The 115,343-nt window shown below is 71.6% G+C and carries 68 protein-coding genes (1 of these 68 running past the window's edge); 39 read left to right on the top strand and 29 right to left on the bottom strand.

The window, feature by feature from the left end; genetic code table 11:
* The 4 genes in view from AB0I10_RS13605 to AB0I10_RS13590 are tightly spaced (at most 9 nt apart) and all read left to right on the top strand, a layout consistent with a single transcriptional unit that may run on beyond the window.
* Window positions 1–1,573 carry the 3' portion of an amino acid adenylation domain-containing protein gene (locus AB0I10_RS13605; protein WP_363152599.1) on the top strand. It extends 53 nt beyond the left edge of the window, so the window shows 1,573 of its 1,626 coding nt (coding positions 54–1,626); the start codon falls outside the window, past its left edge; it ends in the stop codon at window positions 1,571–1,573.
* Window positions 1,555–2,373 (top strand): alpha/beta fold hydrolase, encoded by an 819-nt coding sequence (locus AB0I10_RS13600; protein WP_363152598.1) that lies wholly within the window; start codon window positions 1,555–1,557, stop codon window positions 2,371–2,373. The genes AB0I10_RS13605 and AB0I10_RS13600 overlap by 19 nt, the downstream gene beginning before the upstream one ends.
* 9 nt (window positions 2,374–2,382) lie before the next feature.
* Entirely contained in the window at window positions 2,383–3,249 is an 867-nt protein-coding gene (locus AB0I10_RS13595) for an enoyl-CoA hydratase-related protein (RefSeq protein ID WP_363152597.1), read from the top strand.
* A complete protein-coding gene (locus AB0I10_RS13590) occupies window positions 3,246–4,184 on the top strand; it encodes a TauD/TfdA family dioxygenase (RefSeq protein ID WP_363152596.1) in 939 nt (312 codons plus the stop codon). The genes AB0I10_RS13595 and AB0I10_RS13590 overlap by 4 nt, the downstream gene beginning before the upstream one ends.
* A gap of 67 nt (window positions 4,185–4,251) precedes the next feature.
* Here the strand turns inward: AB0I10_RS13590 and AB0I10_RS13585 are convergent, their stop codons facing one another.
* The gene (locus AB0I10_RS13585; protein ID WP_363152595.1) at window positions 4,252–5,316 is read right to left on the bottom strand and encodes a polyprenyl synthetase family protein; all 1,065 of its coding nucleotides are present in this window, start codon (window positions 5,314–5,316) and stop codon (window positions 4,252–4,254) included.
* A gap of 300 nt (window positions 5,317–5,616) precedes the next feature.
* Here AB0I10_RS13585 and AB0I10_RS13580 point away from each other — a divergent pair, with 300 nt between their 5' ends.
* The 7 genes from AB0I10_RS13580 to rfbB all read left to right on the top strand — a co-directional run bounded on the left by AB0I10_RS13580 (window position 5,617) and on the right by rfbB (window position 43,403).
* The gene (locus tag AB0I10_RS13580; RefSeq protein ID WP_363152594.1) at window positions 5,617–19,827 is read left to right on the top strand and encodes an amino acid adenylation domain-containing protein; all 14,211 of its coding nucleotides are present in this window, start codon (window positions 5,617–5,619) and stop codon (window positions 19,825–19,827) included.
* 1 nt (window position 19,828) lies between these two features.
* Entirely contained in the window at window positions 19,829–37,894 is an 18,066-nt protein-coding gene (locus tag AB0I10_RS13575; RefSeq protein ID WP_363152593.1) for a non-ribosomal peptide synthase/polyketide synthase, read from the top strand.
* Window positions 37,894–39,138 carry a crotonyl-CoA carboxylase/reductase gene (ccrA, locus tag AB0I10_RS13570; RefSeq protein WP_363152592.1) on the top strand — a complete coding sequence of 415 codons (1,245 nt, stop codon included), beginning with the start codon at window positions 37,894–37,896 and terminating at the stop codon, window positions 39,136–39,138. The genes AB0I10_RS13575 and ccrA overlap by 1 nt, the downstream gene beginning before the upstream one ends.
* 105 nt (window positions 39,139–39,243) lie before the next feature.
* Entirely contained in the window at window positions 39,244–40,458 is a 1,215-nt protein-coding gene (locus AB0I10_RS13565) for a DegT/DnrJ/EryC1/StrS family aminotransferase (protein ID WP_363152591.1), read from the top strand.
* A 22-nt stretch (window positions 40,459–40,480) separates the two neighbouring features.
* Window positions 40,481–41,359 carry a hypothetical protein gene (locus AB0I10_RS13560; RefSeq protein WP_363152590.1) on the top strand — a complete coding sequence of 293 codons (879 nt, stop codon included), beginning with the start codon at window positions 40,481–40,483 and terminating at the stop codon, window positions 41,357–41,359.
* Window positions 41,356–42,423: a glucose-1-phosphate thymidylyltransferase gene (locus AB0I10_RS13555; RefSeq protein WP_363152619.1), complete on the top strand. Its 1,068-nt coding sequence runs from the start codon at window positions 41,356–41,358 to the stop codon at window positions 42,421–42,423. Before AB0I10_RS13560 ends, AB0I10_RS13555 begins: the two co-directional genes overlap by 4 nt.
* Window positions 42,420–43,403 carry a dTDP-glucose 4,6-dehydratase gene (gene rfbB / locus AB0I10_RS13550; protein WP_363152589.1) on the top strand — a complete coding sequence of 328 codons (984 nt, stop codon included), beginning with the start codon at window positions 42,420–42,422 and terminating at the stop codon, window positions 43,401–43,403. Before AB0I10_RS13555 ends, rfbB begins: the two co-directional genes overlap by 4 nt.
* A gap of 65 nt (window positions 43,404–43,468) precedes the next feature.
* Here the strand turns inward: rfbB and AB0I10_RS13545 are convergent, their stop codons facing one another.
* Genes AB0I10_RS13545 through AB0I10_RS13535 form a run of 3 tightly spaced genes read right to left on the bottom strand, consistent with a single transcriptional unit; the run spans window position 43,469 to window position 47,141 of the window.
* A complete protein-coding gene (locus tag AB0I10_RS13545; RefSeq protein WP_363152588.1) occupies window positions 43,469–44,476 on the bottom strand; it encodes a Gfo/Idh/MocA family oxidoreductase in 1,008 nt (335 codons plus the stop codon).
* On the bottom strand, window positions 44,473–45,867 hold the full coding sequence (locus tag AB0I10_RS13540; protein ID WP_363152587.1) for an NDP-hexose 2,3-dehydratase family protein: 1,395 nt from the start codon (window positions 45,865–45,867) through the stop codon (window positions 44,473–44,475). The genes AB0I10_RS13545 and AB0I10_RS13540 overlap by 4 nt, the downstream gene beginning before the upstream one ends.
* Window positions 45,864–47,141: a glycosyltransferase gene (locus tag AB0I10_RS13535; RefSeq protein ID WP_363152586.1), complete on the bottom strand. Its 1,278-nt coding sequence runs from the start codon at window positions 47,139–47,141 to the stop codon at window positions 45,864–45,866. Before AB0I10_RS13535 ends, AB0I10_RS13540 begins: the two co-directional genes overlap by 4 nt.
* On the opposite strand from AB0I10_RS13535, the gene AB0I10_RS13530 reads away from it, so the two are divergent.
* The 7 genes from AB0I10_RS13530 to ispG are packed head-to-tail and all read left to right on the top strand — an operon-like array spanning window position 47,141 to window position 57,231.
* Window positions 47,141–48,583, top strand: a complete 1,443-nt coding sequence (locus tag AB0I10_RS13530) for a glycosyltransferase (protein ID WP_363152585.1) — start codon at window positions 47,141–47,143, stop codon at window positions 48,581–48,583. The genes AB0I10_RS13535 and AB0I10_RS13530 overlap by 1 nt on opposite strands.
* A 56-nt stretch (window positions 48,584–48,639) precedes the next feature.
* The gene (locus AB0I10_RS13525) at window positions 48,640–48,849 is read left to right on the top strand and encodes an MbtH family protein (protein WP_363152584.1); all 210 of its coding nucleotides are present in this window, start codon (window positions 48,640–48,642) and stop codon (window positions 48,847–48,849) included.
* A gap of 1 nt (window position 48,850) precedes the next feature.
* Window positions 48,851–49,474 carry a 4'-phosphopantetheinyl transferase superfamily protein gene (locus AB0I10_RS13520; RefSeq protein ID WP_363152583.1) on the top strand — a complete coding sequence of 208 codons (624 nt, stop codon included), beginning with the start codon at window positions 48,851–48,853 and terminating at the stop codon, window positions 49,472–49,474.
* A 48-nt stretch (window positions 49,475–49,522) separates the two neighbouring features.
* Window positions 49,523–53,257 (top strand): ABC transporter ATP-binding protein, encoded by a 3,735-nt coding sequence (locus tag AB0I10_RS13515; RefSeq protein WP_363152582.1) that lies wholly within the window; start codon window positions 49,523–49,525, stop codon window positions 53,255–53,257.
* Window positions 53,254–54,237: a 4-hydroxy-3-methylbut-2-enyl diphosphate reductase gene (locus AB0I10_RS13510; protein ID WP_363152581.1), complete on the top strand. Its 984-nt coding sequence runs from the start codon at window positions 53,254–53,256 to the stop codon at window positions 54,235–54,237. Before AB0I10_RS13515 ends, AB0I10_RS13510 begins: the two co-directional genes overlap by 4 nt.
* A gap of 20 nt (window positions 54,238–54,257) precedes the next feature.
* Complete coding sequence (locus AB0I10_RS13505; protein WP_363152580.1) at window positions 54,258–56,042, top strand: 1-deoxy-D-xylulose-5-phosphate synthase; 1,785 nt, start codon at window positions 54,258–54,260, stop codon at window positions 56,040–56,042.
* 55 nt (window positions 56,043–56,097) lie between these two features.
* The gene (gene ispG / locus AB0I10_RS13500) at window positions 56,098–57,231 is read left to right on the top strand and encodes a flavodoxin-dependent (E)-4-hydroxy-3-methylbut-2-enyl-diphosphate synthase (protein WP_363152618.1); all 1,134 of its coding nucleotides are present in this window, start codon (window positions 56,098–56,100) and stop codon (window positions 57,229–57,231) included.
* A 35-nt stretch (window positions 57,232–57,266) separates the two neighbouring features.
* Here the strand turns inward: ispG and AB0I10_RS13495 are convergent, their stop codons facing one another.
* A complete protein-coding gene (locus AB0I10_RS13495) occupies window positions 57,267–59,735 on the bottom strand; it encodes a hypothetical protein (protein ID WP_363152579.1) in 2,469 nt (822 codons plus the stop codon).
* A 201-nt stretch (window positions 59,736–59,936) separates the two neighbouring features.
* A complete protein-coding gene (locus AB0I10_RS13490; RefSeq protein ID WP_363152578.1) occupies window positions 59,937–60,428 on the bottom strand; it encodes a MarR family winged helix-turn-helix transcriptional regulator in 492 nt (163 codons plus the stop codon).
* A 329-nt stretch (window positions 60,429–60,757) separates the two neighbouring features.
* Here AB0I10_RS13490 and AB0I10_RS13485 point away from each other — a divergent pair, with 329 nt between their 5' ends.
* Complete coding sequence (locus tag AB0I10_RS13485) at window positions 60,758–61,219, top strand: hypothetical protein (protein ID WP_363152577.1); 462 nt, start codon at window positions 60,758–60,760, stop codon at window positions 61,217–61,219.
* A gap of 122 nt (window positions 61,220–61,341) precedes the next feature.
* Here AB0I10_RS13485 and AB0I10_RS13480 read toward each other — a convergent pair whose 3' ends face one another.
* The 4 genes from AB0I10_RS13480 to AB0I10_RS13465 form a co-directional block, all read right to left on the bottom strand.
* Window positions 61,342–62,790, bottom strand: a complete 1,449-nt coding sequence (locus AB0I10_RS13480; RefSeq protein ID WP_363152576.1) for an amino acid permease — start codon at window positions 62,788–62,790, stop codon at window positions 61,342–61,344.
* Window positions 62,791–63,078: 288 nt separating this feature from the next.
* A complete protein-coding gene (locus AB0I10_RS13475; protein WP_363152575.1) occupies window positions 63,079–63,294 on the bottom strand; it encodes a dodecin in 216 nt (71 codons plus the stop codon).
* A gap of 107 nt (window positions 63,295–63,401) precedes the next feature.
* Window positions 63,402–63,863: a universal stress protein gene (locus AB0I10_RS13470; protein WP_363152574.1), complete on the bottom strand. Its 462-nt coding sequence runs from the start codon at window positions 63,861–63,863 to the stop codon at window positions 63,402–63,404.
* A gap of 88 nt (window positions 63,864–63,951) precedes the next feature.
* Entirely contained in the window at window positions 63,952–64,734 is a 783-nt protein-coding gene (locus tag AB0I10_RS13465) for a PAS domain-containing protein (protein WP_363152573.1), read from the bottom strand.
* A 105-nt stretch (window positions 64,735–64,839) separates the two neighbouring features.
* On the opposite strand from AB0I10_RS13465, the gene AB0I10_RS13460 reads away from it, so the two are divergent.
* From AB0I10_RS13460 to AB0I10_RS13450, 3 genes are all read left to right on the top strand, one after another.
* Window positions 64,840–68,016, top strand: coding sequence for a cytochrome P450 (locus AB0I10_RS13460; RefSeq protein ID WP_363152572.1), 3,177 nt, complete (start codon window positions 64,840–64,842; stop codon window positions 68,014–68,016).
* Window positions 68,017–68,159: 143 nt separating this feature from the next.
* Window positions 68,160–69,344: an FAD-dependent monooxygenase gene (locus tag AB0I10_RS13455; RefSeq protein ID WP_363152571.1), complete on the top strand. Its 1,185-nt coding sequence runs from the start codon at window positions 68,160–68,162 to the stop codon at window positions 69,342–69,344.
* A 461-nt stretch (window positions 69,345–69,805) separates the two neighbouring features.
* Window positions 69,806–71,695, top strand: coding sequence for a trypsin-like peptidase domain-containing protein (locus AB0I10_RS13450; RefSeq protein ID WP_363152570.1), 1,890 nt, complete (start codon window positions 69,806–69,808; stop codon window positions 71,693–71,695).
* A gap of 62 nt (window positions 71,696–71,757) precedes the next feature.
* Here the strand turns inward: AB0I10_RS13450 and AB0I10_RS13445 are convergent, their stop codons facing one another.
* A complete protein-coding gene (locus AB0I10_RS13445; RefSeq protein WP_363152569.1) occupies window positions 71,758–72,285 on the bottom strand; it encodes a DUF2165 domain-containing protein in 528 nt (175 codons plus the stop codon).
* A 168-nt stretch (window positions 72,286–72,453) separates the two neighbouring features.
* Here AB0I10_RS13445 and AB0I10_RS13440 point away from each other — a divergent pair, with 168 nt between their 5' ends.
* Complete coding sequence (locus AB0I10_RS13440; protein ID WP_363152568.1) at window positions 72,454–73,488, top strand: phosphatidylinositol-specific phospholipase C domain-containing protein; 1,035 nt, start codon at window positions 72,454–72,456, stop codon at window positions 73,486–73,488.
* Window positions 73,489–73,511: 23 nt separating this feature from the next.
* Here the strand turns inward: AB0I10_RS13440 and AB0I10_RS13435 are convergent, their stop codons facing one another.
* The 7 genes from AB0I10_RS13435 to AB0I10_RS13405 form a co-directional block, all read right to left on the bottom strand.
* Entirely contained in the window at window positions 73,512–74,609 is a 1,098-nt protein-coding gene (locus AB0I10_RS13435) for a serine protease (protein WP_363152566.1), read from the bottom strand.
* A 221-nt stretch (window positions 74,610–74,830) separates the two neighbouring features.
* Entirely contained in the window at window positions 74,831–75,748 is a 918-nt protein-coding gene (locus AB0I10_RS13430) for a phosphatidylinositol-specific phospholipase C (protein ID WP_363152565.1), read from the bottom strand.
* A 139-nt stretch (window positions 75,749–75,887) separates the two neighbouring features.
* Window positions 75,888–76,850 (bottom strand): L-histidine N(alpha)-methyltransferase, encoded by a 963-nt coding sequence (gene egtD / locus AB0I10_RS13425; protein WP_363152564.1) that lies wholly within the window; start codon window positions 76,848–76,850, stop codon window positions 75,888–75,890.
* Entirely contained in the window at window positions 76,847–77,602 is a 756-nt protein-coding gene (gene egtC, locus AB0I10_RS13420) for an ergothioneine biosynthesis protein EgtC (protein WP_363152563.1), read from the bottom strand. The genes egtD and egtC overlap by 4 nt, the downstream gene beginning before the upstream one ends.
* Before the next feature lie 67 nt (window positions 77,603–77,669).
* Window positions 77,670–78,989, bottom strand: coding sequence for an ergothioneine biosynthesis protein EgtB (gene egtB, locus AB0I10_RS13415; RefSeq protein WP_363152562.1), 1,320 nt, complete (start codon window positions 78,987–78,989; stop codon window positions 77,670–77,672).
* Window positions 78,986–80,383, bottom strand: coding sequence for an ergothioneine biosynthesis glutamate--cysteine ligase EgtA (gene egtA, locus AB0I10_RS13410; RefSeq protein WP_363152561.1), 1,398 nt, complete (start codon window positions 80,381–80,383; stop codon window positions 78,986–78,988). The genes egtB and egtA overlap by 4 nt, the downstream gene beginning before the upstream one ends.
* 279 nt (window positions 80,384–80,662) lie before the next feature.
* Window positions 80,663–81,874 (bottom strand): pyridoxal phosphate-dependent aminotransferase, encoded by a 1,212-nt coding sequence (locus tag AB0I10_RS13405; protein WP_363152560.1) that lies wholly within the window; start codon window positions 81,872–81,874, stop codon window positions 80,663–80,665.
* Between the two features lie 117 nt (window positions 81,875–81,991).
* On the opposite strand from AB0I10_RS13405, the gene AB0I10_RS13400 reads away from it, so the two are divergent.
* The 3 genes from AB0I10_RS13400 to AB0I10_RS13390 all read left to right on the top strand — a co-directional run bounded on the left by AB0I10_RS13400 (window position 81,992) and on the right by AB0I10_RS13390 (window position 84,609).
* Window positions 81,992–82,636: a helix-turn-helix domain-containing protein gene (locus AB0I10_RS13400; protein ID WP_363152559.1), complete on the top strand. Its 645-nt coding sequence runs from the start codon at window positions 81,992–81,994 to the stop codon at window positions 82,634–82,636.
* Between the two features lie 115 nt (window positions 82,637–82,751).
* The gene (locus tag AB0I10_RS13395; RefSeq protein ID WP_363152558.1) at window positions 82,752–83,234 is read left to right on the top strand and encodes a hypothetical protein; all 483 of its coding nucleotides are present in this window, start codon (window positions 82,752–82,754) and stop codon (window positions 83,232–83,234) included.
* A gap of 259 nt (window positions 83,235–83,493) precedes the next feature.
* Window positions 83,494–84,609 (top strand): glycosyl hydrolase family 18 protein, encoded by a 1,116-nt coding sequence (locus AB0I10_RS13390; RefSeq protein ID WP_363152557.1) that lies wholly within the window; start codon window positions 83,494–83,496, stop codon window positions 84,607–84,609.
* Here the strand turns inward: AB0I10_RS13390 and AB0I10_RS13385 are convergent.
* Window positions 84,553–85,458, bottom strand: a complete 906-nt coding sequence (locus tag AB0I10_RS13385) for a helix-turn-helix transcriptional regulator (RefSeq protein ID WP_363152556.1) — start codon at window positions 85,456–85,458, stop codon at window positions 84,553–84,555. The two genes, AB0I10_RS13390 and AB0I10_RS13385, sit on opposite strands and share 57 nt — an antisense overlap.
* A gap of 219 nt (window positions 85,459–85,677) precedes the next feature.
* Between AB0I10_RS13385 and AB0I10_RS13380 the strand changes: the two genes are divergently transcribed.
* From AB0I10_RS13380 to AB0I10_RS13365, 4 genes are all read left to right on the top strand, one after another.
* Entirely contained in the window at window positions 85,678–86,676 is a 999-nt protein-coding gene (locus AB0I10_RS13380; protein WP_363152555.1) for an NADPH:quinone oxidoreductase family protein, read from the top strand.
* Window positions 86,673–87,863, top strand: a complete 1,191-nt coding sequence (locus AB0I10_RS13375) for an acyl-CoA dehydrogenase family protein (RefSeq protein WP_363152554.1) — start codon at window positions 86,673–86,675, stop codon at window positions 87,861–87,863. Before AB0I10_RS13380 ends, AB0I10_RS13375 begins: the two co-directional genes overlap by 4 nt.
* On the top strand, window positions 87,860–89,065 hold the full coding sequence (locus AB0I10_RS13370) for an acyl-CoA dehydrogenase family protein (protein ID WP_363152553.1): 1,206 nt from the start codon (window positions 87,860–87,862) through the stop codon (window positions 89,063–89,065). The genes AB0I10_RS13375 and AB0I10_RS13370 overlap by 4 nt, the downstream gene beginning before the upstream one ends.
* A 217-nt stretch (window positions 89,066–89,282) precedes the next feature.
* Window positions 89,283–90,626 carry a hypothetical protein gene (locus tag AB0I10_RS13365; protein WP_363152552.1) on the top strand — a complete coding sequence of 448 codons (1,344 nt, stop codon included), beginning with the start codon at window positions 89,283–89,285 and terminating at the stop codon, window positions 90,624–90,626.
* A 72-nt stretch (window positions 90,627–90,698) separates the two neighbouring features.
* Here AB0I10_RS13365 and AB0I10_RS13360 read toward each other — a convergent pair whose 3' ends face one another.
* The gene (locus AB0I10_RS13360; protein ID WP_363152551.1) at window positions 90,699–91,205 is read right to left on the bottom strand and encodes a cell wall hydrolase; all 507 of its coding nucleotides are present in this window, start codon (window positions 91,203–91,205) and stop codon (window positions 90,699–90,701) included.
* A 103-nt stretch (window positions 91,206–91,308) separates the two neighbouring features.
* On the opposite strand from AB0I10_RS13360, the gene AB0I10_RS13355 reads away from it, so the two are divergent.
* Together AB0I10_RS13355 and AB0I10_RS13350 are read left to right on the top strand one after the other, a co-directional pair.
* Window positions 91,309–92,544, top strand: a complete 1,236-nt coding sequence (locus tag AB0I10_RS13355; RefSeq protein ID WP_363152550.1) for a S1 family peptidase — start codon at window positions 91,309–91,311, stop codon at window positions 92,542–92,544.
* Between the two features lie 218 nt (window positions 92,545–92,762).
* On the top strand, window positions 92,763–93,230 hold the full coding sequence (locus AB0I10_RS13350; RefSeq protein WP_363152549.1) for an acyl-CoA thioesterase: 468 nt from the start codon (window positions 92,763–92,765) through the stop codon (window positions 93,228–93,230).
* Between the two features lie 31 nt (window positions 93,231–93,261).
* Here the strand turns inward: AB0I10_RS13350 and AB0I10_RS13345 are convergent, their stop codons facing one another.
* Entirely contained in the window at window positions 93,262–94,044 is a 783-nt protein-coding gene (locus tag AB0I10_RS13345) for a DeoR/GlpR family DNA-binding transcription regulator (RefSeq protein WP_363152548.1), read from the bottom strand.
* Window positions 94,045–94,304: 260 nt separating this feature from the next.
* Between AB0I10_RS13345 and AB0I10_RS13340 the strand changes: the two genes are divergently transcribed.
* The 5 genes from AB0I10_RS13340 to AB0I10_RS13320 all read left to right on the top strand — a co-directional run bounded on the left by AB0I10_RS13340 (window position 94,305) and on the right by AB0I10_RS13320 (window position 100,815).
* Complete coding sequence (locus AB0I10_RS13340; RefSeq protein WP_363152547.1) at window positions 94,305–95,660, top strand: MFS transporter; 1,356 nt, start codon at window positions 94,305–94,307, stop codon at window positions 95,658–95,660.
* Between the two features lie 13 nt (window positions 95,661–95,673).
* On the top strand, window positions 95,674–97,518 hold the full coding sequence (locus AB0I10_RS13335; RefSeq protein WP_363152546.1) for an FGGY family carbohydrate kinase: 1,845 nt from the start codon (window positions 95,674–95,676) through the stop codon (window positions 97,516–97,518).
* A complete protein-coding gene (locus tag AB0I10_RS13330; protein ID WP_363152545.1) occupies window positions 97,511–99,022 on the top strand; it encodes an FGGY family carbohydrate kinase in 1,512 nt (503 codons plus the stop codon). Before AB0I10_RS13335 ends, AB0I10_RS13330 begins: the two co-directional genes overlap by 8 nt.
* Window positions 99,019–99,645 (top strand): histidine phosphatase family protein, encoded by a 627-nt coding sequence (locus AB0I10_RS13325; protein ID WP_363152544.1) that lies wholly within the window; start codon window positions 99,019–99,021, stop codon window positions 99,643–99,645. The genes AB0I10_RS13330 and AB0I10_RS13325 overlap by 4 nt, the downstream gene beginning before the upstream one ends.
* A 126-nt stretch (window positions 99,646–99,771) precedes the next feature.
* Entirely contained in the window at window positions 99,772–100,815 is a 1,044-nt protein-coding gene (locus AB0I10_RS13320; protein ID WP_363152543.1) for a 2-hydroxyacid dehydrogenase, read from the top strand.
* Window positions 100,816–100,836: 21 nt separating this feature from the next.
* On the opposite strand, the gene AB0I10_RS13315 is transcribed toward AB0I10_RS13320, so the two are convergent.
* The 3 genes from AB0I10_RS13315 to AB0I10_RS13305 all read right to left on the bottom strand — a co-directional run bounded on the left by AB0I10_RS13315 (window position 100,837) and on the right by AB0I10_RS13305 (window position 106,532).
* Window positions 100,837–101,769 (bottom strand): hypothetical protein, encoded by a 933-nt coding sequence (locus AB0I10_RS13315; RefSeq protein ID WP_363152542.1) that lies wholly within the window; start codon window positions 101,767–101,769, stop codon window positions 100,837–100,839.
* Window positions 101,770–101,958: 189 nt separating this feature from the next.
* Complete coding sequence (gene lysX / locus AB0I10_RS13310; RefSeq protein WP_363152541.1) at window positions 101,959–105,273, bottom strand: bifunctional lysylphosphatidylglycerol synthetase/lysine--tRNA ligase LysX; 3,315 nt, start codon at window positions 105,271–105,273, stop codon at window positions 101,959–101,961.
* Between the two features lie 26 nt (window positions 105,274–105,299).
* Window positions 105,300–106,532, bottom strand: coding sequence for an Ig-like domain-containing protein (locus AB0I10_RS13305; protein ID WP_363152540.1), 1,233 nt, complete (start codon window positions 106,530–106,532; stop codon window positions 105,300–105,302).
* Window positions 106,533–106,796: 264 nt separating this feature from the next.
* Here AB0I10_RS13305 and AB0I10_RS13300 point away from each other — a divergent pair, with 264 nt between their 5' ends.
* Window positions 106,797–106,991, top strand: coding sequence for a hypothetical protein (locus AB0I10_RS13300; protein WP_363152539.1), 195 nt, complete (start codon window positions 106,797–106,799; stop codon window positions 106,989–106,991).
* Entirely contained in the window at window positions 106,988–108,208 is a 1,221-nt protein-coding gene (locus AB0I10_RS13295) for an MFS transporter (protein WP_363152538.1), read from the top strand. The genes AB0I10_RS13300 and AB0I10_RS13295 overlap by 4 nt, the downstream gene beginning before the upstream one ends.
* Here the strand turns inward: AB0I10_RS13295 and AB0I10_RS13290 are convergent.
* The 5 genes from AB0I10_RS13290 to AB0I10_RS13270 all read right to left on the bottom strand — a co-directional run bounded on the left by AB0I10_RS13290 (window position 108,197) and on the right by AB0I10_RS13270 (window position 115,224).
* Window positions 108,197–109,525, bottom strand: coding sequence for a phosphodiester glycosidase family protein (locus tag AB0I10_RS13290; protein WP_363152537.1), 1,329 nt, complete (start codon window positions 109,523–109,525; stop codon window positions 108,197–108,199). The two genes, AB0I10_RS13295 and AB0I10_RS13290, sit on opposite strands and share 12 nt — an antisense overlap.
* A gap of 300 nt (window positions 109,526–109,825) precedes the next feature.
* Window positions 109,826–110,512: an N-acetylmuramoyl-L-alanine amidase gene (locus tag AB0I10_RS13285; RefSeq protein WP_363152536.1), complete on the bottom strand. Its 687-nt coding sequence runs from the start codon at window positions 110,510–110,512 to the stop codon at window positions 109,826–109,828.
* 235 nt (window positions 110,513–110,747) lie between these two features.
* Window positions 110,748–112,163, bottom strand: a complete 1,416-nt coding sequence (locus AB0I10_RS13280) for a family 2B encapsulin nanocompartment shell protein (RefSeq protein ID WP_363152535.1) — start codon at window positions 112,161–112,163, stop codon at window positions 110,748–110,750.
* 173 nt (window positions 112,164–112,336) lie between these two features.
* Window positions 112,337–113,749: a family 2B encapsulin nanocompartment shell protein gene (locus AB0I10_RS13275; RefSeq protein ID WP_363152617.1), complete on the bottom strand. Its 1,413-nt coding sequence runs from the start codon at window positions 113,747–113,749 to the stop codon at window positions 112,337–112,339.
* A gap of 158 nt (window positions 113,750–113,907) precedes the next feature.
* Window positions 113,908–115,224 (bottom strand): ROK family protein, encoded by a 1,317-nt coding sequence (locus AB0I10_RS13270; RefSeq protein ID WP_363152534.1) that lies wholly within the window; start codon window positions 115,222–115,224, stop codon window positions 113,908–113,910.
* Between the last annotated feature and the right edge of the window lie 119 nt (window positions 115,225–115,343).

Below are 115,343 nucleotides of genomic sequence, written 5' to 3'. Positions count from 1 at the left end.
GGAAGCGGTCCGCCACCGCGGAGACTCCCTCGACTACGCCGAGTTGGACCGGGCCAGCAGCGCCCTCGCCGCCACGCTCCTGGAGGCGGGAGTCGTCCGAGGGGACCGGGTCGGCCTGTGGCTGGCCAAGTCGCCCGAGACCGTGATCGCACTCCACGCGGTGCTCAAGTGCGGCGCCGCGTATGTGCCCGTCGACCCGGCGGCGCCACCGGCCCGCGCGGCGTACATCCTCGGCGACTGCACGGTGAGCGCCCTGGTCACCGACGCGGGCCGGCTCGCCATGCTGGACGAGCGCGGTGACACGGAGCGGATCGGGCCCCAGACCGTCGTGGTCACCGGCGACGAGTTCCCCGCGCCCGGCTCCGGCCCCGTACCTGCGCCCACGCCGGGCCGGACCGGCTGGCGTGCGGCGGTGCACCGGCCGGTCCCCGACGGGTTCACTCCGGTCCCCGTGGCACCGGACGACCTCGCCTATGTGCTGTACACGTCCGGATCGACCGGTGTGCCCAAGGGAGTCATGCTCTCCCACCGCAACGCGCTCGCCTTCGTCGACTGGACCGTTGCCGAATTCGGCCTCACCGCCGACGACCGGCTGGCCTCCCATGCCCCCGTCCACTTCGACCTGTCGGTCTTCGACCTTTTCGCCGCCGTCGCCGCCGGCGCCTGCCTGGTGCTCGTCCCCGAGAACCACAAGGCCCTCGGGGTGGCGCTCAACCGGCTGGTCGCCGAGGAGAGGATCACCGTCTGGTACTCGGTGCCGGGCGCCCTGATCCGGATGCTCGACGCCAAGAACCGCGAGGTGCTGGAGTCTTCCGGGCTGCGGACCGTCCTCTTCGCGGGCGAACCGTTCACCCTCAAACACCTCAGACGGCTGCGCGCCACGCTGCCCGAAGCGGCCCTGTTCAACCTCTACGGGCCCACCGAGACGAACGTCTGCACCTTCCACCGGGTCACCGACGACGACCTGGCGCCCACCAGGACCGCCGCGCCGCCGATCGGCCGTCCCTGCCCGTATGCCGGCGCGTACCTGGTCGACGCGGACGGCCGTCCGGTCACCGACGTTCCGGGAGCCGAAGGCGAACTGTGCATCACCGGCGACTCCGTGATGCTGGGCTACTGGGGTGCCGCCCCCGGTACGTCCCCCGGTGCCGCGCCCCTCCACCGCACCGGAGACATCGTCAGATCCGACGGTGCCCAGGGCTATACGTTCATCGGCCGCCGCGACCACATGGTCAAGGTCCGCGGCTACCGGGTCGAACTGGAGGAGATCGAGGCCCGGCTGCTGGAACTGCCCGCCGTGCACGAGGCCGCCTGTGTCGCCGTCCAGGACGACTCCGGCGACGCGCGGCTGGAGGCGTACCTGGTCCCCGCGGCCGGCGGCGCCCGGCCCGACCCGGCCGCGCTGCGACGCCACTGCCTGGAGGGACTGCCCCGCTATATGATCCCGGCCGTCTTCCACCTCATCGACGCCTTCCCCCGCACCTCGACGGGCAAGGTGGACCGCCGCGCCCTGACCGCGGCGGAACCGGCGGACGCACCGGACGGAGGAGCCCAGTGCGCGCCCAGGTCCTGACCCCGCGATGGCCCAGCCCGGCCCTCGGCCGGGACAAGCGCGCCAACGTCCTGCTCCCCGGCACCTACGAGGAGAACGGGCCCGGCCACCCGGTGCTGTATCTGCTCCACGGTTACGGAGGCGGCCGGAACACCTGGCTGGAACACACCGGACTGCTCTCGGCACTTGAGGACAGCCGGCTGATCGTCGTCCTGCCGGAGAGCGGCCGCCGCTGGTTCGTCAACGATCATGCGGGACTGCGGTACGAGGACTACCTGGTCCAGGATCTGGTGCCGGCCGTCGACGAGCGGTTCAACACCCTCCCCGACGGGTCGGCGCGGGCGGTCGGGGGGTTCTCCATGGGAGGCGCGACCGCACTGTTCCTGGGCCTGCGGCACCGGGACCTCTTCGGCGCAGTCCTCTCCCACGCGGGTGCCTTCGAGGCGCCACGACGCATCGGCGACCCCTACATCGCGCACCGCTCGGACCCCGGCTTCCTCATGCCCACCGTCGAGAGCCATGAACGGGTCTGGGGCCCGCCCGGCAGCGAGACCCGGTGCCGGTACGACCCGTACACGCTGATCGCAGCCGACAGTCCGCTCCCGCCGCCCGCCCTCTACCTGGACGTCGGCACCGGCGACTACGCGCGCATGGTCCGGATGAACCGGGAGGTGCGGGACGCCCTGCGCCACCGCGGCTGGCAGGTGGACTACCACGAGCGGGAGGGCGGCCACGACTGGGAGTTCGTGAACCGCGCCCTGCCCTCGTCGCTGGAATTCGTGAGCACCCGGCTCACGGGAACGACCCTGATCGGAGTGTGAGGTCCGCCCATGACGCACGCGGCGACCGACCCTGTCGTCCTGGTGACCCGTCCGCGCCCCGGCGTCGTGGTCGCCGCTCTGAACCGCCCGCACCGGATGAACGCCCTGACCGAGGACGTCTTTCGCGCCCTCGGGGACCTGTGCGCCGAGCTGCGGGAGGACAGCTCGGCCCGGGTGCTCCTGCTGAAGGGAGCGGGGGAGACCTTCTGCTCCGGATACGACATCGACGAGGTGGGCCGGGTCGCCTCGCTGGAGCCGGTGGAGCTGATGGCTCTGCTGGACCGGCAGGCCCGGGTCGTCTCGGCGCTGCGGGACCTGCCCCAGCCGGTCGTCGCCGCGGTGGACGGCGTCGCGGCCGGCGCGGGCCTCTCCCTGGCGCTCGCGGCGGACGTCCGGGTGCTCACCACACGGGCCAGGCTCCGGGCGGCCTTCGTCCGTATGGGCCTGTCCGGCGGTGACATGGGCGCGTCCTGGCTGCTGCCCCGGATCGCCGGATTCGGATTCGCCTCCGACATGCTGCTCAGCGGCCGCTTCGTGGCCGCCGACGAGGCGCTCCGACGCGGCGTCGCGAACCGCGTGACCGCCATCCAGGACCTGATGGCCGCCGCCCTGGACACCGCCGAGCAGATCGCCGGGAACAGCCCCGTCTCCCTGCGGCTGACCAAGCACATCCTGCAGGCCAACGCCGACGCCCCCTCGCTTGAGGTCGCCCTGGCACGGGAGGCGCCGGTGCAGGTGGCCGCCGCCAAGTCAGGCGACGTCCAGGAGGCGGTGGCCGCGTTCCAGGAGCGCCGCGCACCCCGCTTCGGCGTCGGACCGGACACGACGGAACACACGACGGAACACACGACTCAACACAAGGAGGAACAGGGATGACGACGGATCCGAACTGGCAGCCGGCCCTGGTGGACCCCGCGTCCGCGGGCACGGACCCGAGCGCGGACGGCCTGCTGGAGTATCTGCGCGGCACCGACCTGGACGCGCTGCTCGTACGCGAGAAGGCGGTGATCTTCCGCGGTTTCGGCATCGACGTCGACAGCTCTTACGAGGGCGTGGCCGATGTCCTGCTGCCCAACCGGCTGGCCTACGTCCACGGCAACTCGCCGCGCACCAAGGTCGGCCGGAACCTCTACACGTCCACCGAGTACCCGGCCGAGTACGAGATCTCCATGCACAACGAGATGTCCTACGCCAAGGTCTGGCCGTCCCGGATCCTGTTCCACTGCGAGGTGCAGCCGGGCACCGGCGGGGCCACCCCCGTCGTGGACGGACAGCTGTGGCTGGAGTCCCTCGACGCCGAGGTCCGCGACGCGTTCACCGCCGGGATCCGCTATACGCAGAACCTGCACGACGGCATCGGATTCGGCAAGAGCTGGCAGGCGACCTTCGAAACGGACGACCGCGATGAGGTCGAGGCCTTCCTCGCCACCGCCGACGCCGAGTGGGAGTGGCGCGGTAGCGGCTCCCTGTGGGTGAGCCAGCTCCGGCAGGGCACCCTGAAGCACCCCGTCAGCAACACGGAGGTGTGGTTCAACCAGGCCGACCAGTGGCACCCGGCGGGGCTCGGCGAGGACGCCGCCGCGCTCGCCGATGTGGTGCCCGAGGACGAACTGCCGCAGAACGCCACCTTCAGCGACGGCTCCCCGATCCCGGCCGAGTACATCCGTCACGTCCAGGAGACCGGCATGCGGCTGGCCGTCGACGTGGACTGGCAGACCGGCGACCTGCTGCTGGTCGACAACGTCGCCGCCGCCCACGGCCGCCGCGCCTACACCGGCAAGCGCCGCATCCTGGTGGCCATGTCCGACTGAGCCGGCACCGGAAACACAAGAGAGGCCCGGCGGCGATCGCCACCGGGCCTCTGCCTTGTGCGCTGCACTACTTGTCGCGGTGCACGGCCTCCTCTGCCATCCGGTACAGGCCGGTGGCCCACTCGGGCCGTACCGCGTGCCGGACGGCCTCGCCGGCCGTCGTGAGGCGCTCATCGATGATCGTCTCGACCTGGGCGCGCATGCCCGTCCTGAGCAACAGGTCGTGCAGCACCTCCGGTTCGGTGGCCGCCAGACTGTCCCCTACCAGCTCCCTGACCTCCGGCTCGCGGCGCAGCGCGATCGACATCAGCAGCGTCATCTTGTGCTGCTTGAAGTCCAGCCGGGCCGGTTTGCCGGTGGTCTCGGAGGAGCCGAAGGCGTCCAGCAGGTCGTCACGGAGCTGGAACGCCTCACCGACGGCCAGACCGTAGGTCTCGAACGGTGCCAGCAGCTCGTCGGCGCCCGCCAGTTGCGCGCCCATGGCCAGCGGCCGGTACACGGTGTAGCGGCCGGACTTGAACAGCGCGATCCAGCGGGACAGTTCCGGGTCGGGTACGAACTGGGCCGCGGCCCGCACATCCAGGAACTGACCCATCATCAGCTCGGTGGACAGCTCACCCCAGATGCGCCGCACCCGCGGCGGGCAGCCGGCAAGCAGCCGCTCGGCGTACACCAGCGCGAGGTCGCCCGCCAGAATGGCGACGCTCTCGCCGTACCGCCGGGCCTCCCCGCGCCAGCCGCTCCGCTCATGCGACCGGGCATGGACGATGTGCGCGGTGGGGGTGCCCCTGCGCAGCTCCGAGTCGTCCATGACGTCGTCATGGAGCAGCGCGAAGGTGTGCAGCAGTTCCAGGGCCGCCGCGACATCGACGATGTCCCGGGCGTCCGGATCGCCACCGCCGGCCAGATAGCCGGCGATGCAGAAGGCAGGGCGCAGGCGTTTACCGCCGCTGCCGACCATCCGGACCACACAGTCGATCAGTTCGGTCGAATCGGGGTTGAGTGCGGCCCAGGAGCGGCGCTCCTCGGCGAGGAAATCTTCGAGACGTTGCTCGACCCGAGCCAGGACGCGATTGCGGTCCTCAAGGGCGACTCCGGTGTATTCATGGCTCACCGGCAGGGCGGTCGACATGGCGGTTCTCCTGATGCCGGGGCAGCGGTCGGACGGACTGAACGAGTGCGAATAGTGCTGCTGCCGCGTGGGTGTCCACCATGTTTCTCGCACATCGACGGTCCCGGGAAAAGAGGCAGCTGCCCGTCCAGCGGCTGTCCAGATGGCCTGGTCGGGCCGTGGATAGTCTGCCGAAGAGCAAGCGGGTTGCCTCAGTGCGAAATTTGATCCCCGAAATTCAGTGGGTGAATTCAATTCAGGAGAAGAACTCCATCTTCTTCTGGTCTGCCCGCGCATCCTTAGGTGAGTTGGCGAGGAATCATGGACCGATCTCAGTCTTTCGCTGACGGCGAGCAGATACTCCCCTTGACCGGCGCGCAGGCGGGCGTCTGGTTCGCCCAGCAGGTGGAACCGGACAGCCCCATCTTCCGGGCCGCCGAATATCTGGAGATCCACGGCGCCGTCGATCCGGCCCTGTTCGAGCAGGCGCTGCGGCAGGTGGTCGCGGAGGCGGACGCCCTGCACATCCGCTTCCGGGACACCGACGACGGCCCCCGCCAGCTGGTCGGGCCGCGGCCCGAGTGGCGGCTGGAGACCATCGATGTGTCCGGCGCCGCCGACCCGCGGCAGGCCGCCGAGCAGTGGATGGACCGTGACCTGCGCCGTTCCGTCGACCTCACCGGTTCCCCGCTGTTCACCTACGCCCTGTTCCGGGCATCGGAGGACCGCTGGTTCTGGTACCACGCGTACCACCACATCCTGCTCGACGGCGTCGGCGCCTCCCTCCTCGTCCGCCGCGTCGCGCATGTCTACAGCGCGCTGGCCGACGGCACCACGCCCGAGCCGGCCGCCTTCGAGTCCGTACGCACCCTGCTCCACGAGGACTTCGACTACCGCGCGTCCGACGCCTTCCACGAGGACCGCGCGTTCTGGCGGGAGCGGTTCGCCGACCAGCCGGAGCCGGTCGCCCTCTCGCCCCGCCCGCTCCAGCCCACCGCCGACTTCATCCGGCGCAGCGGCCGGCTGCCCCGGAACGTGCAGCAGGATCTGACCCGGGCCGCCGAAAGGATCGGCGTCGCCCGGTCCCGGATCGTCATCGCCGCCGGGATGGCGTACCTGCACCGCATGACCGGTCTCACCGACGTGGTCCTGGGGCTGCCGGTCACCGCACGTACCAGTGAGAAGGCACGCAGGGCGCCCGGCATGGTGGCGAACGTGCTGCCGCTGAGGGTGGCCGTCGACTCCGGTACCACGGTCGGCGAACTCCTGGAGCGCACCCGCGCCGCGCTCCGCGAGCTCGTGCCGCACCAGCGCTACCGGGGCGAGGACCTGCGCCGCGACCTCGGTCTGGCCAACGACCACCGGCGGTTCTTCGGCCCGCTGCTCAACGTCGTCCCGTTCGACTACGACCTGCGCTTCGCCGGCCACCGTGCCGACGCGCACAACATGTCGCTCCGCCTCATCGAGGACCTGGCGATCTCCGTGTACGACCGGGCCGACGGCAGCGAGATCCGGGTCGACTTCGACGTCCACCCCGAGCTGTACACCCCGGCCGAACTCGCCGCCCACCAGGACCGGTTCATCCAGTTCATCGGCAAGGTGGCGCGCGCCCTCGACGAGCCGGGCACCTTCGTCGGACGCCTCGGCCTGCTCGACGACACCGAGCTCATGACGGCCGTCGCCGGTCCCGTGTCCGAGGCGCCCCCGGTCTCCTCCGGGCCGACCCTGCCCGCCCTCTTCGAGCGGCGGGTGCGCACCGCACCGGACGCGCCGGCCGTCGAGTTCGAGGGGACCTCCCTCAGCTATGCGGAACTCGACCTGCGCGCCAACCGGCTCGCCCGGCTGCTCGTCGAGCGCGGTGTGGGCCCCGAGGACCGGGTCGCCCTGCTGCTGCCGCGTTCCCTCGACTTCGTGGTCGCCGTGCTCGCCGTGGTGAAGGCCGGCGCGGCCTACCTCCCCCTCGATCCGGCCTACCCCGCGGCCCGTATCGACTATGTGCTCGGCGACGCCGCCCCCGCCTGTGTGCTCGTGGAGTCCGGCACCGCCGCCCTCGCCGAGGCCGCCGGCCGTCCCCTGCTGGTACTGGACAGCGCCGCCGTGCGGAGTGACCTGGCCGGCCGCGCCGGCACCCCCCTCACCGACGCCGACCGCACCACCGCCCTCACCGCCGACCACCCCGCCTACGTCATCTACACCTCCGGCTCCACCGGCCGTCCCAAGGGCGTGCTGGTCACCCACACGGGCATCCCGGACCTCACCGAGTCCTTCGCCGGACGCCTGGGCATCCGGTCCGGAGACCGGGTGCTGCAGTTCGCATCCATGGGCTTCGACGCGATGGTCGCGGAACTGTGCATGGGACCGCTCGCCGGTGCCACGCTCGTCCTGGCTCCGGGCGAGCGGCTGATGCCCGGCGACCCGCTGGCCGCGTTCACCCGCGAGGCGCGCATCACCCATGCGCTCCTGCCGCCGTCCTCCCTCGCCGTCATGGACCCCGAGGGGGACCTCCCGGGGGACCTGACCATCCTGGTCGGCGGTGAGGCCAGCTCCGCCGACCTGGTCTCCCGCTGGTCGGCCGGCCGGCGGTTCGTCAACGCCTACGGGCCGACCGAGACCACCGTGGTCGCCACGATGAGCGCACCGCTCTCCGGCGGTGAGCCGCCGATCGGCGGACCCGTCGGCCGCACCCGCGCGTATGTGCTCGACGCCGGACTGCTTCCGGTGCCGCAGGGAGTCACCGGTGAGCTGTATGTGGCGGGACCCGCCCTGGCCCGCGGCTACCTCGGCCGGGCCGCGCTGACCGCCGAGCGGTTCACCGCGAACCCCTACGGGCACCCCGGCGAGCGGATGTACCGCACCGGCGACCTGGTGCGGCAACGCCCGGACGGCGAGCTGGAGTTCATCGGCCGCGCCGACGAGCAGGTCAAGATCCGCGGCTACCGCGTCGAGCCCGGCGAGGCCGAGGCCGCCCTGCTGGAGCTGGACGCCGTCGGCCAGGCCGCCGTCGCCATCCGCCGCGACGCCTCGGGCGAACCCGCCCTCGCCGCCTACGTCGTGCCCCCCGCCGACGGGGAGATCGACCTCGCCGCGCTCCGTGACGAGCTGGCGCTCCGGCTGCCCGGCTACCTCGTGCCCGCCACGTTCACCGTCCTCGACGCCATTCCGGTCACCCCCAACGGCAAGACCGACCGCACGGCGCTGCCCGCCCCGGACGCCGACGCCGACGACCGGCCCTACAGCCCGCCGCGCACCCCCCGCGAAGAGGCCCTGTGCGCGCTCTTCGCCCAGGCGCTCGACGCCGAGAGCGTGGGCATCGACGACGACTTCTTCGCGCTCGGCGGACACTCGCTGCTCGCCGCCCGGCTGGCCCGGCGCGTCCGCGCCGAACTGGGCGTCGAATGCGGTGTCGAGGCCGTGTTCGCGGCGCCCACCGTGCGCCGGCTGGCCGAGCGCCTCACTACGGCGCGCACCGCACGCCCGGCCCTCGTTCCGGTGGCGCGCGACGGCGAGCCCGAGCTCTCCTTCGCCCAGAAGCGGCTGTGGTTCCTGCACCGCCTGGAGGGCCCCAGCGCCGCGTACAACATCCCCCTGGTCCTCACCCTCGACGGCACGCTCGACCGGGACGCCCTGGAGGCGGCGCTCGGCGACCTCACCGACCGGCACGAAGTGCTGCGCACGGTCTACCGCGACAACGGCGGCAACCCCGCCCAGCACATCCTCGCCCCCGGCGCGGCCTTCGGCTCCGGCGCCCGCCTCACCGTGGAGCCCGCCGAGGAATCCGCGCTGTCCGGCCTGCTCGCCGAGGCCGTGACTCGCCCCTTCGACCTGGGCTCCGACGTCCCGCTGCGCGCCACGCTGTTCGTCGTCGCCCCGCAGCGGCAGGTACTTCTTCTGCTGCTGCACCACATCGCCGCCGACGCCGAATCGTTCGCCCCGCTGCTGCGCGACCTCACCCGCGCCTACGAGGCCCGCCTGGCCGGGCGGGCGCCTCAGCTCGCCCCGCTGCCCGTGCAGTACGCCGACTACGCCGCCTGGCAGCGCGAGCTGCTCGGTGACGAGAGCGACCCGGCCAGCACCGCCTCTCGTCAACTCGCCTTCTGGCAGAAGGAGTTGGCGGGCCTGCCCGACCACCTCGACCTGCCCTTCGACCGCCCCCACCCGGCGAGCGTCGCCGCGCCGCCCGCCGGCCTGGTCACCCTCGACCTCGAACCGGCCGTCCACGCCCTGGTCACCGAACTGGCAAGGTCCAGCGGCAGCAGCGCGTTCATGGTGCTCCAGGCCGCGCTCGCCGCTCTGCTCAGCCGGCTCGGCGCGGGCGACGACATCGCGCTGGGCGCCCCGGTCGCCGGTCGCGAGGACGACGCCCTGGAGCAACTGGTCGGCTTCTTCAACAACACGCTGGTCCTGCGCACGGACACCGGCGGCAACCCCGCCTTCCGGGAACTGCTCGCCCGGGTCCGGCACGGCAACCTGGCCGCCTACGCCCACCAGGACCTGCCGTTCGAGCGGCTCGTCGAGGCGCTCAACCCGGCGCGGTCGATGTCCCGGCACCCGCTGTTCCAGGTGATGATCGCGATGGACAGCTCGCAGCGCACGCTGCCGACCGTCGCCGGTCTGGAGCCGGATCTGCTGGATGTGCCCAACGGCACGGCCAAGTTCGACCTGTCGCTGAACCTCCGGGAGACCTTCACGCCCGACGGCGCGGCCGCCGGGATCATGGTGGCGCTGGAATACCGCGCCGACGTCTTCGAACCGTCCACCGCGCGGGACCTGCTGGACCGCTTCGCCCGGCTGCTCACGGCCGTCGTGTCCGACCCGGACCTACCCGTCGGCGCCGCCCCGGTCCTCACCGGCGACGAGTTGCGGCAGCAGCTGGGGGAGTGGAACGCGACCGCGGCGGCCGAGCCGTTGACGGACGCGGTGGCGCGGATGCGGGCCGTGGCGGCCGACCGGCCGTCCGCGGTCGCCGTCACCGACGACTCCGGCGAGGTCACCTACGCCGAGCTGATGGCTCTGGTGGACGCCGTCGCGGGCCGACTGCGGTCGGCCGGTGCGGCGCCCGAGTCCGTGGTGGCGGTGCTGGCCGACCGCGGCCGGTGGGCGGTGGCCGGGTTCCTGGGAATCCTGGCGGCCGGTGCCGCGTATCTGCCCCTGGACACCCGGGCACCCGTGGGCCGTTCGGCGGGTCTGCTGGCGGACGCGGACGTCCGCTGGGTGCTGGCCGGTCCGGGATACCCGGACCTGGCAGCGGAGGCCGCCGCCGACCGGGCCGAGGTCGTCGCCCTGGACACCGTCGAGCCCGTGGCGGAGGCCGCCGAGCAGGCCGCCCCGGCGGCCGGTCAGCTGGCGTATGTCATCTTCACCTCGGGTTCCACGGGCCGACCCAAGGGCGCGATGGTCCATCACCGCGGCATGAACAACCACCTTCTCGCGAAGGTGGAGGACCTGGGCCTGGCGTCCGGTGACGCCGTGGTGCAGAACGCCCCGCTGACGTTCGACGTGTCGGTCTGGCAGATGATCTGCCCGCTGGTCACCGGCGGCCGGATGGTCGCCGTCGGCCAGGAGCTGTCCGCGGACGCCGTGGGTCTGTTCCGGCTGGTGGAGCAGGACGGCGTCACCGTCCTGGAGGTGGTGCCGTCCCTGCTGAGGGCGGCCCTGGACAGCTGGGACGAGGGCGCACAGGTGCCCGTACTGCCATCGCTGCGCCGGCTGGTCGTCACCGGCGAGGAGCTGCCGGGCGAGCTGTGCCGCCGCTGGTTCGCCCGCTTCCCGGCGATCCCGGTCGTCAACGCCTACGGTCCGACCGAGTGCTCGGACGATGTGACGCACGCGGTGATCACCGAGGCGTCGGACGGGGTGTCCACCTCGCCGATCGGACGGGCCATCCGCAACACCCGGCTGTACGTCCTCAGCGACGAACTGCAGCCGGTGCCGGTCGGTGTCGCCGGTGATCTGTACGTGGCGGGCGTCGGCGTGGGCCGCGGCTATCTGGCCGACCCGGGCAAGACGGCGTCCACCTTCGTCGCCGACCCCTTCTCCGCGGACGGCTCCCGGCTCTACCGCACCGGCGACCGGGTGCGCTACCGCCCCGACGGCCAACTGGAGTTCCTGGGCCGCCGCGACGCGCAGGTGAAGATCCGCGGCCAGCGGATCGAGCTGGGCGAGATCGAGGCCCAGCTGCGCACCGCCCCCGGGGTGACCGACGCGGTGGCAGCCGTGGTGCCCGGCCCGGGCGGCCATGCCCAGCTCGTCGGCTACCTGGTGGGCACCCACGACACCCGTGCCGTGCAGGACGCGGTGTCGGCCGTGCTGCCGGACCATATGGTCCCCATGGCGTGGGTGGTGCTGGACGCGGTGCCGCTGACCGCGAACGGAAAGGTGGACCGCAAGGCCCTGCCGGCGCCGGACTTCACCGCCGCGCCGAGCCGTGAGCCGCGCACCCCCCAGGAGGAGATCCTGTGCGGGCTGTTCGCCGAACTGCTGGGCCGCGACAAGGTCGGCATCGACGACGACTTCTTCGGCCTGGGCGGCCACTCCCTCCTCGCCACCCGCCTCGTCTCCCGCGTCCGTGCCGCGCTCGGCGTCGACGTCGCGGTCGCCGCGCTGTTCCGGGCGCCCACCGTCGCCGCGCTCGCCGAGGAACTGCCGTCCGCGGGTCCGGCCCGCCGCGGTCTCGCCCGGCGGGAGCGGCCCGAGACACTGCCGCTGTCCTACGCCCAGCGCGGGCTGTGGTTCATCAACCGCCTCGACCCGACGGACGGCACCTACAACATCCCGCTCGTGCTGCGGCTCACCGGCTCGCTCGACACGGCCGCGCTGGAGACCGCGCTGGCCTCCGTCGCCGCCCGCCACGAAAGCCTGCGCACCGTCTTCCCGGAGACCGACGGGGTCCCCCGCCAGCTCGTTCTCGCCCCGGAAGACGCCCGCCCCGCACTGGAAACCGTCCAGACCGCGGGACAGGACGAGACCGCGCTGATCGCCGCCGCGGCCGGACGCGGCTTCGACCTGGCGGCCGAGCCGCCGCTGCGCGCCACGCTGCTGACCGCCGGACCGCACGAGCACGTCCTGGTGGTCGTCGTGCACCACATCGCCGGTGACGGCTGGTCCACCGCCCCGCTCACCCACGATCTGTCGCTGGCCTACGCGGCCGCCCTGCGCGGTGACGCACCGGCCTGGTCGCCGCTGCCCGTGCAGTACGCCGACTACGCCCTGTGGCAGCGCGAGTTGCTGGGCGACGAGAACGACCCCGACAGCGTGATCAGCCGCCAGCTCGGCTACTGGACCGAGGCTCTCCGGGGACTGCCGGAGGAGCTGGCGCTGCCCGCGGACCGCCCGCGGCCGGCCGTGCCCAGCCACAAGGGCGGACTCGTCCCCTTCGAGATGAGCCCGCAGACGCACGCCGCGCTGCTGCGGGTGGCCCGCGCCCACGGCGTCACCCCCTTCATGGTGCTGCACGCGGCTCTCGCCGCCCTCCTCACCCGGCTCGGCGCCGGCGAGGACATCCCGATCGGCGGCTCCGTCTTCGGCCGCACCGACGAGGCCCTCGACGAACTGGTCGGCTTCTTCATCAACTCCCTGGTGCTGCGCGTGAACACCGGCGGCGAGCCCACCTTCGGCGAGCTGCTGGAGCGCACCCGGCGCACCGACATCGACGCGTTCGCCCATCAGGACCTGCCGTTCGAGCGGCTCGTCGAGGCGCTCAACCCGGCGCGCTCGATGGCCCGTCACCCGCTGTTCCAGGTCAAGCTGGTGCTCCAGAACCTGGCTCGCGCCGAGGCCGGATTCCCCGGCCTGACCGCCGGGTTCGAGCAGTACGACCCGGACATGGCCAAGTTCGACCTGCTGTTCAGCGTCGCCGAACGGTTCGACGAGCGCGGTGAGCCGGCCGGCATCACGGCCGCCGCCGGCTACTCGGCCGACCTGTTCGACCGGTCGACGGTGGAGTCCCTCACCGCCCGCTTCGTCAGGCTGCTGGAAGCCTCCCTGGCCCGGCCCGAACTGCCGATCACCCGCCTGGAGGTGCTGGCCGACGACGAACGGCACGAGCTGCTGGTGGCCCGCAACGACACCGGCCGGTGCTCGCGGGGCACGCCCGGCCGTACGCTGCCGCAGCTGTTCGAGGAGCAGGCCGTACGCACCCCGCAGGCACCGGCCGTGGTATCGGACGCCGGGGAGCTGACCTACGAGGCGCTCGACTCCCGCGCCAATCGGCTGGCCCGGCTGCTGCTGGCGCGCGGCGCCGGCCCCGGGACACTGGTGGCGCTGGCCGTGCCGCGCTCGGCCGACGCCGTCCTGGCGATGCTCGCCACCGGCAAGGCAGGGGCCGCGTATCTCCCGCTGGACCCCGGCCAGCCCGGCGACCGCGTCGCCGTCCTGCTGAAGGACGCCCGGCCGGGGCTGCTGCTGACCACCGAGGACGCGCTGGCCGAGGCCCCGCACCTCGCGGCGGGCACCGCCGAGTTCCTCGTCCTCGACGGCGACGACACGGCGGCCGCACTCGCCGGGTACGCCTGCGACGGGCTCACCGACGACGAGCGCGCCGCGCCCCTGTCACCCGCCGACGCCGCATACGTCGTCTACACCTCCGGTTCCACCGGCACGCCGAAGGGCGTGGTCGTCGAGCAGCGGTCGCTGGTGGACTACGTGACCCGCTGCGCGGCGAACTACCCCGGCCTGGCCGGCCGCACCCTGCTGCACTCGCCGCTCTCCTTCGACCTGGGCCTGACCGGCCTGTACGGCACCCTGCTCGCCGGTGGCTGCCTGTACGTGGCTGACCTGGACGAGAACCTCCGGGTTCCCGGCGGGCTCACCTTCGCCAAGGTGACGCCCAGTCATCTGCCGATCCTGGAGTCCCTGCCGGACGCCTGCTCGCCCACCGGCCAACTGGTCATCGGCGGCGAGGCGTTGCACGGCGAGCAGCTCGCCGAGTGGCGCGCCCGCCACCCCCGGACCGAGGTGATCAACCACTACGGTCCGACCGAGACCACCGTGGGCTGCCTGGACCACCTCGTCCCGGCCGGGGCGGAACTGCCCGCAGGGCCGGTCCCGCTGGGCCACCCGATGCGGAACACCCGCGTCTATGTGCTGGACTCCGGACTGCGCCCCGTCCCCGACGGTGTGGCCGGCGAACTCTACGTCGCCGGTACCGGTGTGGCCCGTGGCTACCTCGGCCGTCCCGCCGGCACCGCGGAGCGGTTCGTCGCCGACCCGTACGGTCCCGCCGGAACCCGGATGTACCGCACCGGCGACCGCGTGCGCTGGGCCCGCAACGGCGCCCTGGAATACCTCGGCCGCACCGACCACCAGGTCAAGGTGCGCGGCTACCGCATCGAACCGGGCGAGATCGAGGCCCGGTTGATGACCGCTCCGGGTGTCCGCCAGGCCGTCTGCCTGGTACGCGAGGACCGGCCCGGCGACCGGCGCCTGATCGCCTACGTGGGCGCCGAGGCCCCGCTGCCCGGCTCCGAGACGCTGCGCACCCATGTCGCCGCGGCCCTGCCCGAGTACCTGGTCCCGTCCGCGGTCGTCGTCCTCGACCGGCTCCCGCTCACCGCCAACGGAAAGATCGACCGCGCGGCCCTGCCCGACCCGGAGTTCGCCGCCGGACCGCCGGCCCGCGCCCCGCGCACGCCTGAGGAGGAGATCCTCTGCGGTCTGTTCGCCGACATCCTCGGCCTGGACCGGGTCGGTATCGACGACGACTTCTTCGCACTCGGCGGCCACTCCCTGCTGGCCATGCGGCTGCTCAGCCGGATCGCCTCGACCCTCGGCGCACGCATCGGCATCAAGGCGCTGTTCGACGCGCCGACCGTCGCCGGCATCGCCGCCCGCCTCGGCTCCGCCGACGACACCCGGCCCGCGCTGCTCCCGGCCGGCCGCGGTGAGGGGATACCGCTGTCGTTCGCCCAGCTCAGGCTGTGGTTCCTCAACCGCCTCGAAGGCCCCAACGCCACCTACAACGTGCCGCTGATCCTGCGCCTGACCGGTGAGATCGACCGCCCCGCGCTGCGTGCCGCCCTCCGCGACGTCGTCACCCGCCACGAGAGCCTGCGCACCGTGTTCCCCGAGTCCGACGGCGTGCCCCGTCAGCATGTCCTCGGTCCGGCCGAGGGAGCGCCGGCGCTGGAGGAGACCGAGGTCGGCGCGGACGAACTGGCCGCCGCGGTCGACGAGACCGTGGTGCGCGGCTTCGACCTGGTCGCCCAGCCGCCGCTGCGGGCCCGCCTGCTCACCACGGCCGGCACCGGCACCGCGGTGCTCGTGCTGGTGACCCACCACATCGCCAGCGACGGCTGGTCGCTCACCCCGCTGCTGCGGGACCTGAGCCGGGCCTACGCCGCCCGCACCCGGGGCACGGCCCCCGCCTGGCGGCCGCTGCCCGTGCAGTACGCCGACTACGCCCTGTGGCAGCGCGAGGTGATGGGCGACGAGAACGACCCGGACAGCCGCCTCTCCCGGCAACTGGAGCACTGGACCACCGTGCTCGACGGCCTCCCGGAGGAACTGGAGCTGCCCACCGACCGTCCGCGTCCGGACGCCGCCAGCTACCGCGGCGACCACGTCCCCTTCGCGCTCGACGCCGAGGGGCACGCCGGACTCGTCGCCCGGGCCAGGGCGAACGGCGTCAGTGTCTTCATGGCGTTGCAGGCCGGTCTCGCCGCACTGCTGACCCGGCTCGGCGCCGGCACCGACATCCCGCTCGGCACCCCCATCGCGGGCCGCACCGACGACGCGCTGGACGAGCTGGTCGGCTTCTTCGTCAACTCGCTGGTGCTGCGCACCGACACCTCCGGCGACCCCACGTTCCGTGAGCTGCTGGCCCGGGTCCGGGAGACCGACCTGGCCGCCTACACGCACCAGGACCTGCCGTTCGAACGGCTCGTGGAGGAGCTGAACCCGACCCGGTCGCTCGCCCGTCACCCGCTGTTCCAGATCATGCTCATCCTGCACAACATGGGCCGGCCCGAGGCCGCCCTGGAAGGACTGGAGGTGCGGGTCGAGGGCGCCGAGGCCCCCGTGGCCAAGTTCGACCTCTCCGTCAGCCTCTGGGAGCAGTACGCCGACGACGGAGGCGCGGAGGGCATCCTCGGCCAGATCGAGTACGCCACCGATCTGTTCGACCGGTCCACCGCCGAGGCCGTCGCCGACCGCTTGCAGCGCCTGCTGACCGCGGCCGTCGCGGCCCCGGAGCAGTCGATCGGCACGCTCGGCATCCTCACCGGCGAGGAGCGGCACACGCTGCTCGTGGAGCGCAACGACACCGCCCATGAGCTGCCCGAGGCATCTCTGCCCGAGCTGTTCGCCGCCCAGGCCGCCCGGACTCCGCAGGCCACCGCCCTGGTCAGCGGCACACTGCGGCTCACCTACGCGGAACTGGACGCCCGTGCGGAGCAGCTCGGCGCCGCACTGCTCGACCGGGGCGTGCGGCCCGAGGACCGGGTGGCGCTGCTGCTCGCCACACGGGCCGACCATGTGGTGGCGACCCTGGCCGTCGCCAAGGCCGGCGGTGTCTATGTGCCGCTGGACGGGCGCAGCCCCAAGGCGCGGCTGGCGCACATCCTGGAGAGCACCGGAGCCGCGGCCGTCGTCACGGACGCCACGAGCGCCGCACTGCTTCCGGACGGCCCGGCCGTCGTCGTACGCGCCGACAGCCTGCCGGACCGGGACGCCACGGACCTCCCCGCGACGCCTCCGGCGGTGACCGTCCAGCCCGACCGGCTGGCGTACATCATGTACACCTCCGGCTCCACCGGTGAGCCGAAGGGCGTCGCGGTCACCCACCGCAACGTCGCCGGGCTGGCCCGCGACCGCTACTGGGGCCACGGCCCGGACGACCGGGTGCTGCTGCACTCGCCCGTCACGTTCGACGCCTCGACCTACGAACTGTGGGGTCCGCTGCTGAGCGGCGCCCGGATCGTCGCCTCGGACGCCGACGCCACGGACATCGCCTCGCTCGCCCGCACCATGACCGAACACGGGGTGACCGCCGGCCTGTTCAGCGAGGGCATCTTCCGGCTGCTCGCCGAGAACCACCCGGAGAGCTTCCGCGGCCTGCGCGACATCTACGTCGGCGGCGACACCATGTCCGCGACCGCCGTGCGCAAGGTCCTGGAGCACGCCCCTGGAGCGCGGCTGACCAACAGCTACGGACCCACCGAGTCCACGCTGGCCGTCGTCCACCACGCGCTGACCGCCCAGGACATCGACCGGAACACCTTCCCGATCGGACGCCCGCTCGACAACACCCGGGTCCATGTCCTGGACGAGCACCTGCGACCGGTGCCGCCCGGTGTCACCGGCGAGTTGTACGTCGCGGGCGAGGGACTGGCCCGCGGCTACGACGGCCGGGCCGGGCTCACCGCCGAGCGGTTCGTCGCCGACCCGTACGGCCCGGCCGCGACCCGTATGTACCGCACCGGAGACCGGGTCAGGTGGCGCGCCGACGGCACGCTGGAGTTCGCCGGGCGCACCGACGACCAGGTCAAGGTCCGCGGCTTCCGCATCGAGCCCGGCGAGGTCGAGACCGCCGTCGCGTCCTTCCCCGGCACGGCCCAGGCCGTCGTGGCCGTACGCGAGGACCGCCCCGGCGACAAGCGCCTGGTCGCCTATGCGGTGCCCGTCCCCGGCGCCACTGTGGACCCGGCGGCCCTCAGGGCCCATGTGGCCGCGCTGCTGCCCGACTACATGGTGCCCGCGGCGTTCGTCCTGCTGGACGCGCTGCCGCTGACCCGCACCGGGAAGCTGGACCGCAAGGCCCTGCCCGCGCCCGACTACTCGGGCGGCGGCGGACGCGGCCCGCGGGGCGAGCGCGAGGAGGTGCTGTGCCGACTGTTCGGTGAACTGCTCGGCGCCCCGGACATCACCGTCGACGACAACTTCTTCGCCAGGGGCGGCGACAGCATCGTCTCCATCCAGCTGGTCAGCCGTGCCCGGCAGGCCGGGCTGGTCCTCACCCCCCGGGACGTCTTCCAGTACCAGACCGTGGCGGGGCTCGCCCTGGCCGCGGCCGAGGCGGCCGACGACGACCCGGCGGCACACGACGACGGGACCGGCTCCGTACCGCTCACCCCGATCATGGAATGGCTGCGTGAACTGGGCGGCCCGCTGGCGGGGTTCAACCAGTCGGTGCTGCTCCGGGTGCCCGCGGGACTCACCGGGGAAGGACTCGACGCCGCCGTGCGGGCACTGCTCGACCGGCACGACGCGCTGCGCGCCCGGCTGGACCGCACCGATCCCGGCCGCTGGAGCCTGGAGATCGCGCCGGCGGACGGGACCGGAGCGGCCCGGCACATCCGCCGTGTGGACGTCTCCGCGCGGCCGGACACCGAGCTGGCCGGTGTGCTCGCCGAGCAGGCCGAGGCGGCCCGCCGCGAACTGGACCCGGACGCGGGCGACATGCTCCGCGTGGTCTGGTTCGACGCCGGCGAGGCCCGGGACGGACGTCTGCTGATGCTGGCCCACCACCTGGTGGTGGACGGGGTGTCCTGGCGCGTCCTGGTCCCGGACCTGATGTCCGGCTGGCTCGCCCACACGGCCGGCCGTGACATCGCCCTGGAGCCGGTCCGCACCTCGTTCCGCACCTGGGCGGAGCGTCTCGTCGAGCGCGGCCGCGGCACCGCTGCGGAAGCCGAACTGCCGCTGTGGGAGCGCATGACGGGGGCCCCGGACCCCCGGCTCACCGCCCGGCCGCTGGACCCCGCCACGCACACCAAGGGCACCGCCCGGCACCGTACGGCCGTCCTGCCGGCCGAGCGCACGCAACCGCTGCTCGGCACCGTCCCCGCCGCCCTCGACGCGGGCGTGGACGAGGTGCTGCTGACCGGCTTCGCCCTGGCACTCGCCGAATGGCGGCGGCAGCGCGGAACCGGCGGCGGCAGCCCGGTGCTGATCGACCTGGAGAGCCATGGCCGGGACGAGTCGGGCGCGGCCGATCTGTCCCGCACCGTCGGCTGGTTCACCGCCATGCACCCGCTCCGGCTCGACCCGGGCGCGCGCTGGCACGAGATCAGGGACGGCGGCCCCGCCCTCGGCACCGCACTGCAGCGGATCAAGGAGCAGCTGCGTGCCCTGCCCGGCAAGGGAGTCGGATACGGGCTGCTGCGGTACGTGAATCCGCGCACCGCCGCCGTACTGGCCGACGCGCCCGGTCCGCAGATCGGCTTCAACTATCTGGGCCGGGTCCGCGCCGACCGGAACGGACCCGCCGACTGGGGGCCGGCGCCCGAGAACGTGCATATCGCGCCCACCGACCCGGACCTGCCGTTCGCCCACGCGCTGGAACTGAACGCGGTCACGCACGACCGCGCCGACGGCCCGCAGCTGAAGGTCACCTGGTCGTGGCCGGACGCTCTCTTCGAGGAGCACGAGATCGAGGCCCTGACCGACCTGTGGTTCACGGCCCTGGACGCGCTGGTACAGCACGCCGCCGACCCGGTCACCGGTACCCGCACCGGTGATCCCGCCCCGGCCGACGTTTCCCTGGTGGACCTCCTCCAGGACGAGATCGATGAGCTTGAGTCCGAGTGGAGTGAGTGACATGACGCAGAACCGGCTTGCGGAGCCCAAGCGTTCCGGCATCGAGGACGTACTGCCGCTCTCGCCGTTGCAGGAGGGGCTGCTGTTCCACTCGCTGCTCGCCGGGGACGGCGAGGACGTCTACACCGTCCAGCTGATGGTGGACCTGGCCGGCCCCCTGGACGGGACCTGGCTGAGGACCGCGATGGAGACCGTGCTGCGCAGGCACGCGAACCTGCGGGCCGGCTTCCGGTCGGTACGGTCCGGCAGGCCCGTGCAGTTCGTGCCGCGCGCGGTGGCACTGCCCTGGCGTGAGGCCGACGTCAGTGGCCTCCCCGAGGACGGCCGCGCCGCCGAGCTGGACCGGCTGGCCGACCGGGACCGCGCCGAACGTTTCGACCTGGCCGTGCCGCCCCTGATCCGCTGCCTGCTGGTCCGCCGCGAGGCGGAGCTGCACCGGCTGATCATCACCAACCACCACATCCTGCTGGACGGCTGGTCGGTCCCCGTCCTGCTGCGTGAACTGTTCACCGTCTACGAGCGGGGCGAGGCGGCCCTCGCCCCCGCCACTCCCTACCGGCGCTACCTGGAGTGGCTGTCCCGTCAGGACCGCCCGGCCACCGAGCGTGCCTGGAGCGGCGCCCTGGACGGCGTGACCGAGCCCACCCGCCTGGTCGCGGCACACCCCGGCCGTGCGCCGCAGATGCCGGAACGCGTGGAGTCCCTGCTGTCCGCCGAGGTGAGCGCGGGCCTCCAGCGGCTCACCACGGAACACTCGATCACCCTCAACACGGCCGTCCAGGTGGCCTGGGCCGCCCTGCTCGGCCGGCTGACGGGGCGCACCGACGTGGTGTTCGGGACGACCGTCTCGGGACGCCCGGCCGAGGTGCCCGGCATCGAGTCCATGGTCGGCCTGTTCATCAACACCGTGCCGGTACGGGTCCGGATGCAGGATGCCGCGGAGCCGTGGGCGACCGCCCTCGCGCGGGTGCAGAACGAGCAGTCGGAGCTGGGCGCCCACCAGCACCTGGGCCTCGCCGACATCCAGGCCCGCGCCGGGATCGGCGAACTCTTCGACACCACCGTGCTGGTCGAGAACTACCCGGTCGACCCGGCCACGACGTCCCGGCTGGAGTCGGGGCTGCAACTGGTCGGTGCGAAGGGGCGCGACGCCACCCACTACCCGCTGACCCTCGTCGTCTCGAAGGCTGCCGACGGGCTGCACGCACGGCTCGACTTCCGCGCCGATCTGTTCGACCGCGCGGAGGCGGAGGCACTGCTGGGGCGCTTCGAGCGGGTGTTGCGTGCGGTGGTGACGGATGCGGACCGGCCGGTGGGTGAGCTGGAGGTCCTGGGCGAGGGCGAGCGTGAGCTGCTGGTCTCCGGGTGGAATGCGACGGAGTCCGAGGTCCGGGCCGGTCTGCTGCCGGAGTGGTTCGGGGAGCAGGTGGCGCGGACGCCGGACGCGGAGGCTGTCCGGTGCGGTGAAGTGTCGCTCTCGTACGCGGAGTTGGATGCGCGTGCGGTGGGTGTGGCCAATGAGCTGATCGGGCGGGGTGTGCGCCCGGGTTCGTTGGTGGCGCTGGCGGTGCCGCGTTCGGTGGACGCGGTGGTGGCGATGCTGGCGGTGGCGAAGGCGGGCGCGGCGTTCCTGCCGGTGGACCTGGACTTCCCGGCGGACCGTATCGCGTACATGTTGGACGATGCGGCGCCCGCGGTGGTGCTGACGGCCGGGGACGCGCTGGTCACCGACCACCCGGTGCTACGTCTGGAGGGCATCGCGCCCGCTGCCGAGCTGTCGGTGGCGCGGGAGGCGTCGGCCGGTGATCCGGCGTATGTGCTGTACACGTCGGGGTCGACGGGGCGCCCCAAGGGTGTCGTCATCGGCCACGGTGCGCTGCGCAACTTCCTGTGGGCGATGCGTGACCGGGTGGAACTCACCGCCGGCGAGCGCTGGTTGGCGGTGACGACGTTCGGGTTCGACATCTCGCTGCTGGAGGTCTTCCTGCCGCTGGTGACCGGCGCCGCAGTGGTGGTCGCGGATCGTGATGTGGTGCGGGATCCGGCCGAGTTGGGCCGGTTGATACGTACGCAGGGTGCGTCGGTGATGCAGGCCACGCCGACCCTGTGGCGCGCGCTGATCGAGACGGACGCCGAGGCCGTCGACGGGCTGCGGGTTCTCGTGGGCGGCGAGGCGCTCGACGCCTCACTGGCCACTGCGCTCGCGGGCCGGGCCGCGAAGGTTCTGAACATGTACGGGCCGACCGAGACCACGATCTGGTCGACCGGCTCGGTCGTCGCAGGTGAGAACGTCACCATCGGCGGTCCGATCGCCAACACCCAGGTCCATGTGCTGGACGGGCGGCTGGGTCTGGTGCCGCCGGGTGTCGCCGGTGAGTTGTACATCGCCGGTGACGGTGTGGCCCACGGTTACCTGAACCGTCCGGCTCTGACGGCGGGCCGGTTCGTGGCGAACCCCTACGGCGGCGGCCGGATGTACCGGACCGGGGACCTGGTGAAGTGGTCGTCCGAGGGCACCCTGGAGTTTCTGGGCCGGGTCGACGACCAGGTCAAACTCCGGGGCCATCGGATCGAGTTGGGCGAAGTCGAGGGGGCTCTGGCCACCGCCGAGGGCGTCGCCCGTGCGGTCGCGACGGTCCGTGAGGACACCCCGGGCGACAAGCGCCTGGTCGGCTACATCGTCGCGACCACCACGGTGGACGCCGAAGCCGTCCGCCGGCATGCGGCGGGCCTGCTCCCCGCGTACATGGTCCCTTCGACCGTCATGGTCCTGGAAACCATCCCGCTCACCCCGAACGGCAAGACCGACCGTAAGGCGCTGCCCGCCCCGGACTCGTCGGGCGGCATCAGCCGTGAGCCGCGTACCCCGCAGGAGGAGATCCTGTGCGGGCTGTTCGCCGAGGTGCTCGGCGTCGCCCGGGTCGGCATCGACGACAGCTTCTTCGACCGCGGCGGCCACTCGCTGCTCGCCACCCGGCTGGTGTCCCGCATCCGCACCGCCCTCGGCGCCGAACTCCCCATCCGCGCCCTGTTCGAGACGCCCACCGCCGCCGGACTCGCGGCCCGCCTCGACAGCGCGGCGGCCGCGCGGACCCCGCTCGTCCGGCAGCGGCGTCCCGACACCGTTCCGCTGTCCTTCGCCCAGCGCCGGCTCTGGTTCATCAACCGGATGGAACCCGGTAGCGCGCACTACAACATCTCCCTGGCGCTGCGGCTGCGCGGCAGCCTCGACCGGGACGCGCTGAGCGCCGCGTTCGCCGATGTGGTCACCCGCCACGAGAGCCTGCGCACCGTGTTCCCCGAGACCGACGGCCGGCCCCGCCAGGCCGTCCTCGACGCCGCGTCCGTCGCCGGACAGGTGCTGCGGCACGTCGACACCGGCGGCCGAGGCACCGAGGCCGTGGTGTCGGAGACCGTCCGGCGGGGCTTCGACCTCACGACGCAGAGTCCGCTGCGCGCCACCCTGATCAGCGAGGCTCCCGACGAGCACGTCCTGGTGATCGTGCTGCACCACATCGCGGGCGACGCCTGGTCGATGCGGCCGCTCGCCCGGGACCTGGGCGACGCCTACACGGCCCGCCTCGGCGGTACCGGCCCGCAGTGGGCGCCGCTGCCCGTCCAGTACGCCGACTACGCGCTGTGGCAGCGGGAGCTGTTCGGCGACGAGAACGACCCGGACAGTGAGATCTCCCGGCAGCTGGCCCACTGGACGGAAGCGCTGGCGGGTCTCCCCGAGGAACTGGCGATCCCCACCGACCGGCCCCGCCCCGACGAGAGCACCCACCAGGGCGCCCGGGTCCGCTTCGAGCTGGACGCCCAGCTGCACCGGCGGCTGCTGACCCTCGCCCAGCAGAGCGGCACCAGTATGTTCATGGTGCTCCAGGCCGCGCTGGCCACCCTGCTGACCCGGCTGGGCGCCGGCACCGACATCCCCATCGGCACCCCGGTCGCCGGCCGTACCGACGACGCCACCGAGGAACTGGTCGGCTTCTTCATCAACGAACTGGTGCTGCGCACCGACACCTCGGGCGCGCCCACCTTCCGTGAGCTGCTGGCCCGCGTCCGGGAGACCGACCTGGCGGCCTACGCCCATCAGGACGTGCCGTTCGAGCGGCTGGTGGAGGAGCTGAACCCGGCACGGTCGCTCGCCCGGCATCCGCTGTTCCAGGTCGTCCTGGCACTCCAGAACACCGCCCAGCCCACCCTCGACCTGCCCGGTCTCGACATCGGCGCCGCGCCCGGTGGCTCCGGTGCGGCCCGCTTCGACCTGTCGTTCGCGCTGAACGAGCGCCGCACGGACGACGGCGCCCCGGACGGCCTGGACGCGTTCGCCGAGTTCGCCACCGACCTGTTCGACCCGGCCACGGTCGAGACGATGGTGGAACGCTTCGTCCGGCTGCTGACGGCGGCCGTCGCCGACCCCGACCGGTCGATCGGCGACATCGAGATCCTGGACGGCGAGGAACGCCACCGCCTGCTGACGGGCCGGGACGACACCGCCCGGCCGCTGCCGGAGCGGCTGGTCCCGCAGCTGATCGAGGCCCAGGCGGCCCGTACGCCGGAAGCCCCCGCCGTCGTCTTCGGCGGTACCACCCTCTCGTACGCCGAGCTGAACGCGCGGGCCAACCGGCTCGCCCGGCTGCTCGTCGCTCGCGGCGCCGGCCCGGAGCACATCGTCGCCACGGCCGTGCCGAAGTCGCCCGAACTGGCCGTCACCGTCCTGGCGGTGATGAAGTCCGGGGCCTCCTACCTCCCCGTCGACACCGAGTACCCCGCCGAGCGCATCGCCTACATGCTGGCCGACGCCTCGCCGACGCTCGTCGTCACCACCCAGGACGTGCGCCCGCACCTGCCCCGGACCACCGGAACGCCGGTGCTGGTGCTGGACACCCCGGCGACCGTCGCGGACCTCGGCGCACACGGCTCCGCGGACCTCACCGACGCCGACCGCGCAGCCGCGCTGCTGCCGGACCACCCGGTGTATGTGATCTACACGTCCGGCTCGACCGGCACCCCCAAGGGTGTCGTCGTCCGCCACGGCGGCCTGGCGGACTATGTGACCGCCGCGGCCGAGGCGTACGAAGGCGTCGGCGGCACCGTCCTGCTGCACTCCTCCATCTCCTTCGACACCACCGTGACCTCGCTGCACGTCCCGCTGACCGTCGGCGGCTGCCTGCGGATCACCGAGCTGCTCGACGGCACCCCGCCCGAGCCGTTCAGCCTCCTGAAGGTGACACCGAGCCACCTCGGACTGCTCACCGGCACCGACGGGCCCGAGGACGGCTCCGGTGAACTCCTCGTCGCGGGCGAGGCCCTGACGGCCGGCGCCGTCGCCTCCTGGCGCGAACGGCATCCGAAGTCGGCGGTGTTCAACGTCTACGGCCCGACCGAGACCACCGTCAGCGCCGTGCACCACCGCATCGCACCCGGCGCCGAACTCACCGACGGGCCCGTGCCGGTGGGCACCCCGTTCGCCCACACCCGTGCCTATGTGCTGGACGACCGGCTCGCCCCGGTGCCCGCCGGGGTCACCGGCGAGCTGTACCTCGCGGGCGAGGGGGTGGCCCGCGGCTACCTCGGGCGGCCCGCCCTGACCGGCGAGCGGTTCGTGGCCGACCCGTTCGGCCCCGCCGGTACGCGTATGTACCGCACGGGCGACCTCGTGCGCTGGACCGGCGGCGGTGTGCTGGAGTTCGCGGGACGCGCCGACGACCAGGTCAAGGTCCGCGGCCACCGCATCGAACTCGGCGAGGTCGAGGCCGCGCTGGCCGCACTCCCCGACGTCGGACGCGCCGTCGCCACGGTGCGCGAGGACACCCCCGGAGACCGCCGGCTGGTGGGCTACCTCAGCCCCGCACCCGGCGCGACCGCGCCGGACGGCGAAGCGGTGCGCCGCCAGGTCGCCGGCGTCCTGCCGGAGTACATGGTCCCCTCGGCCGTGGTGGTCCTCGACTCGGTCCCGCTGACCCCCAACGGCAAGGCCGACCGCACGGCCCTGCCCGCTCCCCGGCAGAGCCTCGTGCCGCGCGGCCGGGAGGCCCGCACCCCGCAGGAGGAGATCCTGTGCGGGCTGTTCGCCGAGGTGCTCGGCGTCGGCCGGGCCGGTATCGACGACAGCTTCTTCGACCTCGGCGGCCACTCCCTGCTCGCCACCCGGCTGCTCAGCCGGATCAGGTCCGTACTCTCCGCGCAGCTCAGTATCCGGGACCTGTTCGAGGCCCCGACCGTCGCCGGTCTCGCCGAGCGCCTCCAGCGGGCGGGTGCCGCCCGCCCCGCGCCCGCCCCGGCCGCGCGGCCCGCGCGGGTGCCGTTGTCCCTCGCCCAGCGCAGGCTGTGGTTCATCAACCGGATGGACCCGGCCGACCCGCTGTACAACATCCCGATGGTGCTGCGGCTGCGCGGCACCCTCGACCGGGAAGCCCTGCGGGCCGCGCTCGCCGATGTGGTGGCCCGGCACGAGAGTCTGCGCACCGTCTTCCCCGAGACCGACGGGGAGCCGTGGCAGGAGGTGCTCGACCCGCGGCGTCACCCGTTCACTCTGGCCGAGCCGGACGGGGCGGGGGCCGGGGACACCGGCGCACTGATCGCGGGCTTCACCGGCCGCGGCTTCGACCTCGTCGAGGACGTTCCGTTCCGGGCCGCGTTGCTCGGCGCCGGCCCCGACGAGCAGGTGCTGGTCCTCGTGCTGCACCACATCGCCGCCGACGCCTGGTCGCTGAGCCCGCTCGCCGCCGACCTGGCCGCCGCCTACACCGCCCGCAGCGGCGGCGACGCCCCGCAGTGGGCGCCGCTGCCGGTCCAGTACGCGGACTACGCCCTGTGGCAGCGCGAGATCCTCGGCGACGAGACCGACCCGGAGAGCGAACTCTCCCGCCAGCTGGCCCACTGGACCGAGGCCCTGGCAGGACTGCCCGAGGAGCTGGACCTGCCGGCCGACCGGCCGCGTCCGGCGTCGGGTTCGCAGCGAGGGGCGAAGCACCGCTTCTCCTTCGACGCCCAGCTGCACCGCCAGTTGCTGGCGCTGGCCAACGCCACCGGCACCAGCCTCTTCATGGTGGTGCAGGCGGGTCTGGCCACGGTGCTGTCCCGTCTGGGCGGCGGCACGGACATCCCGATCGGCGCGCCCATCGCCGGACGTACCGACGACGCGCTGGACGACCTCGTCGGCTTCTTCCTGAACACGCTGGTCCTGCGCACCGACACCTCGGGCGAGCCCACTTTCCGTGAGCTGCTGGCCCGCGTCCGGGAGACCGACCTGGCGGCCTACGCCAACCAGGACGTGCCGTTCGAGCGGCTGGTGGAGGAGCTGAACCCGACCCGCTCGCTCACCCGCCACCCCCTGTTCCAGGTGACCCTGACCGTCCAGAACACCGCACGCGCCGAACTGGAGCTGCCAGGTCTCACGGTCGCCCCCGAGAGCGGCGAAAGCCACTGGGCCAGGTTCGACCTGTCGTTCGGCCTGGGGGAGCGGCGTACCGCCAAGGGCGTCCCCCATGGCGTCGAGGGTGTCGTCGAATACGCCACCGCTCTCTTCGACCGCGCCACGGCGGAGTCGGTCGTGACCCGCCTTGAGCGGGTGTTGCGCGCGATGGTCGCCGATCCGGACGGCCGGGTGGCCGAGGTGGATGTTCTTTCCGCCGGTGAGCGTGGGTTGGTCCGGTCGGGCTGGAACGACTCGGCGTGCGAGATTCCGGTAGGCCTGCTGCCGGAGTGGCTGGCAGGGCAGGTGGCGCGGACGCCGGATGCCGAGGCGGTGGTGTGCGGTGACGTGTCGTGGTCGTACGCGGAGCTGGACGCGCGGGCCAACGGTGTGGCCAATGAGCTGATCCGGCGGGGAGTCGCCGCGGGCTCGGTGGTGGCGCTGGCGGTGCCGCGGTCGGCGGATGCGGTGGTCGCGATGCTGGCGGCCGGGAAGGCCGGGGCCGCGTTCCTGCCGGTGGACCCGGACTTCCCGGCGGACCGGATCGCGTACCTGCTCGCGGACGCCGCACCGGCGGTCGTCGTGACCACCGGCGCGATGCTGCCGCGGCTGCCCGGGAGCGACCGTCCCGTCCTGGTCCTCGACGCGGTCGAGCCGGCCGCCGCTCTTCTCGAAGCGCGACGGGTGTCGGCGCTGGATCCGGCATACGTGCTGTACACGTCGGGTTCGACGGGGCGTCCGAAGGGCGTGGTGGTTCCGCACGGGGCGTTGCGCAATTTCCTGTGGTCGATGCGTACCCAGACGGGGCTGTCGTCGTCGGACCGGCTGCTCGCGGTGACGACGTTCGGGTTCGACATTTCGTTGCTGGAGGTGTTCCTGCCGCTGGTGGTGGGTGCCTCGGTGGTGGTGGCGGACCGTGATGTGGTGCGTGATCCGGTGGAGTTGGGCCGGTTGGTGCGTGCTGAGGGCGTGTCGCTGATGCAGGCGACGCCGGGTCTGTGGCGTGCGGTGCTGGAGTCCGCGCCGGAGTCGGTGGAGGGCTTGCGGGTGCTGGTGGGCGGTGAGGCGCTGGACGCTTCGCTGGCCGAGGCGCTGGCAGCTCGTGCCGAGTCGGTGCTGAACATGTACGGGCCGACGGAGACGACGATCTGGTCGACCAGTGCGCCGGTGACAGGTGGTCAGGTGTCGATCGGTGGCCCGATCGCGAACACGCGGGTGTATGTGCTGGACCCGCGGCTGGGTCTGGTGCCGCCGGGTGTGGCCGGTGAGCTGTATATCGCCGGTGACGGTGTGGCGCTGGGCTATCTGAACCGTCCTGGTCTGACGGCGGGCCGGTTCGTGGCCGATCCGTTCGGGCCGGCCGGAGCGCGGATGTACCGCACCGGAGATCTGGTGAAGTGGTCGGCCGATGGCGCGTTGGAGTTCGTCGGGCGCGCCGACGACCAGGTCAAGCTCCGCGGCTACCGCATCGAACTCGGCGAAATCGAGGCCCGGTTGCGGGCCGTCCCGGAGGTCACGGACGCCGTCGCGGCCGTCGTGACCGGGCCCGGCGGACACGCACAGCTCGTCGGCTACGTCGTGGGTACCGAGGACACCGAGGCGGTGCGGCAGACCCTGTCCGCCGTGCTTCCCGCGTACATGGTGCCGTCGGTGATCATGGCGCTGGAGTCGGTGCCGCGGACCCCGAACGGCAAGACCGACCGCAAGGCGCTGCCCGCCCCGGACTCGTCGGGCGGCACCAGCCGTGAGCCGCGTACCCCGCAGGAGGAGATCCTGTGCGGGCTGTTCGCCGAGGTGCTCGGCGTCGCCCGGGTCGGCATCGACGACAGCTTCTTCGACCGCGGCGGCCACTCGCTGCTCGCCACCCGGCTGGTGTCCCGCATCCGCACCGCCCTCGGCGCCGAACTCCCCATCCGCGCCCTGTTCGAGGCCCCCACGATCGCCCAACTGGTGTCGCACCTGCACGACGCCGGTGCCGCACGCACCGCGCTCGTCCGCCAGGAACGCCCCGAGGCCATCCCGCTGTCCTTCGGCCAGCGCCGGCTGTGGGTGCTCGATCAGTTGGAGGAAGCCGGTCCGCTCTACCATCTGCCGCTTGTCGCCCGGCTGCGCGGCGCGCTCGACCGGGACGCCCTGCGCGCGGCGCTCGCCGACGTGGCGACCCGCCACGAGAGCCTGCGCACCGTCTTCCGGGTGTCCGGTGGACAGCCCCGGCAGGTCGTCCTCGACCCCGGCGCGGCCCGGCCCACGCTGCGGGTGGCGGAAATCGAGGAGTCCGGAATCGGCCAAGCCGTCGCCGCGGCACGCAATGAGAAATTCCGTCTCGACACCGACCTTCCGCTGCGGGCCACCCTGCTGGCCCTGGGGCCGGACGAGCACGTGCTGGTGATCGTGCTGCACCACATCGCCGGCGACGCCTGGTCGATGCGGCCGCTGGTGCGCGACCTCAGCGAGGCGTACACCGCCCGCTGCGCCGGTGGTGCCCCCCGGTGGGCGCCGCTCGCCGTCCAGTACGCCGACTACGCCCTGTGGCAGCGGGAACTCCTCGGCACCGAGAGCACGGACGGCGAGGCGGCTCGCCAACTGGCCTACTGGGCGGGGGCGCTCAAGGACCTGCCCGAGGAACTCGCGCTGCCCGCCGACCGCCCGCGGCCGGCGGAGGCCAGCCACCGGGGCGGGCTGGTCCCGTTCGAACTGGACGCGGAGCTGCACGGACAGCTGCTGGAACTGGCCCGGTCGGGCCAGGCGACGGTGTTCATGGTGCTCCAGGCCGCGCTGGCCGCCCTGCTGACCCGGCTGGGCGCGGGCACCGACATCCCCATCGGCACCCCGGTCGCGGGACGCGGCGATGTCGCCACGGAGGAGCTGGTCGGCTTCTTCGTGAACACGCTGGTGCTGCGCAACGACACCGACCGCAACCCGTCGTTCCGTGAGCTGCTGGCCCGGGTCAGGGAGACCGATCTGGCGGCCTACGCGCACCAGGACGTGCCGTTCGAGCGGCTCGTCGACGTGCTGGGTGTCAAGCGCTCGCTGGCCCGTCACCCGCTGTTCCAAGTGATGCTCGTCCTCGACAACTTCAGCCGCGCGAAGGCCGACCTGGAAGGCCTGCGCAGCGTGGGGGGCATCGAGGCGCCGTCAGCGGAGGGGCCGGGCAGGGCGAAGTTCGATCTGTCCCTGCGGGTGTCGGAGCGCCTCGCCGAAACCGGCGGCCCGGCCGGCATGACCGGAAGTTTCTCCTACGCGATGGACCTGTTCGACCGCTCGACGGTCGAGGCGATGGCAGCCGGCTTCATACGGCTGCTGAAGACAGTGGTGGCCGACCCCGATCGGCCGATCGGAGAGGTGGAGAGTGTGGACACACAGGAGCGCCATGTGCTGCCGCCGGGCCTGAACGGCACCGGCCCGGCGCTGCTGGAGCCGTCGGTGACGCAGCTGATCGAGGCCCAGGCGGCCCGCACGCCGGACGCCCCCGCGGTGAAGTGCGGTGACCTGACCGTCTCGTACGCCGAACTGAACGCGCGGGCCAACCGCCTCGCCCATCTGCTGATCGGGCGCGGCGCCGGGCCCGAGAGCGTGGTCGCGCTGATGGTGCCGCGGTCGGTGGAGATGATCGTCGCGGTGCTCGCGGTGCTGAAGTCCGGCGCCGCGTACCTGCCGGTCGACAGCGCCTACCCGGCCGACCGGATCGCGTACATGCTCGACGACGCGCGCCCGTCGCTGGTGGTCGGCACCGCCGCGGCCGAGGGCGGCCCGACCGGCTCCGCGGCGCCCGCCCGTATCGTCCTCGACGACGCGGCCACCATGGCCGAACTCACCGCGCTCTCCGACGCGGACCCCGTGGACGCCGACCGCACCGCGCCGCTCACCGCCCGCACCCCGGCGTACGTCATCTACACCTCGGGATCCACCGGCCGGCCCAAGGGCGTGATCGTGGAACACCACGGCATCCCCAACCTGGTGCGGGCCCGCATCGAGCCCTACGCGATGGGCCCCGGCAGCCGTGTCCTCCAGTTCGCCTCACTGAGCTTCGACGCCGCGATATCCGAGATCTGCACCCCGCTCGGCTCCGGCGCCTGCCTGGTCCTCGGCCCCGCCGACATGCTCGACCAGGTCGCCGAACTGCCCGAGCTGATCCGCACCCACGGCGTGACGCATGCGACGCTGCCGCCCGCGGTGCTGAGCCGGCTCTCCGCCGACAGCCTGCCGTCGGTCCGCACCCTCGTCATCGCGGGCGAGGCGGCCCAGCCCGGACTCGTACCGGAATGGGCCCCCGGACGCCGGATGTTCAACGCCTACGGCCCGACCGAGACCACCGTCTCCTGCACCATGGCCGGGCCCCTGCCGGCCGAGCCCGGGGTGCCGCCGATCGGCAGCGCGCTGCCGAACACCCGGACGTACGTCCTGGACGACACCCTGCGTCCGGTCGACACCGGCGAGACCGGTGAGCTGTACGTCGCCGGAGCCGGTGTGGCCCGTGGCTACCTCGGCCGGGCCGCGCTGACCGGTGAGCGGTTCGTGGCCGACCCGTTCGGCCCCGCCGGAACCCGGATGTACCGCACCGGCGACGTGGTCCGCCGCCGTACGGACGGTGCCCTCGAATTCGCCGGCCGCGCCGACGACCAGGTCAAGATACGCGGCTACCGCATCGAGCTCGGCGAGGTCCAGGAAGCGCTCGCGTCCTGCCCCGGCGTCGGCGAGGCGGTCGTCGTGGTCCGCGAGGACGAGCCCGGCCGACAGCAGCTGGCCGGCTATCTCACTCCGGCGCCCGGAGCGGGCCTGGACACCGCGCCCGTCCGCGCCCGGCTGGCGGAGACCCTGCCCGCATACATGGTGCCGTCGGCCCTCGTGGTGCTCGACCGCATCCCGCTGACCGTCAACGGCAAGGTCGACCGGGCGGCGCTGCCCGCCCCGGCCGCCCACACACCGCCCGCGGCCACGAGCGGCGGCCCGCGCAGCCGGCGCGAGGAGATCCTCTGCCGCGTGGTCGCCGATGTGCTCGGTCTGCCGCAGGTGGGCGTGGACGACAACTTCTTCGCCCTGGGCGGCGACAGCATCTCCGCACTCCAGGTGGCGAGCCGGGCCCGGCAGGCCGGGCTGGTCCTCTCGCCCCGCGACGTCTTCCGCCACCAGACGGTGGCCGAGCTGGCACCGGCCGCCAAGGAGACCGAGCAGGAGCGGGACACCCGCCCCGACGACGGCGTCGGCGCGGTACCGCCCACTCCCGTGCTGCGCTGGCTGGCCCAGCGCCGCGGCCCGATCCAGGGCCTCAACCAGGCGGTGCTGCTGCGCGTGCCCCACCTCGGGCAGGAGGCACTGACCACCGCGGTCCAGACCCTCCTCGACCACCACGACGCGCTGCGCGTCAAACTGGTCGGCTCCGCCACGGGCGTGACCTGGGGCCTCAACGTCCAGCCCCGTGGCAGCGTCCGGGCCCAGGACCGGATCACCCGCGTCGATGCGACCGGCTACCCCGAGGACCCGGCGGACCCCGGCCTGACCGCGCTGGTCACCGAGCAGGGCGAGGCCGCCCGCCGTCGCCTCGACCCGGAGTCCGGAGCCGTCCTCGAACTGGTCTGGTTCGACGGCGGGCCCGGCCGGCCCGGCCGCCTGCTGGTGGTCGCGCACCACCTGATCGTCGACGGCGTGTCCTGGCGCGTCCTGCTGCCCGACCTGGCGGCGGCGTGGCAGGCGGCGGCCGCCGGTGAGACCCCGGAGCTCGCCCCGGTCGGCACCTCGCTGCGGCGCTGGGCCCAGCTGCTCCTCGCCGAGGGCCAGAACCCCGAGCGAGCCGCCGAACTCGACCTGTGGACGGGGATGTTCGACGGGCCGGACCCTCGCCTGGGCGCGCAGCGCCTCGACCCGTCCCGCGACACCCGCGACACGGCCCGGTACCTGTCCGTGAACCTGCCCGCCGAGACCACGGGCGCACTGCTCACCGACGTGCCGGAGAAGTTCCAGGCACAGATCAACGATGTCCTGCTGACCGGATTCGCCCTCGCCGTGGCCCGCTGGCGCGAGCGCAACGGCTGGGGCACGGACAGCTCGGTCCTGGTCGACATGGAGGCCCACGGGCGCGAGGAGATCGCCGACGACGTCGATCTGTCCCGTACCGTCGGCTGGTTCACCAGCATCCACCCGATGCGGCTGGACCCGGGATCCATCGACACCGACCAGGCGTTCGCCGGCGGCGCGGCCGTCGGCGCGGCGCTCAAGCAGATCAAGGAGCAGATCCGCGCGGTCCCGGACAGCGGCCTCGGATACGGACTGCTGCGCTACCTCAACCCCGACACCGCAGGACTGCTCGCCCCGCTAGGCTCCCCGCAGATCGGGTTCAACTACCTGGGCCGCACCAACTCCGGTGCCCTGAAGGCCTCGACGTCCGGAGCGGGCGACAGCGGCGACGGCTGGACCGGCGAGACCCGGATGGACGCCCGGGTCGTGCCGTCCGACGACGCGATGCCGTTCGCCCACTCCCTGGAGGTCAGCGCGGTCGCCCGGGAATCCGGGGACGGACCGCGGCTGAACGCCACCGTCTCCTGGCCGGCCGCCCTGTTCTCCCACGACGAGATCCAGGACCTGCTCGACACCTGGTTCGCGGCGTTGCGCGCCCTGGCGGACCGGGCCCGCACGGCACGCTCCGGCGGCCTCACCCCCTCCGACCTGCCGCTCGTCTCGCTCTCCCAGAGCGAGATCGACGAGCTGGAGGCCCAGCCCGGCGGAGTGGCGGACGTGCTGCCGCTCTCCCCGCTCCAGGAAGGACTGCTCTTCCACGCCCTGTACGCCGACTCCGGCCCCGATGTGTACGCCATGCAGCTGGCCGTCGATCTGGCAGGCCCGCTGGACACCGAAGCCCTCCGGGCCGCGGGGCAGGCCCTGCTCGAACGCCACCCGAACCTGCGCGCCCGGTTCCACCACCGCCCCGGCGGCCAGGCCGTCCAGGTCATCCAGTCCGCGGTCCAACTCGCCTGGGACGAGGTGGACCTCTCCACCGAGGACGAGCCGACCCGGCAGGCCGAGCTGACCCGGCTCACCGACGACGCCCGCAACCAGCGCTTCGACCTCACCACCCCGCCGCTGGTGCGGTTCCTGCTGATCCGCCTCGGCACCGAACGGCACCGCCTGCTGATCCTCAAGCACCACATCGTGCTGGACGGCTGGTCCATGCCGCTGTTCCTGCGCGACCTGGTCACCCTCTACCACCGCGGCGCCGACCAGTCGGCCCTGCCGCCCGTCGTCCCGTACCGCAGCTATCTGGCCTGGCTGGCCGAGCAGAACACCGAGGCGACGGAGGAGGCCTGGCGCCGGGCGCTGTCCGGGGTCACCGAGCCCACCCTGCTGGCGCCCGCCGGCGCCAAAGCCCCCACCGAACTGCCCCTGGACGTGTCGCTCCAGCTCTCCACCGGGCTGACGGCGGCCCTCCAGGAGCACGCGGTCAAGGCCTCGGTGACCCTCAGCACCGTCCTCCAGAGCGCCTGGGGCGTCCTCCTCGGACGGCTGCTCGGACGGGACGACGTGGTCTTCGGCACCACCGTCTCCGGCCGTCCGCCGGAGATCCCCGGAATCGAGTCCATCGTCGGCCTGTTCATCAACACCGTGCCGGTACGGGTGCGCCTGGACCTGGCCGAGAGCTGGTCGGACCTGGTCGCCCGGACGCAGGCGGAACAGACCGCCCTCAGCGCCCACCACCACATCGGGCTCGCCGAGATCCAGCAGCACACCGGCTGCCCGGAGCTCTTCGACACCCTCATGGTGTACGAGAACTTCCCCGTCCCCACGGGCGGCGAGCAGCAGGCCACGGCACTGCGGGCGACGGCAGTGGAAGGCCGCGCGGCCTCGCACTACCCGCTGTCCCTGATCGCCTCCATGGGACCGGACGGACTCCGCCTCCGGCTCGACTACCGGCCCGAACTCTTCGACGCCGATGTCGTGGAGGGCCTGCTGGGCCGTCTGGCGCGGGTGCTCGAGGAGGTCGCCGCCGCGCCCCAAAAGCCCGTCGGCACCATCGACGTCCTCGCGGCCGGCGAACGGGAGCAACTGGTCGACGGCTGGAACGGCGGCCCGCTGACGGTGCCCACCGACCCGCCGACGATCACCCGCAGATTCGCCGAGGCCGTGGCCGAGGGCCCCGACGACATCGCGGTCCGCCTCGGCGACCGGCGGCTGACCTACCGCGAACTGGACGAGGAGGCCAACGGGTTGGCCCGGCTCCTCGTGGACCTGGGCGTGCGGCCGGAGGCCCGGGTCGGGGTGCTCCTCGACCGCTCCACCGAACTGATCGTCGCCGCGTTGGCGGTGCTGAAGGCCGGCGCGGTCTATGTGCCGCTGGAGCCCAACTACCCGGACGAGCGGGTGCGGTTGCTGCTCTCCGAGACATGCTCCCCGGTGCTGCTGACCGACCAGGCCCGCGCCGCCGACTGGACGGCGAAGCTCGCGGACTCGGTTCAGGTCGTCGCGGTCGACGGCGCTCCACGTCCGGCCGGCCAGGACCGCACCGCACCGGACGTCACCGTGCTGCCGGACCAGCTCGCCTACGTGATCTACACGTCCGGTTCCACCGGCACCCCCAAGGGCGTCGCGGTCAGCCACCGCAATGTCGTCGAGCTCGCCGCCGACCATTGGTGGCGGATGGACCGCACCCACCGGGTGCTGTTCCACTCCCCGCACGCCTGGGACGTCTCCACCCTGGAGTGGTGGGTGCCGCTGCTCAACCACGGTGAAGTCGTGATCGCGCCGCCCGGCAAGGTCGACCTCGAGGCGATCGCCACGCTCGTCGTCGAGGAGGAGATCACCGGACTGTGGGCGTCGGGCGGCTTGTTCCGCCTGCTCGCCGAGACGCACCCGGAGTGCTTCGCCGGTCTGGCCGAGGTCCGTACCGGCGGCGACGTGGTCCCCGCGTACGCCGTGCGCAAGGCCCTCGCGGCCGTCACGGACACCGTCGTCACCGCCGGGTACGGCCCCACCGAGACGACCGTGTTCTCCACCCGCCACTCCATGCTCCCCGGGGACGAGGTGCCGGAGAGCGTGCCCATCGGTGCCCCGCTGGACGCGACCAGGGCGTACGTCCTGAGCCCCGGTCTCGAACCGGTGCCGGTCGGCGTGGTCGGCGAGCTGTACCTCGCCGGGTCCGGCGTGGCCCGCGGCTACGAGAACAACCCGGGTATGACCGCCGAGCGTTTCGTCGCCGACCCGTACGGCGAGCCCGGCACCCGGATGTACCGCACGGGAGACCTGGTCAACTGGCGGGCGGACGGGCTGATGGAGTTCGTCGGCCGGGTCGACGAGCAGGTCAAGCTGCGCGGATTCCGCGTCGAGCTGCGGGAGGTCGAGGTCGCCCTCAGCGCCTACCCCGGCATCGGCCAGGCCGTCGCCCTGGTCCGCGAGGACCGGCCCGGCGACAAGCGGCTCGTCGGATACGTGGTGCCGGACGCCGGCGCCCCCGACCTGTCCGCGCTGAAGGCTCATCTCACGGAGCAGCTGCCCGAGTTCATGGTGCCGTCCGCCCTGGTCGTGCTCGACGCGCTGCCGCTGACCGCGCACACCAAGCTGGACCGCAAGGCGCTGCCCGCGCCCGAGCAGCAGGCGGAGCGGGTGAGCCGGCCGCGCAGCCCCCAGGAGGAGGTGCTGTGCGCCCTGTTCGCGGAGGCCCTAGGGGTGCCGGAGGTCGGCATCGACGACGAGTTCTTCCTGCTCGGCGGCAACTCACTGCTGGCCGCCTCCCTCGTCAGCCGGATCCGTACGGTGCTCGGCTCCGAGCTGAGCGTGCAGGCACTGTTCACCGCGCCCAGCGTCCGCGGCCTGTCGCAGCGGCTCGAAGCCGGCACCGGCCCCGACGAACAGAACGGCCTGGAGGTGCTGCTGCCGCTGCGTTCCCGCGGCACCGAGCCCACCCTGTTCTGCTTCCACGCGGGCGGCGGACTGAGCTGGCGCTACGCCGGACTGCTGCGCCATGTGCCGGCGTCCCACCCGGTCTACGGCCTCCAGGCCCGCGCCTTCAGCACCCCGGGCTATCTGCCGGGCAGCATCGAGGAGATCGCCGAGCACTTCGCCGACCGGATGCGCACCGTGCAGCCCAGCGGCCCGTACCACCTGCTCGGCTGGTCGTTCGGCGGACTGGTCGCGCACGCCGTGGCCACCCGCCTCCAGGCGGACGGCGACGAGGTCGGTCTGCTCACCATCCTGGACTCGTTCCCGGTCGAGAGCCCCGGCCCGGTGCCGGCCGGTCCGGGCAGCGAGGACCTGATGAACGCCCTGCTGGAGGCGGCGAACCTCGGCACGGACGACAGCCGGTCCGAGCCGCTCACCCAGGACGCGGTGGCCGAGGCCCTGCGCTCCCAGGACAACCCGCTCACGGACCTGCTGGCCGACAACCTCGCCACGGTCGTCGGCACCTTCCGCGGCAACCTCGCCCTGCGGTACGCGTTCACCCCGAAGGTCTTCCGGGGCGACGCCGTGGTCGTCACCGCGGGGGAGGGCAGGCCCGACGGCTGGAAGGGCGCCGAACGGTGGGAGCCGTTCGTCGAGGGACGGGTGCACAGCCACACCGTGTCCTGCCGGCACGAGGGGATGCTCCTGCCCGGCCCGCTGGCCGACATCGGCCGGATCGTCTCCGGCCACCTGCGCTCGTACACCGAAGAGGAGGGGTCCTGATGACCCGGGAGATCTACGGCATCGGCGAGCTCCCGCCGCTCGGCGAGGTGCCGCGGTACATGCACGCCGCGCTGGTCCGTCCCGAGCGCTACGGGCCGCCCGACCGGGCGATGGAGGTCGAACCCGTCGAGGTGCCGCCGGTCGGGCGGGGCCAGGTGCTGGTGATGGTGATGGCGGCCGGCGTGAACTACAACGGGGTCTGGGCCGGCCTCGGCACCCCCGCCGATGTCATCGCCGCCCGCCGGAAGCAGGGCGATCCGCACGACTTCCATATCTCGGGCTCCGAGGGATCCGGCGTGGTGTGGGCGGTCGGCGAGGGGGCCACTCAGTACACGGTCGGTGACCATGTCATCGTCGCCGGCGTCAAATGGGACGAGTCGGCCCCCGATATCCGCATGGGCGTCGATCCCACGGCCTCCAGGTCCCAGAAGGCCTGGGGTTACGAACTCAACTTCGGTTCCTTCGCCCAGTTCACGGTCGTCGACGAGTACCAGTGCCACCCCAAGCCCGCGCACCTCAGCTGGGAACAGGCCGGCTGCTTCCTCGGCGGCGGCTCCACCTCGTACCGGATGCTCAACGGCTGGGCGCCGCACACCGTCCAGCCGGGCGACCCGGTCCTCATCTGGGGCGGCTCAGGGGGCCTCGGGTCGATGGCCATCCAGATCACCGACCACTTCGGCGGCATCCCCATCGCGGTCGTCTCCGACGACGACAAGGCCGACCACTGCCTGAGGCTGGGGGCGCGCGGAGTCATCAACCGCCGCGACTTCGACCACTGGGGCCGGCTGCCGGACGCCGACGACACCGCGGCGTACCAGCGCTGGCAGCAGGGCGCCCGGGCGTTCGGCCGTGCGATCTGGGACATCCTCGGCGAGCGCCGCTCGCCCCGGATCGTGCTGGAGCACCCCGGCCGGGACACCCTCGCCACCTCGGTGTACGTCTGCGACAACGCCGGGATGGTGGTGACCTGCGCCGGCACCAGCGGCTACAACGGCGACATCGACCTGCGATTCCTCTGGATGTTCCAAAAACGCCTCCAGGGTTCCCACGCGGCGAATGTGCGGGAGACCCGGGCGGCCATCAACCTGGTGGCCGCGGGCCGTGTCGACCCCTGTCTGAACCTGACGCTGCCGTTCCGGGAGATAGCCCACGCCCATCAACTCGTCTACGAGAACCGGCACCCGGTCGGCAATACCGCGGTCCTGGTCAACGCCCCCGAGCCGGGTCTGACCGGAATGCCCTGACGCCCGGCGGCAGTTCCCCGTCGAGGCGGTGTCCAGCACCCCGTGTCGGCTCTCTCTTAGCGTGACAACGGGCCCGACTCGGGCCAGGGACAGTCAGGAGACGCCGTGCAGGCGACCACACATGAGACCACGGCGCAGCGGGCCACACCGGGGCGTCCGAACCCGGGCCGGTCCGGGGACCGGCCGGCCTTCGACCGGCCGCTGCACGTGGGCTCGCCCAACATTCCCGACCGGCGGCGCCTGTTCGAGCGGATCGAGCGGGCACTCGACCGGGGCTGGCTGACCAACAATGGCCCGCTGGTCCGGGAGTTCGAGGAGCGGCTGCGCCGGTTCACCGGTGCCGCTCACGTCCTGGCCACCAGCAACGGCACCACCGCCCTGGAAGTTCTCTGCCGCGCCCGCGGTCTGAGCGGCGAGGTCATCGTGCCGTCCTTCACCTACATCGCCACCGTCCACGCCCTCCAATGGCAGGGCCTCACCCCGGTCTTCGCCGACATCGACCCCGAGACCGGCACCCTCGACCCCGACCACGTGCAGCAGCTGATCACCCCGCGCACCAGCGGCATCGTCGGCGTCCACCTCTGGGGCAGACCCTGCCGGGTCGACGCCCTCCAGCGGATCGCCGACGACCACGGCCTGGCCCTGCTGTACGACGCCGCGCACGCGCTGGGCTGCGAACTGGACGGACGGGCCGTCGGCGGCTTCGGCGACGGGGAGATCTTCAGCTTCCACGCGACCAAGTTCGTCAACGCCTTCGAGGGCGGAGCCGTCGCCACGAACGACCCCGAGCTGGCCGAACGTGTCGCGCGCATGCGCAACTTCGGCTTCGGTCCCGGCCGTGAGGTGCTCACCTGCGGCACCAACGCCAAGATGAACGAGATCTCCGCGGCCATGGGCCTCACCGCCCTGGAGAACATCGACGAGATCATCGCGGCGAACGTCCTGCGCCATGATCACTACCAGGCCGGACTGGCCGGCATCCCGGGCGTCCGGCTGCGGACCCCCGGCACCGGCGAGCACAACAACCACCAGTACGTCGTCATGGAGATCGACTCGACCGTCACCCGGGTCCACCGCGACGAGCTGCTCACCACGCTGCACGCGGAGAACGTCTTCGCCCAGAAGTACTTCCATCCGGGCGTTCACCGCACGCCCGCCTACGCGCAGCGGCCCGACGTCCACCAGCCGCTGCCGCTGCCCGGCACGGAGGCACTGGCCGAACGGGTGCTGGTACTGCCCTCGGGCCTGGCCGTCAGCACGTCCGACGTCGACCGGATCTGCGAGATCGTCCGGTCGGCGGTCGGCCGACCCGCGCACTGAACACACCGGGAGGAAAACGCATATGAGCACGGGACACGAAGCGACCGCGCAGACCGCCGCCGGCCGCCGGCGGCTCACCGGCTGGAGTGGCGACGCCGACTACTTCCGCTTCCGCGAGTACACCACCTTCGAACCGCAGGCCGTCATCGATGTCCTCAAGGGCCGCAACGCGGGCGTCATCTTCCGCGGAGTGGTCGGGCAGGACAGCTGCGCCGAGCTGTCCGAGCGCTTCTGGTCCAGCGAGAGCCGGATGAAGCGCGTCTCCGTCGCCCCCAGCTACTACTTGGGGACGTACCACTACCACAAGACGACCACCGAGTACCTGGACGAGTCCGAGCGGACCGCCCCGGCACTGGAGCAGGTCCTCGACATCGCACAGGACCCGCTGACCGGCTTCTACGAGGGGCTGGCCAAGGCACTCGCGCCGGAGGGCGTCACCGTGCGCCAGGCCGAGCACGAGGGACGCAAGGCCTGCCGCGGTCTGCTGCGCTCCTGGCACCGCGCCGGCCAGTACACGCTCGACCCGCACGAGGACAGCTCCCAGTGCATCGAGCCGAAGCAGGCCGACTTCGAGATCCAGCGGGTGCTCGACCACCATGTCACCGCACTCAACATCTGCCTGGAGAACGGCGACGGCGGCCGCCTCGCCGTGTGGAACATCCAGCCGGACGAGACGAGCAAGCGCCGCCTCGGGCTGCACCACCTCGGCTCGCCCTACCCGATGGACACCCTCGACGGCATCGAGCGCCAGTGGATCGACGTCAACGCCGGTGACATCTATGTCTTCAACGGCGCTCACATCCACGCCGTGGAGCCCAACACCGCCCCCGGCAGCCGCCGTACCACCCTCGCGGGCATATTCGGCTTCATCGATGACGACACGGTCGTCTCGTGGACATGAAAGCACTCGTCCTCGCCGGCGGCACGGGCAGCCGGCTGCGCCCGATCACCCACACCTCGGCCAAGCAGTTGGTTCCCGTCGCCAACAAGCCGGTCCTGTTCTACGTCCTCGAATCCATCGCCGAGGCGGGGATCACCGAGGTGGGCATCGTCCTCGGCGACACCGCCGAGGAGATCCGCACGGCCGTCGAACGCGGCGGCTTCGGCGACTTGGACATCACCTACATCCCGCAGTCCGCACCGCTCGGTCTGGCCCATGCGGTGCGCATCGCCAAGGACTTCCTCGGCGACGACGACTTCGTGATGTACCTCGGTGACAACTTCATCATCGGCGGCATCACGGACCTGGTGGACGAGTTCCGGGTCCGAAGGCCCGATGCGCAGATCCTGCTGACCCGTGTCCCCGACCCCACCGCCTTCGGCGTCGCCGAGCTCGACGAGACGGGCAACGTGGTGGGTCTGGAGGAGAAGCCGGAGAAACCCAAGAGCGATCTCGCGCTGGTCGGCGTCTATCTCTTCACCCCGGCCGTCCATGAAGCCGTACGCGCCATCACCCCGTCGTGGCGCGGCGAGCTGGAGATCACCGACGCCATCCAGTGGCTGATCGACCGGCACCGGGACGTCCGGTCCACGACGATCTCCGGGTACTGGAAGGACACCGGCAACGTCGTCGACATGCTCGAAGTCAACCGCACGGTCCTGGAGTCCATCGAGCCGCTGGTCGCGGGGGAGGTCGACGAGGCCACCGAGATCGTCGGCCGGGTGCGGATCGACAAGGGAGCCGTGGTGCGCCGCTCGCGCATCGTCGGTCCGGTGATCATCGGGCCCGATGCGGAGGTCACCGGCTCGTATGTGGGTCCCTTCACCTCGATCTCCGAGGAGTGCCGGATCGAGGACAGCGAGATCGAGTTCTCGATCGTGCTGCCCGGCTCCTCCATCACCGGCGTCCGCCGGGTGGAGGCATCCTTGATCGGCCGTAATGTGGAGGTCACCCCGGCTCCCCGTGCCCCCGCCGCACACCGGCTCATTCTCGGCGACCACAGCAAGGTGCAGATCTCCTCATGACGACCAGGGTTCTGGTGACCGGCGGGGCCGGCTTCATAGGCTCCCACTACGTGCGCACCCTCCTCGGCCCCCAGGGGCCGGGCGACGTCCATGTCACGGTGCTCGACAGCCTCACCTATGCGGGCAATCCGGCGAACCTCGACCCGGTGCGGAACCGCCCGGGATTCTCCTTCGTGCGAGGCGACATCTGCGACCCCGTGCTCGCCGGGCACCTGGTCGGACGGCACGACCAGGTGGTGCACTTCGCGGCGGAGTCGCATGTGGACCGCTCGATCCTCGGCGCCGCCGAGTTCGTACGGACCAATGCGGTAGGGACGCAGAACCTGCTCGACGCGGCCCTGCGGGCCGGCCTGGGCACCTTCGTGCACATCTCCACGGACGAGGTGTACGGCTCCGTGCCCACCGGATCCTCATCCGAGTCGGCCCCGCTGTCGCCCAATTCACCGTACGCGGCGTCCAAGGCGTCCAGCGATCTGATCGCCCTGTCGTACCACCGCACCCACGGCATGGACGTCCGGGTGACCCGTTGCTCCAACAACTACGGACATCATCACTTCCCCGAAAAACTCATCCCCCGCTTCATCACCACCCTCCTCGACGGTGGCCAGGTACCCCTGTACGGCGACGGGCTGAACGTCAGGGACTGGCTGCACATCGACGACCATGTGGCCGGCATCGAACTCGTGCGCACTCGCGGCCTGCCGGGGCGGGTCTACAACATCGGCGGCGGCACCGAACTGACCAACAAGGAGCTCACCGGGCTGCTGCTGGAAGCCTGCGCAGCCGGCTGGGACAGCGTCGAGTACGTCGAGGACCGCAAGGGCCACGACCGTCGCTACTCGGTCGACTGGAGCAGGATTCGCGATGAACTCGGCTACCGGCCGCGCAAGGACTTCACCGCCGGCCTGGCGGAAACGGTCCGCTGGTACCGGGACAACCGTGCCTGGTGGGAGCCGCTGATGACGCGAGCCGCCCTGTGAGCGGACGAAGAAGCCCGGGCTGATCCGACAGCCCGGGCCCTTTCGTGTCGCCGTCACCCCGCAGGTCACCCGTCGGTGTGCACACGCACCGCCCGTTCACGGACCTGGTCCACCAACTCCAGCGTCGTCACGGCATCCGCACGCCACCGGGCCTCCTCCGGGCCGGCCGAAGCTCCGCCGCCGCGCACCGCTGCGGCGAAGTCCGCCACACACCGCAGATCCTGGGCGGCGGCCGGCAGCACGAACTGCTCGGTGTGGTCCTGCTCTTCCAACAGCAGGACCGGCCGGTACTGCGCGGACGGACTGAACGCCTGCTCCGTGCTGATGCGTGCCCGGCTGCCCCACAGTGAGTACCGCGCCCCGTAACTGTGCTCGAAACCGAAGTCGAGCGAGACGAGCACCCCCGCGTCGGAGGCGAGCAGTACCTGCCCGGACAGGTCCAGGCCGTCCGCCGCCCGGGTACGCAGAGTCGCCCCGGTCACCCGCAGTCCGCCGCCCAGAAACCGGATCGCCGTCCGCAGCGGATACACCCCCGCGTCCAGCAGCGCCCCGCCGCCGAGTTCCGGCGCGTAACGGATGTCCTCGCCGGGAAGCGGCGGAATGCAGAACGCCGCGTGCAGAGCGCGGAGTTCACCGATCCGGCCGGAGCTCAGCAGCTTCGCCGCCGCGTCATGCCGGGGATGGTGGAGGAACATGAAGTTCTCCCGGAGCACCAGGCCGGCCCGCTCGGCGAGCGTCACCAGCTCACGGGCCTCCCGGGCGGTCGTCGCCATCGGCTTCTCGACCAGCACGTGTTTGCCGGCCCGCAGCGCCCGCGCCGCCCACTCATGGTGCAGCGCGGCGGGCAACGGCACATAGACGGCATCGATGTCGTCACGGTCCAGCAGTGCCTCATAGCCGGACACGGCCGCGCACCCGAACCGGTCGGCGAACCGGCCGGCCCGCTCGGCGTCCCGCGAGGTCACCGCCACCAGCTCGATGTCCGGACACTCCGCCATCGCGGGCAGCACCCGCCGCCAGGCGATCGACGCCGCGCCCAGCACCCCCGTCCGCACCGGCCGGGCGGCCGTCATCGCAGGGTCCGCAGGGCCGCGACCAGCGTCCTGGCCTGGACGTTCACCTGGCTGCTGTACTTCAGCAGCTCATCCAACTGACGCTCGGACAGCCAGCGGAAGTCCGGCGTCTCCTCGACGCCTTCCCCGTCCTGCATCTCGACGATCAGATAGCGGCTCTGGGCGTGACGGAAACGGCCGCCCTCCTCGGAGAGCACGGTGTCGAAGCGGGTCCGCGCCACCCGGCGGTCCAACACCAGGTCCAGATACGGCGGTTGGGCCGCGGCCGGCAGGTGGGCGTAGTTCTCCGGCGTCCACTGCACGGTCGGCCCGAGTTCGACCACGTCCAGGAACCCCGGCTCCACCCGGGCGCTCATCAGCGCGTGCAGCACCCCGTCGATCCGTTTCACCAGCAGCGCCGCCAAGCCGTGCCCGTGCGGCTGGAGCAGCGGTTGCGACCAGACCGGGACCTCCCGGCTCCGGGAGCTGACGTTCACCGCCACGATGCTGAAGTAGCGGCCGCTCTCGTGCGACAGCGCGTCCGCCGACCGGTGCCATCCGGACACCTGGTTCAGCGGCAGCCGCTCGGTGACCACCTCGTGCTCGGCCCGGCGGCCGGTGAGCCAGCTGCGGATCTCGCGGTCGGTGTGCAGGGCGGCGGCCGGTTCGCCGCCGGTGCCCGCAGTGTGCCAATCGGGCAGGCAGGACAGCACGGTGCGCGCATCCATGTTGATCAGGCTCTCGTGGCCCAGCAGGGTGTGGAGCTGACCGAGGGTCAGCCAGCAGAAGTCCTCGCCGGCCTCCACACCGGGCCCGGCCTCGACGACCATGTTGCGGTTGCGCTTGCGGTGGAACCAGGCCCCCTGCTCGGACTGGAGCACGTCCGCCAGCACCCGGCCCGGCTCCGCCGACCGGAACGCGTCCAGATACGGCACGGCCGAACCGCCGTGCACCCGGGTGTAGTTGCTGCGGGTGGCCTGCACGGTGGGGGAGAGCTGAACCCCGTTGATGTTCCCCGGCTCCGACTTCGCCTGCATCAGACAGTGCAGTACGCCGTCGAACTCGCGCATCGCGATGCCGAGTATGCCGAACTCCGGCTGGCTGATGATGGGCTGCGTCCATTCGGCGACCGGGCCGAAGTCGGACCGTACCCGCAGCCCGTGGATGGCGAAGAACCGTCCGCTGGCGTGCCGGAGATCGCCGGTTGCCGGATCGAATCCCCACCGGTCCAGCTCGTCGAAGCGTATGCGCTCGACGTTCTGCGCGTGCTTCAGCCGGCGGTCCGCGAACCAGTCGAAGAAGTCGGCCGTGCTCGTCCGCACGCCCGCGGTGCACCGGGCGGACAGGGCCAGCCGGGACGACAGGCCGGGATCGGGCAGTCGCAGCCGACTCGCCGTGGCGGTCTGCGTCATCGCTGAATCCCCTCCAGGAAGGTGACCGCGGAGGCGGCCCCGTCCTCCCCGGCGAGCCGCCGGCCCAGCCGGGCGGCGGTGGCCGTCATCGCGGGATCGGTGGCCGCCGTGCGAAGGGCGGCGGCGAGAGCGTGCGCGGTGAGTTCGCGCTGTTTGAGCGGAGCGGGCGCCACGCCCAGCCGCTGCAGATGGTCGCCCCACATCATCTGGTTCACCTCGAATGGGCAGATGACCTGCGGAACGCCGGCCGTGAGCGCCGCGTTGTGGGCGCCGAGGGAGCCGGAGTTGACGGCTACGCGCACGCGCGGCAGCAGCCACTGGTAGGGCACCTCATCGAGGACGAGGACGTTCTCCGGCGGGTTGTCGATGTCGAGCGCGCCCCAGCCGGCGACGATGACCGCCCGGTATCCGGTCTGCCGTACGGCGTCCAGCACCAGACGCCGGGTGTGTTCGGGATCCGTGCCGACCGCGCTGCCGAAGCCGATGAAGACGGGCCGGTCGCCCTCCTCCAGGAAACGCACCAGCCGCTCCGGAGGCTGCCAGCCGGGGGCCGGTGGCAGATGCCAGAACCCGTCCGTGTGGACCGAGTCGGGCCAGTCGGAACCGGGCGGGAGGACGTGCGGACTGAACGAGTGCAGAACGGGCGTCGGGGTGCCGTCGGCGTCCTGCCGGAAGTCCAGGAAGCCTTCGCGCGGCGGCAGCCCGAGCGTGTGCTCGCGCCAGTGCGCGACCGCCTCGACGACCTCCGGCCCGAGGAAGGTCCTGACATCGGTCCTGCTGTGGTCCGCACGGTCCGAGAACACCGCCGACAGATGGCCGAACGAGGGATAGTCCCGTGACACGACGAAGTTCGGGTAGAGCGCCCCCAGGACATGCGGCACGCCCAGCTTCTCGGCGATCTGCGGGACCGCCTCACGGAAGGCGTGCGAGTGGATGACGACATCGGCACCGCCGGCCGCGGCCTCCCACATGTCCCGCAGCACGGCCGAGTAGAGCGGCAGCATCTCCTGGCGTATCGACGCCCGCTGCCTGTCGCGCTCCTCGGACGGGCGGTCACTGTTCACCTGAAGCTGCCGGATGTCGGCCCGGGACCGAATCCGCACCGCGCCGTCGTCCAACGGGGCGAATTCGACGCCGTATTCGGCCGCCAGCGGAGCAAAGAGACGAGGCGCCGCCAGCACGGCCTTGTGCCCCGCCAGGTCGAGGGCATACGCGAGAGCCAGATAAGGCTGTACATCGCCCCGATTTCCATAGCAGTAGACCAGTGCCTTCAATGTCGGTGCCTCCCGTGGTCGTCGGGTGGCCCACCCTTTCCATTGGTGCGCACAACGCGCAAGAGGCAGCTTCTTCCATACAGAACCGATCCAGCGTCCCGTACCGGTCCCGCACTAGCGTGACGGGAGCTTTGGGTCACACCGATGGGAGGACATGGGGCGTGAAAGCGTTGATATATTCCCATGGCAGTCGTGGGGATATGCAGCCGTATCTGGCGCTGGCCTATGCCCTCAACCAGGAGGGGCATTCGGCGACGCTTGTGGGGCCTCGTATGTACGGCTCCTGGGTCGCGGAATACGGTGTGGACTTCGCGCCGGTCAGCGATGAGGCGGTCAAACTCCACTCCCGGCCCGACGTCCGGGAGATACTCGTCAACAACGAACGGACCACGGACGCCTACCAAAAGGCCCGGGAGCGTATTTTCAACGAGGTATTTCCCACGCTCTATCCGGTGATGCTGAAAGAGATGTGGGACGCCGCGTCCGACGGCGCGGACATCGTGCTCCATTCGCACTCCTCACGGCAGGCCGTGCACCAGATCGCCGAGAAGCTGGGCGTTCCGCACGTACTCGCCAGCCTCTACCCGCACTTCGTGGCCTCCCGGCGCTATCCCGCGCAGGTCGGCACGTTCGAGGAGCGTCCGGACAACCTGGAACAGCACGCCAGGGCCAACGACAACCCCATCAAGGGGCCGCTGGCCGACCTGTTCGCCCGGTGGCGCACCGAAGTGCTGGGGCTTCCGCCGCGCGACGGGTTCCTGGACAACAGGTTCCGCGCCGACGGAACTCCGGCGCCCGTCCTGCACGGTTTCAGCCCGCATGTCGTCGAGCCGGCTGCCGACTGGCCCGAGTGGGTGCACACCACCGGCTTCTGGATGCTGCCCGGCACCCCGGGCTGGCGGCCCTCGGAGCGGCTCCTTCGCTTTCTCGACGACGGGGAGAAGCCCATCTTCCTCGGATTCGGCAGCCACTTGGGAATCGATCCGGAAAACACCGGCCGGGCAGTGGTGGAAGCGGTCCGCAGGACCGGACTCCGGGCGGTCGTCGTCACGGGCTGGGGCGGAGTCGTCATTCCCGACCCGCCCGAGAACATTCTCGTCGAAGCGGAGATCCCGTACGACTGGCTGTTTCCGAGGGTTCGTGCGGCGGTTCATCCGGGCGGCACCGGAACGCACAACGCGGCACTGAAGGCAGGCATCCCTCAGGTGATCTGCCCCTTCCAGAAGGAGGGCCTGATGTGGGCGAACCACCTGCATGAACTCGGTGTCGCACCCGCACCGGTCAAACACCGGGAACTCACCGCGGACACACTCGCCGCTGCCCTCCACCGGGCGGTGACCGACCCGGACATCGCCCGTACGGTCGCCGACCTGGCCGAGCGGACCGCTCCGGAAAACGGCGCCGAGAACGCGGTCCGTGTGATCGAGAAGATCGCGGCCTGAAGCAAGACCGCAGTCAGTGAACAGACAGAGAAACACACACAGGAAAAGGCGAGGACATGACCAATCCGTTCGAGAACGCCGAGGGCCGCTACCTGGTTCTGGTCAACGACGAGGGACAGCACTCCCTCTGGCCGAGCTTCGCCGAGGTACCCGCGGGCTGGGACGTCGCCCACACCGAGGACAGCCGCCAGGCGTGCCTCGACTACATCGAGGAGCACTGGACCGATATGCGCCCGCAGAGCCTGGTCCGCCAGATGGCGGGCTGACGTGCTCACCTCCCCCCTCACCTCATCCCTCACCTCCGCCCTGCCGGACACCGGCCCGGTGACGGTGGTGTGGGGGGAGACCGCGGCCGGCGACGAGCGGCGCGCCACCCACGCCGCACTCGTCGGCGCCGCGGCGGCGATCACGGGCGGCCCCGTCGGCCGCATCCGGCTGGAATACGAGCCCGGCGGCCGCCCCCGGCTGACCGGCCCGGCGGCCGGACTGCATGTGAGCCTCAGCCACAGCACGGGAGCCGGAGCGGTGGCCCTCAGCAGGCACCACCCGGTCGGCGTGGACGTCGAGACCGTACGACCGCTCCCCGCCGTACCGATGGCGCGTCGCTGGCTGGACGAGACGGCTGCGGACTGGGTCGCCCGCAGTCCCCGGCACGCCAGGATCCACGCCTTCCTGTGGCTGTGGACCCAGAAGGAAGCCATCGGCAAGGCACGCGGGCACGGCCTGCGCGACGGCGGCCTCACCCAGCGGATACCGCCGCCCCCCGAGGCCCCGCCGCTGCGGCCGGCAGGCCGGCTCCGGCCGCTGCCGGACGACCCGGGAACCGCCAGCGCGGTCCTGCCGGCCGGCTCCGCGCGTCACGTCCTGGCCGTGGCCGTCAGCGGCGGCTGACCCACGCAACCCCGTCAACGAACCCACCGCACGAAGGGAGGCCGGCCAGTGGCGGCGCACGTCCGTGACGAACGAGCCGGCCGCGGCGGCTGGCTGCGGCGGGTGGTCGGCTACTGTCTGCGGCACCGCGGCGGCATGCTGCTCTCGCTCGTCGGCGCGCTCGGCGCCACGGTCGTGGGCGTGGCCGTCCCGCTGATCACCAAGGTGGTCATCGACGACGTCATCGTCGGCTCCACCCGCCCGCTCGCGCCCTGGATCGCCCTGCTCCTGGCGGCTGCGGCCGGCGCGTACGTCCTGACGTTCCTGCGGCGCTACTTCGCGAGCCGGCTCGCCGCCGACGTCCAGCACGACATGCGGTCGGACCTGTTCCGCTCGCTCACCCGCCTGGACGGGTCACGCCAGGACGAACTGAGCACCGGTCAGCTCGTGGGACGCGCGACCAGCGACCTCACCATGGTCCACGGCCTGGTCTCGGTGGTGCCCGCCATGGTCACCAACATCGCCACCCTCGTGGCCGCGGTGACCGTGATGGGCGTGCTGTCCCCACGGCTCACCCTGGTCGCGCTCGCCATGGTCCCCACCCTGTGGTTCATCGCCCGCCGCAGCCAGCCCCGGATGCTGGCGGCCGCCTGGTACGCCCAGGACCAGGCGGCGGCCGTGGCCGGGGTGGTGGACGGCTCCGTCACGGGCATCCGGGTCGTCAAGGGCTTCGGCCAGGAACGACAGGAGATGGCCAAGCTGACCGCGGCGGCTCGGCGGCTGTTCGCCGGCCGGGTGCGTGTCCTGCGGCTCACCGCCCGCTATGAACCGATGCTCCAGGCCGTACCGGCGCTCGCCCAGGTGGGCATTCTGGCCTTCGGAGGATGGCTGGCGATCCGGGGCGAGCTCTCACTCGGCACCTTCGTCGCCTTCTCCGCCTATCTCACCCACCTCGTCGTTCCCCTGAACATGCTGGTGGGGCTGCTGACCGTGGGTCAGCAGGGCGTTGCCGCGATCAACCGGGTCCTCGACCTGGTCGACGCCCGGCCGGACCTGACCGAAGGCACCGGACGGCTGCCCGAAGGAGCGGCCGTCGCCGTCGAGTTCGACCGCGTCACCTTCGGATACGACCCGGACCGCCCCGTCCTGAACGACTTCTCCCTGCGGATCGAACCCGGCGAGACGGTCGCCGTCGTCGGGCGCCCCGGCTCCGGCAAGTCCACCCTCGCCCTTCTCCTCGGCAGGTTCTACGACGCCGCCGAGGGATCCGTACGGGTCGGCGACGTCGACGTACGCGACCTCACCTACGACTCCCTGCGCAGCATCCTGGGCCTGGTCCCCGAGGAGACGTTCCTCTTCTCCGGCAGCATCCGCGACAACATCGCGTACGGCCGCCCCGACGCGACCGACGCCGAGATACGCGCCGCCGCACGCGTCGCTCAGGCCGACGGATTCATCTCGGCCCTCCCGCACGGCTACGACACTCCCACCGGCGAACGCGGCCAGGCCCTTTCCGGCGGTCAGCGCCAGCGCACCGCCCTCGCCCGCGCACTGCTCACCGAGCCGCGCCTGCTGGTGCTGGACGATGCGATGTCCGCCGTCGACACCCGCGTAGAGGCGGCCATCCAAGACGGGCTGCGCGACCTGACCACGCCACGGACGACGCTGATCGTGGCCCGGCGGAAATCGACCCTCGCCATGGCGGACCGCATCGCCGTCCTGGACCGCGGACGACTGGCCGACCTGGGCACCCGCGAAGAACTCCTGGCCCGCTGCGCCCTCTTCCGTGACCTCTTCCACGGCTCGGGAGCCGATGCCGAGGACACGGTCCACGACCACGCGGACCCGCTCACCACCTCCGAACCGCGCCGCCGCGACCGGCACCCGGTGTCCGGCCGGCACCGCAGGGGTGGCCGGCACCGGAGGAGCGCCCGGTCCGGGCCGGCCGCCCCCGCACACGCGCCCGACGTGGACGAGGCCGCAGCCGCCCGCGACACCGGAGGCGCATTCGGCCTGCGCGACCTGCTGCGCGGCTTCCGACTCCCGATCACCCTCGGCCTGTTGATGGTCGCCGCCGACGCGGTGGGCGGACTGACCCAGCCCTACGCCGTCCGGCAGGGCATCGAAGCCTCCGTCAGCGCGTCACCCACCGCCCTGTGGATCTCCTGCACCGGGGCCCTGCTGATCATCCTGCTCCGCTGGGCGGCCCAGTGGGGATCCCACCGGGTGACCGGACGTACCGGTGAGCGCATGCTGTACGCCCTGCGCATCCGGGTCTTCGCCCAGCTGCACCGGCTCGGTCTCGACCACTACGAGAAGGAGGCGGCCGGCCGCACCATGACCCGGATGACCACGGACGTCGACTCCCTGTCCGCGTTCCTGCAGACCGGGCTCATCGCTTTCCTGGTCAGCCTGCTCACCCTGGCCGGCGTCATGGTGGCCCTGCTGCTCGCGGACCCCTGGATGCTGCTGGTCGTCGTGCTGGCGCTGCCCGCCCTGTACGCCGCCACGGCGGTGTTCCGCAAGCGGTCCGTACAGGCGTACCGGCTGGCCCGGGAGCGGACCGCGGTCGTCAACGGCACCCTTCAGGAGTCCGCCGCCGGCATGCGCCTGGCGCAGGCGTTCCGCCGTGAGGACGCCACCGTACGGCGGTTCACCGAGCACAGCGATGCCTACCGCCAGGCACGGGTGCGGTCCCAGTACCTGATGGCCTTGTACTTCCCGCTCATCGAGTTCGTCGGTGCCGTGGTGGCCGCGCTGGTCCTGGCCTTCGGCGCCGGACGCGTCGCCGACGGATCGATGGCCATCGGCACACTCGTGGCGTATCTGCTCTACCTGGAACTGTTCTTCACCCCCGTGCAGCAGCTCTCCCAGCTCTTCGACAGCTACCAGCAGGCGGCGGTGTCCCTGGGCCGGGTCAAGGAAATGCTCGAACTGCGCAGCAGCACCCCCGAGCCCGGCGCTCCCCGCGAAGTCCGGCGGCTGCGCGGTGAGATCGTCTTCGACGATGTGCACTTCCGCTACGGCACCGGCGGGGGAGCGGCAGGGTCACCCGGCCTCAGCGGCGTCACTCTGCGCATCCCCGCCGGCCAGCGCGTCGCCTTCGTCGGCGAGACCGGAGCCGGCAAGTCCACCCTGGTGAAACTGGCCGCCCGGTTCTACGACCCGACCGCCGGCGCGGTCCTCGTGGACGGCGCCGACCTCCGGGAACTCGACCTGACCGGCTTCCGGCAGCGGCTCGGCGTCGTACCTCAGGAGTCCCACCTGTTCGCCGGAACCGTCCGGGACGCCATCGCGTACGGACGCATGGACGCCACCGACACCGAAGTCGAGGAGGCGGCCCGGCAGACCGGCGCCCACCAGGTCATCGCAGGTCTCGACGGCGGCTACCAGCACAGGATCACCGAAGGCGGCGGCAATCTCTCCGTCGGGCAGCGGCAGTTGATCGCCCTGGCCAGGGCCCAGCTGGTGGAACCGGACATCCTGCTGCTGGACGAGGCCACCTCCGCCCTGGACCCGGCGACCGAAGCACTGGTCAACCACGCCACCGACCGGCTTACCACACGCCGCACGGCGCTGATCGTCGCCCACCGGCTGGCCGTGGCCGCCCGCGCCGACCGCATCGTCGTCCTCGACCAGGGACGGGTCAGCGAGGACGGCACCCACGACGAACTCCTGGCGCTGGGCGGGCTGTACGCCAGGCTCTGGCGCGCCCACGAGGCGCGGCCGGCCCCCGCCCCCACGTACGTCCCGGCCCTCACCACATCCACCACCGGGCTCCAGACGCAAGGAAGGCTCCTATGACCACCCACCAGCGCATCGTCCTGGCCGAGCCCCGAGGGTTCTGCGCGGGCGTACGCCGTGCCATCGGCATCGTGGAGCGCGCCCTGGACCTGCACGGCGCACCTGTCTATGTGCGCAAGGAGATCGTGCACAACCATCACATCGTCGGAGAGCTGGAGAAACGCGGCGCGGTCTTCGTGGACAGCGAGGACGAGGTGCCCGAGGGCGCCGTGTGTGTCTTCTCCGCGCACGGCGTCTCTCCGGCAGTACGGGCCGGAGCGGCCGGGCGCAGGCTGGAGGTCATCGACGCCACCTGCCCGCTGGTGGCCAAGGTGCACCAGGAAGCCGTGCGGTTCGCCCGCGACGGCCGGACCGTCCTGCTGGTCGGGCACGAGCACCACGAGGAGGTCGAGGGCGTCCGGGGAGAGGCACCCGAGCAGACGATCGTCGTCGAGACCCAGGAGGACGTCGAACGGCTCGACCTGCCCGACGACACCCCCGTCGCCTATCTCACCCAGACCACCCTGTCGTTCGATGAGACCGCACGGGTCGTCGACGCCCTGCACCGCCGGTTCAGCGACATCGTCGGGCCGCACGGCGATGACATCTGCTACGCCAGCCAGAACCGGCAGAACGCCGTGAAGTCCCTGGCCCGCGACAACGACCTGGTCCTCGTGGTCGGTTCACGCAACTCCAGCAACTCCATCCGCATGGTGGAAGTGGCACGCGAACACGGCTGCGCCGCCCACCTGGTGCCCGACGCGAGCCATCTGGACGAGCGCTGGCTGGAGTCGGTGTCCAGCATCGGCATCAGCTCCGGGGCCAGTGCCCCCGAAGTCCTGGTTCGCGGCCTGGTGGAACGGATCACCTCGCTCGGCCACACCGAGGTCCACGTGGACACCGGCGCCACCGAGGACGTCGTCTTCGCCATGCCCGCCCGGCTCGCCGACCCGGTCACCGGCCGCGTCCCGCGAACCCCTCTGGCCGACGAGGCCCGTTGACGACCAGCAAGGGAAGTGTCATGCCGCCACTTGAGTCGATACACGGACCGGCCGATGTGCGGGCCCTGAGCCCGGCCGCCGCACAGGAACTCGTCCCGCACATCAGACGGTTCCTGGTGGAGAAGGTCTGCCGCACCGGCGGACACCTGGGTCCCAACCTGGGCGTGGTCGAACTGACCATCGCCCTGCACCGGGTCTTCGAGTCCCCGCGGGACACCATCCTCTGGGACACCGGCCACCAGACGTACGTACACAAGATCCTCACCGGCCGTGCCGCGGCGTTCGACACACTGCGGCAGCCCGACGGCCTCTCCGGCTACCCCTCCCGGTCCGAGTCCGAGCACGACGTCATCGAGAACTCCCATGCCTCGACGGTCCTGTCGTACGCCGACGGACTGGCCAAGGCTCATCACCTCCGGGGCGTCACCGACCGCGCGGTGGTCGCCGTCATCGGCGACGGCGCCCTCAGCGGAGGCATGGCCTGGGAGGCCCTCAACAACATCGCCGCCGCACCGCACCGCCCGGTGGTCGTCGTGCTCAACGACAACACCCGCTCGTACGCACCCACCATCGGCGGCATCGCCGACCACCTGGCCCGGCTGCGCGCCGGAGACCGCACCCCCCTGTTCGAGGACCTGGGCCTGGCCTACTCCGGCCCGGTCGACGGCCATGACATCGGCGCGCTCGAAGCGGCGCTGCGTGACGCCGCCGCGCTCCGCCGCCCCGTCGTCGTCCACTGCGTCACCGAGAAGGGCCGCGGATACGCCCCGGCCGAACAGGACGAGGCCGACCGCTTCCACGCGGTGCGTGCCACCCCCGCGGCCGGCACCGCCCAGGACCGTACCCCGTCGCCCTCGTGGACCTCGGTGTTCGGGGAGGAACTCGCCGAACTCGGAGCCCGGCGCCCGGACATCGCCGCCATCACCGCGGCCATGCTGAGGCCGACCGGACTCGCCGAGTTCGCCCGGCGCTTCCCCGAGCGCACCTTCGACGTGGGCATCGCCGAGCAGCACGCCGTCACGTCGGCCGCCGGCCTCGCACTGGGCGGCATGCACCCCGTGGTGGCGGTGTACGCGACCTTCCTCAACCGGGCCTTCGACCAGCTCCTGATGGACGTCGCCCTGCACCGCGCGCCGGTGACCTTCATCCTGGACCGGTCCGGCGTGACCGGCGACGACGGCGCCTCCCACAACGGCATGTGGGACCTGTCGCTGTTCCAACTGGTACCCGGACTGCGCGTGGCGGCCCCCCGCGACGGCGTCACCCTGCGCCGGGCCCTGCGCGAAGCCGTCGACGTCACCACCGGCCCCACCGCCATCCGCTTCCCCAAGGGCACGGTCAGCGCGGCCGTCCCCGCCGTCGATTCGGTCGCCGGCATGGACGTACTCCACCGAACGGGCTCGCCCGACGTACTCCTCGTCTCCATCGGCACCATGGCCGGCGCCTGCCTGGACGCCGCACAGCGCCTGACCGACTACGGCGTCGGCGTCACCGTCATCGACCCCCGCTGGATCAAGCCCGTCGCTCCCGCCCTGGTCGAACTGGGGCTGAGCCACCGGACCGTCCTCACCGTCGAGGACAGCGGCCGCGCCGGCGGAACCGGCGCCGCCGTCGCCCAGGCGATGGCCGACGCCGGCGCCCCGACGCCCGTACGCAATCTCGGTGTGCCCCAACGGTTCCTCCCGCACGGCAGACGCGAGGACATCCTCGCCCGCAGCGGTCTGACGGGGCAGGGCATCTTCCGCTCCGCTGTCGAGGCCCTGACCTGCCACGAAGCAACCGCCACGGCCGGCGCCGAACGCTAGCCCGGCCCGCCGGCCCGCCCGTCACCACACCACGCAGAAGGAAGAGGAAAGGGACATCATGACGGTCGCACTCGGTATCCCGCCGATACCGCCGACAACGCTGGGGACCCGCCGCAGAACCCGCCAGCTCCAGGTGGGCCAGGTCGGGGTCGGCAGCGATTCCCCGATCGCCGTCCAGTCCATGACGACCACCGTCACCGCCGACGTCAACGCGACGCTCCAGCAGATCGCCGAACTGTCGGCGGCCGGCTGCGACATCGTGCGTGTCGCCTGCCCGTCGCAGGACGACGCGGACGCTCTGGCCGCCATCGCCACCAAGTCGCCCATCCCTGTGATCGCCGACATCCACTTCCAGCCCCGGTACGTCTTCGCGGCGATCGAGGCCGGATGCGCGGCGATCCGGGTCAACCCGGGCAACATCAAGAAGTTCGACGACCGGGTCAAGGACATCGCACGGGCCGCCAACGACCATTCCACCCCCATCAGGATCGGCGTCAACGCCGGCTCCCTCGACGCCCGCCTGCTGGCCAAGCACGGCAAGGCCACCCCCGAGGCCCTGGTCGAATCCGCCCTGTGGGAGGCCTCGCTCTTCGCCGAACACGACTTCCACGACCTGAAGATCTCCGTCAAGCACAACGACCCCGTCGTCATGGTCCGCGCGTACGAACTGCTCGCCGAAGCCTGTGACTACCCCCTCCACCTCGGCGTCACCGAGGCCGGTCCCGCCTTCCAGGGCACGATCAAGTCCGCCGTGGCCTTCGGCGCGCTGCTGCGCCAGGGCATCGGGGACACCATCCGGGTCTCCCTCTCGGCTCCTCCGGTGGAGGAGGTCAAGGTCGGCATCCAGATCCTCCAGGCGCTCAACCTGCGCCCGCGCAAGCTCGACATCGTCTCCTGCCCCTCGTGCGGCCGCGCCCAGGTGGACGTCTACAAGCTCGCGGCCGAGGTCACCGCCGCCCTGGACGGCATGGACATCCCGCTGCGCGTCGCCGTCATGGGCTGCGTCGTCAACGGCCCTGGCGAGGCACGCGAAGCCGACCTCGGCGTGGCCTCCGGAAACGGCAAGGGCCAGATCTTCGTCAAGGGCGAAGTGGTCCGTACGGTCCCGGAATCCCGGATCGCGGAAACCCTGATCGAAGAGGCCCTCCGACTCGCCGAATCCGGCGCGATCACCACGGACGACCGATAGCGGCTGGGCACACTCCTCAAGAACCTTGCGGAGTCTCAGACATGAATGCGCGTCATCGCCCTTGCCGTCGCGGCGAGTTCGGGAAGCGTGCCGGCGAACGTCGGGAACAGCTGAAGGCAGACGGCCCAGGCTTCGACGTCCGTGGCCAGATGCTCCTGGGCGAGGGCTGCGGCCCGGTCACGGACGGGCAGCCGGCCCCTTTCGGCGGTTCGGTCATCGGCGTACCGGCGCAGGTGGTCGAGGGCTGCCCGGGCGGGGGCCGCGTGGGTCAGGAGGTCCTCAAGGGTGAGCGTGCCGCGCTTCAGGGCGCGGCCCATCCAGTCCGCTTCGGACTGCGGGGTGCGGCCCAGAGCCGCCATCAGCAGTTCGCGCGGGCAGTCCAAGTGGCGGACCAGTTCGTCCAGAAGACCGGTGGGGAGGGTGCCGGCGCGGTGGGCTGCCACGAGTGCCGACCAGGGCGGCTCGATGCCCTCGGCGAGGAGCAGGCGCAACCGCACCTCGGGCCTGGTGCTCGGCGGCTTGGTGAGGAACTCCATGAGCTTGGCCGGCGACTCCTCCTCGGCGAGCCGGGCGCGCAGCCGCTCCAGGCCGTCCGGGGCGTCGAGGGCCCGCTCGGTCCACCGCCGTAGACGCACCGGGAGGCGGTCCCTGGCCAGCAACTCCCGTACGGCATCCGGGCCGCCGCGCTCCCATACGGCGGTCAGCAGCCGGGCCCGGGTGGCCGGTACCCGCAGCCGCAACCGGCCGAGGATCGTCCGGGCCACGCCGAGGTCGCCGGATTCCACGCCGGAGACGAGCCAGCGGCGGTAGCGTCCGACGCCGATCTCCGCCAGCACTCTGAGGAGCTCCTCGGGGACCGTGCGGGTGCCGCCGCCCCGCAGCCGTCCGGCCAGCATCCGTTCCCGCTCGGCCCCCTGGATACCGGCGTAACGGAACAACTGGGCGTCCACCGCCGGTTCGTCGAGATCCAGGAGCCAGGTCAGCTTCTCGGCGGAGAGGCCGTCCGCGGCGGCCATCGCGACCTGCGCGGCGACCCCATGCGCGGCCACCACCGCGTCGCGGACCGCCGGAGACGGATCGCCGTCCACGAGGAGCTGCTGTACGGCCAGCGCGTCGAAGTACGGGACGACGGCAATCTGCACCTCGTCTGAGGCGCACTGGAGCAAGTCGAGGAACGCCTTCCGGTTGGGCTCGGGGTAGGCGGCCGGAAATTCCGCCTCCCGCGGCCGTGGCCAGTCGGCGTAGCGCTTCCTGCGGGTGGCCGTCGAGGCGGCGTCCGCGATCAGCTCGGCGACGCTGCTCCCGGGGGAGCGCCCCATCCGGGCGTAGCACGTCAGCCAGTTGACGGGGTCCGTGCCGAGCCGGGTGAGCAGCCCGGCGAGGGCTTTGCGGGTCGGTTCATGGTCGTACGGCAGCGCGCGCAACACCTCGTCCACCGGCCTCACCTCGGTCAGGACCCGGTCCACGGGCAACCAGCCCTCGCGGATGCCGCGACCGAGGACATCGTCGAGGAACACCCGGTGTGCCTCTCCGGGCTCCGCAAGTGCCTCGAAGGGCAGCTTGGCGGCGAGCCGTGCGGTGTTTCCCGGGACGTCCTGGAAGCTCTCCATCACCAGATCGGCGGGGCAGCCCTCCCATTGGACGAGCCGGAGCAGCCGGCTGCCCTCCCGATGGTCCGGCGTACGGCGGGTCTCCTCGCCGAAGGGGAGGCGCTTGTGCTCGCGTCGGATCAGGTCCCAGTCGAGGCCGTCGGGCTTCGCCGAAGGGGCGTTGCCGTGGCGGAGTTCCAGCAGGGTGCGCACCTGGGCCGGATCGGTCCACTCCCCGGCGGGCCGGCGCTCCCTCAGGAAGCCCTCCGGGTCGGTGGCGGCCGCGGCCTGCCGCAACAGGTCCAGCAGCCCGGGGTGCCCGAGATCGGCCAGCTGCGGGATCTTCTCGACGCCGCGGAGGAACGACGCGATCCCTGCGCCGCCCGCCAGCTCCGCCATGGTGATACAGCCGTCCAGGAAGACCGGCGGGGGCAGATGCGGACCGAGCCTTACGACGGAATGAGCGACCAGCTCGGCGAGCCCACAGGTCAGGGTCAGGAGGAAGGTGGGGGCGGTGCCCTCGTCCTGGAGCACCGTGACCAGGCCGTCGTCGCCGAACCAGCGGTCGTCCGTCGGGTCGGCGGCGCGCAGCACAACCGACACGAGGTTGTCCTTCGCTCTCTCGGTGAGCCCCGAGCCGGGGCGGTTCAGCGCACTCCACACCGCGCGGCCGACCAGCGGATCGCCGGTTTCCGCCGCCGCTATGAGGAACTCCTCGGGATCGGCGTTCAATGCTGCCCGCAGCCCCGCCGCGTCCGGACCGGCCAGCTCCGCCACGATCCCCTCCGGGAGCCCGAACCGGTCGGTGAGGGCGGCCAGCAGCTCCGGGCGCAGCCGCTCGGCGAGCGCATCGGCGGTGGCCCGGTCGGCGAGGTGCAGAGCGAGGCCGAGCGCGGAGCGGGAGCTGTCGGTCACGGTGGCGGATCCCTTCATGGAGCGGTCGAGCGGTACACAGACGTCCTAGACATCGACCGGCCTACACATCGACCGGCCTACACAACGACTGGCCTAGACATCGACCGGCCAGACATCGATCCGTACGCAATCGATCGTGACACGCCCCACTGACAACGCCCTCGGACAGCCCCCGGACCCACCCCACCCCCACCCTTGCGTCTAGAAGCCCCCGTCGCGCTCGACGTTGGCGACCATCGTGCGCAGCACCCTGAGCGCGGCCACGTACTCCTCGTCGCTGATGCCCTTGTGGACCACGGCGCGCAGCTCGGTCACCAGCTCGCGCAGCCGCAGCCTGGCAGCCTCCCCGGCGTCGGTGAGGTGCAGGCGCTGCCCGGTGTCGAGCCGAAGCCAGTCGCGGTGAAGCAGCTGGTCGACGACCCGCGCGATATCGTGCGGCCCGTCCGCGAGGGGGGTCAGTTGGGTGGCCACCTCCGCACGGCTCGGCGCCGTGGGCCAGGCGTTCACACAGTTGAGTACCCAGTACTGCGGCTGTGTGACGTCGATCCTGGCCATGGCGTCCCGCAGGTGCCGGGTGACGGTCGTGTGGGCCAGACCGCTCCAGTAGCCGATGGGCTGGCCGGCCAGCATGTCGTCGGTGACAGCCGGATCGGCCGGCGCCTGGTCGGTGATGCCGCCGGTTATCGGTTTCATGATCGTGACGCTACCTCGCCGTAGGGATGCCGGGCGCGCCGGCGATCGCCCTGGCGATTATTTGGCGGTGACACATCAAAAATCATGAGGTGCCTCGCTTGCTCTCTTCAGGGTGGCGTGTCTCAATGGTCAGCGATTCAGGTTGCTGACCATTCGTCAGTTCCACCCGCACGTCCACACACGATGGATGGTCGGTACGGGGGCCGAGCCGCGGCCCCGCGTGGCGCTCGCTCTCCCCCCCATCGCTCCGGCCGCGAAAAGCCGGTGATCCAGTGTTCCGGTGAGCCGGTGCCACAGGCCTGCACCCCCCTCACGAAGGCGGTACCCCCATGAGACACGGCAAGCTCGGAACCGGCACGGTACTCGGCGTCGGAATCGCCATAGCGGGCACCCTCGCGATGGCGCCGGCCCCGGTGACGCCGGACACCGCCACCATCTCCTTCGACTGCGGTACCTACGGCTCGGGTACGGCCACGCTCACCGCGACCCAGGACGGGACGGCCGCGACCATCAGCCTGTCCACGTCGGCCATCACCTCGCCCATCGACATCGGCGCGAACTCCGTCACCTCGACGCTCACGCTCACCAAGAACGGCTCCGGGACGACGGAGTTCAGCGGTAGCTCCAACCCGGCGATCCCGGCCGGCAGCGCGGTCTCCACCGGGCCGCTCAGCGGCACGGTCGCCGCGGGCGACAGTCTGGAGGCCAAGTCGCTCCAGGTCGTGGTACTCGGCGTCACGGCGACCTGCAACGCGACGTCCGCGCAATCCCCGGGCCCGTTCGTGTTCTGACGGCCCGGCGGGACAGAACGGAGAAGCCGGAAGTCAGGGGCGGCGCCTGAGCGAATGGCGCCGCCCCGTCGTCACTGCGGGCCCTGACCGCCGGCCCTCACCACCGGACCACCGGGCCCTGACTACTGCTCCTTGACGTCCCCCGCACCGGAGGTCTCGCGGTCCGCCTTGGCCAGTTCGGAGCGCCGGTAGGAGTACGCGAAGTAGATGACCAGGCCGATGGCGAACCAGACCGCGAAGCGCACCCAGGTCTGCCACTCCAGGAACGTGATCAGCCAGATCGAGAAGCACACACCGATCGCCGGCACCACCGGCATCCCCGGCGTACGGAACGTCCGCGGCAGGTCGGGGCGCTTGTAGCGGAGCACGATCACCGCGACGCAGACCACCACGAATGCCAGCAGGATGCCGATGTTCGTCAGCTCGGCGGCCTCACCGATCGGCAGGAAGCCCGCGATCAGCGCCGACGCGCCGCCGACGATCCAGGTCACCCGGGTCGGCACATGGTGTTTGGGGCTGGTCTTGGCGAACCACTTCGGCAGCAGCCCGTCCCGGCTCATCGAGAACCACACCCGGGTCACACCGAGCATGAAGGTGAACATGACCGTCAGGATGCCGATGATCGCGCCGACCGCGATGATATCCGCGAGGCTGCTCAGGCCCACCGACTTGAACGCCGTCGAGAAGCCGCTCTCCGGGTCGATGTCCCTGTAGTCCTGCATACCCGTCAGGACCAGGCAGGCCAGCACGTACAGCACCATCGAGACCGCCAGCGAATACATGATCGCCTTCGGCATATGGCGCTGTGCGTCCTTGGACTCCTCGGCCGCGGTGCTCATCGCGTCATAGCCGAAGACCGCGAAGAAGACGGTGGCCGCGCCGGTGAACGCGCCGCCCACCCCGAACGGGAAGAACGGTTCGTAATTCCCGGACTTGATATGGAAGACGCCGACGCCGATCACCAGCAGGACCACCAGGACCTTCAGGCCCACCACGATCGTCTCGAAGCGCGCTGCGTTCTTGATGCCCAGCGTCAGCAGATAGGCGATCAGCAGACACAGCAACGCGGCGAACAGGTCCACCCGGTGCCCGTCGCCGGTCCCCGGCGCGCCCAGCATCCACTTCGGCAGCTCGGCGCCCATCTCGCCGAGCAGAAAGCTGAAATAGCCGGAGATGCCGATCGCGACCACCGCCACGATCGCCGTGTACTCCAGCAGCAGGTCCCAGCCGATGAACCAGCCCGCCAGCTCACCGAGGACCGCATAGCCGTACGTGTAGGCCGAGCCCGCCTTCGGAATGAGCCCGGCGAATTCGGCGTACGAGAAGGCGGCCGCGGCGCTCGCCACACCCGCGACGAGGAAGGAGATCAGGACGGCGGGGCCTGCCTTCCCGTTCGCGACCGTGCCGGCGAGGGTGAAGATGCCCGCGCCGATGATGCCGCCGACGCCGATGGCGGTCAGCTGCCACAGGCCGAGCGTCCGTGTGAGCTGCTGGCTCGCGGCGCCTTCCGCCTCCGTGATGTGATCAATCGGTTTCCGGCGCAATACGCCCTGTCCCGCGCGCAGCCGCATGCGTGATCCCTCCGAATGCTCCGTCGTTCGTCCGTTCGTCCGACGGCGGATCATCATGGCCCTTCGGCGGCGCCTAAGGAAGGCAACTCCCTATTGCGTGTTGCGGAAGTCTGTGAATGGACAGGCCGGGACCCGTGCTCACGGTCACCTGATCGGCCCGCAACACCCCACCCACACAGGCAAAATACCTAGCCCGGCGACGACCGGACCTCCGGCCGGGCAGAAAGCGCTGACGCGCCCTCTTCCCATGGACGCCGGGGCGCCATGGACGCGTTCAGTTCACAGGGCTCACTCGGCGTCCTCCAGCCGGAAGCCGACCTTCAGCCCGACTTGGTAGTGGTCGATCTCGCCGTCGACGAGATGCCCGCGGACCTGGGTGACCTCGAACCAGTCCAGGTTGCGCAGCGTCTCCGAAGCGCGCTTGATGCCATTGCGGACCGCGGCATCCACGCTCTGCTGGGATGTGCCCACGATCTCGGTCACGCGATAGGTGCGGTCGGTCACGGTGGTCTCCCCTCGCCAGGGCGGCGCTCCGCCCGTGCACCTTCCACCGTGCCTCAGGGCGACGAGCCCCACCAGCGGAGAGGGGATCGGGCGGGCCGTGCCGTCGGCTACGGGACGACGGTGACCGGCCAGCGCCCGGCCTTGACCAGGCGGACCGCGACCGACCCCATGATCCGGTGGCCGGCCGACTCCGAAGCGCCGACCACCACCGCGTCGGCCTTCAGCTCATCGGCCATCTGCACCATGCCGTTGTACGGGTCCCCACGCAGGGTGTGAAACTCCCAGCGCACCGCGTAGATCCCCTGGAGCCGCTCCGTCGCCTCGCGGATCTCGGTGATCAGCTCCTCGGCGACCTCGTGTGTCGCGTCCACGACGGGGGCGCCCATCGCCGCTCCGGCCGGCAGCACCGGCTGGACGTAGACCAGGACGAGCTTCGACCCCTGGCGCCTGGCCAGCCCGGCCGCGTACGCGGCGGCCCGCCACGACGAGTCGGAGCCGTCGACGCCGACGACGATGACCTTCGGGCCGTCCGTTCCGCGCTCGAATGGCGCGGCTGCGTTCTCCTCCACACCCGGGAGGTTAACCGTACGTGCATGCCGGCCGATCCCCGGGCACGCGGAACGGTCTCCCGCGCCGGAAGGGTCTCCCACCGCTCGGTCAGGCGGGAGCCGGCGGCCAGCTGCCCGGGGACAGCACACCCAGGACGTACGCCCTGGCGACCAGCGCGGTACGGCCCTGTACCCGCCAGCGGCGGGCCAGCCGGGTCAGGTGGTAGTTGACGCCGTCCACCGTCAGTCCGAGCGCCGTGCCGATCGAGGCCGTGGTCGCGCCCCCGGCGGCCAGCGCCAGGATCCGGGCCTCCACCGGGCTGGCCGTGCCGCGCGGCACGGGCGGGGGAGGGGCGTCGCGGACGCGCAGGAGCGCTAGCAGGGCGGGCGGCTGCACCGAAGGGTCGCCCACCGGATCCACCGTCAGTTCGCCCTCCCGCTCCGACCCGTCGGACGCGGACCGCCAGTGCACCTCAACCGGGTAGCGTGACCGGTGCCCGAGCCGCACCGCCTCGGCGATCCGGTGAAGTTGTTCCTTCGCTCGTGGCCGGAACAGGTCCAGCAGATTGCGGCCGCGCAGCTGGCCGGGCGCCGCGCCCCACTGCGCGGCCATCGCCGGATTGGCGATCAGCACCTCGCCGTCGGCGTGGCACACCGCGATCGGGGTGGGGATACGGTCCAGCAGGATCAGGAAGTAGTTGCGCCAGGGGCCCTCGGCGTACGGACCGGCCGGGTCCCGCGGTCCGGCGCGGCCGGCGGGGGCGGCTGGTCCGCTCGTCTCCTGCGTTCCGGGCGTCCCGCAGGCTCTGCTCGTCCCCTCCGCTCCGCTCGTGTGCGGCGCGTCCTCGCCCGCCGTACCGCCCGCCATGCCGTCGGCACCCCCGTTGTCCATTGCCCCATCTCCCGTCAGCCTGCAAGAGCCGGCAGTGAAAAACCACTGCACAATCATGCAGTTGTCCGGTCGTGACCTGCACATCGGGCCGGTCACGCTGGAGACATGACCGACACCATCGCGCTCCACACCGATGAACGCGCCGCCGACAACGCCATACCGGTGGCCGACATCTCCGCTGCGGGGCTCACCAAGACGCCCATCCAGCACGCCATGGACCTGGCCCGGATACACGGCCCGTTCTACAGGCGAAAGCTCAACGACCGGGAGACGCTGTTTGTCTCCTCGCTGGAGCTGGTCACCGAAATCGCCGACGAGAGCCGCTTCGCCAAGGGTGTGTCGGTCGTTCTGGAGGACGTCCGGGAGTTCGCCGGTGACGGTCTGTTCACCGCCTACAACGACGAGCCGAACTGGGCCAAGGCGCACGAGGTCCTGATGCCGGCCTTCGCGCTCGGCTCGATGCGGACGTACCACCCTGCGATGCTCAAGGTGGCCCGCCGGGTCATGGCCGCCTGGGACCGGCGGGTGGCCGACGGCACGGCCGTGGATGTCGCGGACGACATGACCCGGATGACGCTGGACACCATCGGGCTGGCCGGTTTCGGCTTCGACTTCGAGTCGTTCGCCCGTGACACCCCGCACCCGTTCGTCGAGTCCATGGTGCGCTGCCTCCAGTGGAGCATGACCAAGTTCGCCCGTAAGTCCGGCACCGACCACTCCGAGGAGGACGCGGCGTTCCGTGTCGATGCGGACTATCTCGCGTCCGTCGTCGACGAGGTCATCGCCGCCAGGACCGCGAGCGGCGAGACAGGTGACGACGATCTGCTGGGCCTGATGCTCGGCGCGACGGACCGGGCAGGCACCGGCAACGGCCCCTCCCTCGACCTCGCCAACATCCGCAACCAGGTCATCACCTTCCTGATCGCCGGCCACGAGACCACCTCGGGTGCGCTCTCCTTCGCGCTGTACCACCTGCTCAAGGACCCGGTCGCGCTGCGGATGGCCCAGCGCGAGGCCGACGAACTGTGGGGCGACGACACGGACCCCGACCCGTCCTTCGAGGACATCGGCCGGCTGCCGTTCACCCGGCAGGTCCTCAACGAGGCGCTCCGGCTGTGGCCGACGGCCGCTGCCTTCACCCGCCAGGCCCGCGAGGACACCCTGCTCGGCGGCCGCTACCCGGTGCGGGCGGGGGATCAGATCACGGTGCTCACGCCGATGCTGCACCGCGACCCGTCCTGGGGCGACAACCCCGAGATGTTCGACCCGTCCCGCTTCAGCCCCGACGCCGAGGCGGCCCGGTCGCCGCACGCGTACAAGCCGTTCGGAACGGGTGAACGCGCCTGCATCGGGCGGCAGTTCGCGCTGCACGAGGCGACCATGCTGCTCGCCCTCCTGGTGCACCGCTACCGGCTGATCGACCACAGCGACTACCGGCTGCGCATCAAGGAGACGCTCACCCTCAAGCCCGACGGGTTCACGTTCACCCTGGCCGCGCGTACGCCCGAGGACCGGGCCGCGACCCGCGCCGCGCTCGCCGTACTCCCCGGCAGCGCGACCGCCACCGACGACACGGCGGCCGATGACGCCCTGCCGACCCGCGTCCCGCAGGGCACCGGTCTGCTCCTGCTGCACGGCACCAACTACGGCACCTGCCGAGAGTTCGCCGAGCGGATCGCAGACGAGGCCACCGGCCTGGGCTTCGCCACCGATGTGGCACCTCTGGACGCACACGCCGGCGGGTTGCCCGCCGACCGGCCCGTCGTCATCGTCGCCGCCTCCTACAACGGGCAGCCCACCGATGACGCGGCCGCCTTCGTCCGGTGGCTCAACACCGCGGCCGACGGCGCCGCCGCGGACGTGCCCTACGCCGTCCTGGGCGTCGGCGACCGCAACTGGGCCGCGACCTACCAGCATGTGCCGATGCTCATCGACGACCGGCTCGACGCGCTGGGCGGACAGCGGCTGCTGCCGCGCGCCGAGGCCGACGCCTCCGGCGATCTCGGCGGCACGGTAAGGGAGTTCACCGCCGCACTGCGTACCCGGCTGCTGACGCGGTACGGCGATCCGGCCAGCGTCGGCGCGAGCGCACCGGCCGCGGAGGACACCGGTTACACCGTTACAGAGGTCACCGGCGGGCCGCTGGACGCGCTGGCCGCCCGGCACGACCTCGTCCCGATGACCATCACCGAGGCGTATGACCTCACGGCACAGGACTGGCCGCGGCCCAAGCGTTTCCTGCGGCTCGCGCTGCCCGAGGGCGTCACCTACCGCACCGCCGATCATCTGGCAGTGCTGCCGGCCAACGCCCCGGCCACGGTCGAGCGCGCGGCCCGCGCCCTCGGCGTCGACCTCGACACCGTCCTCGCACTGCACTCCGGACGCCGCCCCGGCCGCGACGCCCTTCCCGTCGACCGGCCCCTGTCCGTACGCCAACTCCTCACCCATCACCTGGAGTTGGGCATGCGTCCCACAGCTGAACAGGTCGCTGTGCTCGCCGCGCACAACCCCTGCCCGCCCGAGCGCCTCGCCCTGGAGGCCGTCGCCGAGGACGACCCGCGGACCCTTGTCGACCTGATCGAGGCCAACCCGGCGCTGCGTGGCGCGCTGCCCTGGCCGACGATCCTGGAACTGCTGCCGCCGCTGCGCACCCGGCACTACTCCCTGTCGTCCTCGCCCACCGCCGACCCCCGGCACGCCGATCTGATGGTCTCGCTGCTGCCCGGCGGAACCGGATCGACGCATCTGCACACCCTGCGGCCCGGCGACACCGTCCTGGCCCGCGTCCAGCCATGCCGCGAGGCCTTCCGCCTCGACCCGGCCGACGCCACCCCCGTCATCATGGTCGCGGCCGGCACCGGACTCGCCCCCTTCCGCGGCGCCGTCGCCGACCGCGTCGCCGCAGGCCAGACCGCCCCCGCGCGGCTCTACTTCGGCTGCGACGACCGCGCCGCCGACTTCCTGCACGCCGCGGAATTCGCCGCCGCCGAAGCGGCCGGGGCCATCTCCGTACGCCCGGTCTTCAGCGCCCGCCCCGAGCACGGCCACCGCTTCGTCCAGCACCGCATCGCCGCCGAGGCCGACGAGGTGTGGGAGCTGCTGCAGACCGGCGCGCGGGTGTACGTCTGCGGCGACGGCAGCCGGATGGCGCCCGGCGTCCGGGCCGCCTTCCGTGACCTGCACGGGGCGCGTACGGGCGCCTCGGCACAAGCATCCGAGGCCTGGCTGCGCGAACTGACCGCCTCCGGCCGCTACATCGAGGATGTGTACGCGGCGGGCTGAGGCTCCCGCCCCTCCGGGGCCCCGGCCGGCGCGCGGTCTGGATCTCGCGGCCCGCCGGGGCCAAGGTAGGTGGTGCGGCCATCAAGGCCGCACCACGCGGCGGCCGTGACCGAGGCCGCCGTCCGACTGGGGGGAATTCCGGCATGACCGGTACGACGAAGGCGCTGATCACCGGAGGCGGCATCGCGGGGACGGTGACCGCAATGGCCCTGCAGAAGGCGGGCATCGACGCGGAGATCTTCGAGGCCTATCCGACCGGCGCGGATGACGTCGGCGCCTTCCTCGTCGTCTTCGCCAACGGACTCGAAGCACTCCGGGTGATCGACGCACACGGCCCCGTCGTCGACGGCTCCTTCCCCGCGCGGCGCGTGGAGTTCATCGGCGACCGCGGCGAACCACTGGGGGAGCGGCCCATCGCGGGCACCGAACAAGGCGACGAACTCGGCCCGCGCACCCTGCGGCGCGCCACGCTCTACCAGGCGCTGCACACCGAGGCGATACGCCGCGGGATATCCGTACGGCACGGGAAACGGCTGGTCGGCGCCGAGACCGTGGATACGGCGGACGGCCGGAAGGTGGTGGCGGCCTTCGCCGACGGCAGCCGGGCCGAGGGCGACCTGCTCATCGGCGCCGACGGCCTGCACTCCGTCACCCGCACCCTCATCGACCCGGATGCGCCGGGCCCCCGCTACACCGGCCAGAACACCGTCTGCGGCTACACCCGCGACGCCAGGACCCTGCTCTCGCCGGACACCTACACCATGATCTTCGGCAAACGGGCCTTCTTCGGCTGCACCGTCGCCCCCGACGGCGAGGTCTGGTGGTTCGCCAACGTCCCGGGCACCGAACTGGACCGGACCGACCCCGCGGCCATCGCCCCCGCCGAATGGCGCCGCCGGGTCGCCGGACTCTTCGACGACGATGACACCCCGGCCGCCGCCATCGTCCGCGCCACCGGCGACCGGATCATCGCCTCCAACGCCTATGACATCGCCACCACCCCGACGTGGCACAACGACACCATGATCATCCTCGGCGACGCCGCCCACGCGGCCGCGCCCAACGCCGCGCAGGGCGCGTCCATGGCCATCGAGGACAGCATCGTTCTCGCCAAGTGCCTGCGCGACCGGCCGGACCCGCGCAGCGCCTTCGCCGCGTACGAGGAACTGCGCCGCGAGCGGGTGGAGGCGGTCGTCGCGGCCAGCGCCGGGATGGCCCGGCTCACCGCGACGGGCGCGGCCGGCCGCCGGACGGCACCCGAGAACCGGACGGAGGGCGGCAGCGCGGGCGCCGACAACTGGCTTACGGGGTATCGCATCGAGTGGTGAAGCGGCGCCCCCTCCCGAGTGAAACCACGGAGTTCCGTGTGGGTGCACTTCCTCCCTCTGCCTTGTCAGACCGGCCGTTTCGCAAAGAGTTGCACGATGCATTAATTGCGTAACTGATTTGTTATCAACCGGGCTTGATTAACTCGCGGACTTTGTTGGGTGATACGTTCGCTGCTGCCCGTTCGGCTGATCTCCCGCTACGAATTCAATTGCAAGAAAGACAGAAACATGGGCCTCGACGCCAACGGAGTTCATGGCCAGAGCGAGCTCGTCGGCTGACCGATGGCCGCCGGCAGTCGGCGGCGGTCCGTCTCCCGCGGTTCGGCACCGCGCACGGCCCGGCCCTGGACATCTCGCTCACGGTCGCAGATCCGATCCTTGCCTCATGTCCCTTGAGAACAGGCCGAAATGCAGTGCGGTCGGCTCACCCGACCGAATTCCCCACCACCACGGAAAATTACATGCGACGAATACCCTGGCTGCGCGCCGCCACCCTCGGCATGTGCGCTTCCATTGCCCTTGCCGTCCCGGCGACCGCCGCTCCGCACCCGAATCCCGGCCCGGACAGCGCCACCACCGGTCACCGCACCGCCTCGCCGTCAGATGAGCCGGTTCGGCCTTCGAAGGGAGTGACGCGGGAAGAAATCCGTAAGGCCCAGGAGACGGAGCGGTACTGGACGCCGGAGCGCATCCGTGGCGCCGTCCCTCTGGACGCGCCGCAGGCGGGAGACGAGGCCTCGGGCAACTCGGGTGACTCGGGTGAGCAGCGCGCTCCGGGCGAGCGACGTAAGCGGTCGCTCCAGGAACCGACCCACCCGACGGACGCCGGCATCGCCACGGTCGGCGTGTTCCTGATCCGCGGCGCCGACGGGGCGGCGACCCCCAACCAGTTCTGCAGCGCCAGTGCCGTGACCTCGCCGACCAAGAGCCTGGTCATCACGGCGGCGCACTGCCTCAAGGGGGACAGGCGCAACCGCGACATCGCCTTCGTACCCGGTTACCGCGCGGGGGCCTCGAAGGCGGGCCAGGCGGGCGAGACGCCGTACGGCATCTTCCCGATGAAGCCGGGCAAGGTCTGGATCGACAAGCGATACCTCCAGGCTTCCCCCAACGACGACGTGGACTTCGCCTTCCTGCGCGTCGGCCCGAACTCCCAGGGGCAGCTGCTGGAGGACGCCACCGGCCGCGGCAACCAACTCACCGCTGTCCCGACCGCGAAGCTCGCGCGCAAGGACGTGACGGTCGTCGGCTACCCGGGTGGCCAGAAGACGCCGTTGCAGTGCACGAACGACACCAGCGCCTTCCAGGGCCGGTTCATGGAAATCAAGTGCGCCGGCTTTCGTGCGGGCGTCAGCGGCGGCCCGTTCCTGGAGAACTTCGACGGCGGCCGCGGCAACCTCGTCGGCGTCATCGGGGGATACAAGACCGGCGGCCTGTACGACCACACCTCCTACACCTCGCAGTTCGACGACGACGTGTTCCGTCTCTACGAGCAGGCGGTGAGCGATGCGACGCCGGACGCGCCCAACACCATGGGCAGCGCCGAGACCTGGAAGAACGCCAGGGCCATGACCACCGGCCGGTTCCACACCGCCTCGGTGCGCAACAACACCGGTGACCTGATCGTGCGCTGGTCCGACGGTGAGGTCTCCCTCTACCCCGGAGACGGCGAGTACGGGTTCCGCAAGGACATCCAGCTCACCAAGGCGAACCCGACCTGGAAGCGCGCGGCGGCCATCACCGCCGGCAACTTCACCGGCGACGACACCTACGACCTTCTCGTCCGCTGGTCGGATGGCGCGTTGACCCTCTACAAGGATGTCAACGAGACCAACAAGCTCCGCAACGCGGTCAAGCTCCAGGGCCCCAACGGCACGTGGACGCACGCGAGCGTCATGGCAGCCGGCCGCTTCGGCGGCGGCAACACCCGCAGCGACGATCTCGTGGTGCGCTGGTCCGACGGCGAGGTCACCCTCTACACCAACGTCGACGGCAAGGGCCTGCACGCCGAGAAGCAGCTCACCAAGCCCAACACGACCTGGCCGTACGCCCGCGACATCACCGCGGGCGACTTCGACACCACCACAGGCGACCAGGACCTGTTCGTCCGCTGGGGCGACGGAGAGGTCAGCGTCTACGCGAACATCGCGGCCAAGGGCCTCAAGGCCGAGCACCAGCTCTGCCCGGCCAAGTCCCCCTGGCGCGCGGCTTCCCTCTCCACCGCCGGCGTCTTCGGCGGCAACAGCCGCCAGGACGACATCGTCACGCTCTGGCCGGCCAGCGGCAAGCTCTCGATGAACACCGGTACCACCGTCAAGTCCCTGGCCCGCGAACGCATCCTCGTTCCCTAGGGCCCTTCCGACCGTGGCCCATCGGACAGGTTCTAGGCCACTCGCTGACGGCACCGGGGGTGTCAGCCGGTCTGGTCGGTCCGGCCGGCACCTCCCGCCGACTGGACCACCAGCAGCACGATCGCCGCGACGGTGAAGTTACGGGTCGCCGCGTCCAGCCCGTTCCAGTCCTCGGACTGCCACATCGCGAACCACTCGCCGCCTATGGCCAGGAATCCCGCCCCGAAGAGCAACAGCACCATCAGCAGCCCCACGGTGGCCACCCGCCGAGCGCGGGGCACACGGGCCCCGCTCCGCACCGCCACCGCCCAGAGCGCGGTGGCCGCGATCAGCACCACCGCGGCCACCGCCTCCCAGGCGATTATCGCGAGATACGCGGCGTCCTGGAGTGAGTGCGAGGTGATGGCCCGCCACATCAGGTCCTCGTCCTTGAACGTGGTGTCCATGGCCAGGACATGGCGGACGAACTCGCGATTGGTATCGAAGTCGGTGATATTGCCGAAGGCGACGAGCGCGATATAGAGCGCGACCGTCCCGGTGAGCACGGCCGCCGCGAGCGGCAGCGCCGCAGCCGGATTCTTGCTTTGCATCAACTCTCCAGTGATCGATCCGGGTCATCGTGTGTTCCGCCCGTTATCTTGCCGTCCACCCGCCCCTTGGTTCCCACCGGCCGCAACTCCCGTACGCTGCTGCCCACTCGACCGTATGACCGACGGGACGAGTGGCCGAACGGCCGAAGAACGAGGGGAGCGGGGCACATGAAGAAGACGCGGTGCGCGGGGACGGTCGCCGTCGCGGCGGCGGCGGTTATCGCGGTGACCGGCCCGGCAGGTGCCGAACCGGCCGCCACGACATACGACACCAGCACGTCCGTGGGTGTCCACAACGCCTATGAGAAGGATAAGTACCCGTATTTCGCCGATGCGTTGGACTCCGGTACCGCGCTCGTCGAACTCGACGTCTGGGCCAACGGACTCGGCTCGTCCTGGCGGGTCTCGCACAGCAACCCGCTCGGGAACAACAACAACTGCGCGGGTGCCTCGACCGCGTCGGAACTGCGCACCAAGGACCGCAACCAGGACTTCGGCGGCTGCCTCGCCGATATGAAGGCCTGGCACGACGCCAACCCCGGCCACCGCCCCATCCTGGTCAAGGTCGAGATGAAGGACGGCTTCAACGCCAAGGGCGGCCGCGGACCCGCCGAATTCGACGCGCTGGTACGGCAGAAGCTGGGCGATGCGGTCTACGGCCCCGGGGACCTGACCGCGGGGCACGCCACGCCGGACGAGGCGGCGCGGGCCGGCGCCTGGCCCGCGCGCTCCGACCTCGCCGGCAAGTTCCTGTTCGAGCTGATACCCGGCACCGTCGAGGAGGACAACCCGTTCGACAAACTGTGGACCGACGTGGAGTACGCCACCCACCTCAAGGGCCTCGCCGGGCAAGGCAAGCTGGCGCAGTCGACGGCCTTCCCGGCGGTACACGGCGCGGCCGCGGGCGACCCCCGCGAGCGCTACACCGACCCGGCGCTGCGCCCCTGGTTCGTGGTCTTCGACGGCGACGCCGCCACGTACCTGAACGGCACCATCGACACCGCCTGGTACGACACCCGCCACTACCTCCTGATCATGACGGACGCGCACAAGGTCCCGCCGGTGATCGACGGCACCCGTCCGACGGAAGCGGAGGCGCTGGCCCGCGTCCGCCAACTCGCCGCGGCACATGCGAGTTTCGCGACGGCCGACTGGTATGCGCTGCCGTCCGTGCTCCAGACGGTGGTGCGGCGAGGGGCCTGAGCGAGCGCGCGGCCGGGCCCCGGCTACGACGACGTCGCCCTCCGGTAGACCGCGGCCACGTCCTCGTCGAACCGGCTGCTGTACGACGTGGTGTCGTCGCCGCCTCCGTTGAGTCCGCCGATCACGCCGATCAGTGAGCCGGTGCCGGTGGCCGGGTCGAGGTCGGTGAGCAGCGGGCCGCCGCTCGTTCCGTCCGGGAATCCCGGGCAGGGGAAGCGGAACTGGGTGGGTCCTTGCGCGTCCGCCGTGTGCCGGCAGCTGAGCGGTGCGTCCCGGTCGATGGGATAGCCGGTCAGCTGCGCCGGGCGCCCGGCCGGGGCGTCGAACCGGATGCGTTCGGCACCGGTGACGGCCTCGATCCGGTGGTCCACCCGGTCCGCCCGGTGTGGCCGGCCGGCCCTGCGCACCCGGAGGAACGCCACGTCATGGTCGGGGTCCTGGTCGCTGATCCAGCGAGGATCGACGTCGATCCGGGTGGGCACCCACAGTCCGTACGGTGCGATCCCGTCGTGCAGGCCGGGCGCGAACACCAGCCGGGTGCGGAAGCCGCCGTCGTGCACACAGTGCGCGGCGGTGGCGAGGAGATCCCCCGCCGGGGAGTGCACCACGCTCGCGGTGCAGTGGTGTGTCGGGCCGCTGTCGTCATCGCCGTCGGGCCCGGCGTCGGGCTCGGGGGAGAAGAGTGCGCCGATGGGGGGAGAGGGGGCCGCCGGGGCGGCGGTGAGCGGTCGGGATGCCGGAAGCGGGGCGGGCGTGTCGCGTTGGAGCGCCTTCACCGGGGGGCCCGGTCGTTCCTCGTACCGTCCGGCGAGCACCGCCGCGGCGGCCGCGTCGCCCGCGGCCCGGTCCGCGATGTACGACCCGGCGGCGGCATCCCCGGGCGCCAGATACGGATCGCCCGGCTCGGAGCGGAGCACCAGCGTCGTGCCGCCCACGGCAACGGCCAGGAGCGCGAGCGTCAGCGTCACCCGCAGCGGAACGCCGGCCCGGCCGCGTCCCGTGCAGGCCGTTCCGTCCCGGCACGGTGGTTCTTCCGGCGCCCGGTCCGCCCTCGCCCCGGCTGCCTCGCCCGCGCCGCCCGCGTCCTCTGCCGGCACGGGATCGTGCTCGCTCGTCTCCACCAGCTGTCGCCTCGCCGCATCAGCCGGCGCCACCCCGTCGGACGGTCGGGGCGGCGCCGGAACCAGACATTTCACCCAGTCTGATGCACGATCGCCCGCCGAGGTTCGGTGCCACGGCGGATCATCGCCCGAGTCACCGAAACCGACCCCTGTCCGTGGCCCGGGGGATGGGGTGACGCCGCCCGGGGCCTGCCCCGCCGCCCTGCGCCGCCCGGGTCCCCCTATGCCCCCGAGTTGTGCGCGATCAGAGTGTCCGCCAGGCCGAACTCATTGGGGAAGTCCATCGGCACGATGCCCAGGCCCGTCCAGCCGCTGCCCTCCGACCCCTCCAGCAGGCTCTTGACCTGCGGGTTCAGGCGGTCGGCGTTCGACCGGGGCGGCAGCAGGGCGGCGGTGCTGACGTAGTTGACGAACAGTTTGCCGGGCTCGCCGACGGCCTTGCGGAACTGTGCCTCGATCTTCGGGTACTTCGCGAACGGCTCCGCCATATAGTCGTCCTGGATGTCGAACAGCTGCGGATCGGCGTACCGCACACCCGGCATGCCGTCCGAGTCCGCCAGCAGGACGACCCTGCCCCGGGCCTGGCCCAGCGACGGCAGGTCGCCGTCGAGCCGGAACAGCGGCCGGTAGCCCTTGTCGTCGAGATAGATGTCGAAGATCCGGCGGAACTCCTCGGCGGCGACCTCCGAGTGCTCCTGCTTGACCCGCATCAGCACGGTCTCGGAGGGGTGCGCGCGGAGGAAGGCCCGGCAGGCGTCGAGTACGTCGCCGAACATCAGCTCCTGGTAGAAGGCGCCGTGGTGGATGGCGAAGACGTCGTCGACGGCCCGGCAGCGAATGTCCAAGAAGCGGATTCCGGCGTCCAGTTGGGCGTCGATGGCGGTGTTCTGGCAAGCGACCCAGGGGCCGCCGAGGCGGGCGCCCGAGTCATGGGTGCCCGGGATCGTCAGCCGCTGGACGGGTGTGCCGTCGCCGAGCGCCGACATCCACTTCTGCGGGGCGAGGGCGGACGGTGCCGAGCCCCGGTGCTCTGCCGCGTCGGCGGTGAAGTGGTCGCTCCCGACACCCGTCAGCACCCCGGCGGCCGAGAGCCCGGCCGCGCCCCTGAGGAATCCCCGCCGATCCAGCCCCAGCCCCATACCGCTACCCCTGCCCCTTGAGTGTGTGCCGTACGGCCGCACCGTACGAACATGCGATCGGGGCATCGAACCACATCGGCCATGGACATGGCACCCGGCCGGCACGCCATCGGGGCGTGCCGGCCGGGAACGGGCCGCGTCAGACGCGGACCGACAGCGACAGCGCGAACCGTCCCGCGCTGTCCGTCCACCACTCGCTCAACTTCAGCCCGGCCGCCGCGAGTTCGGAACGTACGCCGCCCTCGCGGAACTTGGCGGAGATCTCGGTCCGTACCTCCTCGCCTTCGGCGAAGGACACCGCCAGGTCCACCGCGGGGATCTTGACCGTCAGGTCCGTGCGGGCCCGCAGCCGCATTTCGATCCACTCGTGGTCGGCGTTCCACAGGGCGACATGGTCGAAGTCCGCCGGGTCGAAGTCGCCGCCCAGTTCGCGGTTGATGACCTGGAGGACGTTCTTGTTGAAGGCGGCGGTCACGCCTTGCCCGTCGTCGTAGGCGGCGACGAGCGTGGCCTCGCCCTTGACCAGGTCGGTGCCGAGCAGGAGGGCGTCTCCCGGGGAGAGCATGGCGTGGACGGAGCGCAGGAAGGCCGCCCGCTCCTCGGGGAGCAGGTTGCCGATGGTGCCGCCGAGGAACGCGAGCAGCCGCGGGCCGGGCGTGTCGGGGAGCTGGATGCCCTTTTGGAAGTCGGCGACCAGCGCGTGCACGGTGAGGCCGGGATGCTCGGTGAGCAGCGCCTCGCCCGCCGCTGCCAGCGCGGAGTCGCTGACGTCGATGGGCAGATAGGTGTGCAGCTCGGTGAGTGCTCCGATGAGATGGCGCGTCTTGTCGGACGAGCCGGAGCCCAGCTCGATGAGGGTGCGGGCGCCGGTGGCCGCCGCGATATGCGCGGAGCGGGTGAGCAGGATCTCCCGCTCCGCTCGGGTGGGGTAGTACTCGGGCAGCTTGGTGATCTCCTCGAACAGCTCGCTGCCGCGGGCGTCGTAGAACCACTTGGGCGGCAGCTGTTTGGGCGTACGGGTCAGGCCCTGTGTGACGTCGGCGCGCAGAGCGGCCGCGGTGGCGTCGGCGGGGAGGGTGCGGGTGATGCTGAGGGGGCTCACGTAGCGGGCTCCTTGAGCGGGGTGAGGTGGACGTCCTCACGGGTGGCGACGAGCAGGGTGCCGTCGGGGACGTCGGTCCAGTGGGGGGAATCGTCGTACGGCTCGGAGGCAACGACCCTGCCGCCTCCGGGAATGGCCAGGTGGCACAGCGTGTCGCCCCAGGCGGTGGCGGCGATGGTGGTGCCGTCGGTGAGCAGCAGGTTGAGCCGGGAGCCGGGGGCGGCGGCGGCGACCGCCCTGACGGTGCCGGCCAGCGCCTCGCCCGGGGCGTCGCCGAGCGCCAGCCGGTGCTGGACCAGCGCCCACAGGAACGCCGCATCGCAGCGGGCCTGGAGTCGCAGCAGCTCCAGCGGAGGGAGAGCGGCGGCCAGTGGGGCCAGTGAGTCCGGCCAGCCGGCCACCGCGCCGTTGTGGCTGAACAGATGGCGGCCGGCGGCGAACGGCGCGGCCGCCGCCTCGGCGTCCGCGCCCGCCTCGGTGGCATCGCGTACGGCGGCGAGCAGTGCGCCGGTGCGCACCACCCGCGCCAGGTCGGGCAACTGCTCGTCGGCCCAGATCGGCCCGGCCCTGCGGTAGCGGGCGGGCACCGGGTCGCCCGGCGCGTACCAGCCGACGCCGAAGCCGTCCGCGTTGACCGTGCCGTGCAGCTGGCGGCGTGGTGCCCAGGACTGGCGGTAGAGACCGTCCGGCGGGCTCAGCACCACCTGGCCGAAGGGTATCTCCGGTCCCAGGTAGGCGATATGACGGCACATCAGTCTGCGGTCTCCCGGGGTGAGCGGTTTGCCGGACCCATGCCGAAACCTTCAATGATCCGCTCGCTCATGCGCCCGCCGCCGGGTCGGCGTCCCGGGCGGTGCGGAACCCGGAGAAGATCTGCCGCCGGACCGGCAGATCCCAGTTGCGGAAGGTGCCCCGGCAGGCGACCGGGTCGACGGCGAAGGATCCGCCGCGCAGCACCTTGTACGAGCTGCCGAAGAACACCTCCGAGTACTCCCGGTAGGGGAACGCGACAAAGCCCGGATAGGGAAGGAAGTCGCTGGCCGTCCACTCCCATACATCGCCTATCAACTGCCGTACTCCGAGCGGGGATTGGCCGTCCGGGTAGCTGCCGATGGCGGCGGGGCGCAGATGCCGCTGGCCGAGGTTGGCATGGGCCGGCGTCGGGTCCTCGTCGCCCCACGGGTAGCGCATCGCCCGCCCGCCGACCGGATCGTGCCGGGCCGCCTTCTCCCACTCGGCTTCGGTCGGCAGCCGCCGGCCCGCCCAGCGCGCGTATGCGTCCGCCTCGTACCAGCTGACATGCAGCACCGGCTCGTCCGGCGTCACGGGCTCGGTCACCCCGAACCTGCGGCGCAGCCACTGATGGCCCTCGCGCCGCCAGAACAGCGGCGCGCGCAGCCCGTGTTCCCGCACATGCGCCCAGCCGTCCTCCGCCCACCAGCGCGGATCGTCGTACCCGCCGTCCTCGATGAACCGCTGATACGCGCCGTTGCTGACCGGTGTGGTGTCGATCAGGAAGGAGTGCACCAGGCGCCGGTGTGCCGGCCGCTCGTTGTCCAGCGCCCACGGTTCGGTCGAGGTGCCCATGGTGAACGGGCCGCCGGGGATGAGGGCTTCGGCAGGGAGGATGCCGTCATCAACCGCTGGAGGCTCCGGCGCGGTGAGTACGACGGGCCCGACACGGAGCTGGTGCGTGATGAGCATGGTCTCGTCGTGCTGCTGCTCATGCTGCGCGATCATGCCGAACGCGAAGCCGGAGTCGAGCAGCGGGCCGCCGTGCAGCGGGGTGCGCTCCAGGATGTCCAGCACCCGGCCGCGGACGTCGGCGACATAGCCGTGCGCCTCCGCGGGCGCCAGCAGCGGCAGCGAGGGACGTTCGGCGCGCGGGTGCTCGAAGGCGTCGTAGACGGAGTCGATGTCCGGACGCAGCGCGTCGCGGCCGCCGACGGTGCGCAGCAGCCACTGCTCCTCCTGGTTGCCGATGTGCGCCAGGTCCCACACCAGCGGTGACATGAGCGGGGAGTGCTGCGCGATGAGATCGGGATCCTCGACGCAGGTGGTCAGCAGGCGGGTTCGGTCGCGGGCGGTGAGCAGCGCCGCGGCCGCGCGCTCCCGGAGCGACTCGGGATCCATGGTCACTGGCTGTCCTTCCGGAAGGTGAGCTCGCTGACGGGGTGCTCCGCGAAATGTGGGGGGCCGAACCCTGTGGGCTCGAAAGGTGTGGACTCGAAACGTGTGGGGTCGGTGATGTCCGGGGACACCTCCGTGGGCTGGGACGGCTGCGCCGTGTCCGCCGCGTACAGGGCGTCGAGGTGATCGTCCGCGGGGCAGCGTCCGCGCGCCACATAGCGCTCGGTGAAGTCCGCGACGGCCGCAAGCACGTCCGGGGAGGCGCCGAGCCGGGGCAGAGCCTCCTGCGCGACGGCGAAGCAGGCCACCGCCGCGGCGTGCAGCTCCGGGTCGGTCAGCGCCCCGCGCGCGGCATGCCGCCACAGCGGATTGCGCGGTGCGGGACGCGAACCCGCCGTATCCGCAAGGGGTTTGACGATGCGGTAGGCGTGCTCCGCGGCCTCCGGGTCGTCGAAGAGCGCGGCCGTGACGGCCAACGGAACGATCCAGCCGGCGTCGCCCGCCTGCGCGTCGATCATGCGCAGTTCCAGATGGCCGCGCGGGCGTACGGGCGGGAAGAGCGTGGTGACGTGGTAGTCGAGATCCTCCATGGCGGGCGGTCTGGGCCCGCCCGTACGGACCCACTCGCGGAAGGTGAGGCCCTCCGGGGCATCCCAGGGCCCGTCCTCGGAACGGATGCACATCACCGGGGCGTCCAGCACATAGCGGGCCCAGGCGCCGCGCGGGTCCGGATCCAGGGGCGGGGCGAGCGTACGCTCCGGATCGAGCTGCGACCAGACGACCTGGCGGGTGGTGCGATAGCCGGTCGGGCAGCCCTCGCTGGTCGGCGAGTTGGCGAAGGCCGCGGCCAGCACCGCGCCCAGCAGATGGGCCAGCAGCCAGCGGCGCCCGAGCCCGAGCGGCCCCGGCTCCTCGTACCCGGCGTCCACACACACCTGCACGGAAGCGGTCCCGCACATCATGGACCGCCCGGCCGCGCCCCAGCGGTCGAAGTACGCCTCCATGGCGTTGTAGCGGGGATGGGTCAGCACGCGGTTCGGAGCGTGCCAGGGGTTGTGGCCGTGACCGGCCATGCCCAGCCCCATGTCGAGCATCGCGGGGCGGACCAGTGCGAGATCGGCCGCGACGGACTCGATACAGGCGCTGAGGGAGGTGGCGGGGAGCGAGCTGAGCTCCAGCTGGCCGCCGGGTTCGAAGGTCAGGAGCGAATGGAGGGGGAGCGCGCGCAGTGCGGTGGCCGCGGAGTGCAGCCGGTTCGGTTCGACCGGACATCGGGGGTTGCGCGCGTCATGGACCAGCCATTCGATCTCCACGCCGATACGGCGTGGCGGACCGGTCTTGAAGCAGATTCCACGCAGGTGAGCTTCCAGTTCTGCTTCCGTCATCGCAGGCCGTGCGGGCATTGCTTCCCACTCCCTCTGGGCGGCGACAGGATTGCCAGCCTCCACCTAAGCGGCTGTGGGCGGCGCGCTCAAGGGGGCGTCAGCAGGGTGGGCGGGCACGGGCGGGCCGTGGCCGGGCGAGCGGGTGGGCCGCAGAGGGGGACAGCCGGACGGGGGCCCCGACGCCCGTCCGGCGGCAGGGCGGCCTTCCCGCCCGCCGCCCCGTCCCGGGACCGGCCCGGCGGACGACGAAGGCACCACAGGTGAGTCGTACGGCCGTTCGGGTGGCCCCGGTCCGCGTCACTGCCGGTAGCCCGCCAGGAACCGGCCGATCCGGCTGATCGCCGCGTCGAGATCGTCGGCGTGCGGGAGGGTGAGGATGCGGAAGTGGTCCGGGCGCGGCCAGTTGAAGCCGGTGCCCTGGACGACCTGGATCTTCTCCCGCAACAGCAGGTCGAGAACGAACTTCTCGTCGTCGTGGATCTTGTGCACGGCAGGGTCCAGGCGGGGGAACGCGTACAGCGCGCCCTTGGGCTTGACGCAGGAGACGCCCGGGATCTCGTTCAGTCGCTGCCATGCCCGGTCGCGTTGTTCGCGCAGTCGGCCGCCCGGCAGTACCAGGTCCTTGATGCTCTGCCGGCCGCCGAGCGCCGCCTGGATCGCGTACTGCGCGGGCGCGTTCGGGCACAGCCGCATGGAGGCGAGGGTGCCCAGGCCTTCCAGATAGTCGGCGGCGTGCTCCTTGGGGCCGGAGACGACGAGCCAGCCGGAGCGGAATCCGGCGACGCGGTAGGACTTGGACAGGCCGCTGAACGTCAGGCACACCAGGTCCGGGGCGAGTACCGCGGCGTGGTGGTGGACCTCGTCGTCGTACAGGATCCGGTCGTAGATCTCGTCGGCGAAGACCATCAGCTGGTGACGCCGGGCCAGATCGAGCATGCCCTCCAGCAGCTCGCGCGGATAGACCGCGCCGGTCGGATTGTTCGGGTTGATGATGACCATCGCCCGGGTCCGGTCGGTGATCTTCGCGGCGAGGTCGTCGAGGTCGGGCAGCCAGTCCGCGGACTCGTCGCAGAGATAGTGCACGGCCTTGCCGCCGGCGAGCGTGGTGACCGCCGTCCAGAGAGGGAAGTCCGGGGCGGGGATCAGGACCTCGTCGCCGTCGTCGAGCAGCGCCTGCACCGCCATCGAGACCAGCTCGGAGACGCCGTTTCCGAGATAGATGTCGTCGACGTCGACATCCGGCAGTCCGTTCTCCTGGTAGTGCTGGGCCACCGCGCGACGGGCGGAGAGGATGCCGCGGGACTCCGTGTAGCCATGGGCGCGGGACAGATTGCGGATCACGTCCTGCAGGATCTCTTCGGGGGCCTCGAAGCCGAACAGCGCCGGATTGCCGGTGTTCAGCCGCAGCACGCTGTGGCCCGCCTCCTCCAGTGCGTCCGCGTGCTCGATCACCGGCCCGCGGATCTCGTAGCAGACGTCGGCCATCTTGCTCGACTGCTTGAACTGCATGCGGCGGCCTCCCGGTCTCTCGCCCACCGCGCGGCGCGGCAGCATTCGTAACACCGTACTTGGTTTTACCAAGTGACCACTTGGAAAGTCCAACCACTTCCCGTCTATGCTGGCGTCATGTCGCGCCGAAGCTATGACCAGTACTGCGCCGTCGCACGGGCCCTGGACGCCGTGGGTGACCGTTGGACGCTCCTGATCGTCCGGGAACTGCTGGGTGGGTCCCGGCGCTACACCGATCTGCACGCCGACCTGCCGGGCGTCAGCACCGACATGCTCGCCTCCCGCCTCAAGGACATGGAACGGGACGGCCTGGTCACCCGCCGCCGCCTCGCCCCGCCCGGCGCCGCCTTCGTCTACGAGCTCACGCCGCGCGGCCGGGCCCTGCTGCCCGCGCTCACCGCCCTCGCCGACTGGGGCGCGGCCGACCTGGGAGAGAAGCGTCCGACGGATGCCGTACGGGCCCACTGGTTCGCGGTACCTCTCATCGCGCGGCTCGCCCGGCACTTCACCGAAGGTGTCGGGGTGGTCGAAATCGCCCTGGATGAAGGCGAGTTCCATGTCATGCTCGGGGCGGGCGGGCCCGACGGAACGGACGGGCCTGACGGCGCGGTCGGGCCGGGCTACGCGGACGGTGCGGCCGAACGCCCGGATGTCCGCCTCCGCATGGATACCGCGACCTGCGTCGACGTCGCGTACGATCGCCTCTCCCTCGCACAGGGCATCGAATCCGGCCGGATCGCGGTCGCCCCCTTTTGCGCCTAAACCGGCGCCGCTCTCGCGGATGTGGTTGCGCTGGGCGGAGGTTGCTCAATTCTCGCCTCGGTTGTGACTGGGCGACAGGAAATGTCCGGTATGGACAGAACGGGATGAGCACAGCATGACCACGCGCCCCCTGGCCGTCTTCGACCTGGACGGCACCCTCGCCGACTCCGGTCACCGGCAATATCTGCTCGAACGCACCCCGCGGGACTGGAAGGCCTTCTTCGCGGCGGCCACCGACGACCCGCCGCTCACCGAGGGCGTGACCCTCGCGCTGCGCAGCGCGGAGGACTGCGAGGTCGTCTACCTCACCGGCCGCCCCGAACGCTGCCGCCGCGACACGCTCACCTGGCTCGCCCAACACGGGCTCCCGGAAGGCCGGTTGTGGATGCGCCCCAACAACGACCGGCGCCCGGCCCGGCAGACCAAGCTCGACATTCTGCGCCGAATAGCCAAGGACCGCGAGGTCCAAAAGGTCGTCGACGACGATGAACTCGTCTGCGACGCATGCGAACAGGCCGGCTTCCCGGTCGTACGGGCGAGATGGGCGGCCTCGTCCGACGCGATGAAGGCTGCTCAGGGGCGGGCGGGGCGTACGTAAGGGAGACGCGGGCCGACCGGCGGCAGGGGGAACGGTGATCGAGGGGCACGAGCGAGCGGGGGGAGCGGGCGGCGCGTCCGGACGAGTCCGGCCCGTAGCAGCGCCGAGCCGAGCTGACGTGCCGTCGGCGACGAGCCCAAACACCTCGTCAGAAAGCCACACCCGTACGGCGCATACTCCGCACAGCGCCGAGTGTCCGGCCGGTCCGTTCGGCCGAACCGGCGGAGCGCGTGCGGCAGCGCCGGGTGACGCTCGGGGAATGGAACGAGTATCGGTGTCCCGGGTGCGTCCCGGGGTGTCCCGGGCGCGCCCCGGGCTTGCGCTTCTGCTGGGTGTGGCGGCGCTCGCGGGGGCCCTCGCCCCGGTCTCGCTGGGCGAGGCGGCCGGGGCGGAGGCGGCCGGCGAGATGCGGGCGGGGGCCGGGCGGCGCACGGGATCGGCCTGGCTGCCGTATTGGGGCGACACGGACGCCGCCTACCGTGACGCACTGCGGCACGCCTCCCAGCTGCACACCGTCAGCCCCTTCTGGTACGAGGCGTCCGCCGAGACCGTCAAGGGGCAGCCGGGGGCGGGGAGCGGTGACATCATCGACGGGCTGCACGACGCCGGTATCGATGTCGTGCCCACCGTGACCGAGACGCTCGACGCCCAGGCGATGGCGGATCTGACGCACGATCCGAAGCGTCGGGCCGCGCATGTCGATGCGCTGGTGCGGATGGCGGAGAGCCGGTCGTACGACGGTGTCGACCTGGATTACGAGACGATGGCCGTGACGGGTGGCAAGGCCGCCCGCGAGCGGGTCAGGACCGGTTACAACGCACTGGCCGGTGAGTTGTGTGCGCGCCTGCATGCTCGCGACAAGCAGTGTGTGATCACCGTGCTGGCCCGGGTCCGCGGGTCCGGCGAGGTGTACGACTACGAGCACCTCGGCAAGGTCGCCGACCGGGTCCGGATCATGGGCTACGACCTGCACTGGGCGGGCGGCGCACCGGGCCCGCTGTCCTCCAAGGACTGGTACGAGGAGTTTCTGCGCTATGCCACCGACACCATTCCGGCGCACAAGATCGAGGTGGCGTTCCCGGGTTACGGCTGGGACTGGACCGTCGGCAGCCGGGACCGGGCCGGGCATCTGACGTGGCAGGAGGCCGAGGCGCTGCGTAAGCGGCAGGGGGCCGACTATCTCTTCGATGCCGAGTCGGGCACCCCGCACTTCACCTACCGGCAGGACGGCCGGGACCACGAGGTCTGGTACCAGGACGCGCACGGCGTCCGGGAGCAGTTGCCGCTGCTGAAGAAGTACGGGGTGCGGGGCACCGGCCTATGGGCGCTCGGGTTCGAGGATCCGGATTTCTGGGCCGCGCTCCGTGGCGAGTAGCCGCAGCGCCGCCTCGGACGGTGAGCCTTCCACGGCGGTGTACATGATCACGCCCTGCCCGGAGCCGTCCGGGGTCTGCATCATCTCGTAGTCCAGCTCCAGCTCGCCCACCAGCGGATGGTGGAACTGCTTGGTGCCGAAGGTGCAGTTGTTGACGACATGCCGTGACCACAGACTGCTGAACTCGGGGCTCTTCATGGACAACTCACCGATGAGTTCGGCGAGTTGCTGGTCGTCGGGGTGCTGTCCCGCGGCCACCCGGAGTGCGGAGACCGCCCGGCTGGTCTCCTCGTCGCGGTCCGGGTACAGCTCCCGGGTGTGCGGGTCGAGGAACAGCATCCGCTGGGCGTTGGGGCGGTCCAGGGGACGGGCGGGGCTGTCGAAGTCGAGATGCCCGGCGATCAGGGCGTGTCCGAGCCGGTTCCATGCCAGGATCTCGAAGCGGAGGCCGAGCGCGATGGCCGGTACGTCGTCCACCGCGGCGAGCAACTGCCGTACGCCGGGGCGGACTTTGTCATGGCGTACCGGGGGGCGGCGGCGGGCCTGCGCGGGGCGGGCCAGCTCGCGCAGATGGGCCCGCTCGTCGGAGGTCAGCCGCAGGGCTCGGGCGAGGGCGTCCAGCACGCCTTCCGAGGCGTTGTGGCTCTGCCCCTGTTCGAGGCGGGTGTAGTACGCGACGCTGACGCCGGCCAGCTGCGCGAGTTCCTCGCGGCGCAGCCCCGGTACGCGGCGGCGCGCCCCGTAGGAGACCAGCCCGACGTCCTCCGGCTGCAGCCGGGCGCGGCGGGTGCGCAGAAAGTTCCCCAGATTGCCCAGGCCGGCGGGTGGGTCCGTGGCGGGTGTGTCCATGGCAGTCAGTCTCCGTCATGGAGTGGGCGGGAGCCTGTCCCTGTCAGTACCAGGGTCCAGGGGTGGTCGGTGCCAGGGTCCGGTGACGCTCGGTGCCAGGGGTCGAGGAGGTGGCCGGATACTGTTCCCTCAGAGATACCGACCGCTTAGTATGTCGCTGGCGAGGGGCCGGAGCGCCCTCCGCCCCGCCCGCATTTCCAAGGTCTGTGGAGGCACCAGGTGAAGGCATGGCGCGTACACGCGAACGGCGAGCCGCGTGCGGTGATGCGGCTGGAAGAGGTGCCGGATCCGCAGGCGGGACCCGGGCAGCTGCTGCTGCGCGTACGGGCCGCCAACATCAACTTCCCGGACGCACTGCTGTGCCGCGGCCAGTACCAGGTGCGGCCGCCGCTGCCGTTCACCCCGGGCGTGGAGATCTGCGGCGAGATCCTGGCCGTGGGGGAGGGCGCGGCCGGTGAGATCGGCGCGCGAGTGCTCGCCCAGCCCCCGCTGCCCGACGGCGGCTTCGCCGAGCTCGCGGTCGTCGACGCGGCGACCGTACGCCCGGCCCCGGAAGCGCTGGACGACGCCGAGGCCGCGGCGCTGCACATCGGCTACCAGACCGGATGGTTCGGACTGCACCGGCGGGCCTGTTTGCAGGCGGGGGAGACGCTGCTGGTGCACGCCGCGGCCGGGGGTGTCGGCAGCGCCGCCGTCCAGCTCGGCAAGGCGGCCGGCGCGCACGTCATCGGCGTCGTCGGCGGCGAGGACAAGGCCCGGATCGCCCGCGGACTGGGGTGTGACGTCGTCCTCGACCGGCGCTCCGACGACATCATCGCGGGCGTGAAGGAGGCCACCGGCGGCCGCGGCGCGGATGTCGTCTACGACCCGGTGGGCGGCGACGCGTACGCCAAGTCCGTCAAGTGCATCGCTTTCGAGGGCCGGATCGTCGTTGTCGGCTTCGCGGGCGGGGCCATTCCCACCCCCGCACTCAACCACGCGCTGGTGAAGAACTACGCGATCCTGGGCCTGCATTGGGGCCTCTACAACACCAAGGACCCGGCCTCCGTCGACGCCTGCCATGAAGAGCTCACCAAGCTCGCCGAGCAAGGTGAGATCAAGCCGCTCATCGGGGGACGGGTCCCGCTGGAGTCGGCCGCCGACGCCGTACAGCGGGTCGCCGACGGTACGTCCGTCGGCCGCCTCGTCGTAGTCCCCGGAATGGAGGAGGCGCGATGACCGACGCCGCTGACCTGCGGCGACGCGCCGCCGAGCTGCTCGCCGCGCATCCGCCCGCCGACACCGGGCCGCTGGACTTCCTGCGCGCCCGTTTCGACGCCGGACTCGCCTGGATCCACTTCCCGAAGGGACTCGGCGGGCTGGACGCGCCGCGCGCCCTGCAAACGGTCGTGGACGCCGAACTGGCAGCCGCCGGCGCCCCCGACAACAACCCCGGACGCATCGGCATCGGCCTCGGCATGGCCGCGCCGACCATCCTGCGGTACGGCACCGACGAGCAGAAGCAGCGCTTTCTCCGCCCCCTGTGGACCGGTGAGGAGGTGTGGTGCCAGCTGTTCAGCGAGCCCGGCGCCGGCTCCGACCTCGCGGCGCTGTCCACCCGCGCGGTACGCGACGATGGGGGAGACGAGGGCTGGGTGGTGGACGGCCAGAAGGTCTGGACGTCCAGCGCGCACCAGGCCCGCTGGGCGATCCTCATCGCCCGCACCGATCCCGACCTGCCCAAACACCGTGGCATCAGCTACTTCGTGTGCGATATGACCGACCCTGGCGTCGACGTCAGGCCGCTGCGCCAGATCACCGGCGAGGCCGAGTTCAACGAGGTCTTCCTGACCGGCGTCGCGATCCCCGACGCGCACCGCCTCGGCGAGGTCGGCGAGGGCTGGCGGGTCGCCCAGACCACGCTGATGAACGAGCGGGTCGCCATCGGCGGCGCCCGCATCCCCCGCGAGGGCGGCATGATCGGCGTGGCCGCCGAGGACTGGCGCGCGCGCCCCGAACTGCGCACCCACGATCTGCACCAGCGGCTGCTGAAGCTGTGGGTGGACGCCGAGGTCGCCCGGCTCACCGGTGAGCGGCTGCGCCAGCAGCTCACCAAGGGCCAGCCAGGACCGGAGGGTTCGGGCATGAAGCTGGCCTTCGCCCGGCTCGCCCAGGAGATCAGCGGCTGGGAGGTGGAGTTCCTCGCCGAGGACGGCCTGACGTACGACGACTGGACGCTGCGCCGTCCCGAAGGCGTCGACTTCACCGGCCGCGAGGCCGGCTACCGCTATCTGCGCGCCAAGGGGAACTCCATCGAGGGAGGCACCTCGGAAGTGCTGCTCAACATCGTCGCCGAACGTGTGCTGGGGCTGCCGCCCGAGCCGCGCACCGACAAGGACGTCGCGTGGAAGGACCTCCCCCGATGACCGACGGGACACCCCTGCAGAGCGCCGCCCCGGCGCCCGACCGCGATCCCGAGCCCGATCTCTTGTACTCCGAGGACGAGGAGGCGCTGCGCGACGCCGTACGGTCGCTGCTCGCCGACCGCAGCGATCCGGCCACTGTGGTCGCCGGCCTGGAGTCGGACGTCCCCTATGACGCCGGCCTGTGGCGCGCGCTCGCCACGGACATCGGCGGCGCCGGGCTGCTGGTCCCGGAGAAGCTCGGCGGGCAGGGCGCGAGCGCCCGCGAAGCCGCCGTCGTCCTGGAGGAACTGGGCCGCTGTGTCGCCCCCGTCCCCTATCTGACCAGCGCCGTCGTCGCGGTGACCGCGCTGCTCGGCTGCGACCCGGCAGACGCGGAGGTCGCGGCGCTGCTCGGTGCGCTCGCCGGGGGCCGGGCGGTCGGCGCGCTCGCGCTCCCGCTGGCCACCGCACCGGGCGGGGCGCCCGACGGGCAGGCGCCCGGGTCCGTACGCGCAGACCGGTCCGTACGGGCCGACGCTGACGGCGCGCTGACCGGCCGGGTGACCTCGGTAGCGGACGCGGCCGCCGCCGAGATCCTGCTCGTGCCGGCGCAGGGGCCGGACGGCCCGGCCCTCTACGCGGTCGAGGCGGCAGCGGACGGCGTACGCACGGACACCGTCATCCCCCTGGACCTCACCCGCCCCCTCGGCCACCTCACCTTCGACGGCGCCCACGGCCGCCTCCTGGCCACCGGGGACCGCGCCCGTGCCGCCATCGAACGCGCCCTCCTGACCGGTGCCGGGCTGCTTGCTTCGGAACAGCTCGGGGTGGCTGAATGGTGCCTGGCCGAAACCGTTCGCTACACGGCGGAACGCACCCAGTTCGGCCGCCCCGTCGGATCGTTCCAGGCGCTCAAACACCGTATGGCCGCCCTCTGGCTGGATATCGCCTCGGCCCGCGCGGCCGCCCGCAATGCCGCGGACGCGCTGGCCACGGACAGTCCCGACGCCGCGGTGGCGGTGGCCGTCGCCCAGGCGTACTGCGCCCCGGTCGCGGTACGTGCCGCTGAGGAATGCGTCCAACTGCACGGCGGCATCGGCATGACGTGGGAACACCCGGCCCATCTGTTCCTCAAGCGGGCGAAGAGCGACGAGATCGCCCTCGGCACGCCGGGGCGGCACCGGGACGCGCTGGCGGGTCTTGTGGGGCTGAGCGCGCCGTAGGGCGGACCGCCCGGACCGGCCGGAGTCCTCTCCCACCAGCCGGCGACGGCTCAACCCGTCAGCCGGTCATCCGGTCAACCGGTGACGGCGAAGGTCTTGCCGAAGCAGTGGGCCTCGCCGTCACCGGTGGTCACCCTCGCCGCCCGCCGGAGCCCGTCGCCTGTACGGGATAGCGGTGGATGTCCGGAAATGCGTCCGTTCGGGTAGCGTCGTATGCATGAACACCGCAACCCGTCGTGCGCTGATCGGACCAGTACTGCTCCTGGTGGCCGCCATGCTGGCGCTGGTCACCGCGTTGGCACCCGGTGCCCGTGCCGCCGGCGGTCTCGACGAGGCCGCGGCAGCCCTGAAGCAGGGCCCGGTCTACGTCGATCCCCGGGCTGCGGACCAGTTCTCCTCGGCCGAGGCGGAGGCGCTGGCCAAGAAGATCAAGGACGCCGACAAGCCGGTCTTCGTCGCGGTACTGCCGCAGGCACCCGAGTACCAGCCCCAGACGCTGCTCCGCGACCTGCGCACCAAGGTCGGCATCAGCGGTGTCTACGCCGTGGAGCTCGGCAAGGGCTTCAACGCCGGCGCCGACCCCAGGGTGATGTCGAACAACTCCGTCCAGAACCTCGTCGGAGCGGTGAAGCGCTCCCAGTACCCGACGGTCAGTGAACGTCTGAACAGCTTCGTCGACTCGGCCGACGGACAGGCCAGGGGCCACGCTCCCGCCGCCTGGGACGCGGGCGACAGCGGGTTCGACGCCGGCACGGCGATCGGCGTCGGCGCGCTGGTCGTCATCGGTGGCGGCGGCGCGTACGCCATCGCCCGCCGCAACCGCAAGCGGAAGGAAGCGGAGGAGCGCGCCGCGCTGGAGGACCTGCGGGTCGTCGTCGACGAGGACATCACCGCCTTCGGTGAGGAGCTGGACCGGCTCGACTTCAGCCCCGGCGAACCCGGCGCCGACGACGCGATGCGCGCGGACTACAGCCGTGCGCTGGACTCGTACGAGAAGGCCAAGTCGGCGATGGCGGCGGCGGAGCACCCCGGCGACGTCCAGGCCGTGACCGAGGCCCTGGAGGACGGCCGGTTCTCGCTCGCCACGCTCGCCGCCCGGCGCACCGGCGAGCCGCTGCCCGAACGCCGGCTGCCCTGCTTCTTCGACCCGCGGCACGGCCCGTCCGTCGTCGACGTCCGGTGGGCGCCGGCCGGCGGCGCCGAGCGCACCGTACCGGTCTGCGCCGCGGACAAGAGCCGCCTCGACGAGGGCCTGGAGCCGATGGCCCGTACGGTCAGAACCGCGACCGGCGACCGCCCGTACTGGGAAGCGGGCCCGGCGTACGGCCCCTGGGCCGGCGGCTACTTCGGCGGCGGCCTGCTCCCCGGCCTCCTCATCGGCACCATGCTCGGCAACATGATGATGTCCTCCCACGCGTACGGCGCCGACTACGGCGGCGCCGGTGGTGACGCCTCCGGCTCCGACTTCAACTCTGACGACTTCGGCGGCGGCTTCGGAGACGGCGGCGGCTTCGGGGACGGCGGCGGCTTCGGCGGCGGGGACTTCGGCGGGGGCTTCTGAGCCGCTGGGGCTGTCGCCCGGGTCCGGATTCTCGCGTTCCGTAGTGCCCTGGTCATGGTGATGGTCATGCCGTCACAGTGCGCACTGCGCACTGCGCTCACGGGCACCGACCGCCCGCTTGGCGCCCAGGAAGCGCGCGTAGCGCGGACGCGCCGCGAAGTCGGCATAGGTCCATACGACCGGGCGGCCGGCCTCCCGGCACAGGTGCAGGATCTGGTCCGGGCCCAGGTGGACGCCCACATGCGCGCCGTACCCCGGAGGGCGGCCTTCGGCCGGGCCGCCGTCGAAAAGCACCAGGTCCAGCGGCTGCGGCCGGTCGGTGTGCCGGGTCGCCTCTGCGTCCGCCCATAGTTCCGCCGAGCGCAACGGCGGGATCAGCAGGCCGAAGTGACGGAGCACGGCGTAGGCGTAGCGCTGGCAGTTCGCGCCCTCGGCCAGGCTGCTGTCCGGGCATTCAGGTGCCCCCGCTCCCGGATGGCGGGCGCCCGAGTAGGGGACGTTGCGGAGCGTCTCCGGGAGGTCGCGGAGGGCGTACGGCCCGTCCCGGCGCGGGACTTGGCGGTTGGTGTCGGACGTCACCGGGCCATGATGCACGGGGATCTCATCATGCCGCACGGATCGACGTCGAGGAGGCTCGACAGGCCGGATCCGACGTGTTCTCGACACCGCGAGGAGATCCCCGATGGAACGCCGCTTTCGCAAGGCAGCTCTCTGGAGCGCGACCGTGGTCGCCGTCCTGGCGACGACCAGCCCGCTCAGCCCGGCGCGCGCCGTGCCGCAGCCTGATGACCCGACGCCCCAGCCCTCACCGCGCGGCATGCTCGACGCGATGCGCCGCGACCTCGGACTGACCCCGGACCAGGCGCGTACCCGGCTGGCGCAGGAGGCCGAGGCGCAGCGTACGGCCCTAGCCGTACGCCGGGTGCTCAGCAGACCACCCGCAGGAATGTGGTTCGACAAGGCGACCGGAAAGCTCGTCGTCGCGGTCACCCGCGCCGATGACGCACAGCGGGTACGGGCCGCCGGGGCGACGCCCAAGACCGTCGCGCACAGCCGGGCCCAGCTCGCCATGCTGGTGCGGCGGATCGCGAACCGGGCCGGCGAAGGCGTGCCGGGCATCACCGGCTGGGGCGTGGACGACCGCACCAACGGGGTCGTCGTCCGAGTCAACCGTAAGGCCCGCACCGGTGAGACCGATGCCTTCGAGCGCGCCGTACGCGAACTCGGCGCGCGCTCGCGCATCCCCGTGCGCATCGAGGAGAGCGACCAGACGCCGCGCCAGCAGGGCGGGAGGGTCGTCGGCGGCGAGAAGTGGGCGTTCGGGACCGAAGGCATCTGCTCCATCGGTTTCTCGGTGACCGGACCGGACCGGTACAGGGGGTTTCTGACGGCGGGCCACTGCACCAAACACGCGGATCAGCCCGCGTACGGCAAGGACGGCAGCCGCATGGGCATCTCCAACCATGGCGGGGACGGCAGTGTGAACGGACGAGAGGGCGACTTCGGGCTGGTCGCAGTGGACGGGGCGGACTGGGCCCTGACCCCGCAAGTGATGGCTGAGGGCGGCGCCCCGGTCACCGTCACCGGCTCGCAGGAAGGCATGGAGGGGATGTCCGTCTGCCACTCCGGGGAGGCCACCGGCTGGCACTGCGGCGAGATCACCCGGACCGACCAGACCGTGGACTACGGCGTTGCCGTCATCGAGGGCCTGTCGTACACCGATGCCTGCTCGGCGCCCGGGGATTCGGGCGGTTCGTACGTGACCCAGCTCAGCCGGCCGAAGGCCGTCGGGACGCATTCGGGCGGCGGCACCCACACCTGCGGCAGTGGCTCCGGCGACACCATCACCATCTTCCAGCCGATCGGCGAGGCCTTGCAGAAGTGGGATCTGACGCTGATGACGGCGGGCTCGTCGTGACGGGCAGGCCCTGAGAGGTACGCCGTGACAGGTGTGCCGTAACGGGAATGCCAGGCTTGTTGCCGTGCTCCACCCCCGGTCCACGGGCGCCCGCCGTCGGTCGCCAGGAAATAACCCCCGGCCGTTGATCGTTGGTGCCTACGATGTGTGAAGCCAGCGGCCGGTGAGGTCCGGCGCGTCCGCCCGGGGGCCGGTGCATACGGGGAGCGGGAGAGATCGTGGCAGAGGCAGTGGGTACGGCAGCCGGGGTGGACACGGCGGAGTCGTTCGCCGTCGGAATCACCGTGCGCGGCTATGAGACGGACACGCAGGGGCATCTCAACCAGAGCGTCTATCTGCAGTACGCCGAGCACGCCCGCTGGTCGCTGCTGCAGGCGTGCGGCATACGGCAGAGCGCCATGGTGGACAAGCGCGTCGGCCCGGTGACGATCGAGACGACCATCCGCTACCTACGGGAGCTGCGGGCCGGTGACGAGGTCGAGGTGACCTGCGGGTTCGTCTGGGGCGCGGGGAAGACGTTCCGGATCGAGCAGACCGTCCGCAAGCTGGACGGGACGGTGGCCGCCGAGGTGTCCGCCGTCGGCGGGATGCTGGACCTCACCGAGCGCAAGCTGCTCAAGGACCCGCGTGAGGTCTTCCGGGATCTGGCCGACGACCCCTCGCTGCTCGGCCTCGACGCCGACTGAACCCGCGGCCGGACCCGGCGAACGCCAGCCCCTACCCCCGCCCCGGCACCACCATCACCTCCGTGCCGCCCGCCCGCATCGCTCGTACCTGCTCAGCCGGCAGCCCGTCGTCGACGATCAGCAGATCGAAGTCGGTCAGCGGCGCGAGCGCGTACAGCCCGTCCTTGGTGAACTTGGTGTGGTCCGCGACCAGTACGCTGCGCGCCGCGCTCTCCATCATTGCCCGCTTGACCTGCACTGTTTCCGGCGATGTGTGATAGCAGCGGCCGTTGGTGACGGCCGTGGTGGACATGAACAGGACATCGGCGCGAAAGGCCCGTACCGCGTCCGCGGTGTGCAGTCCCATGAACGCGTCGTATGCGGGGAAGTACGCGCCGCCCAGCGTGATGAGGGAGATGCCCGGCTCCTTCGCCAGTGTCGTGATCGCCGGAAGGGAGTTGGTGATCACGGTCAGGGGGGTGTGCTCGGTGGCCTCGTGCGCCAGCAGCAGACAGGTCGTGCTGTCGTCGAGCAGCACCGTCTGCCCGGGGACCAGCAGCGTCGCGGCGGCCCGCGCCAGCAGCTGCTTGGTCTGCGCCATGGTGGCCATGCGTTCCGCGACGCTGCCGTGGAACTGCGCCGACGGCAGCCCCGTCGCCCCGCCGCGCACCTTGCGCAGCCAGCCCTGCGCCTGAAGGGCGTCCAGGTCGCGGTGCGCGGTCATCAGGCTGATGCCGAATTCCTCGGCGAGGTCCGCGGTGCGGACGAAACCGCGGGCGATGACGGTGTCGCGTATACGGCGCCGCCGTTCCTCCTGAGCCTCGACCCGGTCCATCGCGCCGCTCCTCCGGTGTCCGTCGGTGTCCGTGCCCCGTGTGTCGCGCGGCACGGCGTGTGAATTCGCCGCGTTATGTTCGCATGGATTTAACGTAGCGCGCGCAGCGGGTACGGCGTCCACGAGCGGCAGCGGCGCGATGCAACATGGCAGGTCGCCGCCCCCATGCGAAGATTTCCGGCCACCATTGACTCCCCTTTTGGCCAGGCGGTTCGCTCACTCCATCCATCCCGCCTGCCGCCGCCGAAAGGGGAGTTTCGATGACGAACCTTCCTCCGCGTTCGCTGATCACACGCCTGGGCATTCCACCGACCCTTGCCTGGGGCTACCTCGGGCTCCTCCTCTTCATGATCGGAGACGGGGTCGAGTCCGGTTATCTCTCCCCGTATCTCATCGACCAGGGCATCTCGGAGTCCCGGGTCGCGCTGCTGTTCACCGTCTACGGGGTCGCGGCCGCCATCGCCGCCTGGCTCTCCGGAGTGCTGTCCGACCTCTGGGGCCCGCGCCGCGTCATGTGGGCCGGGCTGGGCATCTGGGGCGTCTTCCAGTTGCTCTTCCTCGTCGCGGCCCTCCCCGCGACCAGCTATCCACTGATGATGCTCGGCTACGGCCTGCGAGGCCTCGGGTATCCGCTGTTCGCCTACGGGTTCCTGGTCTGGATCGCCGGAGTGGCGCCACGCGCACGGCTCAGCACGGCCATGGGCTGGTTCTGGTTCGCCTTCACCGGCGGGCTGCCCACGCTCGGCTCGCTGGTCGCCAGCGGGCTCATCCCGCACATCGGCGCCTACGCCACGCTGTGGGCCGCGCTGGTGCTGGTGGCCGCGGGCGGCCTGATCGCCCTGCTGCTCGTCCGTGACGGGCGGGGTGACAAGTGGCCGCGGGCCGGCGGTGAGGGGCAGCAGTCCGACGGCGAGGGACCGCTCGCCACGCTCCTCGGCAGCGTCACGATCCTGTGGCGCAACCCCCGGGTCGGCATCGGGTCGCTCGTACGCGTCATCAACACGGCCTCGCAGTTCGGCTTCTTCGTGATCATGCCGATCCACTTCACCAAGACCGTCGGCTTCAGCCTCACCCAGTGGCTGCACCTGCTCAGCGCGATGTTCGCGACGAACATCTTCGCCAACCTGCTGTGCGGAGTGATCGGCGACCGGCTCGGCTGGCGCCACACCATCGCCTGGGTCGGCGGCGCCGGCTGCACCCTCAGCACCCTGCTGCTCTTCTACGTCCCGGAGGCGGCGGGCGCCAACTTCCCGCTGGCCCTTGCGGTAGCCGCCTTCTACGGCGCTACGCTGGCGGGATACGTCCCGGTATCAGCGCTGATGCCCTCACTGGAGCCGAAGCACAAGGGACAGGCGCTCGCCGCGCTCAACCTGGGCGCGGGCGCCAGCACCTTCGTCGGCCCCGCCGTCGTCGCGGCCTTCGTCGGGCCGCTCGGCGTCGAAGGCGTCGTGTGGATCTTCGCGGGGATGTACGCGGTGAGCACCGTGCTGGCCCTCTTCCTGAAGCTGCCGGACGATGCAGGTAGGGCGGCAGATGCTGCAGCGCCGGCGGACGCGGACGCAGCCGGTGCCGATGGCCGGCCGGGCACCACGTCCACCGCCTCGGCCCCGGCGTGAAAGGACCCCACTGATGTCCGTACTGACCATTGATGTCGGCACCACGATGATCAAGTCGGTGGTCTTCGACGACCAGGGCACCGAGATCGCGGTGTCCCGCCAGGCCACCGATGTCCTCCGGCCGCACCCCGGCTGGGCGGAACAGGACATGGACGCCGTGTGGAACGCCGTCGTCTTCACCGTCCGTAACGTCCTGTCGGAGCTGACCGACCCGGTATGGCTGGTCTCCTTCACCGCCCAGGGGGACGGCGCCTGGCTCGTCGACGACCGCGGCCGTCCCACCGGGCCGGCGATCCTGTGGTCCGACGGCCGGGCCGGTGACCAGCTCACGGCCTGGCAGCGCGAGGGCGTCCTTGACGCGGCCTTCCGCCGCAACGGCTCGCTGACCTGCACCGGTATGCCCAACGCCCTGTTCAGCTGGCTCGCCGCCCACGACCCGGACCGGCTGGCGCGCTCCACCACCTCGCTCACCGCCGCCGGCTGGCTCTTCCTCCGCCTCACCGGCGTCCGTGCGACCGATGAATCCGATGCCTCCGCCCCGTTCCTCGACCACCGCACCGGCGACTACGACCCGCAGATCCTCGACCTCTTCGGCCTGAGCGCGTACCGACGGCTGCTGCCGACCGTCCTGGGGGAGGAGGAGCGGATCGCCGAGATCACTCCCGAGGCCTCGGGGCAGCTCGGGCTGCCGGCCGGGCTGCCCGTCGTGATGGCCCCGTACGACATCGCCTCCACGGCCCGCGGTGTCGGCGTGGTCAACCCCGGCCAGGCCTGCAGCATCCTCGGCACCACCCTGTGCACCGAGATCGTCCGCACCGACGTCGACACCAGCGGCGAACCGTCCGGCATCAATATCGCCTACCGCGGCCGCGAGCGGGTGCTGCGCGCCTTCCCGACCCTCAACGGCGCCGAGGTGCTCGGCTGGGCCGCGCACACGCTGGGGTTGGCCGGGCCGCCGGAGCTGGCCCAGCTGGCGTTCCGGTCGGAGCCGGGCGCCCACGGGCTGATGTTCCTGCCGTATCTCTCCCCGGCGGGCGAACGCGCGCCGTTCCTCGACCCGCGCGCCCGTGGCTCCTTCTGGGGCCTGTCCCTGGAGCACACGCGCGCCGACATGGCCCGTGCCGTCTTCGACGGGCTCTCGCTGGTCCTGCGCGACTCGCTGGCCGCCGCCCGTACGGACATCACCGAGCTCCGGCTGTGCGGTGGCGGCGCCAACAGCGACGCGTGGTGCGCGCTGATCGCCGATGCGACCGGGGTGCCGACCGCCCGCGCCGGAGACACCGAACTCGGCGCCAAGGGGGCGTTCCTCACCGGCCTGGTCCGCTCCGGCGCGGAGAGCAGCATGCACAGCGCCGCCACCAAGTACGTCCGGATGCGGAGCAGTTGGGAACCGGATGCGGAGCGCGCGGAGTTCTACTCGGCGCTCTACGAGGACTTCCTCGGCTGGCGGACGATCGCCCGCGAGGCCGGCTGGCGGGGCGGCGCGGTCTGGCGGGGGAGTAGGGGGTGTCGTCAAACTCCCGCCCGGCCCGCGACGCCTGGCACGCCCGCTCGCGGCGTTGTCGGGATCGTCCCGGTACACCCAGTACCGGTACGACCCTCCGCCTTGCGATCGGACGCACCAGACGCCGCGGGCCCCGCCCTACGGGCGGACGACGGGAGTTTGACGACACCCCCTAGACCCGGCGCGGCCTCCGGGCCGCCGCCCGCGGACGACGGCATACCCCGGCAGGGCGCGGACGCGGTGCTCCCGGCCGCCGGCACCACTCGTCCGGCCGTCGGCGTCCGCCCGACCAGCGACACCACCGTCACCACCGGCCCCCGCGCCCCCACCGCCCCTGGAGGCACCCGTGTCTGACCCGCACACCCCCAGCCGCACCCCCACCCTCGACGGCACCTGGCTCGGTCTCGACCTCGGTACCCAGAGCGCCCGTTGCGTCGCCGTCGACGGCACCGGCCAGGTCCTCGCCTCCGCCTCCCGCCCGCTGACCAGCCGCCGCCAGGGCAAGTGCCACGAGCAGGACCCGGAGGAGTGGTGGACCGCGCTGGCCGGTGCCTGCCAGGAAGCCCTGCACGGCATCGACACCCGGCGGATCCGCGGACTGGCCGTCGACGGCACCTCCGGGACGATCCTCCTCGCCGACGCCGCCGGCACCCCGCTCACCCCGGGCCTGATGTACGACGACGGGCGCGCCGCCGACCAGGCCGCGGCCGTCAACGAAGCCGGGGCGGCGGTCTGGCAGGAGCTGGGTTACCGCACCATGCAGCCGTCCTGGGCGCTGCCCAAACTCCGCTGGCTCCTCGACCACGAACCCGCCGCAACCCACCGCGGAGACCGGCTGCTGCACCAAGTCGACCTGATCACCTGGCGGCTGGCCGGACACCAGGTCCCGAGCGACGCCAGCCACGCCCTCAAGACCGGCTACCACCTGGTCGAGGAGGGCTGGCCGCACAAGGTGATGGCCGAACTCGGCGTATCCGAAAGCCTGTTGCCCGATGTCGTGCGACCGGGCAGCGTGCTGGGCACCGTATGCGCCGACGCCGCCGAGGCCACCGGCATCCCGGAGGGCACCACCATCGTCGCCGGGATGACCGACGGCTGCGCCGCCCAGATCGGCGCCGGAGCCCTCGCCCCGGGCGCCTGGAACTCCGTACTCGGCACCACCCTCGTCTTCAAGGGCAGCAGCCCCCACCTCGTCCGCGACCCGGCGGGCGTCGTGTACTGCCACCGCGGGCCGGACGGCAACTGGCTGCCGGGCGGCGCCTCCAGCAGCGGCGCGGGGGTGATCTCCCAGTACTTCCACAGCGAGAACCTGGATGTGCTCACCGAGCAGGCCGAGACCCTGGACCCGGACGCGGTCGCCTACCCCCTGGTCTCCACCGGCGGCGAACGCTTCCCCTTCCGCGCACCCGAAGCCGAACCCTTCATCCTGGGACAACTCCCCACCCGCGCCGCCGAGTTCCATGCCTATCTGCTCGGCGTCGCTTGCCTTGAACGGCTCTGCTTCGACTACCTCGACCACATAGGCGCCCCCGTCGACGGACCGCTCACCCTCACCGGCGGCGGCACCCGCAACGCCTACTGGAGCCAGCTGCGCGCCGATGTACTCGGACGCACCGTACGCCTCCCGGAACAGGCCGAGGGCGCCATCGGCATGGCCGTACTCGCCGCCACGTCCTCCGGAACGGGGCTCCAGGAAGCGGCCGCAGCCATGGTCCGGATCGCCGATGAGCTGCACCCAGCCCCGGACCGAACCGCCCGCTACCTCCCCGTCTACCTCCGCTTCATCGACGAACTCACCCGCCGCGGCTGGCTCGACCAGACCGTGGCCGACCACGCCCGCAGGAGGGCTACGCAGTGACCGACTTCATCCTCGTACGCCACGGCGAGACCGTGTGGCATGCGGAGAACCGCTATGCCGGCCGCACCGATGTGCCCCTCACCGACCTCGGCCGTGAGCAGGCCGCGACACTCGCCGGCTGGGCCACCAGCGCGGGCATCACCGCCATCTGGAGCTCGCCGCTCTCCCGCGCCCGGCTCACCGCCGGCCCCGCCGCCGACGCCTGCGGCCTCACCCCACGCGTGGACGAGCGCCTCTACGAGCTGGACTTCGGCCAGGGCGAGGGGCTGACCAGGGACGAGATGCGGCACCGCTTCCCGCAGCAGCTGGACGACTTTCTCGCCGACCCGGTCGAGCATCATCTCCCCGGCGGCGAAGACCCGCGCCGGGCCGCCGGACGCGCTGCCGCCTGCCTGGCCGATATCGCCCGCGAGCAGCCGCAGGGCCGGGTCCTCCTGGTCGCCCACTCCACCCTTGTCCGGGTCCTGCTCTGCCATCTGCTGGGCATCCCGCTCGCCGACTACCGCAGGGTCTTCCCCGAGCTCCACAACGGTGCCCTCACCGAGATCCGTGTCCAGAACGGCCGGACCGCGCTCTTGCGCCTGAACACGCCCGCAATGGCCCCCGCCCCGGTCTTCCACTGACCACGTGACCACCTGACCACTCGACCGCGACCTCACCACCTGGCCGCGTTACCGACTGACCACGTCACCACCTGACCACCTTGCCACTCGCACGCCGCACAGACCGCCACCTCAGGAGACCCCCCGATGGCCACCCCCGTCCTCGCCGCCGGCAACCACTTCATCCACCCGAACCTGTTCGCCGAGGCCGTACGCAACGCGGCCGGTGACCTGCCCCTGAAGTTGCGCGAGCATCAATTCCCGTGGCCGCACACGCCCTTCGGCCCGGTGGCCGAGGTCATCGAAGCGTCCGGCACCGAGGACGAAATGATCGAAGCCCTCCAGGGCATCGAGATCTGTGTCACCGAGCACGGTCCGCTCACCGAGCGAATCCTCGCCAACTGCCCCGATCTGAAACTGTTCTGCACCAGCCGCGGCGGACCGGTCAACGCCAACCTCGAAGCCGCCACCCGGCACGGCGTCGCCGTCTGCTACGCGCCCGGCCGCAATGCCACCGCCACCGCGGAACACACCCTCACCTTGATGCTCGCCGCCGCCCGCGGCGTCGGCGACACCCACACGGACCTCCGCCGCGGCGTCTGGCGCGGCGACTACTACGACTACGACAACTGCGGCATCGAGATCGACGGCGCCACCGTCGGACTGATCGGCTACGGCGCCATCGGCAGCCGCGTGGCCAAGGTCCTGCACGCCATGGGAGCCCATGTCCTCGTCCACGACCCCTACGTACGCCCCGAAGCGCTGGCCGGCATCGCCGAGCAGGTCTCCCTGGACGAACTGCTCCGCCGTTCCCGCATCGTCTCGCTGCACGCCCGGGTGACCGACGAGACCAAGGGCATGATCGGCCGTGCCCAGATCGCCGCCATGCCCCGCGGCTCCGTCCTCATCAACTGCGCCCGGGGCGCACTGCTGGACTACGACGCGGTCTGTGACGCACTGGACTCCGGGCAGCTCTCCGGCGCGGGCTTCGATGTCTTCCCCGAGGAACCACTGCCCGCAGGCTCCCGGCTGCTGACCGCCCCCGGCGTCGTCCTCACACCGCATATCGCAGGCGGCAGTCAGCAGGTCGCGCACAAGGCCGCGCAGATCGCGGCCGCGGAGGTCGGCCGCTATCTGCGTGGCGAGCCACTGGTCAACTGCGCCAACCCCGAGGCAGTCAAGGGGAGTTGAGGTCAAGCGGGCGCGGTGGGGTCACCGGACGGGCCGTAGGTGTGCTGACCGGTGGATCACGCCCTGGCAGCCGGGCGTGGCATCGGCCGGCAGGGGGACGCGCCAGATCTGGTTGTCGTTCTCCGAGCCCACGAGCAGTGCGGTGCAGTCGGCGTAGGTGACTGCCTCGCCCTGTGCCTGGTTGGGCAGGGCGACCTCGGCGAGCTTGGTGCCGGACGGGTTGTAGACGTAGGCGGTGTTCGGCCCGAGCGGACCGCCGCTCCGCAGGACGTAGGACCTGCCGCTGGGGGAGTACGCCCCGTCGGTGGTCCATGCCGGCCCCTCGGCGGCCGGGGTGAGCGTGTTGACCTGGCCGGGCTGCGGGGGCAGCGGAGCCTTGTAGACCTTGCCGGGGGCGCCGATCGTCTTGCTGGCCACCTGTAGCTGACGGGTCGTCGGGTCGACGAGGAGCGACTCGGCGTCGTGCTTGCCGTCGGAATAGGTGAAGCGGAAGGTGGTCGGTGACACTGTCGCGTCCGCCAGCTGGTCGGGCTCGGCGAAGCGGTGGACGGAGATCTCGGTGCGGCTGGAGAGGTTGTCGCCGATGTCGCCCACATGGACCGAGGGGAGACCGTTCTGATCGGGGCCGACGGCGATGCCCTCCCAGTCGGTGTTGGTCGTACCGCTCAGTGTGAAGGTGGCCTTGAGCCGGCCGGTCGGGCCCGAACAGTCGATGGCCAGGACCTGGTTGGCGTTGCCGCTGTCGTTATGGGCGTAGAAGACGCCCGGGTGCCTGGTGCTCGACGCCATGCCGCTGAGCTCGGTGAGCCCCGCGGGGAGTGTGCACCGGGGCTCAGGCGCGGCGGGCCGAGTCGCCGTGGCGGAGGACGCTGCGGACAAGGGGCCCACGGTCAGTGGGACGGCGAGCGCGGTAGTCGCCACGAGCGTGGCGGAGAGCTTGGAGAGTCTGGACATGGGCTCAATGTGACGGCGACCGGCCACAGCGCCAAGCAGGCGGCCGGCACCCATCGGGCATGTGAGTGACAACCGGCCGGCGCGGGGCACGGCGGGGCCGCCCCACCACCGTCCCCGCCAACGGGAAAGGCCACCCCCGCAAGGAGGTGGCCTCTGCCGTGTCGCCCGCCGTCATCGGCGGGCCCGCCGTCAGCGGCGCCGGACCAGCGGGAAGGGGAGCGTCTCCCGGATGGACAGCCCGGTCAGGAACATCACCAGCCGGTCCACACCGATGCCCAGCCCGCCCGTGGGCGGCATCGCGTACTCCAGGGCCTGCAGGAAGTCCTCGTCCAGCTCCATCGCCTCCGGATCACCGCCCGCCGCCAGCAGCGACTGCGCGGTGAGCCGCCGCCGCTGCTCCACCGGATCGGTCAACTCCGAGTAGGCGGTGCCCAGTTCCGTGCCGAACGCGACCAGGTCCCAGCGCTCGGCGAGCCGCGGGTCCTTGCGGTGCTGACGGGTCAGCGGCGAGACATCGGTCGGGAAGTCCTTGTAGAACGTCGGCAGTGTGGTCTTCTCCTCCACCAGCCGCTCATACATCTCCAGGACGATGTCCCCGCGCCCCATCTCCGGCTTCACCGGCACCGCCGACGTACGGCACAGCCGCCGCAGCACATCCGGCTCGGTATCCGCGTCGACCTCCTCGCCCAGTGCCTCCGAGATCGCGCCGTAGACGGTCTTGACCGGCCACAACCCCGAGATGTCGTGCTCGACCAGCCGACCGTCGGCATCCGCCTTACGCGCCGTCGCACTGCCGAACGCCGCGACCGCCGCCCCCTGGATCAGCTCCCGGGTCAGATCGAGCATCACGTCGTAGTCGGCGAACGCCTGGTACGCCTCCAGCATGGTGAACTCGGGGTTGTGCTTGTACGAGATGCCCTCGTTGCGGAAGGTCCGGCCCATCTCGAAGACCTTCTCCATACCGCCCACGCACAGCCGCTTGAGATACAGCTCCGGCGCGATCCGCAGATACAGATCCAGGTCGTACGCGTTGATGTGGGTGTGGAACGGCCGGGCGTTGGCGCCGCCATGGATCTGCTGCAGCATCGGCGTCTCGACCTCAAGGTAACCGCGGTCGATCAGCCCCTGCCGCAGCGCCTGCACGGCCGTGCTGCGCGCCCGCACCGTCTCCCGTGCGTCCGGCGAGACGACCAGATCCACATACCGCTGGCGGACCTTGGCCTCCGGGTCGGACAGCCCGCGCCGCTTGTCCGGCAGCGGCCGCAGGCACTTGGCCGTCAGCCGCCACTGCGACACGAACACCGTCAGCTCACCGCGATCGCTCGCGCCGACCTCGCCCTCGGCCTCGACATGGTCACCCAGATCGATGTCCGACCCGAAACGCTCCAGCGTCTCGTCGCCGCTGCCGTCCCGCGTCAGCGCGATCTGCAGATCGCCCGACCAGTCCCGCAGCACCGCGAAGTGCACCCCGCCGTGGTCGCGGGTGAGCAGCACCCGCCCGGCGACGCTGACGACCTTGCCGGTACGGGTACCGGACGCGAGGTCCGGGTGCTCGGCACGGACCTCGGCGAGTGTGTGCGTACGCTGCACGCCCACCGGATACGGGTCGGTGCCCGCGGCCCGCAGCCGCTCCAGCTTGTGGTGGCGCACCCGCACCTGCTCGGGCAGCGCGGCCAGCTCCTGCTCCCGCTGCTCCGCCTCGGTGACCGGGACGTGCACCAGGCCCAGTTCGTGCAGCGACGGCAGACCCGCCGTGCTCGCCGGGGCCAGCACCTTCTTCTTGTGTCCCTTGCCCCACAGCTTGCCCAGGCTCGGTACGGCCACGAAGCCCTCGGCGATACCGGAGGCCAGACCGATCCGGGCGAGCGCGCCGGCATCCGCGTAGCACAGGAACCGCGGGTACCACTCGGGGTTGTACTTCGCGTTGGACCGGTAGAGGGCCTCCAGCTGCCACCACTTGGAGAAGAACAGCAGCAGCTTGCGCCAGACCTTCAGCACCGGGCCGGCGCCGATCCGGGCGCCTTCCTCGAAGGCCGACCGGAAGACCGCGAAGTTCAGCGAGATCCTGCGCACCCCGAACTGCCCGGCCTGCGCGCACAGCTCGGCGACCATGAACTCCATGACGCCGTTGGGCGCGGTGCGGTCGCGGCGCATCACGTCCAGCGAGATGCCGTCCTTGCCCCACGGGACGAAGGACAGCAGCGCGATCATGTTGCCGTCGCCGTCGAACGCCTCGGCCAGCAGGCAGTCGCCGTCCTCTTCATCGCCGAGCCGGTCCAGCGCCATCGAGAAGCCGCGCTCGGTCTCGGTGTCCCGCCAGGCGTCCGCCCGGTGGATGACCTCCTGCATCTCGTCGTCGGAGAGCGCCGAGTGGCGGCGGACCCGGAAGGTGGCGCCGGTGCGCTGCACGCGGTTGACGGCCTGCCGGGTCACCCGCATCTCGCGGCCGTCCAGGTCGAAGCCCGCAACGTGCAGGATCGCTTCGTCGCCGAGCTGCAGCGCGCCGAGGCCGCTGCGGGCGAACGCCTTGGCGCCGTCCTCGCTGGCGCCCATGACGGCGGGCTGCCAGCCGTACCGTACGGCGACCTCCAGCCAGGCCTCGATGGCCGGCGTCCATGCCTCACGGTCGCCGACCGGGTCACCGCTGGCCAGGCAGACGCCGGCCTCGACGCGGTAGGTGACGGCGGCCTTGCCGCTGGGGGAGAAGACGACGGCCTTGTCGCGGCGGGTGGCGAAGTAGCCCAGCGAGTCCTGGTTGCCGTAACGGGACAGCAGAGCCCGGATCCGGGACTCCTCGTCGCCGTGCAGCGCGGCCTCCATGCGCTGCGAACGGAACAGCGCGGCGGCGGCGTTCAGCAGCGCCAGCGCGCCGAGCAGGCCGAGGACGGTGCTGATCCAGTGCGGCGGATGGCCCTCGACGATCCGGCCGCCGACCAGCCCGCCGCAGACGCGATTGGCGGCCCACAGCAGCCGGTTGGCGCCGCCGGCCTCCAGCGTCCCGGGGGCGAGCGAGACCAGGCCCCAGCCGATCAGCACCGCCACCACCAGCCCGGCGGCCAGCACCAGGGCGGCCCGCAGGAACGCGCCGCGCCGGGTGATCGCGTAGAACTCGCGGTGCGAGACAAGCAGCAGTAGCAGCGCTCCGGTGCACAGGACCAGGGAGAACGCGAACTCCCAGTACCCGGCGGCCAGGAACAGCGCGTCCGCCAGCGTGACCAGCAGCATGTAGGCAACGACGAACCACAGGGCGACGCGTTTGCGCGCGGTCATCGCCGCGGCCAACAGGAAGAGGAACGCCGCATAGGCGAAGTTCGGCGCCACGGGGATGGTGAGGGTGTCCAGCCAGTAGATCACCGGTTGGAGCCCGCGCCGCAAGGGCCCGATCAGCGCCGTCAGGGCGCAGAACAGCCCCAATACGCTGAAGATGATGGCGAAGCCATTGGGGACGCGGCGCTTGAAGCGCTGCCACCCCGTAAGTTGATCCTGGTCCTGCACGGTGCTCATTCCGTCACATTAGGCTCTGAAAGGGGTCAGCTGCTCGACGAGAGGGCGCTGTTTTTCCGCCACCGGGACCAGTCGACCATCCAGTCTCCGATCCCGTTGGTCCGGTCAGCTTTCCCTCGTACGGAGGATCCGGTGACCTCGAAAGGGTCACCCACCTGGATCTTGCCGTACAGCCAGTCCGCATCCGAATCGATCATGCCGATACAGCCGGAGCTGGCGTTGGTCCGGCCCACATTGTCCGCGTTCCAGGGCGCGGCGTGCGCGTATGTCCCGGAGTTCGTGAGCTTCATCGAGTCGCGGACCATCTTGTTGTACGCGTCGCCGAGGCCCACGGTCTCGGCCCGCCCGGCACGGGCAAGATGCTGCTTCATGTTGATCGTGCCCTCCTTCGCCATCAACGGGAAGGTGCCCGTCCATGTCGCGTGCTCGGCGTCCGGCTTCCCGGCAGAGATGGGAATGCTCCTGACCTCCTTGCCGTTCTCCATGAACGACAGATGCTTCGCGTCCAGGTCGACCTTCACCACCTGGCTCCTGCCGATGCCGAAGGCCAGGTCGTAGTCCTTCGCGAAGTAGCGGCCGCCGCCGGAGTCCACCCCGTTCAGGTCGGCCCGCAGCGCGACGGTGGTGCCGGGTTTCCAGTACTCCTTGGGCCGCCAGTCGACGCGGTCCTTGCCGCTGTGGTCCTTCACCCAGCCCCATGACCCGGTCGTGTTGTTGCTGGTGGTGACCTTGAGATGCTTCTCCACCACGGCCCGGTCGGTCACCGGGAAGTCGAAGGTGATCATGATGGGCTGGGCGATGCCGACGGTGGCGCCCTGCGAGCCCGGACTGAGCACCAGCTTGTTGAGCTTGTCCGACTTGGCCGTGGTCAGCGACTCCTTGGCCTCGAACGTGCCGCCCTGGGCGTTCTTCGTCCTGGCGACCACGGAGTACTTGGTGCCCGGCGCGGTCTTCGCGCGGGAAATCCAGGCCGTGCCGCCGTTCCCGAGCCCGCCCGGCAGCCGCCGCCCCTTGGGGTCGGTGACCGTCACCTCGGTCAGCACACCGCCGCTCGCGGTCACCTTGAGCCTGTCGCCGGCCCGCACCGTCTTGGTGCCGTTCGCCGCGCCCAGCCCTACCTGCACCGGGTCCCCCTTGGACGCCGACGCCGCACTGCCGCCGCACGCGGTGAGCGCGGCCATGCCGATCAGCGGGATCAGCGTGCGGGCGACGCGCGACGGCCGGGAAGGCCGTGGGCGGGGGACGGCGGGCAGGCTCATGGGCGGGGCTTTCCGTCAGTGGTGCGGGTGGGGGGCGATGTCGGCCGCTAAGACGGTCGATCGTGGTGCCTCGTTGCGGGGAGTGATGTGATCCACGCCACATCACCACCGTGTTGAGGGGTGCTGCACCAGTCAGAGGATTACAGCCAGTGACCCGCAGTCATCACCCGATCGGCGCATCCAGCCTCGAACCGGGCATACCCGAAATACGCCAAACTGGCCACCCATTGCCGCCCGTTCGGGCGGCGGTCGAGGAGGTGTCCCATGGCTATTTCGATCTCTATCGTGCTCCTGTTGACGATCTTGGCGGCTATCTTCCTGCGCAGCGGAAAACTGAAGTTCTCGCACGCCCTGGTATGCGGGCTGCTCGGCTTCTACCTGGCGAGCAGCAGCCTCGCCCCGGAGATTCACAATGGGCTCTCCGGCGCGGCGGATGTGGTGAGCAGCGTGCGCCCGTGACGGTGTCCGCCTACCGGAACCTCATCCTCGCCACCCTCGGATTCACCATCACCTTCTGGGCGTGGAACCTCATCTCCCCGCTCGGCAACGCCTTCAAAGCCGGCCTCGGCCTGACCAGCTTCGAGGAGGCGGTGCTGGTCGCCGTGCCGGTGCTGGTCGGCTCGCTGGGCCGGGTGCCGGTCGGCGCGCTCACCGACCGGTACGGCGCCCGGCTGATGTTCCCGCTGGTCTCCGCGCTCACCATCGTGCCCGTGCTGCTCCTCATCCCCGCCAGGCACAGCTATCCCACGCTCCTCGCCGCCGGCTTTCTGCTCGGCCTCGGCGGCACCACCTTCGCCATCGGCATCCCGCTCGTCAACGGCTGGTTCCCGCCCGGCAAACGGGGCCTCGCCCTGGGCATCTTCGGTATGGGCATGGGCGGCGTCGCGCTCTCGGGCTATCTGACCCCCCGCATCCACAAGTACGACGAGAACCTGCCGTACCTCGTCGTCGCCGTGGCGCTCGCCGTCTTCGCGATGCTGGCCGCGCTGATGATCACCGACGCCCCGGACCGGCCCGTCCCGCAGACCTCCCTCGCCACCCGCCTCGCCGCGGCCGGCCGGCTCCGGGGCACCTGGGAACTGGCCGCGCTGTACGCGATCGGCTTCGGCGGCATCGTCGCGTTCGGCGTCTATCTACCGACCTATCTGCAGACCTGGTACGGCCTCGGCGTCACCGACGCCGGCACCAAGGCCGCCGGATTCGCGCTGGTCACCGTCGTCTTCCGGCCCATCGGCGGCTGGTGCTCGGACCGGGTGCACCCGGCCGTCGTCACCGCCTGGGCGCTCGGCGTGGTGGCGCTGCTCGCCGTCGTCCAGGCCCTGGACCCGATGCTGTACCCGGTGGGCACCATCGACTTCCTGGTCATGGCGGCGGGCCTGGGCGCCGCCAGCGGCTCGATCTTCGCCCTGGTCTCACGGGTCACACCACAGGGCCAGGTCGGCAGCGTCACCGGCATCGTCGGTGCCTGCGGCGGCCTCGGCGGCTTTGTACCGCCGCTCGTCATGGGGGCGGTCTACAGCGGCAAGGGCTCCTACTCCATCGGCTTCATGCTGCTCTCCGACCTGGCGCTGGCCGGCTGCGTCTATGCCTTCGGCCGGATGCGCACCGCGGGCGCCGAGGCCACCGGGACGCCTGCTTCACCCGCCTCACCCGGCTCACCCGCCTCACCTGAGTGAGAAGATCCCGATCGCGTTCGGCACCGGCCGCTCCGCACCACCCGAAGGATGGTTGCGTACGACGACTCCTGTGTCATTCGGGTCGTACCGGTCGAGGGCGATCTCGTCCGGGTCGTACGGGGCGTCCGGGTCATCCGGGTCGAGGGTCATGGCATCCGGGTCGTACGGATCGCGCGTGACAAGCGTCGAGGACCCGCCGCCGTCCAGATCAACCGCGTCCCGCGCGCCCAACCGGCCCATCACATCCGCCAGTTCACGTACCGTCAGACCGGCCTCACCCGGCGTCCCGTCCAGCGCCATCAGATACAGCACCCGGCCGCCGCCCCCGGTTCCCGCAGCGGTCCGCACCGCCGAGGTGACCGTGTCCAGGCCGCCCACCGGCCGGTCGTCCCGCAGGATCGGAAAGCCGCCGACCGCGAACCGCAGCGGCACCGGCCCCTTGCCCACGAGACGACGGCCGATACTCACCGGATCGCCGATATGCAGCTTGCGCAGCTGCCGCGCCCCCTCCTCACGGCCCACCAGCACCACACTCCCCGCGGCGACCCCACCACCGCCCGGCCGCTCCGCGAGCGCCACCACCCGCCCGTGCCGGACCGTCACCTCGGCGGTCTCCGCAGTGCACGGCGCCGCCCGGTCGGTGTCCGTACCGCAGGTCGCCCGCACCCGGGACGTGGCACCCCACCGCGCGGTGTACGCCCCGATACCGTCCACCGGCAGCGCGTACTGGTTGAGCCCGCGCAGCGGCAGTGTCCCCTCAGCGGTCCGCACCGCACCGCGCAGCGCCAGCCGGTCCAGTCGCGCCCGGCGGTCGTAGCCGACGCCGATGACGTCCTCGGTGGACGCGCCGGGCGGCATGACCGGGCCGAACCGCTGCCCGTCGGGCACCGCGCCCTTCAGCTCCCGCCCGGACGCGACCGCCGGTCCCACCGGGGCGCCGGTCGCCTCCACCCCCGGGTGCTGGGCCTCGCTGATATTGAAGAAGTCGCCGTTGACGGCCCCCACCGCGCCCCGCCCCGCCGCCAGTTGGGACACCGGTGACCGTGCGCCGACCGCCCCCGGATAGAGCAGATCCACCGAGACCCGCGGATCGGTGAGATCGACCGTCAGCAGATGCCCGTGCGCGGTGCCGCGCGGCACCGTCACCAGGAACTCGCCGTACTCCACGCCGGGCGCCACCGGCACCGCATCCGAACGGCGGAAGGTGTCGCCCGCGGCGGTGGCCCGCGCACCGCCGGCCACCCCACCGCCGGCCAGCACGCCCCACGCCACCAGCACCGTCAGTACCGCGCGAACACGACCGAATCGCTGCTTCACGAGCCCCCCTGACGTCGCGCCAACTGTCCCAGGTGCCGAAGACGCCCACTATGACCCGCAGATGTCAGGAATCTGCACACTCGTCGAACGGCCGCCGTGTCGCTCGCCGCCGCCCTCGTCACGAACCTGGCCGCACCCGCACCCGCACCCGCACTCGCACCCGCCGTCCGTGACCGCCCAGCCCGCCCCACCGGCCCCGTACCGCTGCCACACGCCCACGCGCACGCCCACGCGCACAAGGACTACGAGCACCCCGGGCCGAACGCCGGGCCCGGAGGCTTTTCTGCCCGGCTGGCTGAGTCAGCGCGCCGCCTTGACCAGGTCCATGTAGCAGGCCCAGTTCCAGTACTGGCCGGGGTCCTTGTGGTCGCTGCCGGGCACCTCGACATGACCGATGATGTGCTCCCGGTCCTTCGGGATGCCGTAGCGGTCGCAGATGGCGGCGGTCAGCAGGGCGGACTGCTCGTAGAGCGCGTCGGTGAAGTACTCCGGCTTGTCGATCCAGCCCTCGTGCTCGATGCCGATGCTGCGGGTGTTGTAGTCCCAGTTGCCGGCGTGCCAGGCGACATCCCGCTCGCGTACGCACCTCGCGATATAGCCGTCGGCGGACCGTACGACATAGTGCGCGGCCGCCTTGTGGTTCGGGTCCTGGAAGAGCCGGATGGTGTCCTTGTAGGTCTCCTGGGTCACATGCACCACGACCAGGTCGACCGGATACTGCGTCGGCCGGTCGGCGGCGGTGTAGTTGGCGGGGTCGGCCGGAACCCAGTGGCAGGGGGGATAGTCGGCGGAGCCCAGCGGGACGCCGCTCTGAGCGGTGCCGTCCGGCGGGCCGGCGGGGGGCGGGGTGTCGCCGGGCACGTCGGCGGGGGGCGGCATCGCGCGTGCGGTGGTCGCCGTGAGGGGGGTGAGTGCGGCGGCCGCGGCAAGCGCGGCCGCGCCGGTGAGCAGACGTCGTCGGGCCGGGAGGGGGCGGTCGTGCTCCATGTGAACTCCTGACAAGGACCGAGAGGGTCGCGTACATGTCACGCACATGTGATGTGTTCATCATGCGTACATAAGACATGCCCTGCCAAGAGAAGGGACGAACTGCCAATGGCCAGACCAAAGACGGAACAACCAGGTCAGAAGAGCGGCGCACCTGATTGGGCGTCACCCGGGTGCCGTACCCCCGGCCCTGGCCCCAGGGCGGAGGTGCGGCACCCGGCCGGCCGGACGCCGGTCAGTGACCGATCTCTACGTCCTCCAGAATGCCCAGCGCGTCCGGCACCAGCACCGCCGCCGAGTAGTAGGCGCTGACCAGGTACTTGATGATGGCCTGCTCATTGATTCCCATGAAGCGCACCGAAAGCCCCGGCTGGTACTCGTCCGGGATACCGGTCTGGTGCAGCCCGACCACACCCTGATTCTCCTCGCCGACCCGCATCGCGAGAATGGAGCTGGTCTGGTCCGGATTGATCGGGATCTTGTTGCACGGCAGCAGCGGAATGCCCCGCCAGGCACGGACCGCCGTACCCGCGACCTCCGCACCGGTCGGATAGATCCCGCGGGCGTTCCACTCCCGCCCGATCGCGGCGATCGTGCGCGGATGCGCCAGCAGGAACTGCGTCTTACGGCGCCGCGAAATCAGCTCGTCGAGGTCGTCCGGGGTGGGCGGGCCGCTGCGGGTGTGGATGCGCTGCTTGAGATCGGCATTGTGCAGCAGCCCGAACTCGCGGTTGTTGACCATCTCGTGCTCCTGGCGCTCGCGCAGCGCCTCCACGGTCAGCCGCAGCTGCTGGTCCAGCTGGTTCATCGGGTCGTTGTAGAGGTCCGCGACCCGCGAGTGAATCTTCAACACGGTCTGTGCGACGCTCAGTTCGTACTCCCGCGGCCCGCGGTCGTAGTCGACGAAGGTGCCCGGCAGCTCCGGCTCGCCGACATGCCCCGCGGCCAGCTCGATCGCCGCCTCGCCGTGCTTGTTCTGCGCCGGTACCAGCGCCGAGCGGAAGTTCTCGACATGGTCGCGCAGCGCCTCCGACCGGTCGAGCACCGCCTCGTACTCGCTGCGCGGCAGCGTCAGGACGGTCACCCGGGTCACCGCCCGTACCGAGTGCTCCCACTCCGCGTCCGCCGTCAGCAGCGCCGCCTCGCCGATCGCGTCACCGTCGGCCAGCACTCCCAGGACCGTCTCATCGCCGTACTTGCCGGTGCCGAGCCGGTCCAGCTTGCCGTGCGCGATCAGGAAGACCCGGTCCGTGGGCCGGCCCTTCTCGGCGAGGACGTCGCCCGGCGCGAACTCCTGCTGCACGAACCGGTCGGCCAGCGCCTCCAGCGTCGCGGGGTCGTCGAAGCCGCGCAGCGGCGCCATCTCGCGCAACTCCGCCGGAATCACCCGGACTTCGGAGCCCTGCGAGATGAACTCCACCCGGCCGTCGCCAAGTGTGTGGGTAAGCCGGCGGTTGACCCGGTAGGTGCCGCCGGAGACCTGCGCCCAGGGCAGGATGCGCAGCAGCCAGCGGGACGAGATGCCCTGCATCTGCGGGACGGTCTTGGTCGTGGTCGCCAGCTTGCGCGCCGCCGAGGTGTCCAAGCTTGAACGGTTCTGCTGGATCTCGGAGGGCTGCGGGACGGACGTCGGATCCACAGACGTGGTCATGAAGAAAGCTCACCTGTTCTGGTAGGTGCTGAGGTGCTGAGGTGCTACGAGGGCGTGAATACGTTGAGTGCTGGGGCCGCCGCGTAAGCACGCCTCCGTGCCGGATACGGCATAGTGAACTCCGGGAGTCCATAGGACTGCCTGGTGGTGCGCTATTTCCTTCCGCGCATCGTTCAGTGCCCGACTTCCACGTCTTCGAGAACGCCCAGCGCATCGGGCACAAGAACCGCCGCCGAATAATAGGCGCTGACCAGATAGTTGACGATGGCCCGGTCGTCAACTCCCATGAAACGCACCGAGAGGCTCGGCTCGTACTCGTCGGGAATCCCATTGCGGTGCAGACCGACTACGCCCTGATTCTCCTCGCCGGTACGCAGCAGCAGAATGGAACTCGTCCGCTCCTTCGTCACCGGGATTTTGTTGCACGGGAAGATGGGCACCCCCCGCCATGACGGCAGCGAATGCCCCATGAAATCGACCGCCGTCGGATACAGCCCGCGCGCGGTGCACTCCCGGCCGAACGCGGCGATCGCCCGCGGATGGGCGAGCAGAAAGCCCGGGTCCTTCCAGACGGTCGCGAGCAGGTCGTCGAGGTCGTCGGGGGTGGGCGGACCGGTGCGGGTGTGGATGCGCTGCTTGAGATCGGCGTTGGGCAGCAGCCCGAACTCCGCATTGTTGACCATCTCGTGTTCCTGGCGTTCGCGCAGCGCCTGGATGGTCAGCTTGAGCTGTTCCTCGACCTGGTTCATCGGGTCGTTGTAGAGGTCGCCGACCCGGGTGTGGGTGCGCAGTACGGTCTGCGCGACGCTGAGTTCGTACTCCCGCGGGGCCAGGTCGTAGTCGACGAAGGTGCTGGGCAGGGACGGCTCGCCATGGTGCCCGGAGGCAACGGAGACCGCCGATTCGCCGCTCGCGTTGATCGGACGCTCCGGGCCCCGCCCGACCGTCGCGAGATGTTCCCGGAGCTCGGGCGAGCGGCCGATGACCTCCTGCGCCGCCTGCCGGGGCAGCGCCATGACGGTCACCCGCGTCACCGCGCGGTAGCTGAACTCCCAAGTCGCATCGGTGCTGGTGAGCGGCTCGTCACCGAGGTGGTCGCCGCCGGCCAGCGCTTCGAGCGCGGTCTCGTCCCCGTATTTGCCGGTGCCGATACGGTCGACCCGACCGTGCGCGATCAGCACAAGCCGGTCCCCGGGCCCGCCGGCCTCGGCGATCAGTTCGCCCGGGGCGTACTCATGCTGGGTGAAGCGTTCGCCCAGGGCCCCGAGCACCTCGGTATCGGTGAAGTCCCGCAGCGCGGGCAGTTCCCGCAGCTCATCGGGGATGATCGAGACATCGGTGCCGGCGATGTCGAAGTCGATGCGCCCGTCGCCGACGGTGTACGCCAGCCGGCGGTTCACGCGGTACGTACCGCCGGATACCTGCACCCAGGGCAGCAGTCTCAACAGCCAGCGGGAACTGATGCCCTGCATCTGCGGCGGGGTTTTGGTGGTGGTCGCCAAATTCCGCGCAGCGGTGGTGCTCAGACTTGAATTGGGGGTATCTTCAGTGTTTCCGTTCAGCGTCTGGTCGGCAATCGTCACAATGCTCCACCTATCTCTTTCGAAGGGTGCGACGCGACCAGTCCGATGCCCCATTTCAAGGGGAGTTCGTCGGCAGCCCGCCAAGGCGAAGATAGTGGCGCTGTTTTTATCAGCACAATCGCTCGAACGGGTGGCATGGAAATCCCTTTCCATGGAAAGGTTTAGCGGATTCGGTTGGGGGGAGAGTCTGTCGGGGCGCCGGCGGAAAGCGGATCGTCCAGAAGAGCCCGCAGGGCCGAATGCGCCGCCCCCAGCAGCGGTCCGTCCGCCCCCAGTCGCGATACCGCCACCAAAGGGCGGCCGGGTTGTCCATTGACGGCGACATCCGCTGCGACGGCCGTCCGCAGCGCCAACTCCCGCTCCAGGGACGGCAGGATCCAGGGCGCGAGCCCGGCCAGCGCGCCGCCGAGGATCACCGCCCGTGGATCGAGCAGATTCACCGTCCCGGCCAGCGCGATGCCCAGCGCCGTCCCCGCCCCCGCCAGCGCGCGGACGACGGCCGCGTCCCCGTCGGCGGCCCGGCGCGCGAGCAGCGCGATACGGGCACCGGGCCCGGGGAGCCCGGCCGCCGCCTCATCGGGCGTCAGACCGCCCGCCCGCAGTACGGCCTCCTCGCTCGCGTACTGCTCCAGGCAACCACGCCCGCCGCAGCCGCACGGCAGGCCGTCCGGATGGACCGGCACATGCCCCAGCTCCCCCGCGAACCCCCTTGCCCCACGCAGGAGTTGACCGTCCACGACGATCGCGGCACCGATGCCGATCTCGGCCGAGACATGCACGAAGTCCGACGGCGGCGCCAGCCCGGCCGCGCCGCCGCCCAGCCGCAGTTCGGCCAGCGCGCCGAGATTGGCCTCGTTCTCGACGGTGAGCGGGATCGGTGTGCCGCCGCCGGGGGAGTCGCATCCCGCGGACCTGACCCGTACGGAGGCCAGGCCCGGCGCGAGATCCGCCTCCCGCCAGCCGAGGTTGGGGGCGTGCACGACGGTCGACGAGCCGCGTGCCACCAGACCCGGGACCGCGATCGCCAGGCCGGCCGGGCGCAGCCCCTCGACGGCGATGCCCGCCGTCACCTCCGCCAGCAGCGCGGACAGCCGCCGCAGTACGGGGCCGGGCTCACTGTGCCGGTTCGCCGCTTCGATCGCCACCCTGGCCCGGACCCGGCCGCGCAGATCGACCGCGCACACGGCGAGATGGTCCACGCCTATCTCGGCCCCGATCCCGGCCGGGCCGCGCTCACTGACCGCCAGCTCGCTGCCCGGCCTGCCCCGGCCGCTGGGCGCCGCCCGCCCCGTCTCGACCAGCAGCCCGGCCCGCAGCAGCTCATCGACGAGCGGCGCGACGCCCGCCCGGGTCAGCCCGATCCGTGCCGCGACCCCCGCGCGCGAGACCGGCCCCTCCGCGGCCACGGCCTGGAGCACGCGGGCCAGGTTGCGGCGGCGTATGCCGTGTTGGGTGTCGCGGGCGGGGGTGGCGGGCATCGGGCATCCTCCGGAAACGATTTTGATCTTCGCCCCCCCCCCCCCCCCCCCCCCGGGGGGGGGGGGGGGGGGGGGAAATTGGGTGGTTGTTGGGGGTTTTAAAGGGTGTGGGGGGGGAA

Origin of the sequence: Streptomyces sp. NPDC050636 (genome assembly GCF_040654775.1) — a bacterium.
Classification (GTDB): Bacteria; Actinomycetota; Actinomycetes; order Streptomycetales; family Streptomycetaceae; genus Streptomyces.
Note: the sequence above shows the minus strand (reverse complement) of the source record. Positions and strands in the feature narration are given on the sequence as shown.

Coding starts and splice junctions, on each gene's coding strand:
- AB0I10_RS13595 (WP_363152597.1), top strand. CDS start 2,383: ATGACGCACGCGGCGACCGACCCTGTCGTCCTGGTGACCCGTCCGCGC.
- AB0I10_RS13590 (WP_363152596.1), top strand. CDS start 3,246: ATGACGACGGATCCGAACTGGCAGCCGGCCCTGGTGGACCCCGCGTCC.
- AB0I10_RS13585 (WP_363152595.1), bottom strand. CDS start 5,316: ATGTCGACCGCCCTGCCGGTGAGCCATGAATACACCGGAGTCGCCCTT.
- AB0I10_RS13580 (WP_363152594.1), top strand. CDS start 5,617: ATGGACCGATCTCAGTCTTTCGCTGACGGCGAGCAGATACTCCCCTTG.
- AB0I10_RS13575 (WP_363152593.1), top strand. CDS start 19,829: ATGACGCAGAACCGGCTTGCGGAGCCCAAGCGTTCCGGCATCGAGGAC.
- ccrA (WP_363152592.1), top strand. CDS start 37,894: ATGACCCGGGAGATCTACGGCATCGGCGAGCTCCCGCCGCTCGGCGAG.
- AB0I10_RS13560 (WP_363152590.1), top strand. CDS start 40,481: ATGAGCACGGGACACGAAGCGACCGCGCAGACCGCCGCCGGCCGCCGG.
- AB0I10_RS13555 (WP_363152619.1), top strand. CDS start 41,356: ATGAAAGCACTCGTCCTCGCCGGCGGCACGGGCAGCCGGCTGCGCCCG.
- rfbB (WP_363152589.1), top strand. CDS start 42,420: ATGACGACCAGGGTTCTGGTGACCGGCGGGGCCGGCTTCATAGGCTCC.
- AB0I10_RS13545 (WP_363152588.1), bottom strand. CDS start 44,476: ATGACGGCCGCCCGGCCGGTGCGGACGGGGGTGCTGGGCGCGGCGTCG.
- AB0I10_RS13540 (WP_363152587.1), bottom strand. CDS start 45,867: ATGACGCAGACCGCCACGGCGAGTCGGCTGCGACTGCCCGATCCCGGC.
- AB0I10_RS13530 (WP_363152585.1), top strand. CDS start 47,141: ATGTCGGTGCCTCCCGTGGTCGTCGGGTGGCCCACCCTTTCCATTGGT.
- AB0I10_RS13525 (WP_363152584.1), top strand. CDS start 48,640: ATGACCAATCCGTTCGAGAACGCCGAGGGCCGCTACCTGGTTCTGGTC.
- AB0I10_RS13510 (WP_363152581.1), top strand. CDS start 53,254: ATGACCACCCACCAGCGCATCGTCCTGGCCGAGCCCCGAGGGTTCTGC.
- AB0I10_RS13505 (WP_363152580.1), top strand. CDS start 54,258: ATGCCGCCACTTGAGTCGATACACGGACCGGCCGATGTGCGGGCCCTG.
- AB0I10_RS13490 (WP_363152578.1), bottom strand. CDS start 60,428: ATGAAACCGATAACCGGCGGCATCACCGACCAGGCGCCGGCCGATCCG.
- AB0I10_RS13485 (WP_363152577.1), top strand. CDS start 60,758: ATGAGACACGGCAAGCTCGGAACCGGCACGGTACTCGGCGTCGGAATC.
- AB0I10_RS13480 (WP_363152576.1), bottom strand. CDS start 62,790: ATGCGGCTGCGCGCGGGACAGGGCGTATTGCGCCGGAAACCGATTGAT.
- AB0I10_RS13465 (WP_363152573.1), bottom strand. CDS start 64,734: ATGGACAACGGGGGTGCCGACGGCATGGCGGGCGGTACGGCGGGCGAG.
- AB0I10_RS13460 (WP_363152572.1), top strand. CDS start 64,840: ATGACCGACACCATCGCGCTCCACACCGATGAACGCGCCGCCGACAAC.
- AB0I10_RS13455 (WP_363152571.1), top strand. CDS start 68,160: ATGACCGGTACGACGAAGGCGCTGATCACCGGAGGCGGCATCGCGGGG.
- AB0I10_RS13450 (WP_363152570.1), top strand. CDS start 69,806: ATGCGACGAATACCCTGGCTGCGCGCCGCCACCCTCGGCATGTGCGCT.
- AB0I10_RS13445 (WP_363152569.1), bottom strand. CDS start 72,285: ATGCAAAGCAAGAATCCGGCTGCGGCGCTGCCGCTCGCGGCGGCCGTG.
- AB0I10_RS13440 (WP_363152568.1), top strand. CDS start 72,454: ATGAAGAAGACGCGGTGCGCGGGGACGGTCGCCGTCGCGGCGGCGGCG.
- AB0I10_RS13430 (WP_363152565.1), bottom strand. CDS start 75,748: ATGGGGCTGGGGCTGGATCGGCGGGGATTCCTCAGGGGCGCGGCCGGG.
- egtC (WP_363152563.1), bottom strand. CDS start 77,602: ATGTGCCGTCATATCGCCTACCTGGGACCGGAGATACCCTTCGGCCAG.
- egtA (WP_363152561.1), bottom strand. CDS start 80,383: ATGCCCGCACGGCCTGCGATGACGGAAGCAGAACTGGAAGCTCACCTG.
- AB0I10_RS13405 (WP_363152560.1), bottom strand. CDS start 81,874: ATGCAGTTCAAGCAGTCGAGCAAGATGGCCGACGTCTGCTACGAGATC.
- AB0I10_RS13400 (WP_363152559.1), top strand. CDS start 81,992: ATGTCGCGCCGAAGCTATGACCAGTACTGCGCCGTCGCACGGGCCCTG.
- AB0I10_RS13395 (WP_363152558.1), top strand. CDS start 82,752: ATGACCACGCGCCCCCTGGCCGTCTTCGACCTGGACGGCACCCTCGCC.
- AB0I10_RS13390 (WP_363152557.1), top strand. CDS start 83,494: ATGGAACGAGTATCGGTGTCCCGGGTGCGTCCCGGGGTGTCCCGGGCG.
- AB0I10_RS13385 (WP_363152556.1), bottom strand. CDS start 85,458: ATGGACACACCCGCCACGGACCCACCCGCCGGCCTGGGCAATCTGGGG.
- AB0I10_RS13375 (WP_363152554.1), top strand. CDS start 86,673: ATGACCGACGCCGCTGACCTGCGGCGACGCGCCGCCGAGCTGCTCGCC.
- AB0I10_RS13370 (WP_363152553.1), top strand. CDS start 87,860: ATGACCGACGGGACACCCCTGCAGAGCGCCGCCCCGGCGCCCGACCGC.
- AB0I10_RS13365 (WP_363152552.1), top strand. CDS start 89,283: ATGAACACCGCAACCCGTCGTGCGCTGATCGGACCAGTACTGCTCCTG.
- AB0I10_RS13355 (WP_363152550.1), top strand. CDS start 91,309: ATGGAACGCCGCTTTCGCAAGGCAGCTCTCTGGAGCGCGACCGTGGTC.
- AB0I10_RS13345 (WP_363152548.1), bottom strand. CDS start 94,044: ATGGACCGGGTCGAGGCTCAGGAGGAACGGCGGCGCCGTATACGCGAC.
- AB0I10_RS13340 (WP_363152547.1), top strand. CDS start 94,305: ATGACGAACCTTCCTCCGCGTTCGCTGATCACACGCCTGGGCATTCCA.
- AB0I10_RS13335 (WP_363152546.1), top strand. CDS start 95,674: ATGTCCGTACTGACCATTGATGTCGGCACCACGATGATCAAGTCGGTG.
- AB0I10_RS13320 (WP_363152543.1), top strand. CDS start 99,772: ATGGCCACCCCCGTCCTCGCCGCCGGCAACCACTTCATCCACCCGAAC.
- AB0I10_RS13315 (WP_363152542.1), bottom strand. CDS start 101,769: ATGTCCAGACTCTCCAAGCTCTCCGCCACGCTCGTGGCGACTACCGCG.
- lysX (WP_363152541.1), bottom strand. CDS start 105,273: ATGAGCACCGTGCAGGACCAGGATCAACTTACGGGGTGGCAGCGCTTC.
- AB0I10_RS13305 (WP_363152540.1), bottom strand. CDS start 106,532: ATGAGCCTGCCCGCCGTCCCCCGCCCACGGCCTTCCCGGCCGTCGCGC.
- AB0I10_RS13300 (WP_363152539.1), top strand. CDS start 106,797: ATGGCTATTTCGATCTCTATCGTGCTCCTGTTGACGATCTTGGCGGCT.
- AB0I10_RS13285 (WP_363152536.1), bottom strand. CDS start 110,512: ATGGAGCACGACCGCCCCCTCCCGGCCCGACGACGTCTGCTCACCGGC.
- AB0I10_RS13280 (WP_363152535.1), bottom strand. CDS start 112,163: ATGACCACGTCTGTGGATCCGACGTCCGTCCCGCAGCCCTCCGAGATC.
- AB0I10_RS13270 (WP_363152534.1), bottom strand. CDS start 115,224: ATGCCCGCCACCCCCGCCCGCGACACCCAACACGGCATACGCCGCCGC.